A 112,888-nucleotide genomic window follows, 5' to 3' on the forward strand; every position below is an offset into this window, starting at 1 on the left:
CGAACAGCTGCGTCGCGCCGATCGTCGAGACCACACAGGTGAACAGGATCGTGTGGCGCAGCGAGGGCACCGTGACATGGATGAACTGCTGCCAGCGGTTGGCCCCGTCCAGTGCCGCCGACTCGTACAGGTCGTTCGGGATCGCCTGCATGGCCGCCAGATAGATCAGCGCGTTGTAGCCCGTCCAACGCCAGATCACGATCGTCGAGACCGCCAGCTGCGAGGTCCACCGGCCGTTCTGCCAGTCGACGCCGTCGATACCGACCATGCCCAGCGCCCAGTTGATCATCCCGTAGTCACGGCCGAAGAGCAGCACGAAAACGAGGGTCGCGGCGGCGACGGACGTCGCGTACGGGGTGAGCACGGCGACGCGGAAGAACATCGAGCCACGCAGCCGGTAGTGGAGCAGATGCGCGATGCCGACAGCGATGAGCAGCTGCGGCACGGTGGACATCAGCCCGATGGTGACCGTGTTCTTCAGCGCGTTCCAGAAGAACTCGTCCCCGAGGAGCCGTGAGAAGTTGCGCAGCCCGACCCACTCCATGTCGGTGGGTGCGGTCAGTTCCACCCGGTGCAGCGACGCCCAGCCGGTGTAGAGCAGCGGGAAGAGCCCGAAGGCGAGGAAGAAGACGAAGAACGGTGCGACGAAGGCGTACGGGCTCCACCTCACATCGCGCCGGTAGCGGCGGGAGCGCCGGGCGGTCAGGTCGTGTGCGCGTCGCTGCACGGCTCACTGGTCCAGCGCGTTGTCGATCGCCTTCACTGCCGCGTCCCAGCCCTGTTCGGGCGTCCGACCCCTCTGGTCGACCTGCAGCATGCCGATGTCGGCCAGGTTCTGCGCGATGACCAGGTCCTTCGGGCCGACGATCTGCACCGGGACCCCTTCGGCCGCCTTGGAGAAGATCCGGCCGATGGGAGCGTCCCCGAAGTACGGGTGCTCGGCGTCGGCGACGGCCGGAAGCGAGTAGGCCGCCTTGGCGCTCGGGAAGCTGCCGCGCTTGCCGAAGAGCTTCGCCTGCTGCTCGGGAGCGGTCAGCCAGGCCGCGAGCTTCGCCGCCTCCGTCTTGTTCCGTCCGGCCTCCGGGACGATCAGGAAGGAGCCGCCCCAGTTGCTGGGTCTGGGCGCCGCGGCCACGTCCCACTTGCCCTTGCCCGCGTCTCCGGCCTTGTCCTGGATGTAACCGAGCATCCAGGCGGGGCAGGAGACGGTCGCGAAAGCCCCGTTGGAGAAGCCCTGGTCCCATGACGGGGTGAACTGCTGGAGCCTGGCGGTCAGTTTCTCCGTCGCGAATTCGGCAGCGGTGTCCCAGGCGTTCTTCACTGCCGGGTTGGTCTTGTAGACGATCTCCCCGTCTTCGCCGTAGAAGCGCTTCTCGTTGCTGCCGGTGATGGCAGTCATCACTCCCGACGCCGAGTCGACGAAGGAAGTCCCGTCCGGCGCCGCCGACTTGTACTTCCTGCCCGCCTCCAGGTACTTCTTCCAGTCGCCGGCCCACAGTTCGCCGACCGCCTCGCGGTCGGTGGGCAGTCCGGCCTTCTCGAAGAGGTCCTTGCGGTAGCAGATGCCCTGCGGGCCTATGTCGGTGCCGAGCCCGACCGTCCTGCCGTCCTTGGTGGTGGCCTGGGACCACTTCCAGTCGAGAAACGCGTCCTTGCGGACACCCTCGGCCTTGCCGAGGTCGACCAGCTGGTCCGCCTGCGTGGCCGTGACCTCGGCGATGTTGTTGACCTCGACCGCCTGGATGTCGGCGAGTCCGCTGCCGCTGCTGAGATGGGTGAGCAGCTGCGGGTAGTAGTTCTCGTTCCGTTCGATCGAGGTCTGCTCGATCCGGACCTCCGGGTGGAGCTTCATGTACTCCTCGTACAGCCCTGCCTCCTTGAGGCCGAAGGCTCCGAAGACGCCGACGGTGATGGTGGTTCTCCCCTTGCCGCCCCCGCTGCCGGAGGAACTGCCGGTGGGTTCCCCGCCGTCCTCGGCGCAGCCGGCGAGCAGCCCGGCTCCGAGCGCGGCGACGATCGCGAGGATTGCTGCCCTGCGCATTGCGTCCTCCTTCGGGGGTGTTCGCCACCCCTGCCCCTGACGTTCCGCCCCCGGCCGCTCCTGTGTCGGATCGGTACTTTTGGCACGGCTGCCGTGCCCACGTCAGGGGCGGTTTGGGGTGCGGATCCTGCGGGAGCGTCGAAGCGACTGCATGGGAGCGCTCCCATCGATGATGTGTCAGGTTGGCCGCTCCTGGAGGGGGTGTCAAGGGGCCCGACACGTCATGTTCTCCGCCTGAACAGCCGGGACAGCCCGGGGGAGGGTGGGCGCGATGTCTCGGACCATCCGCACGGGGGGCGGGGCCGCACCATGGTCCGGGTGCTGCTCCAGGAGATCGCGGAGCGGTCGTCGCGGCGCTCCCGGATCGTGCTTCCGACGGAACTGGGTGGTGCGGGAGTCGTCGTGCCCGGTGGTGGCAGGGACTCGTTCTGACCGGGACCGCCACCGGCCGACCCGGAGACGTGTCAAGGTCCCCGATACGCGGCAAGGGCCCTTGTACACGTCAAGGGCCCCGGTCCGAAGACCGGGGCCCTTGATCGTTCAGGGTGAGTAACGGGACTCGAACCCGCGACATCCTGGACCACAACCAGGTGCTCTACCATCTGAGCTATACCCACCACGACCGGTCTTTTTCCCGACCGGCCGAGAAAAAGTGTACAGGGTCCGAGAGGGTGCTCGCGCCCAGGTTTCCGGACGGTACGGCCGCCCGTGCTACTCGCCGGGCAGCACGTACTTGGCCGCGATGGCCTTCGCGGTCTCCGAGTCCGGGCCGGGCTGCGGGACGAAGACCGCCTCGCGGTAGTAACGCAGCTCGGCGATCGACTCGCGGATGTCCGCCAGCGCCCGGTGGTTGCCGTTCTTCTCCGGACTGTTGAAGTACGCCCTCGGGTACCAGCGGCGGGCCAGCTCCTTGACCGAGGAGACATCGACGATCCGGTAGTGGAGGTGGCTCTCCAGCGTCGGCATGTCGCGCAGCAGGAAGCCGCGGTCGGTACCGACCGAGTTCCCGCAGAGGGGAGCCTTGCCGGGCTCCTTGACGTGCTCGCGAACGTAGCCGAGGACCTGCTCCTCGGCGTCCGCGAGTGTCGTGCCGCTCGACAGGACGTCGAGGAGGCCCGAGGCGGTGTGCATCTGGCGCACCACCTCGGGCATCGTCTCGAGCGCCGCGTCCGGCGGGCGGATCACGATGTCCACCCCGTCGCCGAGCACGTTCAGTTCCGAGTCGGTGACCAGTGCGGCCACCTCGATGAGTGCGTCGTTCGTCAACGAGAGCCCGGTCATCTCGCAGTCGATCCACACCATGCGATCGTTCATGCGTCCTACCTTATGGCTCCCGCGAACAACGACGGCCCCTCGGGACTGCTCCGCTGTCAGGGCGCGCTCCGCTGACCCGGCAGTCCGGCACGGCCGTGGCCTGCCGCGTACGCCTCCGGAACCGGTCTACTCAGCTCCGCGGCGGCCGACGCCATGGCCGACGCCCCTGCCAGTCCCGCCGGGGCACGTCGTGCACCCGGCCCCGCCTGGGCGGGCACGACCGACTCGACCATCGCGTTCCGGTCCGGCTCCCCCTGCGGGCGCCGGGCGCGGTACGCGGACCGGTACGCGGCCGGGGAGGAGCCCAGCTGCCGCCGGAAGTGGCCACGCAGCGCCACCGGGGACCGGAAGCCGCATCGTCCCGCGACCTCGTCGACGGAGTAGTCGGAGGTCTCGAGCAGCCGCTGTGCCTGCAGCACCCGCTGGGTGATCAGCCACTGGAGCGGCGCGGAGCCGGTCAGCGAACGGAACCGCCGGTCGAAGGTGCGTCTGCTCATGTACGCACGCGCGGCCAGCGTCTCCACGTCGAACTGCTCGTGGAGGTGTTCCAGTGCCCAGGAGACGACCTCGGCAAGCGGGTCCGAGCCGATTTCCTCTGGTAAAGACCTGTCGAGATAGCGCTCCTGACCGCCGGTGCGACGCGGTGGTACGACGAGCCTGCGCGCGAGCGCTCCGGCTGCCTCCGTGCCGTGGTCGGTGCGCACTATGTGGAGGCAGAGGTCGATTCCCGCCGCCGTGCCCGCGGACGTGAGCACATCGCCGTCGTCGACGAACAGCTCACGCGGGTCCACATGCACGGACGGGTAGCGCTTCGCCAGGGTCGGCGCGTACATCCAGTGCGTCGTGGCGGGGCGGCCGTCGAGCAGGCCGGCCGCGGCCAGCACGAACGCCCCGGTGCACAGGCCGACGATGCGGGCGCCTTCTTCGTGTGCCCGGCGCAGCGCGTCGAGCGCTTCGGGCGGTGGCGGCGAGGTGATCGAGCGCCAGGCCGGCACCACGACGGTGCCCGCCCTGCTGATCGCCTCGAGGCCGTACGGCGTGGTCAGTTCCAAGCCGCCGGTCGTTCGCAGCGGTCCGTCCTCGCCACCGCACACGAGCAGGCGGTAGCGGGGAACTCCGGCGTCCTGACGGTCAATTCCGAACACCGAAAGCGGGATGGAACTCTCAAAAATAGGGCCGCCGCTGAACAGCAGCACGGCGACGACTTCGCGCCGCCGGCGCCCGGACAGCTTTCGTGCCGTCTCCGGTGCGACGGTTTCCTGACTCATGACGCTAAACCCCCCTCGAAGTACGCGTCTCCCCGTTCGTTTCGGGCCTTTCGCTCCTGCACGTTTCCCCTCGGTTCTGCACGAGTCCCCCGGCCATCGATACTCATGATCGAATCTACTGCGTCCCGTGGCGCCGGCGTGACACGTTCGGGATGCCCCGCTATGTCGACATGGCAACTTGGCGCGATGCATTCGATCACGAAGCGTTCCACTCGGGGGGCCCGCAGGGAAGTGCGCCTCACGGGCATGGCCCGTCCCCGTAGGGTGCGGGAGCCGCCTTCGCGCCTTTCCTCCCTGGTGGCAAGGGGGTTGGCAGGCCATTTCGCCAAGGGTCGGCCGCTGCGGGGAAGTTGGCTGAAAACGTTCGGGTGCGGGTGCGTAAAACCGTCAGTCGCGGGGCGCGCTCCCGGCGCCGTGGCGCGCGCTGCGGCGCGCCCTCGGGACGGTGCGGGAACGATGCCCTCGGGGCGGCCGGCCCTCCTTGTCGCGGGATCTGGCTGCCGCCCGCTCCGAGTGGCGCAGGAGCACCCGGCACGCGGCGGTCACGGCGGCGAGGCCGAGCGCCGCGACGGCGGCTCCGCCGACGGACGTCCCGTAGGCGACCAGCACGACGGGTACCAGCAGGCAGCTGAACGCCGCCCAGCGGACGATGTCGCCCGCCGGGTCGGACGCCCGGGTGGAGGGTCCCAGGGAGCGGTGGGTCGAGGCGGCGGGTCCGGCCGACGGTGCCGGTCGGGCGGGTCGCGTGGGATGGGTGGGTGCTGCGGGCCGTGCGGGTCGCGTCAGGCGTGGGGGCCGTGCCGGGTGGGTGGGGCGTGTGGGTCGTGCGGGCACGAAGCTCTCCTGGGGGCGGCGGGGTGACCCGTGGCCAACGAGTATCGCGGCCTTCCGGTCACCTGTCGGCGGCCGGACGGCTGTAGTGGCCAAGCGCCATTGCGATCCTGGGCGCGCTCGGGCATGCTCCCTGGGATGTCGTGCACGGGGGTCGCAGGCCCTGGGCAGGAGAGGAGTGCCGCCGTACCCTTGGGGGTATGGGGTTGGGAAGACGATTCCCGGACACCGCTCCACAACCTAGCCACTCGACGCACTTCCTGAGTCGATCCCTCAACAGAGGACCTTCTTCGCCGAGACACCGATGGCCGGTCACGAAATCCCCGAACCCGCGGACCGCAAGCAGGTAGCCGATCCACTGGCGGACCTGCGGGCGGCTGAAGAAGCACGCCATTCCTGCGATCCCGCCTTCCGGCACGGAGTCGTCGTCGGTTTCGACGGATCGACCTCCAGCGAGCGAGCGCTTGCATACGCCATCGGCATGTCGAGACGGACCGGCTCCGGTCTGATCATCGTCCATGTGGCCAACCGGCTGCCGACCACGGTCTGGGCCGGCTGCGAGCCGCCCGTCTTCGTGGACGTGCCCGATCACCGCACCGAGGTCCTCGGCCTGGAGCTGGCTTGCGCGGACTACCTCAGTGAGGTCCCGTGGATCCTGGTCGAGCGCGGCGGCGACATCTGTCATGAACTCGAAGAGGTCGGCCGCGAGTACTCGGCCGACGCGATCGTGGTCGGATCCACGCACGGCATTGTCGGGCGGCTCTTCGGCTCGGTCGCGGGGCGGCTCGCGAAGCGCGCGCAGCGCCCGGTTGTCGTCATCCCGTAGCCCGTCCGGCGGCGCGGGCCCTTCCGCTTCCGGTGAGGCAGCGTCAACTTCCTTGGTGTTCAGGGAAATCTACCCGTCCGTAGCAGGTGGATTGTGCGCTTGTGAAGGGTACATACCGGTCCTGGGAAGCAGCACTGCAGCACAACTGCACAGGACAGGAAGGGAGCCCGCCGTGGACAAAGACGTCTCTGCGGGAAGCGCTGGTTCTACTTCTACTCTCGGCCATCTCGCCCTCGGGCTGACTCTGTTGGCGTTCGGCGTCGGCAACACCGGCGTGATCGACAACGTGACGGCGGCCGACGCGGCCGCACTCGCGACCTGGGTCGGCGGAGTGGCGCTCTTCATCGTCGGTCTGCTCGAGTTTCGCGCGGGCAACGGCGCTTCGGGCACGGCCTTCGCCGGTCTCGGCGCGTTCTGGTTCACCTGGGGCACCGCTGTCGGCGGTGAGACCTCGGCCGAGGCCGCAGGACTGTTCCTGCTGCTGTGGGCGCTGCTTGCGCTGACCCTGACCGCCGCCTCCTCCGGGAGCGGCGTGCTCGGCCAGGGCGTGTACGGGCTGCTGTGCCTCTCGCTGGTGCTCGGCGGCACAGCGGCCTTCGCGGGCAACGAAGGGCTGGCCAAGGCCGGCGGCTGGGTCGGCGCGGTCGCGGGCCTGGTGGCCTGGTACGGCGCGACGGCGGCGCTCGCCAAGTGGCCCACCTTCACCGGACGCGCTGCCGGCCGCCGGGGAGTGACGGCCACCGGCTGAGGCCCGGCTCGACAAGGGCCTCACGGCAGCCTTGAGGGCCGGCGCTTCGGGTGGCGCCGGCCGACGAAAAAGGGAACGCCCTCCATGCGCTGGTGGCGCGCACGGAGGGCGTTCTCATGAGCGGGGGTCGGAGCGACCGGGAGCCGGTCGACTACTCCACCGTCACGGACTTCGCGAGGTTACGGGGCTTGTCGATGTCCCGGCCCAGCGCCAAAGCGGTGTGGTAGGCGAGGAGTTGCAGCGGGATGCCCATCAGGATCGGGTCCAGCTCGTCCTCGTTCTTCGGCACCACGATGGTGTGGTCGGCCTTCTCCTGCTCGCGGTGGGCGACCGCGAGGATGCGTCCGCTGCGCGCCTTGATCTCCTCCAGCGCCGCGCGGTTCTTCTCCAGCAGGTCGTCGTCCGGCACGATCGCGACGGTCGGCAGGGCGGGCTCGATCAGCGCGAGCGGGCCGTGCTTCAACTCGGAGGCCGGGTAGGCCTCGGCGTGGATGTAGGAGATCTCCTTGAGCTTCAGGGAGGCCTCCAGCGCCACCGGGTAGCCGCGCACCCGTCCGATGAACATCATCGACTTGGCGTCCGCGTACACCTCGGCCAGCTTCTTGATCTCGGCCTCGGACTCGAGGATCTCGCTGATCTGGGCCGGCAGCCTGCGCAGGCCCGCGATGATCCGCTTGCCGTCGGCGACGGACAGGTCGCGGATGCGGCCCAGGTGCAGGGCGAGCAGCGCGAAGGCCACGACCGTGTTGGTGAAGCACTTGGTGGAGACGACACAGACCTCGGGGCCGGCGTGCACGTAGGTGCCGCCGTCGGCCTCGCGGGCGATCGCCGAGCCGACGACGTTGACGACACCGAGGACCCGGGCGCCCTTGCGCTTGAGCTCCTGGACGGCCGCGAGCACGTCGTAGGTCTCGCCGGACTGCGAGACGGCGATGTAGAGGGTGTCGGGGTCCACGACCGGGTTGCGGTAGCGGAACTCGGAGGCCGGCTCGGCGTCGGCGGGGATGCGGGCGAGGGACTCGATCAGACCCGCGCCGATGAGGCCCGCGTGGTACGAGGTGCCGCAGCCGAGGATCTTGACCCGGCGGATGCCGCGCGCCTCGCGGGCGTCCAGGTTCAGACCGCCCAGGTGCACCGTCGAGAACCGGTCGTCGATACGGCCGCGCAGCACACGGTCCACGGCGTCGGGCTGCTCGCTGATCTCCTTGTGCATGTACGTGTCGTGGCCGCCCATGTCGTAGGAGGCGGCCTCCCACTCCACGGTCTCCGGGGTGGCGGTGGTCGTGGTGCCGGTGGTGGTGTACGTACGGAAGTCGTCGGCCTTGAGCGTGGCCATCTCGCCGTCGTCGAGGGTGACGATCTGACGGGTGTGGGCGACCAGGGCGGCGACGTCGGACGCGACGAACATCTCCTTCTCGCCGATGCCGAGGACGACCGGGGAGCCGTTGCGGGCCACGACGATGCGGTCGGCGAAGTCGGCGTGCATGACGGCGATGCCGTACGTGCCCTCGATCACCTTGAGGGCCTCGCGGACCTTCTCCTCCAGGGTGGTGGCCTGGGAGCGGGCGATGAGGTGGACGATGACCTCGGTGTCGGTCTCCGAGACGAAGACGACGCCGTCGGACTCCAGCTTGGCGCGCAGCTCGGCGGCGTTGTCCACGATGCCGTTGTGGACGACGGCGACCCTGTTCTCGGCGTCGAGGTGCGGGTGCGAGTTGATGTCGCTCGGGGCGCCGTGGGTGGCCCAGCGGGTGTGTGCGATGCCGGTGGTGCCGGCGAAGCGCTTGGGGACGCGGGCCTCGAGGTCGCGGACGCGGCCCTTTGCCTTGACCATCTTCAGTGCGGCGGACTTGGGGCTGTTGATCACCACGCCTGCCGAGTCGTATCCCCGGTACTCCAGCCGCTGCAAGCCTTCCAGCAGCAGCGGAGCCACATCACGCTTGCCGATGTACCCGACAATTCCGCACATAAAGGTTCTTCCCCTCCATAGATCAGTGGTGTGCCCGGCCCCGGTAGGCTGCTCAGCCGTAGACCATGCGGCGCAGCTGGCGGAGCGAGAGCTCCGGCGGCGCCACAGCACGGTGCGGCAGCTCGGCCGCGATCCGTTCGAAGATCTGGGTGTTCACGGCGCCGCCCGACTGCAGTTCGCGGTGGCGGCGACGGACGAACTCCTCGGTCGTCTCGTCGAAGTACGCCAGCACATCGAGCACCACCCGGGCCGCCTCGCCGCGCTGGAGCGCGGTGCTGCGCACCAGGTGGTCGATGAGGTCGTCGTGCGACGGGCGCACAGACTGGCGAGGTTCGAGCACCCGTAGATATTGGAGGGCGGACGCTCCTCTTCGCAAGAATCCTGCCCGATTCCGGGCAGGGGATAGGTCACATCCGTCGACAGGTGCCCCCATCCTTCCGGATGGTTTGCGCGACGAAGGGGAATCTTCTGTCGCGGGGATGAGTAAATGGTCTACACCTTGACCGCAGTTGAGGCTCGAGGTACGCATGGTGACAGCCCGGTTGCTCTGCGCACAGACGAGACCCCGTCGAAGGGACCCCAGCCTGTGAGTCAGCCCAGACCGCTTCCCCGCCTGCTCGGTTCGCTGCTGCTCGTCACGGCGGCCGCCCTCTCCTCCGCCGCGGCCGCCGGCCAGGCCGCTGCCGCCTCCGAAGAGCGCGCCGGCGCTGTCCGCCCGCTCGGCCAGATCATCCCCGCGCCCGCCTCCGTGAGCCCCGCCGGCTCGCCCTACACCCTGACCTCGGCGACGCGTATCCAGACCGATGCCACGCCCGAGGCGCGGGCGGTCGGGGAGCGCCTCGCCGAGGTGCTCCGGCCGTCCACCGGCTACGGCCTGCCCGTGACCACGCGCCCCGCGCCGCGGTCCATCCGGTTGCGGCTGAGCTCCGCGGAGAGCGCCCTGGGCGAGGAGGGTTACCGCCTGAAGTCCGCGCCCGGCGGTGTCACCATCACCGCGCTGCGACCCGCGGGCCTGTTCCACGGTGTCCAGACGCTGCGTCAGCTGCTGCCGGCCTCCGTGGAGGAGGACACTCGCCAGGGCGGCCCCTGGCAGGTCGCCGGCGGCACCATCACCGACAGTCCGCGTTACGGGCACCGAGGCGCCATGCTGGACGTCTCACGGCACTTCCTCACCGTCGAGCAGGTCAAGCGGTACATCGACCACTTGGCCCTCTACAAGATCAACAAACTGCATCTCCATCTCTCCGACGACCAGGGCTGGCGCATCGCCATCGACTCGTGGCCGCGCCTGACCACGTACGGCGGCTCCACCGAGGTCGGCGGCGGCCCCGGCGGCTACTACACCAAGGCCCAGTACCGGGACATCCTGCGGTTCGCCTCCTCCCGCTACATGGAGATCGTCCCGGAGATCGACATGCCGGGCCACACCAATGCCGCACTGGCCTCGTACGCGGAGCTCAATTGCGACGGCGTCGCCCCGCCCCTCTACACGGGCACCGCCGTCGGCTTCAGCTCGCTGTGCGTGCCGAAGCAGGTGACGTACGACTTCGTGGACGACGTGATCCGCGAGCTGGCCGCGCTCACGCCGGGCCGGTACATCCACATCGGCGGCGACGAGGCGCACTCGACGAGCCGCGAGGACTATGTGGCCTTCATGAACAGGGTGCAGCCGATCGTCGCCAAGTACGGCAAGACCGTCGTCGGCTGGCACCAGCTGACCGGAGCGAGCCCCGCGAAGGGCGCACTCGCCCAGTACTGGGGACTCGACGGCACCAGCCAGGCCGAGAAGGCACAGGTGGCCGAGGCGGCGAAGAACGGCACAGGACTGATCCTGTCGCCGGCCGACCGGATCTACCTCGACATGAAGTACAACAGGGACACCAAGCTCGGGCTCGCCTGGGCCGGCTATGTCTCCGTGCAGCGGTCCTACGACTGGAACCCGGGGGCGTACCTGCCGGGTGCGCCCGCCGACGCGATCAAGGGCGTCGAGGCGCCGCTGTGGACCGAGACCATCTCGGAGAACGAGCACATCGACCACATGGCGTTCCCGCGCCTGCCGGGTGTCGCGGAGCTGGGCTGGTCCCCGGCGGCGACGCACGACTGGGACACCTACAAGGTGCGCCTCGCGGCCCAGGGACCGCGGCTGTCGGCGCTCGGGATCGACTACTACCGCTCGCCGCAGGTGCCATGGCCGGCGCAGTGAGGTGAGAACCGGCTGCCCGGCGGGAGGGACCGTCTTCCGCCGGGCGCCGGCCGTTGCAGGGGACCGGGCCCGCCGGCCGACTGTCATCAGGCAGTCGGCCGACTGCCCATCGAACCGGGCCAGGAGAGCTACCCGGGCCAGGAGAGCTACTCGGTCTCGGCCGGTTCCTCGCGCAGGCCGTCCTCGCTCAGACCGCGCTTCCAGTAGCCGACGAACGTGACCCGGCGGCGGTCGAACCCACGGTCGTTCACCAGGTGGCGCCGGAGCGCCTTGATCTTCCCGGACTCGCCCGCGATCCACGCGTACGCGGCGCCCTCGGGCAGTTCCGCCGCGGCAACGGCCTCCACGGCCGAGGGGGCGTTCTCCTCGCGGAAGAGCCACGTGATTTCGGCGTCCGCGACGCTCTCGAGCGGCAGACGGTCCCTCGCCTGCGGCACTTCGAGCCAGACCTTGGCCTTCTGACCGGCAGGCAGCCACTGAAGGATGGCCGCGGCGGCCGGAAGGGCCGTCTCGTCCGCCCAGATCAGTACCCAGTCGGTGTCCTCGGGAGGCCGGCATCGCACGGCGGTGTTGTCGGCGACGGCCGGTCCGAGCACCATCACCCTGTGCCCGGGCTCCGCGGCGAGCGCCCAGCGGCATGCCGGGCCGCCGTCCTCGTGTACGGCGAAGTCGATGTCCACCTCGCCGTCCTCGACCCGCTGCTCCCGCACAGTGTACGAGCGCATCACGGCCCGTACGTCCTCGGGCAGCGCACGCCAGGCGCCGAGGATCCCGTAGAGGTCACCCGCTTCGACGGGGACGACCGGGGCGTCCTGGCCGGGGTGCGGCAGGAAGAGAGACAGGGACTGGTCGCGGCCACCGGCCGTGAAGTCCCGGAGGCAGTCGCCGGTTTCCCCGGTGAAGGTGACGCGGACGAGCGACGGGCCGAGCCGCCTGGTCCGCGCGACCCGCAGGTCGAAGAAGCGGAACGGAGCGAGCTCGGCCGTGGTCGTCATCGTCAGGCGACCTTCTTCGCGTTCTCGATGGCCTTTGCGAGATCCTCGAGGATCGGCGCGCACTTGTCGTACGAGTAGATCGGCTCGGTGACACGGGGGACGACCTGACCGGCCTTCACGGCGGGCAGACCGGCCCAGGTGGGCTTCGCCTTGAGGGTGTCGGGCTGCAGGGTGCCGGTGCGGTTGTCCAGCATGATGATGTCGGCCTCGTACTTGCCGGCGTTCTCCCAGCTGAGCTCCTCGAAGAAGCCCGCCGCGTTCGGCTTCGGCTCGACGAACTTCACGCCGAGCTCCTGGAAGTAGAGGGTGTCCGCGGACATCTCGGGGACGGACACGTAGAAGAGGTCCTGGCTGCCCGAGCCGATGAGGACCTTCAGGTTCGGCTTGGCCTTGGCGGCCTGGCGCAGACGCTCGGCGGCCTTCTCGAAGCGGGCCTTGGCGTCCGTGACCTTCTTGGCCTTCAGGTCGGCGCCCAGGGACTCGGCGAGCTCCGCGCGGCGCTGCAGGGCCTTCGGCATGTTGGTCTGCGCGGCCCACAGGGCGACGCTCGGGGCCAGCTTGAGGATCTTGTCCTTCGACTGGTCCGGCACGTACCAGAGGGCGTTCTTCTCCCACATGTCCGTCACCAGCAGCTCGGGCGCGAGCGCCGCGTACTTCTCGACGTTGAACTCGCCCCAGACGTTGCCCAGGATCTCGAGCTTGGTGATGTCCAGGTCACCGGCCTGGACATCGGGCTTGCCGTCGGCGGTCCTGGTCGGCCCGAAGACTCCGGTGACCTCGATGCCGTAGTCGAACAGGGCGGCGGCTGTGCCGGTGAAGGCCACGATGTTCATCGGGGCGACCTTCGACTCGGCCTTCTGGCCGCGGTCGTCGGTGAACGACCAGGAGCCCGACTTCTTGGGCCTGTCCGATGCGCCCTTTGTGTCGTTCTTGTCGCCCTTGCCGCAGGCGGCGAGTGCGACGCCCAGTCCGAGGGCGCCGCCGACGGACAGCAGGCCGCGACGAGTGAGACGGGAGGCTCGGGCGTTGGGCATGATGATGTCCGCTTTCGTACGTACCGATTCGGCCACTGGGTAGTTCGAACGTAGGTTAGCCTAACCTTAGATCCCCGCCAGGGGTCGCCCTGTGCCGTGCACGCCGTAGGGGACGTCGACTTGCGCACGCGGCAGCGCGCGGCCCCTCGCCGGGTGCCGCGCGCTGTGTGTCGCCGGGTCAGCCGGTGAGGCCCAACTCCCTTGCGATCAGCATCCGCTGCACCTCGCTGGTGCCCTCGCCGATCTCCAGGATCTTGGAGTCGCGCCACATGCGCGCCACCGGGTACTCGTTCATGAAACCGTATCCGCCGTGGATCTGCGTGGCCTCACGGGCGTTGTCCACGGCCACCGTCGACGAGTACAGCTTCGCGACGGCCGCCTCCTTCTTGAACGGCTCGCCCCGCACCAGCCGGGACGCCGCGTCGCGCCAGCCGACGCGGGCCATGTGCGCCTTCATCTCCATGTCGGCGATCTTGAACTGTATGGCCTGGTTCGCACCGATCGGCCGCCCGAACGCGTGCCGTTCCTTGGCGTACTTCACCGACTCGTCCACACAGCCCTGCGCGAGTCCGGTCGCCAGTGCCGAGATCGCGATACGGCCCTCGTCGAGGATCCGCAGGAACTGCGCGTACCCGCGGCCCTCCTCGCCGAGCAGGTTGGAGAGCGGGACGCGGACGTCGGCGAACGACAACTCGCGGGTGTCCGAGGCGTTCCATCCCACCTTGGAGTAGGGCGCGGCGACCGTGAAGCCGGGCGTACCCGACGGGACGATGATCGCCGAGATCTCGGGGCGGCCGTCCGCCTTGCGGCCCGTCACCGCGGTGACGGTCACCAGCCCCGTGATGTCCGTGCCCGAGTTGGTGATGAAGCACTTGGAGCCGTTGATGACCCATTCGTCCCCGTCCCGCACGGCCGTGGTCTTCGTCCCGCCCGCGTCGGAGCCGCAGTCCGGCTCGGTCAGGCCGAACGCGCCCAGCAGCTCGCCCGAGCACAGCCTGGGCAGCCACTGCTGTTTCTGCTCCTCGGTGCCGAACAGGTGGAGCGGCATCGCGCCGAGCGAGACGCCCGCCTCCAGGGTGATGGCCACGGACGAGTCGACGCGGGCGAGCTCCTCCAGCGCGATACCGAGCGCGAGGTAGTCGCCGCCCATGCCGCCGTACTCCTCGGGGAACGGCAGCCCGAACAGGCCCATGCGGCCCATCTCGCGGACGATCTCGTACGGGAACTCGTGGCGCTCGTAGAAGTCGCCGATCTTCGGCGCGACCACGTCGTGCGCGAACTGCTCGACCGTACGGCGGAGTTCCTCGTGTTCGGCGGACAGCCGGTGGTCAAGGGACATCAGGAGTCACTCCTTGTGGGAGAGGGCACGGACGGTACGGGAGGCGCTGGGGCGGCCCAGCTGTTCGGCCATCCACACGCTCGTGGCGGTGAGCCGGCCGAGATCGACCCCGGTTTCGATGCCGAGGCCGTGAAGCATCCACACCAGGTCCTCGGTGGCGAGGTTTCCGGTCGCGCTCTTCGCGTACGGGCAGCCGCCGAGGCCGCCCGCAGAGGCGTCGACGACACTCACGCCGTGCTGGAGCGCGGCGAGGGTGTTGGCGAGCGCCTGACCGTAGGTGTCGTGGAAGTGCACGGCGAGCCTGCTGCTCGGCACACCGGCCTCGTTCAGCGCGGTGAGCAGGGCGCCGACATGGCCGGGTGTGGCGACACCGATCGTGTCGCCGAGGCTCAGCTCGTCGCAGCCCATGTCCGCGAGGCGGCGGGTGACGCCGACCACCTGGTCAATGGGGACCGGGCCCTCCCAGGGGTCGCCGAAGCACATGCTCAGATAGCCGCGGACCCTCAGGCCGTGCTCGACTCCCCTGGTCACGACCGGCTCGAACATGGCAAGCGCCTCGTCGACCGTGCGGTTGAGATTGGCCTTGGCGAAGGACTCCGTCGCGCTGGCGAACACGGCGACCTCACGCGCCCCCAGCCCGAGCGCACGGTCCAGCCCCCGGTCGTTGGGCACCAGGACCGGCAGCCGCACGCCGGGCAGAGCGCTCACCATCGGGAACAGCTTCTCCGCATCCGCCAGTTGGGGCACCCACTTGGGGTGGACGAAGCTCGTCGCCTCCACGGTGGTGAGGCCCGAGTCCGCCAGTCGGCGGATGAACTCGGCCTTGACCTCGGTCGGCACCACCGACTTCTCGTTCTGCAGTCCGTCGCGCGGGCCGACCTCATGGATGCGCACCCGCGCGGGCAGACCTTCGCCGCGCACGGCCATGGGCAGAGTCGTCATTTCTGCTCCTCGTCGGTCTCGTCGGGGGTGACCACGGCGAGGACCTGGTCCATCGCCACCGTCGACCCGGCGGCGACGTCGAGCTCGGTGACGGTCCCCGCGTGCGGGGCGGAGATGACGTGCTCCATCTTCATCGCCTCGACCACGAGCAGGCTCTGCCCGGCCGACACCACATCGCCCACAGCCACCTTGACGACGGTGACCGTGCCCGGCATCGGCGCCGCCAGGGTGTCCACTCCGGAGCGCGCGGCCCCGCTGAGGGACGCCTCGACCGGGTCGTGATCCAGCACATGCCAGCTGTCGCCGTCCCGGCCGAGCCAGTCGCCCGCCCGGTGGAAGGTGTGGGTGACGCCGTGCATCTCGACGGAGACCGTGTGCTCCTCGACCCGGGGCGTCGCCTGCCTGCGCACGGTGTGCGTGACCGGCTCCGCTCCCGGCACCCGCAAGGTGAAGGCGAGCGGGGCCGGTTCGCCGCCCATGCGCCAGCCGCTCGGCACCGAGAACGGATCGGTCCAGCCGCCCGTCCGTGCGGGCGCCAGCCGGTCGGACCGGACCGCGGCCGCCGCCTCGTACACCTCGTCCGGCACGCCGTCCGGGACCAGCCCCTCCGCCTCCCGTTCCACCAGGCCGGTGTCCATCTCGCCCGAGACGACCGCGGGATGGGCCAGCAGACGCCGCAGGAAGCCCGCGTTCGTCGGGACGCCGAGCGTGACGGTGTCCGCGAGGGCCGCGCGCAGCTTACGCAGGGCCGTGGGACGGTCGGGGCCGTACGCGATGACCTTCGACAGCATCGGGTCGTACAGGCTGCCGACCTCCGAGCCCTCGGTCAGGCCCGAGTCGGTGCGCACTCCCCCAAGCTCTCGGCTTCGCTCGAGCAGGGGGGACCCCCAGCCGCTCTGCGGCTCCTGGAGCCGCTGGACCGTGCCGCCGGAGGGGAGGAAACCGCGGGAGGGATCCTCGGCGCAGATCCGTGCCTCGATCGCGTGGCCCGTGAGCGTGATGTCGTCCTGGGAGAAGGCCAGCCGCTCCCCGGCCGCCACCCGCAGCTGCCACTCCACCAGGTCGAGGCCGGTGACGAGCTCGGTGACGGGGTGTTCGACCTGGAGACGGGTGTTCATCTCCATGAAGTAGTACTGCGAGGGGTCGGTGCCCGGGACGATGAACTCCACGGTGCCCGCGCCGCGGTAGCCGCAGGAGCGGGCCGCCTGCACGGCTGCCTCGCCCATCGCGGCGCGCGTCGCCTCGTCGAGCAGGACGCTCGGGGCCTCCTCGATGATCTTCTGGTGGCGGCGCTGGAGAGAGCACTCGCGCTCACCGAGGTGGACCACATTGCCGTGGCCGTCCGCCAGGACCTGGATCTCGATGTGCCTCGGGCGGTCGATCCACCGCTCGACGAGCAGTGTGTCGTCGCCGAAGGAGGCGCGGGCCTCGCGCCTTGCGGCTGCGATCTCGTCCATCAGCGCGGACTCGACCCGAGTGAGCCGCATGCCCTTTCCGCCGCCGCCCGCCGACGGCTTCAGCAGCACCGGCATGCCGATCTCGCGGGCCGCCGCGGCCAGTTCGTCGTCGGTCAGGCCGCTGCCGGACGAGCCGGGGACGACCGGGACGCCGGCCGCCTTGACGGTCTCCTTGGCCCGGATCTTGTCGCCCATGAGGGAGATCGCGGAGGCGGGCGGTCCGATGAAGACGAGCCCCGCCTCGGCGCATGCCTGGGCGAAGCCCGCGTTCTCCGCGAGGAAGCCGTAGCCCGGATGGACGGCCTGGGCGCCGGTGCGGGTCGCCGCATCCAGCAGGCGGTCGATGCAGAGGTAGCTCTCGGCGGCCGGAGCGGGGCCGATACGGACTGCCGTGTCCGCCTCGCGGACATGGCGGGCGTCGGCGTCGGCGTCGCTGAAGACCGCCACGGAGCGCACGCCGAGGGACCGCAGGGTGCGGATGACCCGAACGGCGATCTCGCCCCTGTTGGCCACCAGAACGGTGTCGAACATCGTCATCGTGAAAGGTCCCTCACATCCGGAAGACGCCGAAGCCGGCGTCTCCCAACGGGGCGTTGGCGCACGCGGTCAGAGCCAGACCCAGCACCTGCCGGGTGTCCATCGGGTCGATCACACCGTCGTCCCACAGGCGGGCCGTCGCGTAGTACGCGTTGCCCTGCTGCTCGTACTGGGCGCGGATCGGGTCCTTGAAGGCCTCTTCCTCCTGCGCGGACCACTGCTCGCCGCGGCCCTCGAGCTGGTCCCGCTTGACCGTCGCCAGCACGGAGGCGGCCTGCTCGCCGCCCATGACGGAGATCTTGGCGTTCGGCCACATCCACAGGAAGCGGGGGCTGTAGGCCCGGCCGCACATCGAGTAGTTGCCCGCGCCGTACGAACCGCCGACGACGACGGTGAGCTTGGGGACGCGGGTGCAGGCGACGGCCGTGACCATCTTGGCGCCGTGCTTGGCGATGCCGCCCGCCTCGTAGTCCTTGCCGACCATGAAGCCGGAGATGTTCTGCAGGAACAGGAGGGGGATGCCGCGCTGGTCGCAGAGCTCGATGAAGTGCGCGCCCTTCTGGGCGGATTCGGCGAACAGGATGCCGTTGTTGGCGACGATGCCGACCGGGTGCCCGTGGATCCGGGCGAAGCCGGTGATCAGCGTCTGGCCGAACTCGGACTTGAACTCGGAGAAGCGGGAGCCGTCCGTGATCCGGGCGATCACCTCGCGGACGTCGTACGGGGTGCGTGAATCGACCGGCACCGCGCCGTACAGCCCGGCCGGGTCGACCTTGGGCTCCTCCGCGGGCTCCACGCTCCATGGCAGCGGACCGCGCTCGGGGAGGGTCGCGACGATGTTCCGGACGATCCGCAGCGCGTGCGCGTCGTCCTCGGCGAGATGGTCGGTGACGCCGGAGACCCGGGAGTGGACCTCGCCGCCGCCGAGCTCCTCCGCGGTGACGACCTCGCCGGTCGCGGCCTTCACCAGGGGCGGGCCGCCGAGGAAGATCGTGCCCTGATTGCGCACGATCACCGCCTCGTCGCTCATCGCCGGGACGTACGCTCCGCCCGCCGTGCACGAGCCGAGCACCGCCGCGATCTGGGGGATGCCCGCACCGGACATCCGCGCCTGGTTGTAGAAGATCCGCCCGAAGTGCTCGCGGTCGGGGAAGACCTCGTCCTGCATCGGCAGGAACGCGCCGCCCGAGTCGACCAGATAGACGCACGGCAGCCGGTTCTCCAGCGCCACCTCCTGCGCGCGCAGGTGCTTCTTGACCGTCATCGGGTAGTACGTGCCGCCCTTGACGGTCGCGTCATTGGCGACCACCACGACCTCGCGGCCGCTGACCCGGCCGATGCCTGCGATGACTCCGGCGGCCGGCGCCTGACCGTCGTACATCCCCTCGGCCGCGAGGGGGGCGAGCTCGAGGAACGGCGACCCCGGGTCGAGCAGGGTGTCCACCCGCTCCCGGGGAAGCAGCTTCCCGCGCGCGGTGTGCCGGGCGCGGGCCTTCTCGCCACCGCCGAGGCGGGCCGCCGCGAGGCGGGTCCGCAGGCCGTCGGCGAGCTCCTGATGCGCTGCCTCATTGGCCTGCCAGGCCTCGGACGCCGGGTCCGCGGCGCTCGCCAGCACTGGTGCCTGCTGCATTGATCGAGCTCCCTTGCTCGGTTAATGAGCGTTAACGTGTTGCGTCCAGGTTAACGACCGCTAACCCGCCTGTCTAGAATGAATGTTCATGAGCACCAGGACCGCGGCCCCGACCCGCCGTGAGCAGATCCTCAAGGAGGCCGCCCGCCTCTTCGCCGAGCGCGGCTTCCACGGCGTGGGCGTCGACGAGATAGGGGCGGCGGTCGGCATCAGCGGCCCCGGTCTGTACCGCCATTTCGCGGGCAAGGACGCGATGCTGGCGGAGCTGCTGGTCGGCATCAGTGAGCGCCTCCTGAGCGGGGGGCGGCTGCGGGTCGAGGAAGCGGACACCGGCCCGGAGGCGGTCCTCGCGTCCCTCATCGACGGCCACATCGACTTCGCACTCGACGACCGCCCGCTGATCACCCTGCACGACCGGGAGCTGGACCGCCTCCGGGACAGCGACCGCAAGCTCGTGCGCCAGCTGCAGCGCCAGTACGTCGAACTGTGGGTGGCGGTCGTCCGCGAGCTGAACCCGCAGGTCGCGGAGTCGGAGGCGCGGGCTGCCGTCCACGCCGTCTTCGGCCTGCTGAACTCGACGCCGCACCTCGGCGCGAACGGAGGCGGCCCCCTGGGCCGCGCCGCCACGGAGGTCCTGCTCAGGCGCCTCGCGCACGGCGCGTTCGCGTCGCTGGGGGACTGACGCGGAGGGCCTGGTCGGGGGTCTCGCGCGCGGCGCTTTCGCCTCACCGCCGGACAGACGGGCCCGGGCGGGGCCGCCCCGGGCCGCCGCCCGGCGGGTCCAGCAGGCAATACGGTCGACACGCTCCGCGCACCCCACGGCACAATGGGTCCCATGCCGATACCCAGCCGCGCCGCTCTTGTCGACCATCTCGTCCGCTCACGTATCGCCGGAGACGTCGCCACACCGCGCGACAACAACCTCTCCCACTACCGCAAGCTCGCCAACGGCGACCGCCACTACTGGCTCGGCCTCGAGCTCGGCGACCGCTGGAGCGACGAGCAGGACGTACTGGCCGTCATGGCGGAGCGGTGTGGCGTCAACGACGACCCCGGACACCGGCAGGGACAGGACACCATCGACCCCGAGCTGACGGTCGACGCGCTCGAGCGCATGGCCGCGCGGCTGCGCAAGGCGGCCGATGCCAAGGAGCGGGTGCTCTTCGCGACCGGGCACCCCGGCGGCCTGCTCGACGTGCACCGCCTGACCGCCGCCGCGCTGCGGGCCGCCGGATGCGAGATCGTGCGCATCCCGGGCGGGCTGATGGCCGACGAGGGCATGGTCTTCCAGTTCGCCGACGTCGCCGTGCTGGAGCGCGGCGCGACCCTGTGGCACACCCACTCGCCCGTCCCCATGGCCGTCATCCTGGACGCCATGGCGCACGAGGGGCGGCCGCTGCCCGACCTGGTGGTGGCCGACCACGGCTGGGCGGGATGCGCGGGTCAGCGGGGGATCGACGCCATCGGCTATGCGGACTGCAACGACCCGGCCCTGTTCATCGGCGAGGCCGAGGGCACCCTTCAGGTGACGGTCCCGCTCGACGACCACGTCACCGACCCGCGCTTCTACGACCCGATGACGGCGTACCTGCTGGACGCGGCGGGACTCGCTCCGTCCGAGTGAGCCCCGGCCGGACTCGCCCCGTCCGAGTGGTCTCCGGCGGGCTCAGTCCCGCCAGGTGCCGCGTACGACGCAGTACGTGCCCGCGAGCAGCGCCAGGGAGAGCGCGCCGCGCAGGGTGAGGCCGACGGCGTAGCGCCGGCCCGTGCCGAGCTCGAGAACCCACTCCCGCAGGCCGAGGAACGACACCGCAGCGCCGACGATCAGTACCGCGCCGCCGACGGTCCACGCCGCCCGGGCGTGGGGGGACGCCTTCGCCCATCCGGCGGTCCCGGCCGCGCCGTGCGCCGGGTCATCGGCGTACGACGGTTCCTCCTCGACCGGGAGTACCGCATTCATCAGTTCCCCTGCTGGGACGGGCCCGGCGGCCCGGGCGGCGTGTCCCCGGAGGGATGGTCCGGCTCCGGGGGATCCGGGCGGGCGCTTGTGGCGTCCTAGGATCTGCATCCAGGCTCGCAGCCGCAGGCGCCGCATCGCTCAGACCACAGGACGACCTTTGCTCTACGACTTGAGGCCGCCGGTGCGTGTGCTCCTCGTCGACGACGAGGAGCTCGTACGTACCGCGCTGCACCGCATCCTCGACGCCGCCGACGCCGTGACCGTGGCCGCCGCCTGCGACGGGCCGGACGCCGTCGCCACCGCCCGGCGGCTCGCCCCGGACCTGGTGCTGCTCGACATCGACATGCCGGGAGCCCACGGCCTCGACGTCCTGCGCGACCTGCGGGCCCTGCCCGATCCGCCCGTGGTGGCCATGCTCACCGCGCTCGACCGGTCCGACCACGTCGAGCAGGCGCTGCGCGACGGTGCGTCCGGCTTTCTGCTCAAGACCACCGAGCCGCGTCTGTTCGTCGACGCCGTGCGGCTGCTCGCCGCCGGTGGTGTGATCTGCACGCCGCCCGGCAGCGCCGCGGTCCTCGGCCGCTGGGCACGACCCGCGCCGGCGGCCGTACCCATCGGGCCGGACGACCTCACCGGCCTCACCGGCCGGGAGCGCGACGTTCTCGCACTGATCGCGGCCGGCCTGGCCAACGCGGACATCGCCACGCACCTCGGCATGGGCGTGACCACGGTCAAGACGCACATCGGCGCGCTCAAGCGGAAGCTCGCCGTGAACAGCCGGGTGGGCCTCGCGGCGGTCCTCCACCGGTCGGCGGGCGGACGGGACCGGCAATGACCGCGCGTACGTGGGCGGTCGAGGCCCTTGTCGTCGTCCTCGCCGTCGCAGAGGTCCTGGCCACCCGTGGCTGGCTGGAGGACTGGATGGCGGCGGGCGCGCTCGTCGTCGCTGGTGCGCTCGTCCTGCGCAGGCGCTTCCCGCGCACCGTGCTCGCCCTCGCCCTGGCCACCCTCGCCACCGGGGTGCTGTGGCTGCCGGTGCTGTGCGCGCTGCACGCGCTCGCCGCGTCCGAGCGCCGCCGTGGCGAGGTGGTCGCCGGGTCGGCAGCCGTCGCCGTCGTGGCGTTCGTCCCGTGGCGGGACCTGGGTGGACACGTATGGTCGCTGCCGGACACCACCCTCGCGATCCTGCTGGCCGGGCTGCTGGCCGTCGCCCCCGCCGCCCTCGGCCTGCTGGGCCGCGCCCGCGCCGAACTCGCCGGCCGCCTCGCCGAGCTGGCCCTCTCCCGCGAACGCGAGCGCCGTTACGCCGCGGAACAGGCCGCACTGCGCGAACGGGAGCGGCTGGCCCGAGATCTGCACGACACGGCCGCGCACCACCTGAGCCTGATCAGCCTGCGCGCCGGCGCGCTGGCCGCGACCGCCGACTCCGCCCCGTATCGGGAGGAGGCCGCGGCCCTGGGCGAACTCGGCCGCCGGGCAGCGGCCGACCTGCGCCGGGCCATCCGCCACGACGGCCCCGGCCTGGACCGGCTGCCGGAACTGCTCGAGGCAGCGGCCGACATCGTGGCCTCGGTCCACCTCGAACCGGGCGACTGCCCCCCGGCCGTCCAGCACACCGCGTACCGCATCGTGCAGGAGGCCCTGACGAACATCCGCCGCCATGCCCCGGGCGCCTCGGCCGAGGTCTCGGTCCGCCGCGCAGGCGGCGCTCTGCGCATCACGGTCCGCAACACCCCGCCGTCGGGACCATGTGCCGCGCCGGACCAGGGCGGTCACGGTCTGCCCGGCCTCCGCACCCGTGCGGCAGCCCTCGGTGGCACCCTCACGGCGAACCCGACACCGGACGGGGGCTTCGCGGTGAACGCGACCCTGCCGGTGCCGACGGCGGCGTACTGAAGCGGCGGGCGACGGGGCGTACGTCAGCCCTTGATTGCAGAATCACTCGTACAGCGGACTTCCTGCGCCTGGAGCTGCGCTATACATTGGGGTATATATACGTTCTGATGTATGGAAGATCCCTATGTGGTCGAGATCGAACCTGAGGTCAAGCTGTGGCTCGCCAACCTGTCCGAACGCGATGACCTCATCGTCGAGCACATCGTCGGGCCTCTCGCGTGCTGCGCGACCACTCTGGGTGAGCCATATACGCGCCATCTCGGCGGCCCGGTGCGCGAGTTGCGCTTCGACCTTGGGCAGAATCGTGATGCCGTACGGCTCCCTTACTGGCTCGCACCCGGGCGGAGAATCGTCCCGTTGACGGTCTTTCGCAAGAGCCCACAGCGGGAAGACGCCGAAGTGGCTCGTGCCAAGCGGGCGCAGGCGGTCTGCGAGGCGGAACATGAACCGGCGCCCGAGGAATACATCCGCGTCATCACGGAGGGACGACCCCGATGACAAGCCACGCACATTGGAAGCCTGCCCGAGACAAGCAGATCGCGAAGGGCATCAGCGAAAGCCCGGAGGTCGCGCGCCGGCGAGAGGAGATCAGGCTGGCTTTCGACCTCGGCCAGGCCGTGTACGACCGGCGGGCCGAGCTCGGGATCTCGCAGACCGAACTGGCCAGGCGCGCCGAAATGACGCAGCCGCAGATCTCCAAGCTCGAACTCGGCGGAACCATGCCGACGCTGCCGTTGCTGGCCCGCCTGGCGCGTGCCCTCGACGCGGCGCTCAGCCTGGAACTGGACGGTGACACCTCACGCGTGGTCTTCAACGCGCACACGCCCGCTGCCTGAGCAGCGGGCGTGCGGGCGGTTGTTGTGGCCTCAGTCGCGGGGGACGCGGACCACGCCCTCCTGGATGACCGTGATCGCCAGGTGTCCGTCCTGTGTCCAGATGCGGGCCTGGCCGAGGCCGCGGCCGCCGGACGCGGACGGCGACTCCTGGTCGTACAGCAGCCACTCGTCCGCGCGGAACGGCCGGTGGAACCACATCGCGTGGTCCAGCGACGCGCCGACCACGTCGCCGACCGCCCAGCCGCCCCGCCCGTGCGCGAGCAGCACCGAGTCGAGCAGCGTCATGTCGGAGACGTACGTGGCCAGGCAGACGTGCAGCAGGGAGTCGTCGGCGAGCTTGCCGTTCGCCCGGAACCACACCTGGGAGCGCGGCTCGCGCGGCAGGCCGGCCGTGCCGTACGGCGGCTCGTCCACGTACCGCAGGTCGACCGCCGCCCGTGCCTCCAGCAGCCGGTCCACCACACCCGGGTCGACGAAACGGTCCGCGTACCGCGGCAGCATCTCGGCAGCCGTCGGCAGCGTCTCCGGGTCCGGGGCGTCCGGCATCTTCGTCTGGTGCTCCAGGCCCTCCTCGTACGTCTGGAACGACGCCGAGAGGTGGAAGATCGGCTGCCCGTGCTGGACGGCCACCACCCGGCGGGTGGTGAACGAGCGGCCGTCGCGGATGCGGTCGACCGTGTAGACGATCGGCGCGCCCGGGTCTCCCATGCGCAGGAAGTACGAGTGCAGGGAGTGGGCCGTGCGGTCGCCGGGGACTGTACGGCCCGCGGCGACCAGCGCCTGGGCCGCTACCTGCCCGCCGAAGACCCTGGGGACGACGGCGGAACGGGAGCTGCCGCGGAAGATGTTCTGCTCGATCTGCTCCAGGTCGAGCAGATCGAGCAGATCGTCGAGTGCTGAGCTCATGAGGTGACGGTACTCAGAGGATTTACAGGCCCATGTCCTTCGCGATGATCATCTTCATGACCTCGCTGGTGCCGCCGTAGATGCGGTTGACGCGGTTGTCCGCGTACAGGCGGGCGATCGGGTACTCGTTCATGAAGCCGTAACCGCCGTGCAGCTGGAGGCACCGGTCGATGACGCGGTGCGCGACCTCGGTGCAGAACAGCTTCGCCGACGCGGCCTCCGCGGCCGTGAGCTCGCCCGCGTCCAGCGCCTCCGTGGCGCGGTCGGCGACGGCCTCGGCGGCGTCCACCTCGGCCTTGCAGGCGGCCAGTTCGAACTTGGTGTTCTGGAACGACGCGACCGTCTTGCCGAAGACCGTACGGTCCTGCACGTACTCCTGGGCGAACCGGACGGCGGCCTTGGCCTGCGCGTAGGCGCCGAACGCGATGCCCCAGCGCTCGGACGGCAGGTTCTGGCCGAGGTAGTAGAAGCCCTTGTTCTCCTCGCCCATCAAGTCCTCGACGGGGACCTTGACGTCGACGAACGCCAGCTCCGCGGTGTCGGACGTCTTCAGGCCGAGCTTGTCCAGCTTGCGGCCGACCGAGTAGCCCTCTGCCTTGGTGTCCACCGCGAAGAGGGAGATGCCGTGGCGACGGTCCTCTGCGGTCGGCGCGGCTGTGCGGGCGCACACGATCACGCGGTCGGCGTGCACACCACCGGTGATGAAGGTCTTCGCGCCGTTGAGGACGTAGTGCGTGCCGTCCTCGGAGAGCTTGGCAGTGCTCTTCATGCCCGCGAGGTCGGAGCCGGTGCCGGGCTCGGTCATCGCCAGCGCCCACATCTCCTCGCCGGAGACGAACTTGGGCAGGAAGCGCTTCTTCTGCTCGTCGGTGGCGAGCGCCTTGATGTAGGGGAGGGCGAGCAGCACGTGCACGCCGGAGCCGCCGAAGTTCACGCCCGCACGGGCGGTCTCCTCGTAGAGCACGGCCTCGAACTTGTGCGTGTCCATTCCGGCGCCGCCGAACTCCTCGGGCACGTTGATGCCGAAGATGCCCAGCTCACCGAGCTTGAAGTAGAAGTCGCGCGGCGCCTGGCCCGCAGCGAACCACTCGTCGTAGACCGGGACGACCTCGGCCTCGATGAAGGCCCGGATGGTCTCCCGGAACGCCTCGTGGTCCTCGGTGAAAACGGTACGGCGCACGGACGCCTCCCTCGTAGTGGTCACAGTATGTCTAAGCGCTTGCTCAGGCTAAGTTACCCGGGGGTTGTTGAAAGTGTCCATAGTGATGCTCGGCACGCTCGGGCACGGCAACGGCCCCGTCGTACGACGGGGCCGTGGGTGAAGGTCAGGCTCGGAACGCGTTCAGCAGGGGATTCCCTTCGACCGCAGCCACTCGCACTGCGTCTCGCCGGACGTCTTGCCGCCGTCGTAGGCGCGGGGATCCCGGTAGCCCGGACCGACCGGCTCGTGATCCTCGAACACGCCGTCGCCGTCGATGTCCCCACCGTTGGGATCGATGACCCCGCTGGGGTTGCGGCAGTTCGGGCGATCGGCCGGGTCCGTGGTGCAGACGTTCTCGTCGGTGGCGACCTTCTCCGCAGCGGCCTGCTGCGCGGCCTTCTCCGCCGCCGTGTGCTGGGCCGTGGCCTGGGTTGCGAGAGCCGTCCCGAGTGAGGCGCCCCCGAGTTGCAGGGAGACATGGGCGGAGCGGGGAGGTGGTGGGGATCCGGCGGCCTGGGTCCCGCAGGCGGTGAGGGCCGGGAGCAGGCATGCGCCCAGAAGTGCGGTTCCCGCGAAGATGCCGGTCCGGCGGCGGTTTGTGTGAATCGTGCCCATGGTCCGCCCAATGTGAGAAATGTCCGCTTGCCGGATGAACGCTACGGCGGCCGGCCCGGCCGGTCAACGGCTCCGTGAAGGTCCCGCCTGCAACGAACGGGACACGACGCCCAGGACGGCGAACGCCGCACGGCACCATGATCGGCATGAAGCCTGCCGCGCGGATGCCGCGCTCTCTGATGTCCGTGACCGCCGTGGTGTCCGTCGCCCTCGTCGGCTGCGGGACGGAAACCGCCGGAGGCGGAGCCGACCGGTCCGAACTCGAGGCGCGCGCCCGTGCCGCGCAGGTGGCGATCGAGAACGTCTACGTCACCGAGGTGCCCGGATATGAGGTCGCCAAACAGTCCGTGGGCGTCCTCGGGGCCGACGGGTTCTCGGCGACGTATGTGAAGCAGGGTGCCGGCACGCAGATACGCCTCGGCGTCGACCGGGGCGCCATCGACGCGGCGAGCTGCCCGAAGATCCCGGTCGGCGTCGGCAGCGGCGGCATGGGAGGCACCGTCGAGTGCGAGCAGGACGGCACGAACTGGTACCGCACGAGCGGCACGGAGCACGAGTACGTGACCGAGGTGGACGGGCGTCTGGTGCGGCTCAACGCCGACGCGGGGACGGTGGACCGAGCCACCCTGCGCGAGGCCGCCGAGGCCGCGCACGCCGCGAGCGACGCGGAACTCGACGCCGTGCTGCCTCCGGCGCGCGAGGACGCCGGACAGCCCGTCGAGCGCGGCGACCTGCCTCCGGCCGGTGACGGCGCGCCGAACAACGAGGTCGGCGTGGGCGGTTGAGCGGCGGGCTAGCGGCCGGAGTGCTTCAGGTCCGCGATGAACGCGGACCACGCGGCGCTGTGGAACATGAGCGCGGGGCCCCCGGGGTTCTTGGAGTCGCGGACCGGGACGCCGGTGGGGTGGTTGTCCAGGACTTCGACGCAGCTGCCGCCGTCACTGTTGCTGTACGAGGACTTGCGCCATGCGGTCAGACCGGTTGGGTCCGGGGTGATCCGTTCACTCATGTTCTTCATAGTCCTTTGCGATCGCCCTCATCAGGGTGACGGACTCCCGCAGCGGAAGTGCGTCACCCAGGGCCAGATCGTATGTGCCCTGAAGGCGTTGGACCATGGCAGGGGAATCGTGCAACTTTCCCATGAACATGCCCTCGCTGTAGGCGGTCGGTGGCTGGTCCTCGAACCACATCAGGGACACCATCCCGAGGAGCAGCGAGTGCGTACCGAGGCTCAGCGGCAGGACGTGCAGGCGGATCCGCTCGCTTTCGACGAGGCCGATCAAGTAGTGGATTTGCTCCGCCATGACCCGCGGGCCGCCCGTGGGGCGACGTAATACGGCCTCGTCCAGCAGGGCGGAGACCGCTGGTCTCACCGCGTTGTCGAGGACCCTCGCCCGCTCAAGCCGTGTGACAACGAGCCTGTCACGTTCTTCCTCACTCCTGGGAGGGAAGCTGACGCGCAGGATCGCACGCGCGTACGCCTCGGTCTGGAGGATGCCGGGCACGTAAGAAAGCGCGAACTCGCGAATCACCGTCGCCTGTTGTTCGAGCTGGCGCGCCGCCTCGAAGTAGTCCGCGACCGCCACGTCCTCCTGCGGCAGGAAGCTGCTCAGCACGTTTCCCGTGTTCAGCGCTCTGTCGAGCCGGCGAGCGTCCTCCTTCGACGGGATGCGGCGGCCCGCCTCGATGTGGGCGATGTGCGAACGGGTCATGATCGCCGAGTCGGCCAGTTCCTGTTGCGTCAGGCCGGCCGACTCGCGTTGAGCCCTGAGCCATTCCCCATAGGTGTTACTCATCGTCAACTCCCGTGCGACAAAAGCCCTGTCACCTCGAAACCCCTGGTCAGCGTAGCCCCGCCCGTCTCACTCTGTGAGGGCATCGCTACACGGCGATGACATGAAGGACCCCCGCGACCGAGCGACCGATCCGGGGGCGTGGCCATCAACCACCAGGAGTCGACGACATGTTGCACAGTACCGCGCGCATCCTCGAGCCGCTGCTGCGGCTCTTCTGGCCGCCGAGGGGGCGCCATCGCTCGCCGGTCGTAAACCCGGCGCCACCGCCGTACTCGCCCAGGCCGGTACACGCGCCCGACCTTGTGGTGCCAGGCGAGCTGAGCCCCCTCGTCCGCCCGTATCTCGTCGCGTACGAGCTCCGCGAGGAGGCCCGCCGTCAGCGGGCCCGGCGGCGTGCGCTGTGGCTGGCGGTCCGCGGGATCGACATCGGCCCGCGTCTGATCCACGGTGTGGAGGTGACCGCATGAGCGGCACCGGCCGACTGCTCCCGTGGTCCACACCGGAGGGCAAGCCCTGTTACGTGCTCGGTGACGGGACCGGTTACGTCTCTCGTGTCGCCGACAACGTCGAGAGCGTGCAGCTCACCATGGCCGACGAACTGCTCGACCATGTCGACGACATGCTCGCCGACCGCCGGGCGACCCCCGAGCAACTGCGCTACGTCGTGGCACGTCTGGCCGAGGCGCTGCGGGACGTCCACCGCATCGCCCGCAGCCGGGGTGCGCGGCTGCCGGCGGCTCAGCCCGGCAGGGACGGCGCCGGCCCAGGCTGCTGGTCCTCGCCGTCGTAGGCGGCCAGTGCCGCCTGGCGGTACTCGAGGAGGTCGCCGAGGTCCTCGGGAGTCAGGTGCTCGTGTGTCAGCTTCACCGTGGCCCGGCCCTCCAGTGCCGCCCACGCCTGGCGGGCGCGCTTGTTGGCGCGGCATCTGGTGTCGCCGCGCAGGAAGCCCGCGCCCGCCGCGAAGCCGGCGGAGGCCAGAGCGAGCAGGGCCGCGGGGATACGGGCGTCGGCCGTCGCGAGTCCCGCAGCGCCCGCGGTGCCGGCGAGCAGGGCCGCGGGGAAGCCGAGGGCGATGTGGGCCTTGGCCCAGAACTCGGCCCGCCGGTGGGCGAGTCGCTTCTGGCGCGTGGCCTCGCCCCGTAGCCGCTCGATCTCCGCGCGGAGGCGGCGCATGGGCTCGTCCGGGTCCGCGAGTGTGGTTCCGTCAGCGGGAGTGACCATGCGGGAATTCCAACACACTTGCTCCGTAAGGGAATTGGTGTGCAGCGACAGCCTTCGGGTGCGGCAGTCGTCGGCTTGCTACGGAACCGAGGTGTCCGATCACCGGTTCGCTACGGAACCGAGGTGTCGGATCACCCGTGCCGTAGCGCGAACCACAGCTCCATGCGGACGTCCGGGTCGTCCAGGTCCTCGTCCAGCAGGGCCGCGCAACGGCCGATGCGCTGGCGGACCGTGTTGCGGTGGATCCCCATCGCCGCGGCCGTGCGGTCCCAGCTGCCGTGCAGCGACAGCCAGGTGCGCAGGGTCTCTGTGAGGGCGGGGGAGTCCGCGAGCGGGGCGAGGCGGAGCAGGGCCGCGTCGGGGGAGAAGGGAGCGGTGTCCCGGTGGCGGACCAGGTCCTTGTGGGTGGCCGCCGCCCTGCGTACGGCCCGGGCGGCCTGCGCGTCGGCCGCGGCCAGCTCTTCCGGGCCGGCGGGGGCGCTGACGCCCAGGGTCCAGCCGGGCTGTGCGGCCGCCTCGCGGCCGTCCGGCAGCAGGACCCGCACGGAGCCGTCCGCGTCCGGGTCGACGAGCGCGCTGCCGAGGGCCGCGCCGAGCGCGGCCGCGGCGAAGGGGGAGCGGTCGTCGCCCCGCGCGTGGACGACGGTCCAGGGCCCAGGCCCCAGCAGCGGAGCGGTCCCGGCCGGCGTCGCGCCGAGCAGCAGCCGGACGAGCGCGGCGCTGCGGTCCGTCGCCTTGGCGCCCTGGTGCGGGGCGGTGAGCAGGGAGAGCAGCACGACGGCGACCCCGGCGACCGTGTGGTCCCCGGCCTCCCGGCCGGGCGTGGCCAGCCCGAGCACGAGGCCCTGGTTGCCGCCGAGGGCGTACGCGGAGAGATGGCCTGCAGCCGTCAGGTCCGTCGCCGAGGCGGGAGACGGCCGGAGCGCCCCGCCGGGGTCCGGGTTCACCACCCGTGCCAGCCGCGTCACCCCCGCCACCGCCGCGTCGGACGGCTCGCGGCCCGCCGCGGACAGCGGGGCCCCGTCCGGACCGAGCAGTACCGCCCAGCCCTCCAGCCGTACGGCCAGCTGATGCAGCACGGCCGGGACCGGATCGGGGCGGGCCGCCGCCGCGGCCAGGCCTTGCTGGGCCTGGGTGACCCGGCGCAGCTCCCGGTGGCGGGCCTCCGCCATCAGCCGCCACACGGCCCGCGCGATCGCCGTGAACGTCGTGCGCGGCGGTACCTCCAGGAGCGCCAGCCCGCGCCGCTCGCACGCCTCGACCAGCTCATTGGGCACGGTGTCGTACACCGGCGTCACCCCGAAGCCGAGCGCGACCGCCCCGGCCTCGACGATGCGCGACACGTACCGGTCAGGGTCCTTCAGCAGTACGCCGGCGCTCAGCAGCAGCTCGCCGCCGAGAAGGTACGGATAGGGATCCGCCATCTCCGAGGTGTGCACCATGTGGACGGCCGTGCCGAGGTCCGCGGGCGGGCCCGCGAGCTGGCGCAGCCCCAGCTCCTCGTCGGCGAGCAGGGCCGCCAACGGGACGGGTGGGGTGGGGGGCGCCGTCGTGGGCTCCGGCATGGACGGTCCATCCATCAGCGATGAGGAGAATGGATAAAACGTACACTTCAAGGACGCATTCCGGCCACCTACCGTCGTTCCTCACAAGCGCGCATTCACGACCGTTCCGGGGGACGAAGCGGAAGGAAGCCGATGGCTGTCGACTACGCAGTGATCGTCGTTTATCTGGCCGGCATGCTCGGCATGGGCTGGTGGGGCATGCGCCGCGCCAAGTCCAAGAGCGAGTTCCTCGTTGCGGGCCGCCGCCTCGGCCCCTGGATGTACTCCGGCACCATGGCCGCGATCGTCCTCGGCGGCGCGTCGACCATCGGCGGTGTCGGCCTCGGCTACAAGTACGGCCTGTCGGGCGCTTGGATGGTCTTCGCCATCGGCCTCGGGCTGCTCGCCCTGTCGGTCTTCTTCTCCGCGCGGATCGCCCGTCTGAAGGTCTACACGGTCTCCGAGATGCTCGACCTGCGGTACGGCGGCAAGGCGGGCGTCATCTCGGGCGTCGTGATGTGGGCCTACACGCTGATGCTCGCGGTCACCTCGACCATCGCGTACGCCACGATCTTCGACGTCCTCTTCGACATCAACCGCACCGTCTCGATCATCCTCGGCGGAGCGATCGTCGTCGCGTACTCGACCCTCGGCGGCATGTGGTCGATCACCCTCACCGACATGGTGCAGTTCGTCGTCAAGACCATCGGCGTGCTGCTGCTCCTGCTGCCGATCGCGGTCGTCAAGGCCGGCGGCTTCAGCGAGATGAAGGCCGCGCTGCCCACCGAGTACTTCACCCCGCTCGGCATCGGCGGCGAGACGATCTTCACGTACGTCCTGATCTACACCTTCGGCATGCTGATCGGGCAGGACATCTGGCAGAGGGTGTTCACCGCCCGCAGCGACAAGGTCGCGCGCTACGGCGGCACGGTCGCCGGCACGTACTGCCTGGTCTACGCCCTCGCCGGCGCGGTCATCGGCACGGCGGCCAAGGTCCTCTACCCGAACCTCGCCAACGCCGACGACGCCTTCGCCACCATCGTCAAGGACGAACTCCCCATGGGTGTGCGCGGCCTCGTGCTGGCCGCCGCCCTCGCGGCCGTCATGTCCACCTCCTCCGGCGCGCTGATCGCCTGTGCCACCGTCGCCAACAACGACATCTGGTCCCGCCTGCGCGGACTGGTCGACAGGGGCGGCGAGCACGACGAGGTGAAGGGCAACCGCGCGTTCATCCTGATCATGGGCATCGGGGTCATCTGCATCGCCATCGCGCTCAACAACGTCGTCGAGGCCCTGACCGTCGCCTACAACCTCCTCGTCGGCGGCCTGCTCGTCCCAATCCTCGGCGGTCTGCTGTGGAAGCGCGGCACCGTGTACGGCGCGCTGTCCTCGGTCGTCGTCGGCGGCTGCTCGGTCATCGGCCTCATGGCCGCGTACGGGATCCTCGCCAACGAGCCCGTCTACTACGGGCTTCTCGCCTCGCTCGCGGCCTATGTGATCGTCAGCCTGGCCACGCCGCCGACCGACGCGGCCGTCCTCGCCAACTGGCGCGAGCGGCTCGCCGGCCGGGGCGGCGACGAGGAAGCGCAGCCCGAGCCCCCGGCGGCCGAACCGGCAGCCGTACACAGCTAAAGTCGTACAACCGCACTGAAGTACGATGAAGCGTCACAAAGCGTAGGAAAGAAGGCAATCCATATGAGCAGCAACGAGCAGCCGCGCGGCCCCGTCGACTCCTCCCGCATCCCGCGGTACGCCGGGCCCGCGACGTTCGCCCGGCTGCCCAGGCTCGACGAGGTCGGCACCGCCGACGTCGCCGTGGTCGGCGTTCCCTTCGACACCGGCGTCTCCTACCGCCCCGGTGCGCGCTTCGGCGGCAACGCCATCCGCGAGGCGTCGAGGCTCCTGCGCCCGTACAACCCGGCACAGGACGCCTCGCCCTTCGCTCTCGCCCAGGTCGCCGACGCCGGCGACATCGCGGCCAACCCGTTCAACATCAACGAGGCCGTCGACACCATCGAGGCCGCCGCGGACGACCTCCTCGGCACCGGCGCCCGCATGATGACGCTCGGCGGCGACCACACCATCGCCCTGCCGCTGCTGCGCTCCGTCGCCAAGAAGCACGGTCCGGTCGCGCTGCTGCACTTCGACGCGCACCTCGACACCTGGGACACGTACTTCGGCGCGGAGTACACGCACGGCACGCCGTTCCGGCGGGCCGTCGAGGAAGGCATCCTCGACACCTCCGCCCTGTCCCACGTGGGCACGCGCGGACCGCTGTACGGCAAGCAGGACCTCGACGACGACGAGAAGATGGGCTTCGGCATCGTCACCTCCGCCGACGTCATGCGCCGCGGCGTGGACGAGGTCGCCGACCAGCTGCGCCAGCGCATCGGCGACCGTCCGCTGTACATCTCCATCGACATCGACGTGCTCGACCCGGCGCACGCGCCCGGCACCGGCACGCCCGAGGCGGGCGGCCTCACCTCCCGCGAACTGCTCGAGATCATCCGCGGCCTGGCGTCGTGCAACCTCGTCTCCGCCGACGTCGTCGAGGTCGCCCCGGCCTACGACCACGCCGAGATCACGTCCGTCGCCGCGTCGCACACGGCGTACGAACTGACGACGATCATGTCCCGCCAGATCGCCGCGGCGAGGACCGCCCAGTGACCCACGACCACGATCTGGTGCTGCGCCCCACGCCGGCGCAGACCGCAGCGGCCCTCAGCCCCCCGCCCGGCCGCAACGGCGGCGATCTCGTCGTCGAGACCCTCTCCGGGCTCGGCGCCACGACGGTCTTCGGCCTGCCCGGCCAGCACGCGCTCGGCATGTTCGACGCGCTGCGCCGCTCGTCGCTGACCTACGTCGGCCTGCGGATCGAGAACAACGCCGGGTTCGCGGCCGACGCGTACGGCCGGATCACCGGCGAGGCGGCGCCGCTGCTGCTGTCGACCGGCCCGGGCGCGCTGATGTCCCTGGCCGCGCTGCAGGAGGCGGCCGCGGCGTCGGCCCCTGTGCTCGCGATCGGCAGCCAGGTGCCCACCGCCGGGCTCGGCGGCGGCCGTCACGGTTACCTGCACGAACTGCGCGACCAGCAGGCGTCGTTCCGCGACATCGTCAAGTCCGTGCACATCGTGCGCACCGCGTCGCAGATTCCGTCCGCCCTCGCGGCGGCGTGGGAGTCGGCACTGACCGCGCCGCACGGACCGGTATGGGTCGAGATCCCGCAGGACGTGCTCCTCGCAGAGACCACGCTGCCGGTCGTCACCGCCATGGACGCCACCCCCGAAGAGGTCGTCCCCCGCCCCGAACTGACCGCCGTGGCAGCCGATCTGCTGTCGTCCGCCGTGCGGCCGGTGATCATCGCCGGTGGCGGGGTCGTACGCTCCGACGCCTCGGGAAAGCTCCTCGCGCTCGCCGAGAAGCTCGACGCGCCGGTCGTCACCACCTTCGGCGGCAAGGGCGCCTTTCCCTGGGAGCATCCGCTGTCCCTCCAGTCCTGGCTGGAGGACCGCCACATCACCGACTTTCTGGAGTCGGCCGACGTACTGCTCGTCGTCGGCTCGGGGCTCGGTGAACTGTCCTCGAACTACCACACGTTCGCGCCCCGTGGCCGGGTGATCCAGATCGAGGCGGACCTCGGCAAACTGGAGTCGAACCACGCGGGCCTCGGCATCCACGCGGACGCACGCCTGGCGCTGTCCGCCCTGCTGGAGACCGTCGAGGTGGGGGCCGAAGGGCCACGGGGGAGTACGGGCCCGTCGGCCGCCGACGCCGTACGGGACGTGCTCGCCGCGGTCCGCACCCGGATCGCCGCCCAGGAACTGACCCTGGAACAGCAGATCCTCGAATCCGTGCGGGCGGCTCTGCCGGACGACTCGCCCAGCTTCTGGGACATGACGATCCTGGCGTACTGGGCGTGGTCGGCCTTCGACGCGCGCCGGCCCAACACCATGCACTCGGCGCAGGGCGCGGGCGGTCTCGGTTACGGCTTCCCGGCGGCGCTCGGCGCGGCAGCCGCCGACCGTACGCGTCCGGTGCTCGCCGTCTCGGGCGACGGCGGTGCGATGTACTCCATCGCCGAACTGGCCACCGCCCGGCAGTACGACCTGCCGGTGACCTGGCTGATCGTGGACGACGGGGGCTACGGCATCCTGCGCGAGTACATGACGGACACGTTCGGCGAGGCCACGGCGACGGAGCTGTCGCGCCCGGACTTCGTCGCTCTCGCCGAGTCCTTCGGCGTCCCGGCGGTACGGACGTCCGCGGAGACGCTGAGCGAGGACCTGGCGAAGGCGTTCGCCGCGCCGGGCCCGTCGGTGGTGGTGCTTCCGGCGCTGCTGCGGATGTTCGCCCCGACACACATGTGACGGACACTCGTCCGGCACTCGCGGCCACCCGGCCCCGCCATCCCCTTCCCCCGGGCGGCGGGGCCGGGTCACACCCCGGTCTCCGGGGATCAGTGCCTCACTTCTGCAGCGTGTGCGTGGGCGCGTACTTGACCATCTGCTGGTGGTAGCCCTCGCGGAACTGCGTCACCTGCGCCGCGTCGAGGCTGTGCAGGTGCCTGCCGTTGGCCGGCAGGAAGTCCGGTATGGAGCGGAACAGCTCATCGGCGGCCTTCACATGGTCCCGCCCCCGCGCTCGCGCCCGGAGCAAGTGCTCCGCAGCCTCCTGGAGCAGGCCCGGGATCTTCTTGGACGGACTGCGCTGCACCTCCACGCGGGGCTGCAGTTCCGCGAGCTTGCTGTTGCCGGTGCCGGTGCCGATGGCGCAGAGCGCTTCCAACGTCGCGTACAGCTGTCCGCAGAGCTGCGCGGGCGTGGGCTTGGCGTCGGCCATGGGACTCCCCCTCCTCGTCGGTCCGTCCGACGACTGCCGAGAGTCACTACCCACGGCCGATGGCTGTGGAACGCCGGTCAGGCACCGTCCCCGACGGCCGTGGTGTCGGCGAAGGAGTGGTGCTCGTGGGCGACGACCCATCGGCCCTGCTCCTTGCGCAGCCCGGCGCTGAGCCGCAGTCGGGTCTCCGGACGGTCGGTGAGCTCCTTCGGGGTCCCGCAGCGCAGCAGGGCGTGCGCGAAGGCGACGTCGGTGCCTGCGGTGACGTCGAGGGAGAGGATCTCGAACGCCGCGCCCTGCGCCTGCCACTCGAAGAACGGCGGCCACGTCTCGCGGTAGGCGTCGATACCCCGGACGCCCTCGTGAGGCGGCGGTACGTCGAACATCACGATGTCGTCGGCATGATCCACGAGGACGGCCTCCAGGTCCCCCTTGTGCACGGCCGAGGCCCAGCGCTCGATCAAGCCACGGATCTGCTTCTCGTCGTCAGTCATGGTTCTGCCCCTGTCGGGTGGCGGTCTCTACAAGGAGTTCTCTACAAGGTCGACTCCGCCGCCCGCCCGAACTCATCGCCGGCCCGTCGCCTCGCCGCCCCGTTGGGAACGAAGCCGAGGTGGACCGGCTCGGGGTGGGTGTTGCGTGCCTCGGTCAGCCCGGCCAGAAGGGCGGGCAGCTCTGTGGAGGCCACAGCGCGTCGGCCGGCGCGGCCGGCTCGTGCCGGGTCCACCAGCGCCAGTGCAGGATCCTGTCCTCGGCGTGGGCGGCGGACACATCGCCCGTCGGTTCCCGTCGCGGACCGTGGCCGAGGTAGATGTGCTCGTGCCGGCGCACGGGGACGCCGGCCCGGGTGAAGTCGTGCTCCCAGGTGCACAGCAGCGGACCGGGCTCCAGGTCCGCCCATCCGGTCTCCTCCCGCAGCTCCCGCCGCGCCCCGTCGCGCGGGTCCTCAGCCGCTTCCAGGCCACCACCGGGCATGGCCCAGTGGACCCCGACCTCTTCGTTGTCGTAGCGGAACAGGACCGAACCGGCGGGATCGAACACGGCAACGCGCGCCGCGTGGCGAGGAGTTCGCAGCCCACTACTCAATCACGCCGCGCCGGTGCCGCTGGCCGCAGCCGGGATCCGCCGGTCGGCCAGGGGGCGCTGCGGATGGCGAGTCGGTCTGCCGGCGGGCCGGCAGCGGGAGTTCGCCGACCGGCCGAGGTGCCCGTGGTCCGACCGGACTCCTCGGCGGGGTGGGCCGGTGACCCTGGTGACTCCGGCGAGTGGGATGCGGCGCGACTCCCAAACGTGTCGGACGGGCCGGAGGGTTACGGGCTGTGACCGGTCCGGATGCACCCGCACGCGGCGCCCGGTAGCGTCAAGGAGCGCGCGTTCCGCCCCAACCGTTTGAGGCCTGGCCCTGTCAGTGGCCGCCGCCGACGCCGGCACAGGAACGAGATCACATGCCGAAGCACAGCATCCACGCGGTGACTGCCGCGGCCGCTCTGGCCTGCCTGGCAGCATTCGGTCCCACACCGAGCAGTGCCACATCACCGTCCGCCCGGGCCGGCGGGCCCAGCCCGGGCGCTCCCCGGTTCGTGCCCGGCGACTGTCCGAAGCCGCCCGAGCCCATCGAAGCGCTGAGCAAGGCAGGGTGCGGTTTCCTGGAGGTCCCCGAGAACCGCTCCCGCCCCGGCGGCCGGACCATCAAGCTGGCTGTGGCGGTCATCCCGGCCGCTGCGGAGAAGCCCGCCGCGGACCCGGTGGTGTTCATGGCGGGCGGCCCCGGTGCCGACACGTTCGACGACATTCCGTTCCTCATCGACTCCGGCCTGAGCAAGGACCGCGATCTGATCATCATGGCTCAGCGCGGCAACCTCTACGACCAGCCGAACCTCGCCTGTCCGGAGGTCGACCGGTTCAACGCGCAGTCCGTGGGCCTGGGCCATGACTCACAGCAGGCGGAACAGATCATGCTGAAGGCGGTGACGGACTGCCGGGCCCGCCTGACGGCCGACGGCATCGACCTGAGCGCCTACAACACCACCGAGAATGCAGCGGACTTCGCCGACCTGCGCAAGGCACTGGGCATCTCCCGGTGGAACGTCTACGGGTACTCCTACGGCAGCAACCTGGCCCTCACGTACCTGCGCCTGCACCCCGAGGGAATCCGCGCGGTGGCGATCGACTCGATCACACCTCCCCAGGTCGTGAACCTGCCGTGGACATGGACCAGCACCGCCGAGGGAATCCACAACATCTTCGAGGCGTGCGCGGCTCAGCCCGCCTGCAAGGACCGGTACCCGGACCTGCCGCTCCTGCTGACGGAGCAGGTGCGCAAGCTGGAGGCTCACCCGCTGACGCTGAACGTCACGACGCCGGACGGAGGAAAGCCGGTCAGGACCGTCCTCGACGGGGGCGCGCTGCTGAACCTGATCGTCGCCTTCACCCCCCGGCCCAAGGACGTCCCGGCGGCGCTCGACGAGCTCAGCCACGGAAACCCGGAGCGCTTCGCTCAGGCCCGCGCGGCCGGCTCGGTCCAGAAGGCCGGCGAGTTCGCGCACGGCCTGACGAACTCGATAGCGTGCGCCGAGTGGGCTCCGGGATATTCGGAACCCGACGTGCGGAAGGCGGGGCAGAACGCTTTCCCCGGGTGGCCGGACACGGTCCTGGCCCAGCCGCCACAGCTGCCCTTCCAGTACCCGGTGTGCGGGATCTGGAATGTTCCGGACCGCGCGAAGGTCCAGCGGGTGGCCACGGTCAGCTCGGTGCCGGCGCTCGTCGTCTCCGGCACGTTCGACGCGAAGACCGGGGCCAGTTGGGCGAAGGGCGTGGCCCGCAACCTGACCCGCTCGACCGTCGTACAGGTCCCCGGAATCGGCCACTGGGTGGTCCCGCAGTCGCCGTGCGCGCAGCGCGTTCTGGCGTCGTTCTTCGCTCGCCCGACCGCGCCCGACACCAGCTGCGTGGACGGTCTCGAGCCCGCACCGTTCACGATCACCCCGAAATGACCGGGAGGGCAGATGACTCGCCACCACGCGCCCCGTCGTCGGCGCACCGTACGACAACTCCAGGCCAGGTCGGCCGGCATAGCGACCGGTCTCCTCGTCACCGGCCTGCTGGCAGCGCCCGCCCCGGCACTGTCCCGCACCGGCGGCGACGCCGGCCCCGACGCGCCGATCGGCACGGCCGCCCGCACGGTGGGCGACGCCCGCTACGAACCGGGCCCCTGCCCCAAGACGCCGGAACCGATCGAGGCGCTCGAGGACGCCCGGTGCGGAACACTCACCGTGCCCGAGAACCGCGCCGAACCGAACGGCAGAACGATCGAACTCGGCGTCGCGATCGTGCCCGCCGCGTCCGCCACACCGAAGCCCGACCCCATCGTGTGGCTCGCGGGCGGACCCGGGGACGACGCGGTCGGGGAGGCGAAGATGGCGATCGACGGCGGCCTGAACCGCGACCGCGACGTGATCCTCATGTCCCAGCGCGGTACGTACTCGGCCGAGCCGAACGTCCTGTGCCCCAACATCGACGCGTTCAACGCACGCGCGGTCGGCCTCGTCCACGACGCGCCGTCCACCGAACGCCTGCACGTCGAGGCCACGAAGACCTGCCACGACCGTCTGGCGGCCCGCGGGATCGACCTCAGCGCCTACAACGACACCGAGAGCGCGGCCGACTACGACGACCTGCGCACCGCGCTCGGCATCAAGCAGTGGAACCTGTACGCCATCTCGTACGGCACCCACCTGGCGCTGGTCTACATGCGCCTGCACCCCGACGGGCTCCGCTCGGCGGGCCTCGACGGCATACTGCCGCCGTCCAGGTCCGGGTCGGCGGCGACCTGGAGCAGCGCCCGGCAGGGTTTCGACGGCCTGTTCAAGGCCTGCGCGGACCAGCCCGCGTGCAACAAGCGCTACCCGAACCTCTCGGCCACATTCGACAAGCTCGTCCGTGGCCTGGAGGCCAAGCCGGTCACCACCACCGTCACCATCCCCGGCCACGACAAGCCGGTGAAGGTCGTACTGGACGGCGGAGCCCTCGTGAACTGGATGACCTCCGCCACCCATGTGGCGCCCCAGGTACCCGCCGCCCTCGACGAGCTGGCCAACGGCAGGCCGCAGCGGATCGCCCAGCAGTACGCGGGCGGCAAACTCAGCCCGGCGGCCATGGGCAGGGTTGCGCACGGTCTCGTCTACGGCGTCTTCTGCAGCGAGTGGACGCCGTACGAGAGCCGGGACGAGGCGCTCCGAGGCGGACAGGAAGCGTTCCCGTCCTTCCCCCGCTCGGTGCAGGCCCAGGCTCCGCAGCTCACGTTCCTCCGTCCGGACTGCGAGGTCTGGAACGTCCCCGCGGCGGCGCCCTCGATCCGGGACGCCACGCGCGGCGACATCCCCACCCTCGCCCTGTCGGGCAGCTTCGACGCCCAGACCGGCGCGGACAACGGGCCGTACGTCGCCCGCACGCTGAGCAGGGCCGAGGTGGTCACGGTCCCCTACGAGCCGCACGTGGTGTTCGCCACGTCGAAGTGCGCCCAGGAGATCGCCGTCTCGTTCTTCGACACCCCGGATGCGGCGAAGACCGAATGCCTGAAGAGCCTCAAGGCGCCCGAGTTCGAGATCGGGGCCTGAAACCGGGTCGTCACCCCTGGCTCTCCGCCTGGAGACCGCGCCTCGTTGCCGACTGACGCGAACGCAGCGGGCGCGGCGCCGGGCCTCGTGGGCCCGGCATGATCCGGAAGACACGGCCTACTAGGTCCTTGGACCGGTCTTTGTCGCGGTGGGATGAAATCAGCCGCTCCCCGCGTTGGTGCCTTCCGGAAGATCAGGCCCGCAGGGCCGAGGCAGAATCAACGGGGAGGCATCACGTGGAGGCGGCACCAGCAGCGCAAGGATGGGCGCGGCGGCTGTCCGGGTACGCCTGGCGGTACCGGCGGAATGTCGTGCTCGCGCTCGGGTCGTCGCTGGGCGGCATGGCCGTCATGGCGCTCGTGCCGCTGATCACCAAGGTCGTCATCGACGACGTCATCGGCGCGAAGACACGGTCGCTCTCCACATGGACCGGGCTGCTGATCGCGGCCGCCGTGGCCGTGTACGTGCTGACGTACATCCGCCGCTACTACGGCGGGCGGCTCGCCCTCGATGTGCAGCACGATCTGCGGACAGAGATGTACGCGACGATCAGCCGGCTCGACGGGCGGCGGCAGGACGAGCTGTCCACCGGGCAGGTCGTCGGGCGCGCCACCAGTGATCTTCAGCTGATCCAGGGTCTGCTCTTCATGCTCCCGATGACGATCGGCAACTTCCTGCTGTTCGCCATCTCGCTCGTCATCATGGCGTGGCTGTCACTGCCTCTGACCTTGATCGCGCTCGCCGTCGCCCCCGCCCTGTGGGTCATCGCCAAGCGCAGCCGCACCCGGCTGCATCCCGCCACCTGGTACGCGCAGAGCCAGGCCGCGGCCGTCGCCGGGGTCGTCGACGGGGCGGTCAGCGGTGTGCGGGTCGTGAAGGGCTTCGGGCAGGAGGAGCAGGAGACCGGCAAGCTCCGCGAGGTGAGCAGGAAGCTCTTCGCGGGTCGGCTGCGGACGATCAAGTTCAATGCCCGATACACGCCTGCCCTGCAGGCCGTCCCCGCGCTGGGGCAGGTGGCCATGCTCGCGCTGGGCGGCTGGCTGGCGACGAAGGGCGAGATCACGCTCGGTACGTTCGTCGCGTTCTCCACGTATCTCGCGCAGCTCGTCGGGCCGGTCCGGATGCTGGCCATGGTGCTGACCGTCGGGCAGCAGGCCAGGGCCGGTGTGGAGCGGGTCCTGGACCTCATCGACACCGAGCCGACAATCAAGGACGGTACGAAGGAGCTGCCGGCGGACGCCCCGGCCACGGTCGAGTTCGACGACGTGAGCTTCGAGTACGCGGACGGCAAGCCGGTGCTCGACGGCTTCTCGCTGGAGATCGCGGCCGGTGAGACCGTCGCCGTCGTCGGCGCCTCCGGCAGCGGCAAGTCCACCGTTTCGCTGCTGCTGCCCCGCTTCTACGACGCCACCCGCGGGGCCGTCCTCGTCGGCGGCCACGACGTGCGGGAGCTGACCTTCGACTCGCTGAGGTCCGCGATCGGACTCGTACCGGAGGACAGCTTCCTGTTCTCGGACACGGTGCGCGCCAACATCGCGTTCGGGTATCCCGAGGCGACCCAGGAGGAGATCGAGAAGGCCGCCCGCGCCGCTCAGGCGGACCGTTTCATCGCCGAGCTGCCCGACGGCTACGACACGAAGGTCGGCGAGCACGGCCTCACCCTCTCCGGCGGCCAGCGCCAGCGCGTCGCACTCGCCCGGGCCATCCTCGCCGACCCCCGGCTGCTGCTCCTCGACGACGCCACCTCCGCCGTCGACGCCCGCGTCGAGCACGAGATCCACGAGGCCCTGAGGCACGTCATGGCGGGCCGTACGACGCTGCTCATCGCCCACCGGCGCTCGACCCTCAACCTCGCCGACCGCATCGCCGTCCTCGACGGCGGGCGGCTCGCCGACATCGGCACGCACGAGGAGCTGGAGCGGCGCTCCGCCCTGTACCGGCGGCTGCTGACCGACCCGGACGAGTTGGGCGGCGTCTCGCCCGGTCACGTCCTGCGGGAGGCGGTGCGCGAGCCGGACGAGGACCGCACCGTACGCGACGAGCTCGACGCCGAGTTCGACGTCCAGCGCGGCATCACCCCCCACCTGTGGGTCCGCGACGAGCACGCCGAGGAGGCCAAGGAGGAGCCCGGCGCCACGCCGGAACTGCTTGCACAGGTCGAGGCGCTGCCCCCCGCGACCGACACCCCCGACATCGACGAGGCGCGGGCCACCCGCCCCGAACCCGCCGCGGAGCGCGCGGGCGAGGGCGGCCGGCTGCGGGCCGTGCTGAGCGGCTTCGGGCTGCCGCTGCTGGTCAGCCTGGCGCTGGTGGCCGTCGACGCGGGCATGGGCTTGCTGCTGCCCGTACTGATTCGGCACGGCATCGACGAGGGCGTCGAGCAGGTGGCGCTCGGCGCCGTATGGGCGGCCTCGCTCCTCGCGCTGGCGACCGTGCTCGTGCAGTGGATCGCGCAGACCGGCGAGATCCGGATGACCGGCCGTACCGGCGAGCGTGTTCTGTACTCGCTGCGGCTGAAGATCTTCGCGCAGCTCCAACGACTCGGCCTCGACTACTACGAGCGCGAGCTGACCGGCCGGATCATGACCCGGATGACGACGGACGTCGACGCGCTGTCCACGTTCCTGCAGACCGGCCTCGTCACCGCGTTCGTCTCCGTCGTCACGTTCTTCGGCATCATGGTCGCCCTGCTTGTCATCGACGTGGAACTGGCGCTCGTCGTCTTCGCGACACTGCCCGTCCTGATCCTCGGCACGTACTTCTTCCGCAAGCAGAGCGTGAAGGCGTACGAGCTGGCACGCGACCGCATCAGCGTCGTCAACGCCGACCTCCAGGAGTCGGTCTCCGGCCTCCGGATCGTGCAGGCGTTCCGCCGCGAGCGTGACGGTCTGCGCAACTTCTCGTCCCGCAGCGACAGTTACCGTGAGGCCCGGGTGCGCGGCCAGTGGCTGATCTCGGTCTACTTCCCCTTCGTGCAGCTGCTGTCGTCGGTGGCCGCGGCGGCCGTGCTGATCGTGGGCGGGGCGAGGATCGAGGCCGGCACGCTGACCACCGGCGCGCTCGTGGCCTATCTCCTCTACATCGACCTGTTCTTCGCGCCGGTGCAGCAGCTCTCCCAGGTCTTCGACGGCTACCAGCAGGCGGCCGTGTCGCTGCGCCGCGTGCAGGAGCTGCTGCGGGAGCCGACCTCGACGGCCCCGGCGCGTGAGCCGCAGGAGGTGAGCGCTCTGCGCGGAGAGATCGCCTTCGAGGACGTGTCGTTCGCGTACGGCGACGACGAGGAGGCCCTGACCGGTGTCGACCTGCGGATCCCGGCCGGACAGACCGTCGCGTTCGTCGGCGAGACCGGTGCCGGCAAGTCGACTCTGGTGAAGCTGGTGGCGCGGTTCTACGACCCGACGAGCGGCCGGGTCACCGTGGACGGGCAGGATCTGCGGGAGCTGGACCTCACCGCCTACCGGCACCGCCTCGGGGTCGTCCCCCAGGAGGCGTATCTGTTCGTCGGCACGGTCCGCGACGCCATCGCCTACGGCCGTCCCGGCGCGAGCGACGCCGAGGTGGAGGCCGCCGCCCGTGCCGTCGGCGCACATGACATGATCGCCACTCTCGACGGCGGCTACCTCCACGAGGTCTCCGAACGCGGACGCAACCTCTCCGCCGGCCAGCGCCAGCTGATCGCCCTGGCCCGTGCCGAACTCGTCGACCCGGACGTGCTGCTGCTCGACGAGGCGACCGCCGCCCTGGATCTCGCCACGGAGGCACAGGTCAATCAGGCGACGGACCGGCTGACCGGCCGGCGCACCACCCTGGTGGTCGCCCACCGTCTCACCACCGCGGCCCGCGCAGACCGGGTGATCGTGATGGACCAGGGGCGCGTCGCGGAGGACGGCACCCACGACGAGCTGCTCGCCCGCGACGGCCGGTACGCAGCGCTGTGGCGCACGTTCATCGGGGCGGGCATAGAGGGATTGGGGGAGGACGAGCCCGCGGCGGTGTGACTGCTCGGGTTCCGGCGGTTCCTCGGGTTCCGGCGGTCGTCGTCCACCGGACGGTCCGGCTCGTCCTCGACCGGCGGCGCGGCGGCTTCGTCGACGTCGGGTGGCACACGGGCGGCCACCACCGGCGGCAACCCGGCCTCCACCGGCACCGTTTCGGCGCTCCCTCTCGTGAGTGCCGTGCGCGCGGCGGCACAGTCGTCGCGCCGCGTCGCCGCCGGGCGGAAAGCCGGTAGCAGGTGGGAGCGGAGGGGCGGCAGTGGCCGCAACCATTCACGCCCCGTACGCGTCGTACGCGTGTACGGGGCGTACGCATGTGTACGGGGCAGTGGGGAGCAGGCGTGTTCGAAGCGGCGGGGAACAAGGGCACAGGACGGCCGGCGCGGCGCGCAAGGCGCCTGCTGGCGATGGTCATGACGGCCGCGGTGATCACCGTCGCCGGCCCGGCGGTCGGCAGCGCGGAGGCCGCCGCGCCCTGCCCCGGCCGGCTGGTGAAGAAGGTCGCCTTCTCCACCGGCGAACTGCGCGTCTACAAGCAGGGCGACTCGGTCTGTGCCGTCACCCTCGCCAAGCGCCCCGGCGCCAGGCGCTCCATGTCCGTCTCGCTCCAGCCCCGTGGCGGCTGGACGGAGACGGACAGCGGACGGTTCACCCGGCAGGCCGGGCCCGTCACCGTGCACGCCCGCAACCGCTGTGTGCGGGCCACTGGTTCGGTCTCGGGCACCTCGCGCGCCACCGGGTGGATTCTGTGCTGATGCGCCCCTGAGCCCCAACCGGGTCTGGCGGGGCAGGTGTTACCACCGCTAGGGTCCTGCTTCCGGATCAGGCCGGAGTAGTGAGCGGTGCCACGGCACGCGAGCCCGGCATGATCCGGAAGCAGGGCCCTGGGGTTCACCGCGACCGCTTGACATCAAGGGGAGGGTGAATGCGCAAGGCGCTCAGATGGCTGCTGTCGCTCGTGGTGCTCATAGGCACTGTGAGCGCGGCCGGCGCGACGGCCAACGCGGCTACCGCCGCCGGACCGGCGACCGGCACGGACATCGCCACGCAGGTCGGTTCCGAATCCGGCACCGGCACGGACATCAAGGACCGGGTCCTGGCGATCCCGGGGATGAGCCTCATCGAGGAGAAGCCGTACCCGGGTTACCGGTTCTTCGTCCTCAACTACACACAGCCGGTCGACCACCGGCACCCCTGGCGCGGCACGTTCCAGCAGCGGATCACCCTGCTGCACAAGGACACGTCCCGCCCCACCGTCTTCTTCACCTCCGGCTACAACGTGTCGACCACGCCCCGCCGCAGTGAGCCGACGGCCATCATCGACGGCAACCAGGTCTCCCTGGAGTACCGCTTCTTCACGCCCTCGCGGCCCGCGCCCGCCGACTGGTCCAAGCTGGACATCCGACAGGCCGCCGCCGACCAGCACCGGGTCTTCAAGGCACTGAAGAAGATCTACTCCAAGAAGTGGATCTCCACCGGCGGCTCCAAGGGCGGCATGACCGCCACCTACTACGAGCGGTTCCACCCGCGCGACATGGACGGCGTCGTCGCCTACGTCGCGCCGAACGACGTCGTGAACAACGAGGACCGGGCGTACGACCGCTTCCTGGCGAACGTCGGCACCGCCGAGTGCCGCACCAAGCTGAACGCGGTTCAGCGCGAGGCACTGGTACGGCGCGAGCCGCTGACCGACCTCTACGAGACGTACGCGGCTGACGGCGGATACACCTTCGACACCGTCGGCAGTCTGGACAAGGCGTACGAGGCCGTCGTCCTCGACTTCGTCTGGGCATTCTGGCAGTACAGCCTGGTCTCCGACTGCGACACGATCCCGGTCGCGGCCACCGCCTCCGACCAGGAGATCTTCGACACGATCGACGCCATCTCCGGCTTCTCCGCCTACGCCGACCAGGGACTTGGCACCTACACGCCGTACTACTACCAGGCGGGCACCGAGCTCGGCTCGCCGGACATCCGGCAGCCCCACCTGGACGGTCTGAGCCGCTACGGCTACCAGCCCCCGCGCAACTTCGTGCCGCGCGACATCCCGATGCGCTTCAAGCCGCAGGTGATGAAGGACGTCGACAGCTGGGTGCGGCGCAACGCCGACCGGATGATGTTCGTGTACGGCCAGAACGACCCGTGGGGCGCCGAGCCGTTCCGGGTCGGCAAGGGCACCCGCGACAGCCACGTCTTCACCGCGCCCGGCGCCAACCACGGCGCGAGCGTCGCCGGCCTGGTGGCGGACGAGAAGGCCGAGGCGACCGCCGCGATCCTGCGCTGGGCGGGCGTCGCCCCGGCCGCGGTCCAGGAGGACCCGGCGAAGGCCAGGCCGCTGGCCAAGGCCGACGCGAAGCTCGACAGGCGCGACCTGGAGCGCGAGCCGCTGCTGCGCCCGTAGCCGCCGCTCACCGCTCGGCTCGAAGGGGCCGTGCTCGCCGTTCGTACGAACGGCGAGCACGGCCCCCTCGTCTGCTGCCGCGTCCGCTACCGGTACGACAGCCCGTGGCCGATCGGGAACAGCACCTGCGACGGGTCGTCCGCCCGCTGCACCGGCACCGGCAGGCGCCCCTGCGGCTCCGCCCTGCCCGCGATCACACGGGCGGCGGCGCGCACTTCGACGTCGGTCCACGAGTAGCTCGCCACCGCCGCCGCGACCCCGTCCAGCCGGGCGACGTCGTACGGGTTGCGGATGGCGAGCGCCACCACCGGGACGCCGGTCGCCACCAGCGCCGCGACGAGCGTGCGTTGCGAGCTGGTCGCGGTGACGTTGTACGTGCCGACGACAACCACGTCCTTGCCCTCCGCGGCCGCCACCGCCTCCGCGATCCTGGCGCTGTTCGGCGCGGTCCCGGTGGACAGTGCGGTCGTCCGGAAGCCCAACTCGCCGAGGGCACCGGCCAGTACGGTGGTCGGCGGCCCGGTCGTTCCGCTGGGCGATGCCGGGTCGGCGCCCACCACCAGGACCTCGCGGTGGTTGCGGCGGCTCAGCGGCAGCAGCCCGTCCGGGTTGGTGAGCAGTGTCGTCGTCCGCTCGGCGATCCGGTCGGCGGCGGCGAGATGCGCGCGGGTGCCGACGGTGCGGTCCACTCCCCGGTGGGAGACGAACGGGTCACGGAACAGGCCGAGTTTCTCCTTGAGCAGCAGGATGCGCAGGATCGATTCCTCGATGCGCGCCACGCTCAGCTCGCCACTCTTGACCGCGTCGAGCACCGCGTTCCACGCGACCGCCAGGTCCGGCGGATTGAGCAGCTGGTCCACCCCCGCGAGCAGCGCGAGCACGGGGACGCGGTGGTCGCCGTACTTGTCCCGTACACCCTGCATGTTGAGCGCGTCGGTGACCACCACCCCGTCGTAGCCCAGCTCCTCGCGCAGGATGCCGGTGAGGATCGGGCGGGACAGCGTCGCCGGATCATCGCTCGGGTCCAGCGCGGGGAACTGGATGTGCGCCGTCATGATCGAGTCGATTCCGGCGGCGATCGCTGCCCTGAACGGCGGTGCGTCGATCTCCTCCCACTCCTGGCGGGTGTGGGTGATGACCGGGATGCCGGTGTGGCTGTCGACGGTGGTGTCGCCGTGCCCGGGGAAGTGCTTGGACGTGGCCGCGATGCCGGCGCTCTGGTAGCCCTTGACCTGGGCGGCGACCAGTCCCGCGACCGCTGCCGGGTCCGCGCCGAAGGACCGTACGCCGATGACCGGGTTGGCGGGATCGACGTTCACGTCGGCGACGGGGGCGTAGTTCTGGACGATGCCCATGGCGGCGAGCTCGCTGCCCGCGATCTGCGCGGCCTTGCGGGCGGATGCCGCGGACCCGCCCGCGCCGAGCGCCATCGCGCCCGGCATGAGCGTGGCCGGCTTGCCGATGCGGGCGACGATGCCGTGTTCCTGGTCGGTGGAGATGAGCAGCGGCACGGGAGTGGGCTGGGCGAGCCCGGCCCGTTGAATTCCGTTGGAGAGGTCGACGATCTGGTGCGGTTCGCGGGTGTTGTGCGCCCAGGCGAAGTAGATGATGCCGCCGACGTGGTACTCGGAGATGAGCTCCGCGGCGTTGCGCACGCCGATCTCTTCGAGATTCAGGTCGACGTCGGTCTGGTCGGGGTCGGTGGCGGAGTGCCCGTAGACCCGCATCACGAAGAGCTGGCCGACCTTCTCCTCGAGGCTCATCCTTGAGATGAGCCGTACCAGCCGGGCCCGTGTGCCGCGGGAAGCGGAGGGCGCGGCGAGGGCGGGCGCCGCACTGGCGACGGCGGTCGCGGCGACGGCGGTCGCGGTGAGAAGAGTGCGTCTGGAGAGGTTCCGGTCGTGCACTGGTGCTCCTTCCGGCCTTGCTCGACTTGCTCGACAGGGGAGTTGCACAAGGGAGTTGAAGGAAACTTCCAAGGTGACACGGATATCCGGAAAGTAACTGCCAGGTCAAGGCCCCGCGCACAAACATCACCGAACCGGCGGGGCGGGCCCCGCGTCAGGCGCCGGCGGAGATGTCCGGCCACAGCCTCTGCAGGGTCCGCACGGTCTCCGTGATCGCCGGCCGCCTTGCCGCCCCCGCACGCCACAGGGCGTGCAGTCGGCGCGTCGGCACCGGTGCCAGCCGTACGGCCACGACCTGCGGCGGCAGCTGCCCCCGGCCCAGCCGCGGGACCAGGGCCACACCGAGTCCGGCGGCCACGAGAGCCACCTGAGTGTGGTTCTCCTCCGCCTGATGGGCGATCAGCGGCTCGCAGCCCGCCGCGCGCAGCGTGCGCAGCAGCCAGTCGTGGCAGACGGTGCCCGGCGGCTGGGTGATCCAGCGCTCGTTCTTGAGGTCTTCGCGGCGTACGGAATCCGCGGCGGCCAGAGCATGGCCGGCCGGCACCAGCACGTCGCACATGTCGTCGCCGATCACGGCCTGATCGACTCCGGGCGGGGTCGGCAGCGGGGCGATGTCCCAGTCGTGCGCCACCGCCAGGTCGATGGCGCCGCGGGCGACGAGATCGACGGACAGGTGCGGGTCGACCTCGTGGAGGCGGGCGTCGAGGGTGGGGTGCCGACGGGCGAGGTCGGCGAGGACGTACGGCATCAGACCGCGCGCGGCGCTCGCGAAGCAGGCGATCGACAGCCGCCCCGTCGGCGCGCCGCGCCGTTCCTCCAGCCGGACCTCGGCCTCCTCCACCAGGGACAGCAACTGCTGGGCGGTCTGTGCCAGTTGCCGCGCCTCGTCGGTCAGCCGGATGCCGCGGCCCTCGCGTTCCAGGAGCGTGGTGCGGGTCTCCCGCTCCAGTTTGGCGATCTGCTGCGAGACGGCTGACGGTGTGTAGCCGAGCGCGGACGCGGCGGCGCCGACCGTGCCGTGGACGGAGACGGCGTGCAGGGCGCGCAGCCGACCGAGATCGAGCATGGTCGCTCTCCTCCCTGTTCCATTCAGCAGCGCTTCATCCAACCATGAAGGAATCCGCGCTGGTGCTACATGGTCCCAGGGCGTGATGCTCGATGCCATGCGTCCCGCTCATATCGTTCTCGCTGCCCTGGTCGCCGCCGTCTGGGGAGTCAATTTCGTCGTCATCGAGATCGGCCTCGACCGCTTCCCGCCTCTGCTGTTCTCGGCCCTGCGCTTCCTCGCGGCCGCCCTGCCCGCGGCGTTCCTCGTCGGCCGGCCGAAGGTCGCCTGGAAGTGGATTCTCGCGGTCGGGCTGGTCCTGGGCGTCGCCAAGTTCGGGCTGCTCTTCACGGGCATGGACCAGGGCGCCCCCGCCGGCCTGTCCTCCCTGATCCTGCAGAGCCAGGCGGTCTTCACCGCCCTGTTCGCCTTCGCCGCCCTCGGGGAACGTCCCGGCCGCGTAAGGATCCTGGGCATGGCCGGGGCGCTGGCCGGCATCGCGGTCGCCGCGATCGACGAGGGCGCTTCCGGTCCGCTCCTCGGCTTCGTCCTGGTCATCGCCGCGGCGGCCTGCTGGGGTGTCTCGAACGTCCTGACCCGCAAGGCGTCCCCGCCGGACGCGCTGAACTACATGGTGTGGGTCAGCGCCGTCCCGGTGCTTCCGCTGCTCGCCCTCTCCCTCCTCATGGAGGGCGCGGAGCGCGACCTGGACGCCCTGCGCTCGCTGGACCGGACCGGCGTCGGCGTGATCCTCTACGTCGCCTGGATCACCACGATCTTCGGCTTCGGCGCCTGGGGCTGGCTGCTGCGACGGCACCCGGCGTCCTCGGTGGCCCCGTTCTCCCTCCTCGTCCCCGTCTTCGGCATGTCGTCGGCGTACCTGATCCTCGGCGAGCCCGTGAGCCCCCTGCGCTGGTGCGCCGCGGCGCTCCTGGTCGGCGGTGTCGCCCTGACCTCGCTGCCGGGCCGGCGGAAGCCGGCTGTAACGGGCGGACACAAGGAGGAGCCGCTGACGGCGGCCCGGGCGTGAGATGTGCGGGTGAGCCTCATCCCCCGAACGCGGCGGAGCCGCGCGGGAAGCGGGCGCGCATCGCGTCGATGCAGAGGTCCCGGGAGGTGGGGCCGCCGAAGCGAAGACGGTCGTAGCCGGTGAAAGCCGGTGCCAGTGCGTCAAGTTCGTCGATCGCGGCGTGAAGCCGGGCCTCCCACCGGGGCGAACCGGTGTCCGGGTCGTGCGGCGCCGCCGTGATCTCGGTCGTCAGGCGCTCCTTGCGCTGGATCGTCGCCGGCGTGACCGAATGCAGGCACACGTACTGGCCGCTCAGATACGCCTGCCACTCCTGCCGCCCCACTGCCGGGTCCGCCCAGTGCGCGACGAACCAGGCCTCGAGCTTCTCGGGACCTCCGGCCTGCTCCGTCAGCGCGAACAGGTCCCTGGGCACCATCTCCGCACCGTCGGAGCGCAGATAGCCGGGCAGTGGCAGCAGTCCTGCCAGCATGCTCAGACGCACCGCGTCGGTATCGTGCCCCATGGTGACGCACAGGTCGTCGAGCACCACGAACTGGGCGTTGACGTACACGTCGTCCGCCGAAGTCATCGGGTGGTCGCCGTTGATCTGCCGGAACCTGGCGGCCAGTTCACGCTCGTACACAGGACCTCGTTCCTCGCTGGGTCGGTTCCGTGCACGCTAGCCTCGGGACGGTTCGGCACCCGCCGAACCGTCCCGGCGCCCGTCGGAACAGGGCGAGCAGGTCTCTCAGGTCAGCGCGAGCAGGTGCTCCCGGCCGGCCGTCAGCAGGCCCGGCAGCTCCGGCGCCGTCGGGTGCCAGCGCTTCTCGTACTCCCAGCACACCCAGCCGTCCGGGTCCGCGAGCGCCAGGCACTCGGCGAGCGGCACCTCGCCCCGGCCCAGCGGCAGCGGGTTCAGGTCGACGCGGGATGCGACGTCCTTGACCTGGATGTACCCGAGGAAGGGACTCAGCGCCGCGTGGGTCACCTCCGGAGCCTCCCCGCCGAGCCACGGATGCAGCACGTCCCACAGCGCGCCGGCGTGCTTGTGACCGACCAGCCCCAGGACACGGGTGACGTCGGCACCGGTCCGGTGCGAGTCGTGCGTCTCGAGCAGGATCCGTACGCCGAGGTCGGCGGCCGTTTCCGCGGCCGCGCCCAGTCGGCGGGCGGCGATGGCGTCGGCCTCCGCCGGGTCGAGATCGCCACCGCCGGGGAAGACCCGGACGAACGGGGCGCCGAGGTCCTTCGCCAGCCGGCAGAGGGCTTCCATTTCCTTGATCACGGGAACGTCGTCGCCCGCCGCGGCGATCCGCGCGTACCCGGCGACAGTGAGGATCTCGACGCCCGCGCGCTGGAACTCCCGTACCGCCTCCGCCCGTTCGGTCGTGCCGATGCCGGGGTGCACCGGCTCCTCCGGGTGGGCGCGCAGCTCCACGCCCTGATAGCCGCTGTCGGTGGCGAGCCGCGCCACCTCCGTGAGCGGCCTGCCCGGCACGCCGAGGGTCGAGAAGGCGAACTTCATCGATCTGTTCCTTCCTGCAGTGACAGCCGCCAGTCCTGTCCGACCAGATCCGCTCCGTACGAGCGGTGCGGCTTCTCGGCGACGAGCGTGAACCCGGCCCGCTGATAGATCCGGCGGGCCCCGGCCAGTACGTCGTTCGTCCACAACACCATGTCCCGGTACCCCGCCTCGCGCGCGAAATCCACGGCGGTGCGCACGAGCATGTCGCCGAGGCCGTGTCCCCGGGCGCCGGGCTCGACGAGCAGCAGCCGCAGCCGTGCCGTGGCCGGGGCGTCGTCGCGGACGCACATCACCGAGCCCACCGGGCGCCCGTCCAGCTCGGCGATCCACACCCGCTCCAGACGGGGGTCGTGGTCCTGCGCGAAGTCCGCAACGATCCGGGCCACGAGGCCTTCGAAGTCCGCGTTCCACCCGTACTCGGCGGCGTACAGAGCGCCGTGCCGCTGAACGATCCAGCCCAGGTCGCCGGGCCCGGGCCTGCGCAGGACGGGCTCGGCGCGGCCGGCCGGCGACGCGGTGGAGAGGAGGTCGCGGACGGTGCGCAGAGCCTCGGTGAGCCGCTCCCGTTCGGCCTCGGGCACCCCCGCCACCAGCGTGCCGACGGCCTGCCGCGAGCGTTCGTCGAGCAGCGCGGCGGCCTGGCGGCCACGGTCGGTGAGTGTGATCCGCTGCCGACGCGGATCACGCTCCGACGGCGCCCGCACCACCAGCCCGTCGCGCTCGAAACCGGCGAGCAACCGGCTCAGATAGCCGGCGTCGAGCGACAGAGCGCCCCGCAGGTCGGCGGCATCGGTGCGGGGGCTGTGGGCCAGTTCGTACAGGACACGCGACTCGGTGAGGGTGTACGGGGTGTACAGGTGCTTGCCGTAGTCGAGGGCACCGATGACGTTGGTGTAGAAGCGGTTGAAGGCGCGGATCTCTTGTATCGGCATGCTCGGCTCACCTGACCGCTGCGTGGGGCGTTTTCTTTGACTCAGTCAACGCTACGAGGCCGGGCTGCCCCGGGCAAGGCACCCTCCGTTTGCGCGCCCTTGATCAGCATTTCCGGGCGGCCGGTGACGACGAACCAGGCGGGCAGGGCCGCCACACACAGCAGCGGCAGCAGATGGACGTCGGCGGCGAGGACCGCGGCCATGAACAGACTCAGCCAGCCCTGCCGTGTGGTGGCGAGCAGCACGCCGAGCACGGCCGCCGCGATCGCCACCGGCATGGGCACGGTCGTGACGAGGGCATGGGCGAACATACCGAGGGCCACACCGATGAACACGGCCGGGAAGATCCGCCCTCCCTGGAAGCCGCAGGAGGCGGCGACGACGAGCGCAGCCAGCTTCACGAGAGCGAGAAGCAGCAGATTGCCCGCGCTGTGGGCTCCGGGATCGGCCGTGAGTTCCTTCATCTGCTCGAGGCCCTTGAAAAGGGTCAGTTGCCCGCCGAGCACACCCAGCGCCCCGAGCACCAGTCCACCGGCGGTCAGCATGAGAACCGGGTGTCCCAGCCGGTGGAAGACGCGGTGGACGTGGGGGAAGACGTACACGGCGGCAAGTGTGACGACGGCCGCGGCGGAGGCGATGGCCATCGCGGACACCGCGTCGATCAGTCGCGGCCCGGGATACGGGCTCGAGCGCACGGTCAGCGCGGGCGCCGCGATCAGCACGGTCGTCACGGACCCTGCCCCGGCGGCGACCAGGGGGGCGAAGAGCCGGTCCCACAAGGGGCGCGGATCGGGCACGCCGGAGGCTTCGGAGAGGATCAGAGCGGCCGCGACCGGTGTCCCGAACAGCGCGCCGACGGTGCCGGCGACGGCGAGCGAGACCCAGACGGCGCCGGACTGGCGCGGCATGACCTTCATGCCCAGCGCGCAGGCGAGCGCGACGTTGATCGAGGTGATCGGGTTCTCGGGCCCCAGGCTCACCCCGCCCGCCAAGGTGATGACAGCGGCGAGCAGAACACCCGGCAGGATCCCCACCGGCAACGGCGGGTCGACCAGACCACGGGTGGCCGGGTCGGGACCGGTGTGGCCGGGGAACTTCCACACGATCAGGCCGACGGCCACCCCGGCCGCCGTGAGCATCGCCATGGTCCAGCCCGCCGAAGTGCCCGAGACGCCGAGCCCGTCGGGCAACGTGTCCCACAGCAAGTGCTGGATCCGCTCGGCGATCCAGCTGACGCCGAACAGGAGGAGGCTCGACCCGACACCGATGAGCAGCGCGGGCAGTACGAGAGGGAGCAGGGCGCGTGCCTGCGGGGGGATGGCGCGATACGGGTGCGACCCGGCCGCGGAAAGGCCGTAGGCTGCTTCGCGCGTCATGCTGCCTCCCGCGACGGTGAACCGCCGCCCGGCCGCGCGCGGAGGCTCCGTGGGCGGCCGGGCGTGAGGTCAGGAACGTGAGGTCAGGAAGCTGACGTACGGCCGCGATCGGTGCACAGCGCCCAGATGACGAACACGGCGATCGCGATGGACACCAGCGCCCAGACCGGCTGGTACGGAAGCCAGATGAACTGCAGGACGACGACCAGGACGGCGATCCCGACACCGAGGCCCCGCGCCCAGGCGGCGCCCGAGAGGATGCCCCAGCCGACGACGGCGACCACGAGGCCGAGGATCACGTGGATCCAGCCCCAGGTCGTGAGGTTGAACTTGAAGACGTAGTCGCCGATGCGCGTGTAGACGTCGTCCTCCACCAGAGCGGCGATCCCGGCGAGGACGCCGAGGATGCCTTCCAACAGCATCAGCACTCCGGCGAAGGTCGTCCCACCGGACGCCCAGGCCCTCTCGGCACCGCCGCGTGCGGGCTTTTCGGTGCTGCGGGTGGCGTTGCTCATGCTCGTCCTCCGTGCTCTGCGGGCAGGGACTCCAGCGTTTGCCCGCCGGGGCGGGATGGCGAGCGGTGTGGGCCAATGAGGTGACACCCGGGGGCGTGAACCGAGGCCCGCTCCGGTTGTGAACCACCTCCGCCCGGAGCGGCCCCGCCCTCCCAGGAGCCCGCACGTCTGCGGGCCGCCCCGCCCCGGCGCGGGCGGGCCGGGCGCGGTTTACCCGGGACATCGCACCGGCCGCGCGGGGCCTTCGGCTCCGGCGCGCCCCGGCCGACGGCACCGAAACGGCGTCGCACGCCTGGCACGACCGACCCCGGGCGGTCCCCGGCTCCCGAGACCGGTCCCCAACAGGGCGGCTCTGCCTCGCCGCTCCCGTCTCGCCGCGTCGCATGCCGCCGACCTGGCGCCCCGTGCGCCTGCCACCGCGCGCACCGCGAGCGGCGTGGCGCTCCTGCCCCGCATCCGCGCTCACCGCGTGCGACGCTGCCCCCGCCCCTGCCACCCCTCGCACCCGCGTTGACCGTGGGGGGACGCCGTGGTCCCGCATCCGCGCTCGCCGTGCGGGACGCCGTGCTCCCGTCTCGCCGCGTCACATGCCGCCGGGGTGGCGCGCCCCGTGCGCCTGCCACGCGGGCGACGCCGCGCTCCCGCATCCGCCCCGAGCGTCACCGCTCCCGCGGCGGGGCCGTCGAGTTCCTCGCCATCAGTTCGGCCGCGATCGTCGCGATGCCGCCCGGGGGCGGAGCCTCGTTGCCCATCGCCAGCCTGCCCGCGCGGGCGCCTGCCTCGAACAGCGGCAGGCGGACCGTGGTCAGCGAGGGCACCGCGTCCACGGAGAAGGGCAGGTCGTCGAAGCCCGCGACGGAGATGTCCTCGGGGATCCGCAACCCCTGGTCCCGCAGCGCCGCGCACGCGCCCAGCGCGACCGTGTCGTTCGCGGCGACGATCGCCGTCAGCCCCGGTTCCCTGCGCAGCAGTTCGCGGGTGGCGTCGTATCCGGAGCGGCGGTCGTACGGGCCGTGGACGGTGAGGTGTTCCTGCTCGGCCGCGTCCCCGGCCAGTCCGGCCGCGTCCATCGCGGCCCGGTGGCCCTCGAGTCGGTGGCGGGTGGTGGTGCGTTCCACGGGGCCGGCGACGTACCCGATGCGGCGGTGGCCGAGCGCGATCAGGTGCTCGGTGAGCCGCCGCCCGCCGCCTCGGTTGTCGAATGCGAGTGCGGCGACGATCGCGTCGCTGCCGGGAAGTGGCGGGCGGCCGCACAGGACGACCCGCGTTCCGGCGTCCGCGAGCTTGGCGAGCTTCGCGCTCATGGCTTCGATGTGGGCCGGGTCCTCCAGGGCGCCGCCGGTGAGGATCACGGCCGCGGCCCGCTGGCGCTGGAGCAGGGTGAGGTAGGTCAGTTCGCGTTCGGGCGAGCCGCCGGTGTTGCAGACGACGGCGAGTTTCTCGCCGCCGCCCCGCCCGGTGCCCTCCTGGCCGCCGATCTCGGTCTGTGCCGCCCCCGCCATGATCCCGAAGAACGGGTCGGCGATGTCGTTGACGAGGATGCCGACAAGGTCGGACGTGGCGGCGGCGAGCGAGCTGGCCGGGCCGTTGAGTACGTAGTCGAGCTCGTCCACCGCACGCAGCACCCGCTCCCGCGTCGACGCGGCGACCGGGTAGTTGCCGTTCAACACGCGGGAGACGGTCGCCGGGGACACCCGGGCGCGCGCCGCCACATCCGCCAGGGTGACTGTCATCGCTTTCCTCCGCAGGAGATGGTCCGGCCCCTTGTCCGGGCCGCTGTCGGCAGGCTAGCTTCATACCGCGTAGAAAGCGCTTGCTACGCTCATATCGAGGTACCTCGGGGGAACCGAGATGGATGACGGAGGAACGTCGTGACACGCAGGACAGTGCGGATCGCCATGAACGGCGTCACAGGACGGATGGGCCACCGCCAGCATCTGGTGCGCTCGATCCTCGCGATCCGCGAACAGGGCGGGCTCGACCTCGGGGGCGGCGAGGTGCTCTGGCCGGAGCCCGTGCTCGTCGGCCGGCGCGAACACGCGCTGCGCGAGCTCGCCGAGCAGCACGGCCTGACCGAGATCTCGACCGACGTCGACGCCGTGTTCGCCGACGACACCGTCGACATCTACTTCGACGCCCAGGTCACCTCCGCCCGCGTGGAGGCCCTGAAGAAGGCCATCGCGGCGGGCAAGCACATCTACACCGAGAAGCCGACCGCCACCGACGTCGCGGGCGCCCTGGAGCTGGCCCGCCTCGCGCAGAGCAGGGGCATCAAGCACGGCGTCGTCCAGGACAAGATCTTCCTGCCGGGCCTGCTGAAGCTGAAGCGCCTGATCGACAGTGGCTTCTTCGGGGAAATCCTGTCCGTGCGCGGCGAGTTCGGCTACTGGGTCTTCGAGGGTGACTGGCAGGAGGCGCAGCGCCCGAGCTGGAACTACCGCAGCGAGGACGGCGGCGGCATCGTCGTCGACATGTTCCCGCACTGGGAGTACGTGCTGCACGAGCTGTTCGGCCGCGTCACCTCCGTCAACGCGCATGTCGCCACGCACATCCCGCAGCGCTGGGACGAGCAGGGCAAGCCGTACGCCGCGACCGCCGACGACGCCGCGTACGGAATCTTCCAGCTGGAGGGCGGCGCGGTCGCCCAGATCAACTCCTCCTGGACGGTACGGGTCAACCGCGACGAACTCGTCGAGTTCCAGGTCGACGGCACGCACGGCTCCGCGGTCGCCGGCCTGCGCAACTGCCGTGCCCAGCACCGCTCCGCCACACCCAAGCCGGTGTGGAACCCGGACCTGCCGGTCACCGAGTCGTTCCGCGACCAGTGGCAGGAGATCCCCGACAACGGCGATTTCGACAACGGCTTCAAGGCCCAGTGGGAGCTGTTCCTGCGCCATGTCGCCCTCGATGAGCCGTACCATTGGGACCTGCTCGCAGGCGCGCGCGGCGTCCAGCTCGCCGAGCTGGGCCTGCGCTCGTCGGCGGAGGGCCGCAGGCTGGACGTGCCGGAGCTGACGCCGTGACGATCCGACTCCCACGGCCCGACGGCGCCCTGTCCCCTTACGAGCCGCGCACCGAGCCCCTGCGGTTCGCGCCGGGCGCGCCCCTCGCCTCCCGCACGGTCTACTCCGCCGCCCATGTGGTGGCCGACCCGTACGCAGACACCGACCCCGACTCCCCGGCCGCCGTCGACTGGGACGCCACGCTCGCGTTCCGCCGCCATCTGTGGTCGCACGGGCTCGGCGTGGCGGAGGCCATGGACACGGCGCAGCGGGGGATGGGCCTCGACTGGGCGGGTGCGGCGGAGCTGATCCGCCGCTCGGCGACCGAAGCGCGGTCGGTGGGCGGCACGATCGCCTGCGGAGTCGGCACGGACCAGCTGGCGGGCCCGGCGACGCTCGACGAGGTGCGCGCGGCCTACGAGGAACAGCTCGCCCTCGTCGAATCCACCGGCGCCGGGGCGATCCTGATGGCCTCCCGCGCGCTGGCCGCGGCGGCGACCTCCGTGGACGACTACCTCACGGTCTACGGACACCTGCTGCGGCAGGCCTCGGAGCCGGTGATCCTGCACTGGCTCGGGCCGATGTTCGACCCTGCGCTGGAGGGCTACTGGGGCTCGCCGGACCTGGACGCGGCCACCGAGGTCTTCCTCGACGTGATCGCGACCCACCCCGACAAGGTGGACGGCATCAAGATCTCGCTGCTGGACGCGCGCCGGGAGGTGGAGCTGCGCCGGCGCCTTCCGCAGGGCGTGCGCTGCTACACGGGCGACGACTTCAACTACCCCGAGCTGATCGCCGGCGAGGAGCCGGCGGCGGGAGGATGCTTCAGCCACGCTCTGCTCGGCATCTTCGACCCGCTGGGACCGCTGGCGGCGGAGGCCGTACGGGTGCTGGACACCGGGGACGTGGACGGCTTCCGCAAGCTCCTCGACCCCACGGTCGACCTCTCCCGCCACCTCTTCCAACGGCCCACGCGCTTCTACAAGACGGGCGTGGTGCTCCTGGCGTGGCTGGCCGGCCACCAGACGCACTTCTCGATGGTCGGCGGCCTGCAGTCCGCGCGCTCCCTGCCCCATCTCGCGCGGGCGTACGAACTGGCCGACGGACTCGGCCTGTTCCCGGACCCGGCCGAGGCAGAGAGCCGTATGAAATCCCTGCTCAGCGTCTATGGAGTCACGCAGTGAACGACCCCCTCTCCCGCTTCAGCATCAACCAGATGACGGTCAAACAGCTGACCCTGCCCGAGCTGACGGAAGCCTGCGTCCGGCTCGGTATCCCGGCCGTCGGGCTGTGGCGCGAACCGGTCGCCGCGTACGGGCTCGAGGCCGCGGCCAAACTCGTCCACGACGCCGGACTGGCCGTCAGCTCCCTCTGCAGGGGCGGCTTCCTCACCGCGACCGACCCGGCGGAGCGCGCCCGCGCGCTGGACGACAACCGCGCGGCCATCGACGAGGCGGCGACGCTGGGCACGGACACCCTGGTCCTCGTCTCCGGCGGCCTCCCGGCAGGCAGCCGCGACCTGGCTGCCGCGCGGGAACGCATCGCGGACGCGCTGGCGGTCCTGGCGCCCTATGCGGGGGAGCGGGGCGTACGGCTGGCGATCGAACCGCTGCACCCGATGTACGCGGCGGACCGCTGCGTCGTCTCGACCCTGGACCAGGCCCTTGACCTGGCGGAACGCTTCCCAGCGGACCAGGTGGGCGTGGTGTTGGACACGTACCACATCTGGTGGGACGACCGGGCCCCCGCGGCGGTGGCGCACGCGGGTGCTGCGGGCCGCATCCACTCGTTCCAACTGGCCGACTGGACAACCCCGTTGCCCGCCGGCGTGCTCACCGGTCGCGGTCAGCTGGGCGACGGCGCGATCGACCTGCGGGCATGGCGCGAGCGTGTCGAGGCGACGGGCTGGACGGGCTTCATCGAGGTGGAGCTCTTCAACGACGGGCTGTGGGCGCGGGACGGGGTGGAGGTGCTGGAGGAGACGGCGGGGCGGTTCGCGGTCGAGGTGTTCTGAGCGCCGGCCACGGGGAAACCCGCGACACGGCACGTGGTCGGCCGCGGCCACGACCGTGAAGGCGGCCGAGACAGGGCCGCGCGTCGTTCAGCCGTACCAGCCCGTGGAGATAGGCCAGGGCGCGAAGATGGGGCTGCTCCCGCAGGGTCGGCAGAACTACGTCGTGGCATGGGAGGACTTCGAGGGTTCCGTCGAGCGGGCCAAGGCGTACGTCGGGGACAGCATCCGTCCGAACAGCCTCAGCGGCGGCCTGCGGACCGACGGGGACGACGCCCTGTTCACGGGCGCGTTCCGTACCGACACGGTGCCCGCGCGCATCACCGTCCGCGTCGGCACCGGCCCCGAGCAGGCCGCGGGCATGCTGATGCTTCCCGGTGAGCCGGGCTGGGGCACGTACCACCTCGATGCGGCGGGCGCCGGTGCGCCCGAGGAGACCACCACGGTGACCGCGTACGGCGCGGACGGCGCGGTGCTCGCCACCCTGTCGTTCGAGCCCTTCCAGGCCGGCCGCTGACGACAGTCCCGCCCGTAGGGCGGCCATGTCACGCTGTTGCGCCGGCAACGAGGGAGCGGCACAACAGCGTGGCGTGTGCCGCGCGGACGGCGAACACGAGGACTCGCTTGGAGACGAGCGCGGAGGCGGAGTTCCGGGCGTTCGTGGTCAGCCGCTGGCCACGCATGCTCCGTACCGCCCATCTGCTGACCGGACACCACCACGACGCGGAGGACCTGGTGCAGGCGGCCCTGGCCAAGGCGTATGTGAAGTGGGAACGCGTACAAGGGGCCGACGACCCCGACTCCTACGTGTGGCGCATCATGATCAACGCCAATGTGGACCGGCTGCGGCGAACCCGGCTCCGCGAGTGGCTCACCACCCGCTTCCCGGAGACCGCCGCCCCGGACCGGACCGACGCCGTGACGCAGCGGGGGGCCGTGATGGACGCGCTCGGCCAACTGCCGCCGAAGCAGCGGGCGGTGGTCGTACTGCGCTACCTGGAGGACCGCAGTGAGAGCGAGGTGGCCCGACTGCTCGGCACCGGGATCGGTACGGTGCGCAGTCATACGGCACGCGCCCTGAAGAAGCTGCGCGAGCATCCGGGCATCGTCCCGGCGCACATGACGGGGGAGCGGCAGCCGTGAACGAGGACGACATGCGACTCGGCGACACGCTGCGCCGCGAGGCGGACGCCGTGCCCGTGGGCCCGGCGCCGGTGGACGAGGTGCTCCGCCGGGGAAGGGCGGCGCGGCGGCGCCGTACCGCAGCGGGCGCGGGCGCGTTCACTGTGCTCGCCGTCGTGCTCGCTCTCGTGCCCCTGACCGGGCGGTCACCGCACCCGCCCCCGCCCCCGCCGGCGACGGCCCCACCCGTCACCGCCATGCCCTCGAGCATCCGTACGGTCCAGCCGTACGAACCGGTGGCCATCGGCCACGGCATCGGGATGGCATTGTTGCCGGACGGTCGGCAGAACTACGTCGTGGGCCCGGGTGACCTCACCGCCGCGATCGACGACGCCCGCTCCTATCCCGGGGACAACATCCGCGACGACAGCATCAGCTCCGGGAAGGACATCGACACCGAACATGTCCTGTACCGGGGCGCGTTCCGCACCGACAGGGTCCCTTCCAGGGTCGAGGTCCGCCTCGACTCGGGCGAGCGGATCGCGGCGTCCGTGCTCCGTCTCCACAGCGACCCGGGCTGGGGCACGTACTACGCCTTCGGCGACCCGGCCCGGGGCACGGAGGGGTGGACGGTCACCGCGTACGGGGCGGACGGCGGTGTGTTGGTGGAGCAGCACTTCGGGAACGCGGCTGCTCCCTGAAGGCCACCGCACGCGGGACGAGCCGGCGTGGCCGGAACCGATCCCTGGAACATGGCGGAAATTACTCCGCGCGATCGTGCAACCATCTCTGCGTCACCGGAGTCGTACGTGGCGTCAGGGTTTCGGGGGTAGCGCATCCGGGGGGACAGCGCTGGGCCTTGGCGGGGGAGCGTAAGGGGCCCGGTCATCGACCGGGCCCCCTCTTCGTGGTGGCAACACCTGGGCCAGGCCGGACAGTTATGTCTCGGTCATCGCGCCCGAGCTCGCCGCAGCGATAGTCAACTCCCTGCTGGTCCCGAACGGGCGCGTTCCGGTACGGCGGCAGACCGCACCGGACCGCAGAGCGTCCCACCGGACGGCGACCTCGCAGGCCCGCCGCCCCCGGCCACCCGTACCGGCGCCCGCTCCGCACGAACCGACCGGCGCCCGCCTCTCCGACCGGTCGGACACCCGCCAGCCACCCGACGCCGCTCGCGTCGGGCTTCACGGCGGCGCCCCCGGCTGCTCATCGCGGCGGGCACCCTGGTCGTGAACGCCCCTCCTGATCGCACGCACGCGAACGGTGGCCCCGCGTCCCGAAGAGCGCACGCGCACAGCCCGCGCGCCGGCCGCTGCGCGCCATCGCGACGACCTGCCGCGAGCCCGGGCCTGACCGGCCCGCCACCCACCCCCTCCGCGCCTCCACCCGACGCCCATGCCCCGCCCCGCCCCGCCCCGCCCGGGGAGGCGAACCGTCGCGGCACGAACCCGACACGGCCACATGGTTGACATGGACTCAGGGAATCCAGTGAGCAGCCGGATGTCGGACCCGCGCACCGGCGTCAAACCTGCTAGCTCTTGGGCGCGACAGCGAATCGAACGATCCCGGAACAAGAACGACATCCAGGCCGGTTCGCGCTCCCCAATGCCATCGAGAAAGGTCCGGGATGCCCAAGATCTTCGGCGCTACCCTCCTTGCACTTGCCCTGGCGGCGGCCTCGCCGGCCCCTGCGGCGGTGGCCAAGGCGCCCACGCAGTCCGACCAGGTCTCCGGCCGGTACATCGTGACCCTCAAGGACGCCGCCACCTTCGGTGACGCCGAGGCGACCGTGGACGCGGCCGTCGAGCAGGCCTCCTCCATGGGGGCCGTGGTACGGCACGTGTACCGCCACGCCCTCCACGGCTACTCGGCGTCCATGAGCCCGAGCGCGGCGGCCGAACTGGCCGACGACCCGCACGTCGAGTCGGTGGAGCCCGACCGCGAGGTGCGGATCGCCGCCCAGTCGGTCCCGCTTGGTGTGGACCGCGCGGAGGCCGACCTCAGCCCCACCGCGGCCATCGACGGCGTCGACACCCGGGTCGATGCCGATGTCGCGGTGATCGACACCGGAGTCGATCCGAACCACCCGGACCTGAACGTGTACAAGAAGGGTGCCAAGAGCTGCTGGCTTCCCCAGCTGCCCCCGTTGGACCTGCACGGTCACGGCACGCACGTCGCCGGAACGATCGGCGCCCTGGACAACGACAACGGGGTCGTCGGTACGGCACCCGGGGCACGGATCTGGCCCGTCCAGGTGCTCAGCCCCCTCGGGGCGGGTAGCACCTCGGACGTCGTCTGCGGCATCGACTACGTGACCGAGCACGCCGACGAGATCGAGGTCGTCAACATGAGCCTGGGCGGTTCGGGCTCCGACGACGGCGACTGCGGTGCGAGCAACAACGACGCCATGCACAAGGCGATCTGCGCCTCCGTCGCCGCGGGCGTCACCTACGCCGTCGCGGCGGCCAACGACCACGTCGACGCCAAGGACACCGTCCCCGCCGCGTACGACGAAGTGATCACCGTCAGCGCCCTGGCCGACTTCGACGGCAAGGGCGGTGGCCTCGGCAGCGCCACCTGCCGCAGCGACCGGGACGACACCTTCGCCGACTTCTCCAACTTCGGCTCCGACATCGACCTGATCGCCCCGGGGGTGTGCATCCGCTCCACCTTCACGGGCGGCGGCTACTCCACCCTGTCCGGCACCTCGATGGCCGCTCCGCATGTCGCGGGTGGCGCAGCCCTGTACCTGGCGAAGCACGCCGACGCGTCGCCCGGCGAGGTCAAGGCCGCCCTGATCCGCGCCGGCAGCTCCGACTGGATCGCGCCTTCCGAGGACGGCGACAAGGTCAAGGAGCCACTCCTCAGGCTCCGTTCGTTCTGAGCGGCGTCACTCACCGACGGCGACGGGCGACCCCGTGAGCGGGACCCTCCACCGGGTTCCGGCCCACGCGGTCGCCCGTCGCCGCCTGCATCGCGGGCCTCGCGCTACGGCGTCGGCTCGCGGGCGTCGTACCGCATGAACCCGCCACCGCGCAGGGCGAGCAGACCCACCGCCACGACGCAGGCGAGTCCGCCGCCGGTGATGGCGACCGCGGGGGACGAGAGGTCGGCGACCGAGCCGGCGAGGAAGTCCCCGAGACGCGGCCCACCCGCCACGACGACGATGAAGACGCCCTGGAGCCGTCCGCGCATCTCGTCCGGTGCGGCTGCCTGGAGCATGGTGTTGCGGAAGACCATGGACACGGTGTCCGCGCAGCCCGCGAGGGCGAGGAAGAACAACCCGAGCCAGAGGTTCCTGGTCAGCCCGAACACGGCGGTCGCCGTTCCCCAGGCGGCGACGGCGAGCAGGATCGCGCGAGGCGCGTGGCGACCACCGGTGGCAGCCGTGGGCGGGAGCCGGTCGACCCGCTCGGCCGGAAGCGGGGTTGTCCACAGGCCGCCCGCGCTGTCGGAGCGCGGCGATAACGTCGGGGCATGTCCAATCCGGTCGTGTTCCAACCCGCTGTGCTCGAAGGCGTGCTCGAGCGGATCACGTATGCCAACGAGGAGAACGGCTACACGGTCGCCCGCGTCGACACCGGCCGCGGCGGCGACCTGCTCACCGTCGTCGGGTCGCTGCTCGGTGCGCAGGTAGGCGAGTCGCTGCGGATGGAGGGCCGTTGGGGCTCACACCCGCAGTACGGCAAGCAGTTCACCGTGGAGAACTACACGACCGTCCTGCCCGCCACGATCCAGGGCATACGGCGCTATCTCGGCTCGGGGCTGATCAAGGGGATCGGGCCGAAGATCGCCGAGCGGATCGTCGACCACTTCGGCACGGACACGCTCGACGTCATCGAGCAGGAGCCGAAGAGGCTCATCGAGGTGCCGGGGCTCGGGCCGAAGCGGACGAAGTTGATCGGCGCTGCCTGGGAGGAGCAGAAGGCCATCAAGGAGGTCATGGTCTTCCTCCAGGGCGTGGGCGTGTCGACGTCCATCGCGGTGCGTATCTACAAGAAGTACGAGGACGCCTCGATCTCGGTCGTGAAGAACCAGCCGTACCGTCTGGCGGCCGACGTGTGGGGCATCGGCTTCCTGACCGCCGACCGGATCGCCCAGGCGGTCGGGATACCGCACGACAGCCCCGAGCGGGTCAAGGCCGGTCTGCAGTACGCCCTTTCCCAGTCGACCGACCAGGGCCACTGTTTTCTGCCGCAGGAGCAACTGATCTCGGACGCGGTGAAGCTGCTCGCGGTGGACACCGGCCTCGTCATCGACTGCCTCGCCGAGCTCGCGGTCGACGAGGAGGGTGTCGTACGGGAGCAGGTGCCCGGACCGGAGGGGGGAGAGCCGGTGACGGCGGTGTACCTGGTGCCGTTCCACCGCGCGGAGCTGTCCCTAGCCGGGCAGGTGCGGCGGCTGCTGGGGGCGGAGGACGATCGGATGCCGGCGTTCGGGGAGGTGGCGTGGGACAAGGCGCTGGCGTGGCTCGCGAACCGTACGGGCGCGAAGCTGGCGCCCGAGCAGGAGGCGGCGGTCAAGCTCGCGCTGACCAGCAAGGTCGCCGTGCTCACCGGCGGGCCGGGCTGCGGCAAGTCGTTCACCGTCCGCTCGATCGTGGAGCTGGCCCGTGCCAAGAAGGCCAAGGTCGTGCTCGCGGCCCCCACGGGCCGTGCGGCCAAGCGTCTCGCCGAGCTCACCGGTGCCGAGGCGTCCACCGTGCACCGGCTGCTGGAGCTCAAGCCCGGCGGGGACGCGGCCTACGATCGGGACCGGCCGCTGGACGCGGATCTGGTCGTCGTCGACGAGGCGTCGATGCTCGACCTGCTGCTCGCCAACAAGCTGGTCAAGGCCGTGGCGCCGGGCGCGCATCTGCTGCTGGTCGGTGACGTTGACCAGCTGCCGAGCGTCGGGGCCGGCGAGGTGCTGCGCGACCTGCTCGCAGAGGGTGGTCCGGTGCCGAGCGTGCGTCTGACGCGGATCTTTCGCCAGGCACAGCAGTCCGGCGTGGTCACCAACGCGCATCGGATCAATTCCGGTCTGCAGCCCATCACTTCGGGTCTCGCCGACTTCTTCCTGTTCGTCGAGGAGGAGACGGAGGACGCGGGCAGGCTGGCCGTGGACGTGGCGGCCCGGCGCATCCCGGCGAAGTTCGGCCTGGACCCGAGACGCGATGTCCAGGTGCTGGCGCCGATGCACCGGGGCCCGGCCGGTGCGGGGACGCTCAACGGGCTGCTTCAGCAGGCGATCACCCCGGCCCGTCCCGAGCTTCCGGAGAAGCGCTTCGGCGGTCGGGTTTTCCGTGTCGGCGACAAAGTGACCCAGATCAGAAACAATTATGACAAGGGGCGTAACGGGGTCTTCAACGGCACCGTCGGCGTCGTCACGTCGCTCCAGGTGGAGGACCAGCGGCTGACCGTGCTGACCGACGAGGACGAGGAGGTCGGCTACGACTTCGACGAGCTGGACGAGCTGGCCCACGCCTACGCGGTGACGATCCACCGTTCTCAGGGCAGTGAGTATCCGGCGGTGGTGATCCCGGTCACCACCGGGGCGTGGATGATGCTTCAGCGCAATCTGCTCTACACGGCCGTCACCAGGGCGAAGCGGCTCGTCGTGCTGGTCGGCTCCCGCAAGGCGATAGGTCAGGCCGTGCGGACCGTTTCCGCAGGCAGGCGCTGCACGGCGCTCGCCCACCGACTGGCCGCGTGAGCCCGCCGTCCGGAAGGGCCCGGTGGGCGGATGGTTCGGGCCTGCCGGGGTGGGGAACACCACCCCGACCCCGTCCCGGCTTCCAGAACCAGGGCGAAGGGGGCAAGATGAGCAGGTTGGCGGCACTGAGTGCCGCCGATAGGCCCAATGGTCGACCCCGAGTGCACTCTGCTGAGCCAAATGGGGGATGGTAGAGACAGTCAGGGCACCTCGAAGAAGAGGCACTACGTCGGTGAGGGATGACGTGAGCGACAACTCTGTAGTACTGCGGTACGCGGACGGTGAATACACCTACCCGGTGGTCGAGAGCACCGTCGGCGACAAGGGCTTCGACATCGGGAAGCTCCGAGCCCAGACCGGTCTGGTGACCCTGGACAGTGGATACGGCAACACCGCCGCCTATAAATCCGCGATCACCTATCTCGACGGCGAGCAGGGCATTCTGCGCTACCGCGGCTACCCGATCGAGCAGCTGGCCGAGCGCTCCACCTTCCTCGAGGTGGGATACCTGCTGATCAACGGCGAGCTTCCCACGGTCGACGAGCTGGCGGGCTTCAAGGACGAGATCACCCAGCACACGCTGCTGCACGAGGACGTCAAGCGGTTCTTCGGCGGCTTCCCGCGTGACGCGCACCCGATGGCCATGCTGTCGTCCGTGGTCAGCGCGCTGTCCACGTTCTACCAGGACAGCCACAACCCGTTCGACGAGAAGCAGCGCCACCTCTCCACGGTCCGGCTGCTGGCCAAGCTGCCGACGATCGCGGCGTACGCCTACAAGAAGTCGATCGGTCACCCGTTCGTCTACCCGCGCAACGACCTCGGTTACGTGGAGAACTTCCTGCGCATGACCTTCTCGGTCCCGGCGCAGGAGTACGAGCTCGACCCGGTCGTGGTCTCGGCGCTCGACAAGCTGCTGATCCTGCACGCGGACCACGAGCAGAACTGTTCTACCTCCACCGTGCGCCTGGTCGGTTCCTCGCAGGCGAACATGTTCGCCTCGATCTCCGCCGGCATCAGCGCCCTGTGGGGCCCGCTGCACGGCGGCGCCAACCAGTCGGTCCTGGAGATGCTCGAGGGCATCCAGGCCAACGGCGGCGATGTCGACTCCTTCATCCGCAAGGTGAAGAACAAGGAGGACGGCGTCCGCCTGATGGGCTTCGGTCACCGGGTCTACAAGAGCTTCGACCCGCGCGCGAAGATCATCAAGGCGGCGGCGCACGACGTCCTCTCCGCGCTCGGCAAGTCCGACGAGCTGCTGGACATCGCGCTGAAGCTCGAGGAGCACGCGCTCTCCGACGACTACTTCGTCTCCCGCAACCTCTACCCGAACGTGGACTTCTACACGGGTCTGATCTACCGCGCCATGGGCTTCCCGACCGAGATGTTCACGGTGCTCTTTGCGCTCGGCCGGCTGCCCGGCTGGATCGCCCAGTGGCACGAGATGATCAAGGAGCCCGGTTCCCGCATCGGCCGTCCGCGCCAGATCTACACGGGCGAGGTCCTGCGCGACTTCGTTCCGGTCGAGGCCCGCTGAGCTCTCGCACCGTCCGGGCCGGGGCCGAGTGGCCCCGGGTCCCCGAACAGCGGAAAGCGCCCCGCTGCCGATCCCCCCACGGGTCGGCGGGCGGGGCGCTTCCCATTCCCCGACAGCGGATTCCCCCCACGGGATCCGGCCGGGCGTCTGTAGGGCGCAGAAGCCTTTCACGCGGTGCCGGGGTACGTACGCACGGGAGGGCCGCTCAAAGCTCCCCGGGCACGTGCCCCGGCCAAACGCTTGCCTGGAACGTCCCCCAAGACATCCCATGAACGTCCCCCAAGACGTTCTCGGCATCGACCACTTAGACTCGCGATGAGCCTGAATGGTTACCCCTAAATATCTGTGATCTAGGTCTCGTTGTGAAGGTCCTGTGACCTGTTTGTAGTCACGAGAAGGAGCGCAGCCGCAGGCTGTTGAACACCACAAATACGGACGAAAACGCCATTGCGAAACCGGCGATCATGGGGTTGAGCAGGCCTGATGCCGCCAGAGGCAGTGCGGCGACGTTGTAGCCAAAGGCCCAGTAAAGATTGCCTTTGATCGTGGCCAGTGTCCGCCTTGCGAGACGGATCGCGTCTCCCGCCACCCGCAGATCGCCCCTCACCAGGGTGAGGTCTCCCGCCTCGATCGCCGCGTCCGTGCCCGTCCCCATGGCCAGGCCGAGGTCCGCGGTGGCCAGCGCGGCAGCGTCGTTCACGCCGTCGCCGACCATCGCGACCGTGCGGCCCTCGGCGCGAAGCCGTTCGACGATCTTCACCTTCTCGTGGGGCATGACCTCGGCGTACACCTCGTCCACACCGATCTGCGCGGCGACCGCTTCCGCCACCGCCTTGCTGTCGCCGGACAGCAGCACGGGAGCAAGGCCCAGCGCGCGCAGCTCCCGTACGGCCTGCGCGCTCGTCTCCTTGACCGCGTCGGCGACGGTCAGGACGCCGAGTGCCTTGCCGTCCCGTGCCGCGTACACGGCCGTACAGCCGCTCGCGCGGGCCGCGGTCTCGACGAGTCCGCCGGGCAGCTCGACGCCCGCGCTCTCGAGGAGCCGCGCGCGCCCCACCAGCACCTGCTGGCCCTCGACGACTCCCCGCACGCCGAGGCCGGGCACGTTCACGAAGTCCTCGACGGCGGGCAGCGGGCCTTTCGCGCGGGCCGTCGCGCCGTCGGTGATCGCGCGAGCGACGGGGTGCTCCGAGGCGTGCTCCAGTGCGCCCGCGAAACGCAGCAGTTCCTGCGCGTCAGCGGTTTCGGCGGGGTACACGCCCTGAAGGGTCATTCGGCCCGTGGTGACCGTTCCTGTCTTGTCCAGGACGACGGTGTCCACCCTTCGCGTGGACTCCAGGACCTCCGGCCCCTTGATGAGGATGCCGAGTTGCGCTCCCCGCCCTGTGCCGACCATCAGCGCGGTCGGAGTGGCCAGACCGAGCGCGCAGGGGCAGGCGATGATCAGTACGGCGACGGCGGCGGTGAACGCAGCGGCGGTGTCACCGGTCAGCGCCAGCCACGCGCCCAGCGTCCCCGCGGCGATCAGCAGCACGACGGGCACAAAGACGGCGGAGATCCGGTCGGCCAGACGCTGGACCCGCGCCTTGCCGCTCTGTGCGTCCTCCACCAGCTTCGCCATCCTGGCCAACCGGGTGTCCGCGCCGACCCTGGTGGCCTCGACGACAAGGCGGCCGGCGGTGTTCAGGGTGGCACCGGTGACGGCGTCGCCCGGGGCCACGTCCACCGGAACGGACTCGCCGGTGAGCATCGAGGCGTCGACGGCGGAGGTGCCCTCGACGACGCTGCCGTCGGTGGCGATCTTCTCCCCGGGCCGTACGACGAAGCGGTCGCCGACGGCGAGGCGGTCGACCGGGACGCGCACCTCGGAGCCGCCCCGCAGGACGGCGACGTCCTTCGCGCCCAGGTCCATGAGCGCCCTCAGGGCCGCGCCGGCGCGCCGCTTGGAGCGTGCCTCGAGACGGCGGCCGAGCAGGAGGAACGTGGTCACGCCCGCGGCGACCTCGAGATAGATCGCCGACGAGCCGTCGGTGCGGCTGACGGTGAGGTCGAAGCCGTGGCGCATGTCCGGCATGCCCGCGCTGCCGAAGAACAGCGCCCACAGGGACCAGCCGAAGGCGGCCAGTGTGCCGGTGGAGACCAGCGTGTCCATCGTCGCCGCGCCGTGCCGCAGATTGGTCCAGGCGGCACGGTGGAAGGGCAGGGCGCCCCAGACGACGACGGGGGCGGCGAGTGTCAGCGAGAGCCACTGCCAGTTGTCGAACTGCAGCGGACCGATCATCGACATGAGGACGACCGGGGCCGACAGCAGCGCCGAGACGACGAGCCGCTGCCGCAGGGCACCGCCGTCCGGCTCGGTGTCCGCCGGCGCTTCGTGGACGGCGGCCGGCGTGGGGGCGGGCGGCGCTTTGGGAACGGCGGCCGGCGGTGGCTCCTCGGCCGTGTAGCCGGTCTTCACCACCGTCGCGATCAGGTCGGCGACCTCCGTCCCCGCGGGGTAGGAAATGCGCGCCTTCTCGGTCGCGTAGTTGACCGTGGCGCTGACGCCGTCCATGCGGTTCAGCTTCTTCTCGACGCGGGCGGCGCAGGAAGCGCAGGTCATCCCGCCGATGGTGAGCTCTACCTCGGATGTTTCCACGTTCGGGACTCCACGCAGCTGGGCCGGGCCGTACTCCACCCAGTATCCGGTGGGTGGGGTACGGCCCGGGCCCAGGGGCCCGGGCCTGTGGCTCCGGGCGCGCGGCGCGGGGTGGTCAGGCCGTGCCGACCAGCTCGTAGCCGGCCTCGTCGACGGCCTCGCGTACGGCGGCGTTGTCCAGCGGGCCCTGCGAGACCACGGTGACCCGACCCGTCGCGGCGACGGCCGTCACGGCGGTGACGCCGGGAAGCTCGGAGATCTCGCTGCTCACCGCGCCCTCGCAGTGGCCGCAGGTCATGCCGCTGACCTGGTAGACGGCGGTGACGCCGCCGGCCTGAGCGTCCGACGCCGCGTCGTGGCAGGAGCCGGTGGACGAGCAGCACGAGGCGGTCGCCCCGGTGGCCTCGATCTCGATGCCGGTCTTCGTCTCGGTGGTCATGGCGTTCTCCTCATCGGGGCTTCGACGCGCACGCGGTCGATCGGACATGGTGTGCCAGGGGCAGTGGCGGCTGCCGCGACCTCCTGTTGTGACCTACACTATACCCCTAGGGGGTACCTGCTCCGGCTTTCGCCCCGCCGAGGAGCGGCGAAATATCGGAGCCGCGCGATCGGCATCCTCGTGGGCGAGGATCAGGTCGAGTCCTCCCTTGAAGACGGCGAATGCCATGGTCGAGATGCGGTGGACCTCTGCCGGCGACGTGACCGGCAGGTAGCCGGCGAGCCTCTCCTTGATCCTTTCCAGAAGGCCTGTGTGGAGCGTGTCGAAGCCCTGGGTGTGGCGCCCGGGGATCTCGGGCCGTGCACCAGCACGGCGAAGGCATCGGCGTCGTTCGCGGTGCTGCCCGAAGGAGAGGCCGTCGGGGAGGGCGCCCGCAAGCTCGTCAAATGAACTGCCCGACAGCGCCGCGCCGTTCACCTCGGTGATCGGTCGGGCCGCCGTCCTGGGGACTCCAGGACGGCGGGTGAAGCCGGTGAAGGCGGGCTGGTCCGGACCGGCTGGTGTTGAGGGCGCAACACCTTCCGGAGCGCTGCTCCGCAAGGCGGCCTGAGCCAGGGCCCCCCTCCCATCAGGGAGGGGAGCAGTCAATCCCTACGGCCTCTGTTTCCGGGCCGATTGGCCACCCACACGCGGATCGTGTCCGCGTACCAGAACGGCTTGCCGGCCTCCACATGGTCGGGCGGGGGCAGAAGGCCGTGCTTGCGGTAGGAACGGACGGTGTCCGGCTGGACCCCGATGTGCGCGGCGATGTCCTTGTAGGACCAGAGCCTTCTGTCCGTCATGAGCGTGGCACCTCCCTGCGCGCGCAGCAGAGGCGGTCGGTATGCCGTCGGGGGAGCTGCCGCGCGGACGCTGGCGATCACTGAGCCTGTGCCCGTTGAACGACGCCGGCCGGTGCCAGGGGCACGCCTGTTGATCGCCTGTGACGGAACCCCCGCGTAATGGAGACATGCGTGATGAGAGGGGGACAACGGTGGAGGATGTGCCGCGGAGCGTCAGACGCCGCAGGAGCGCAGGAAGGAACGGGTGCGTTCGGCGATCGGTAGCGGTTTGTCCGCAGAGCAGGGGTACATGTCCTGCTCGACGATGGCGAAGAGATCGACGCCCAGTGACTGGGCGGCGGTGAGTACGGGTTCCAGAGCGGGCACCCCGGCCGGCGGCTCGCACATCACTCCGCGCCCCACTGCCGGTCCGAACGGCATCTCCTCGGCCACTACTTGGGCCAGGATCTCCGGGTCGACCTGCTTGAGGTGGAGGTAGCCGATCCGCTCCCCGTAGGTCTCGATCAGCTTGACGCTGTCGCCGCCGCAGTATGCGTAGTGGCCGGTGTCCAGGCACAAGGACACCAGGTCCCCGTCGGTGGCGTCGAGGAATCGGGTGACGTTCTCCTCGGTGTCGATGTGGGTGTCCGCGTGCGGGTGGACGACGATGTCCAGGCCGTAGCGCTCCCGCACTTCGTGGCCGAGGCGTTCGGTCTGGGCCGTCAGGTCACGCCACTGAGCCGGGGTCAGCGTGTCGCCCTCGAGCACTGCCCCCGTCTTGTCGTCGCGCCAGAAGGAGGGGATCACCACCAGGTGAGAGGCCCCCATCGCCTGCGTGAGCGCGGCGATGTCGGACACATGGGCCCAGGTCTCGTCCCACACCGCCGGCCCGCGGTGGAGGCCCGTGAAGACGGTTCCGGCCGACACCTTGAGGCCGCGCCGCGCGGTCTCCTCCGCCAGCCGGACGGGGTCGGTCGGCAGATAGCCGTACGGGCCGAGCTCGATCCACTCATAACCGGCGTGCGCGACCTCGTCGAGGAAGCGCTGCCAGGGGATCTGACGGGAATCGTCGGGGAACCACACCCCCCAGGAGTCGGGGGCCGAGCCGACCCGGATGCGGTTCAGGGCGGGTACGGATGAGGTCATGCCGGTCAGCTTTCCGGCCGTCCGAGAAAGGTGTCAAGGCTTGGTCCGAATGTAAGGACAAAATGTTGACAGGGTTCGCCGGGGAGGGCTAGACCTGATGTCGGCCGGCACCGGCGGTTCGAACCGAAGGGACGCGCATGCCTCAGCCGTATGACGTGATCACGATGGGGCGGATCGGGGTCGACCTCTATCCGCTGCGTGCCGGGGTTCCGTTGGCGCAGGTAGACACGTTCGGAAAGTTTCTCGGCGGCTCGGCGACGAATGTCGCGGTCGCCGCGGCCAGGCTGGGCCGACGGACCGCGGTGATCACCCGTACCGGGCAGGACGCCTTCGGCGACTATCTCCACCAGGCGTTGGGGGAGTTCGGTGTCGACGACCGGTGGGTCACACCCGTCGCCGCGTATCCGACGCCGGTCACCTTCTGCGAGATCTTCCCCCCGGACGACTTCCCCCTCTACTTCTACCGGCAGCCGAAGGCGCCCGATCTGGAGATCCGCGAAAGCGAACTGGACCTGGCGCATGTCCGCGACGCCCAAGTCTTCTGGACGACCGGCACCGGGCTGTGCGCCGAACCGAGCCGGTCGGCAACCCTCGCGGCGCTGGCGCACCGGGCGGGCGGACCCGGCATCACCGTGTTCGACCTGGACTGGCGGCCGATGTTCTGGTCCGACCCGCAGGAAGCACGGGCGTACTACGCCCAGGCCCTGACCCATGCGACGGTTGCCGTGGGGAACGTGGAGGAGTGCGAGGTCGCCACCGGTGAGCGCGAGCCGCACGCCGCCGCGCGGGCGCTCCTGGCGTCCGGTGTCGAGCTCGCCGTCGTCAAGCAGGGGCCCAAGGGGGTGCTCGCCCTGCACCGTGACGGCACGCAGGTCGAGGTCCCGCCCGTACCGGTCGACGTCCTCAACGGCCTGGGAGCGGGGGACGCGTTCGGCGGCGCCCTGTGTCACGGGCTCCTGGCTGCGTGGGAGTTGGGGCACACGATGCGGTACGCCAACGCGGCGGGCGCGATCGTGGCGTCGCGCCTCGCGTGCTCGACGGCGATGCCGTACGAGGAGGAGGTCGAGGCCGTCCTGGCGGGCGCCCCACCCCCACCGGACCCGAGCGCCCCCGACCGTGCCGCCGTCGCTGACCCCACCCGGGACCGTGCCCGCCCTGAGGTCGGCGGGCGGCCCGGCCCCGTCGAGCGGCCCGAGGCCGGAAGGCGGCCCGGGGTCGGCGGGCGGCCCGGGGTCGGCGGGCGCGGGGAGGGGCCGTGAGCCGGGTCGACATCGGCGAGCTCGTCGGGATCCGTGCGCGGCATCCCGAGGCGGTCGCCGAGGCTGCCGTCCGCAGGCGGCGGCGGCAGGGGCTCGTCGGGGACAGCGGGCGGCTGATGATCATCGCCGCCGACCACCCCGCCCGCGGCGCCTTGGCTGTCGGTGAGCGCCGCCTCGCCATGGCCAACCGCCTCGACCTGCTGGAGCGGCTCTGCCTCGCGCTGTCCCGCCCCGGTGTCGACGGCGTGCTCGCCACCGCCGACATCCTCGACGACCTTCTGCTCCTCGGGGCCCTCGACGACAAGGTCGTCATGGGCTCGATGAACAGGGGAGGCCTCGCGGGCGCCGCGTTCGAGCTCGACGACCGGTTCACCGGTCACCGGGCCCGCGACCTCGACCGGCTGGGCTTCGACGCGGGCAAACTGCTGCTCCGTATCGATTACGACGACCCTGCCTCCCTCGACACCCTCGACGCCGCCGCCCGAGCCGTCGACGAGATGGCCGAGCGTCAGCTTCCCGTCTTCATAGAGCCGTTCATCTGTCACCGGATCGACGGCCGGCTCCGCAACGATCTCAGCGCCGAAGCCGTGACCCGTTCCATCGCCATCGCCTCCGGTCTGGCCGGCACATCGGCGTACACCTGGCTGAAGGTGCCCGTCACCGAGGACGCCGACGACATGGGGGCGGTGCTGGAGACCTCCACTCTCCCCGCGGTGCTGCTCGGCGGCGACATAGGCAAGGACCAGGACGGCGCGTACGAGAAATGGCGCGGAGCGCTGCAACTGCCCACGGTCCAGGGCCTGGTGGTGGGCCGCTCACTGCTCTATCCGGTCGACGGCGACGTGGCGGGCGCGGTCGACACGGCCGTAGGACTGCTGTAGGGGGTACGGACAGGACATGGACGACCAACACATGGACGACCAGCACACGGACGACCAGGACATGGACGACCAGCACGGGGACGACAACAACAAGCTGGGCGGTCTCCACCTCCGCGCGGGCAGCGCGGCCGACGGCCCGTACGCCCTGAGCATCAGCCCCGAGCAGGCCGGCTGGGGCTACTCGGCCCTGCGTGTGCTCGAGCTCGAGCCGGGCGGAGCGCAGCTCCTCACCGCCGGCGACAGCGAGTGGATCGTGTTGCCCCTTACCGGAGGTTGCACCGTTCACACGCAAGGCGAGATCTTTGAACTGCAGGGGCGGGAAAGCGTGTTCGGCGGAGTGAGCGACTTCGCCTACGTACCGCGCGATGCCCATGCCCAGATCGCCTCCGGCGCGGGAGGCCGCTTCGCCCTGGCAGGAGCGAGGTGCGAGCGCCGACTCCCCGCTCGCTACGGCCCCGCGCCGGAGGTACCCGTCGAGGTCCGCGGCAGCGGCAGCCAGGCTCGTGAGGTCCACAACTTCGCCGCCGCGGGCTCCTTCGAATGCGACCGCCTGATCGCCGTCGAGGTGCTCACCCCCGGTGGCAACTGGTCCTCCTACCCCCCGCACAAGCACGACGAGCACCGACCCGGCGAGGAGAGCGAGCTCGAGGAGATCTACTACTTCGAGATCGAGGGCGGCGGCCTCGGCTACCAGCGCATCTCTCCGTCCCGTCCCGGCGGCTCCGACCTCCTCGCCGAGGTCCGCACCGGCGACGCCGTCCTCGTCCCCGACGGCTGGCACGGCCCGTCCATCGCCGAGCCGGGCCACACCATGTACTACCTCAATGTGATGGCGGGTCCCGGCGCCGAGCGCGAGTGGCTCATCCGCTTCCACCCCGACCACACGGAGGGCTACCGGTGAACACCTCACGCGCGGCCACCCGGCGACTCACCACCGCCCAGGCCCTGGTCGCCTTCCTCGCCCGCCAGTACACCGAGCGTGACGGCCGCCGCCACCGGCTGATCGACGCCACCTGGGGCATCTTCGGACACGGCAACGTCGCGGGCGTCGGACAGGCGCTCCTCGAATCGGCCGAGGACATGCCCTACCTCCAGGGCCGCAACGAACAGGCCATGGTCCACGCTGCCGTCGGCCACGCCCGCCAGTCCCGGCGGCTGACCGCCCACGCCGTCACCACGTCCATCGGCCCCGGCGCCACCAACCTCGTCACCGGCGCTGCCCTCGCCACGATCAACCACCTCCCCGTACTGCTGCTCCCTGGCGACATCTTCGCCGGCCGGCCCGCCGACCCCGTCCTCCAGCAGCTCGAGGTGCCCTACGCGGGTGACGTGTCGGTGAACGACTGCCTGCGCCCCGTCTCCCGCTACTTCGACCGGGTCAACCGCCCCGAGGCGCTGATCCCGGCCGCGCTGCAGGCCATGCGAGTTCTGTCCGACCCCGCGCAGACCGGCGCGGTCACGCTCGCGCTGCCGCAGGACGTGCAGGCGGAGGCGTACGACTGGCCGGAGGAGTTCTTCGCCGAGCGGATCTGGCGGGTGGCCCGCCCGCGGCCCGACGCCGAAGCGTCGGCGCAGGCGGCCGAGGCTCTGCGTGCGAGCCGCCGCCCGCTGCTCGTCGCAGGCGGTGGCATCCACCACTCCGAGGCGGAGGAGGCGCTGCGGGCGTTCGCCGACGCGACCGGCATCCCGGTGGCGTCGACCCAGGCCGGGAAGGGCTCGCTGCCGTACGACCACCCGTGCGACGTCGGGGGCATCGGGCACACCGGCACCGCCACGGCCGACGACCTCGCCGGCACCGCGGACCTGGTGGTCGGTGTCGGCACCCGCTGGTCCGACTTCACCACCGCCTCGTCGACCCTTTTCCGGTCCGAGTCGGTCCGCTTCGTCAACATCAACGTCACGTCGTTCGACGCCCACAAGATGGCCGGTCTCGCGATCGTCGCCGATGCCCGTGCCGCGCTCGAAGAGCTGACGGCCGCCCTCACCGGGCACCGCGTCGACGCGGCGTACACAGCCGAGTACAGGACGGCCAAGGCGGCCTGGGAGGAGCGGGTGACCGGTGCGTTCAGAGCGCCGGATCCCGACGCGCGCCCCACCCAGGCGCAGGTCCTCGGCGCCCTCGACGCCCTGGTGACCGGCGACGACATCGTCATCAACGCCGCCGGGTCGCTCCCCGGCGACCTGCACAAACTGTGGCGCGCCCGTTCCGCCGACCAGTACCACGTGGAGTACGGCTACTCCTGCATGGGCTACGAGATCCCGGCCGCGATCGGCGTCGCGATGGCGGCCCCCGGCCGCCCGGTGTGGGCGCTCGTCGGCGACGGCACGTACCTGATGAACCCCACCGAGATCGTCACCGCCGTCCAGGAGGGCGTCCCGATCCGGATGGTGATCCTGCAGAACCACGGGTACGCCTCCATCGGCGGCCTGTCCGAGTCGGTGGGCTCGGAGCGCTACGGCACCGCGTACCGGCACAGGGCAGCGGACCGTACCTTCACGGGAGCCCCGCTGCCCGTCGATCTCGCGGCCAACGCCGAGTCCCTCGGGATGCGGGTGATCCGCGCCCACAGCGTGCGTGACCTGCGCCGAGCTCTGGCCGAGGCGCGCGCGGCCGACGTGCCCACATGTGTCTACGTCGAGACCGAAACGCCAGACACTGTGTCGGGCCCGCCGGCGGCGCAGGCGTGGTGGGATGTTCCAGTGGCCGAGACCGCGACTCGCCCGTCGGCGGTCAAGGCCCGGGAGGAGTACGACCGGCAGGCCGCCGCCCGACGCCGCCATCTCTGAAGGAGCATTTCGTCATGACGAAGACCGTCAACCACTGGATCGGTGGCAAGACCGTCGAGGGTGCGTCGGGCAACTGGGGCCCGGTCACGGACCCGGCGACGGGAGCCGTCACCACGCGTGTCGCCCTGGCCTCTGTCGAGGAGGTCGACGCGGCCGTGGCCGCGGCGCGGGAGGCGTACGCGACGTGGGGCACCTCGTCCCTGGCGCAGCGCACCGCGGTCCTCTTCCGCTACCGCGCCCTGCTGGACGCCCGCCGTGACGACATCGCGGCCCTGATCACCGCCGAGCACGGCAAGGTGCACTCCGACGCGCTCGGCGAGGTCGCCCGCGGTCTGGAGATCGTCGAACTCGCCTGCGGCATCACCACTCAGCTCAAGGGCGAGCTGTCGACCCAGGTCTCCAACCGGGTCGACGTCGCCGCGATCCGCCAGCCGCTGGGCGTGGTGGCCGGCATCACGCCGTTCAACTTCCCGGCGATGGTGCCGATGTGGATGTTCCCGCTGGCCGTCGCCTGCGGAAACACCTTCATCCTCAAGCCGAGCGAGAAGGACCCGTCTGCCGCGAACCTCCTGGCGGAGCTGGCCTCCGAGGCCGGTCTGCCCGACGGTGTGCTGAACGTCGTGCACGGCGACAAGGTGGCCGTCGACGCGCTGCTCGAGCACCCGGACGTCACGGCCGTCTCCTTTGTCGGCTCGACCCCGATCGCCCGCTACATCCACACGACCGCCTCCGCCAACGGCAAGCGCGTCCAGGCGCTCGGCGGCGCGAAGAACCACATGCTGGTCCTGCCCGACGCCGACCTCGACGCGGCCGCCGACGCGGCGGTCTCCGCGGCGTACGGCTCGGCCGGTGAGCGCTGCATGGCGATCTCCGCGGTCGTCGCGGTCGGCGCGATCGGCGACGAGCTGGTGGACAAGATCCGCGAGCGTGCGGAGAAGATCAAGATCGGCCCGGGCGACGACCCGACGTCCGAGATGGGTCCGCTGATCACCGCCGCCCACCGCGACAAGGTCGCCTCCTACGTCACGGGCGCGGCCGCCCAGGGTGCGGAGGTCGTCCTCGACGGCACCGGGTACACGGTCGACGGCTTCGAGGACGGCCACTGGATCGGCCTCTCGCTCCTCGACAAGGTCTCGACCGACTCCGACGCCTACCGCGACGAGATCTTCGGCCCGGTGCTGTGCGTGCTGCGCGCGGAGACGTACGAGGACGGCGTGGCGCTGATCAACGAGTCGCCGTTCGGCAACGGAACGGCGATCTTCACCCGCGACGGCGGCGCGGCCCGCCGCTTCCAGCTGGAGATCGAGGCCGGCATGGTCGGTGTGAACGTGCCGATCCCGGTGCCGGTGGGCTACCACTCCTTCGGTGGCTGGAAGGACTCGCTCTTCGGCGACCATCACATCTACGGCAACGACGGCGTGCACTTCTACACCCGCGGCAAGGTCGTCACCACCCGCTGGCCCGACCCGGCGGACGCCCCCGCCGGAGTGGACCTGGGCTTCCCCCGCAACCACTGACGCATCGCACGCCGCAGCGGCCCGCACGGGAACTCCGTGCGGGCCGCTGCGGCGTTCAGCGCCGGGCGTGTGCCGAGGCGTCAGAACAGGGAGTGCAGCAGCTTGTTCGGGGAGCCGTAGCGCGGGTCCACGACCTTGCCGCTGGTGGCGTTGTTCACCACGGCGTCACGCACCTGGGCCGGGGTGGCCGTGGGGTGGTCGGCCAGGTAGAGCGCCGCGACGCCGGCCGTGTGCGGGGTCGCCATGGACGTCCCCGAGATGGTGCTGGTGGCGGTGTCGCTGTCCTTCCAGGCCGACGTGATGTCCACGCCGGGCGCGAACAGGTCCAGGCAGGTCCCGAAGTTGGAGAACGACGCCCGGCGGTCGGAGCTGTCCGTCGCGCCGACCGTGATCGCTTCGGGGACGCGGGCGGGGGAGTAGTTGCACGCGTTCGCGGGCAGTCCGAGGATCGGCAGCCCGTTGCCCGCCGCGATGGCGTAGCTGACACCCGACGCGACGGACTTCTTCACCGCGTTGTCGAGGGACGTGTTGGCCGAGCCGCCGAGGCTCATGTTGGCGACGGCCGGCTTCTTGGCGTTGACGGTCACCCAGTCGACGCCCGCGATGACTCCGGCGGTCGTGCCGGAGCCCTCGCAGTCCAGGACACGTACGGCGACGAGGTTGACCCCCTTGGCGACGCCGTAGTTCTTGCCGCCGACCGTGCCGGCGACATGGGTGCCGTGGCCCTGGCAGTCCTGACCGTTCCGGCCGTCGCCCACCGTGTCCGTGCCGACGCTCGCGCGCCCGCCGAACTCGCTGTGCGAGGTGCGGATCCCGGTGTCGATGACGTACGCGTTCACGTTCGAGGCGGACGTGTTGTAGGTGTACGTCTTCGACAGCGGCAGGTTGCGCTGGTCGATCCGGTCGATGCCCCAGGTGGCGTTGGACTGGGTGTCGTTCAGCCGGACCGTGGCGTTCTGCTCGACGTACGCGACCCGCGGGTCGGCCGCGAGCGCCTTGGCCTTCGCAGCCGACATCGAGGCGGAGAAGCCCGTGAGGACACTGCGGTAGGTGTGCTTCGGTGCGACACCGAGATCGGCGGCGCGGGTCGTGCCGTCCTTGAGGACGACGATCCAGCTGTTGGGGACGGCAGTTGCAGTGGGAGCGAGACGAAGATCGCCGAGGGTCGCGCTGTGCGCGGTGGGGGATACGGCGAACTGGAGACCGGTCGCGGCGGCGACTGCTGATATCAGCGCGCCGGCGCGACGGGCAGTGGCTCTCATCTCGTGCACCTGACCTTTCATTGACCGGTTACGGACGAGTACGGGCCCGCATGGTGCCAGGATGTGAGGTTGCGAGAACCAGTGTCCCGTTGTGTGACGTACGCCACAGTAGAGCGACTGGCCGGTAAATGCCATGTCGCACAAGCTATTTGACGGGGCGTCAGTAAGTGTGGATCTTGTGTTCCACTCGCGTGCGTCCGGAATGTCCGGACCTGCGGCGCGTACCGCGGCTGGTGTACGGCGCCCTTGCCGCGTACTCCTCAAGGAGGCTCATCGGTTCCGCCTTGCGGCAGCCGAGACTGAGGGGCTCATCCGTTTAGGGTTTCAACCATGCAGATCCGAATTCCCAGGCCGCGGAGCCGATGGCTCGCCGGCGTCGCGGCCTTCGCCGTCCTTGCCGGCGCCGGCACGTGGACCGCCGTCGCCGACGACGCCGCACCCTCCGTGCACCGCGAGGACCGGGTGCAGAACATGCCCGGGGCCAAGATCGACACCTCCTACTTCACCAGCGGCGGCGAAGGGCGCAGGCCCGCCGTCCTGATCGGGCACGGCTTCGGCGGCAGCAAGAACGACGTCCGCGCGCAGGCCGAGCAGCTGGCCCGCGAGGGTTACGCCGTGCTGACCTGGTCCGCCCGCGGCTTCGGCCGGTCCACCGGGCAGATCGGGCTCAACGACCCCGACCACGAGGTCAAGGACGTCTCCCGGCTGATCGACTGGCTGGCGAAGCAGCCGGACGTCCAGCTGGACGCGGACGGTGATCCACGCGTCGGCATGACCGGTTCGTCGTACGGCGGAGCGATCTCCCTGCTGGGCGCGGCGTACGACCAGCGGGTCGATGCGATCGCGCCGCAGATCACCTACTGGAACCTCGCCGACGCCCTCTTCCCCCACGGCGTCTTCAAGAAGCTGTGGGCCGGAATCTTCTTCTCGACCGGTTCGGCGGCCTCCCTGGGCACGGCCCCGGGTGGTCAGCAGCCTCCCGGCGCCCCCGCGGAGGAGCCCCCCGCGGGCGAGGCTCCAGCCGGTCAGGACCGGGCCGCCGCAGACGCCGGTGCCGGCTCCGACACCGGTGCCGGCTCCGACGCCGGTGCGGGCTCCGACGCCGCTGTCCGGCCCGCTTCCCGCGCCGCCGCCGACGAGCCGGCGCCCGCGAACCCCACTGGCTGCGGCCCGTTCCAGCCGACGCTGTGTGCCATGTACGAGCGTGTCGCCGTGGCCGGAAAGCCCGACGCCGAGGCGCGCGAGCTCCTCGAGAGCCGCAGCCCCTCCGCGGTCGGCGACCGCATCAAGGCGCCCGCGATCATCGTGCAGGGCCAGTCCGACTCGCTCTTCCCCCTTTCGCACGCGGACGCCATGGCGAAGGCGATCAGCGCCAACGGGGCACCCGTCGCGGTCGACTGGATCGTCGGCGGCCACGACGGAGGCGACCGGGAGAGCGGCCGCGTCGAGGGCCGCATCGGCGACTGGTTCGACCGCTATCTGAAGCAGGACAAGAACGCGGACACCGGCCCCGCCTTCCGCGTCAGCCGCACCGGTGGCGTCGACTCCACCGACGGCCAGGCGCTGCTGCGCGGCGCGACCGGCGGCAGCTACCCCGGCCTCACCGACGGCACCCGGCAGATCGCGCTGGCGGGCCGCGAACAGCGCTTCGTCAACCCGGCGGGCGCCACCCCGCCCGCCATCTCGGCCGTCCCCGGCCTCGGCGGCGGCACGGGCGCGCTCTCCTCGCTCGGTGTCGGCCTGTCCCTCGACTTCCCCGGACAGTTCGCGAGCTTCCAGTCCAAGCCGCTCGGCACGTCCACCCGCATCACCGGCTCGCCCACCGTCAAGGTGAAGGTCGCCTCGGACACCGGCGGCGCCGTCCTCTTCGGCAAGGTGTACGACGTCGGGCCCGACGGCAGGCAGCAGGTGCTGCCCTCCCAGCTCGTCGCCCCCGTCCGGATCGAGGACGCGAAGGCCGGCAAGGAGGTCGAGCTGACCCTGCCCGCCGTGGACCACGAGGTCGACGCCGGGCACCGGCTGCGCCTCGTCCTGTCCGCCACCGACCTCGGCTACGCCTCGCCCGCCGAGCCCGCCACCTACACCGTCGCCCTCGCGGGACAGCTCTCGGTGCCCACCGCACCCGCGGTGCGGACACAGGCGGCCGGCCTGCCCTGGTGGGTGTGGGCACTGCCCGCCGCCGGCGTCCTCGTCGCCGGCGTGCTGCTGCTCACCGCCCGCCGCCGCACGATCGCACCGGCCCCCGACCCCGAGCGCGCCGACGTGCCGCTGGAGATCACCGGCCTGACCAAGCGGTACGCCGGGTCCGCCGACCGGTACGCCGTGCGGGACCTCTCCTTCCGTGTCGAGAAGGGCCAGGTGCTCGGCCTTCTCGGCCCCAACGGCGCCGGCAAGACGACCACCCTTCGCATGCTGATGGGCCTGATCCGCCCCGACGAGGGCGAGATCCGGGTCTTCGGCCATGCGATCCGGCCCGGCGCGCCCGTGCTCTCCCGGGTCGGCGCGTTCGTCGAGGGTGCGGGCTTCCTGCCGCACCTGTCCGGTCGGGACAACCTGGAGCTGTACTGGAAGGCCACCGGTCGCCCGGCGGCCGACGCGCACATCGAGGAGGCGCTGGAGATCGCCGGCCTCGGCGACGCGCTGGCTCGCGCGGTGCGCACGTACTCGCAGGGCATGCGGCAGCGGCTCGCCATCGCCCAGGCGATGCTCGGCATGCCGGACCTGCTGATCCTCGACGAGCCGACCAACGGCCTCGACCCGCCGCAGATCCGCGAGATGCGGGACGTGATGATCCGTTACGCCGCCGGCGGCCGGACCGTCATCGTCTCCAGCCACCTGCTGTCGGAGGTCGAGCAGACCTGCACGCACCTGGTGGTGATGGACCGCGGCCGGCTCGTGCAGGCCGGGCCGGTCGCCGAGATCACCGGCGAGAGCGACACCCTGCTCGTCACCGTCGACGGCGAGGTGCCGGAGCCCGTGGTCGAGAAGCTCGCCGCGCTGCCGGGGATCGGTTCCGCGGCCCGCACGGACGAGGGCCTGCTCGTACGGCTCGACGGCGTCACCGCCACCGAGATGATCACCGAACTGGTGCGTCTGGACGTGCCCTTGACGGGCGTCGGCCCGCACCGCCGCCTGGAGGACGCGTTCCTCACCCTGATCGGAGGCTCCGCATGAGCGCGCCCGTCGAGACCCGACCGCCGAGGCCCGTGCTCGTCGAGTCCGCCCCCGGCTATCGGGCCCGGCACACGCTGCCGCTCCGGGTGGAGGCCGTGCGGCAGCTGAAGCGCCGCCGGACGCTGGTGATGGCCGGAGTGCTGGCCGCGCTGCCGCTCATCCTGATCGCCGCCTTCGCGATCGGGGGCACCCCCGACGGCCGGGACAACGGCCGGATCACGCTGATGGACACCGCCACGGCCTCCGGCGCCAACTTCGCGGCCACCTGCCTGTTCGTGTCGGCAGGCTTCCTGCTGGTGGTGCCGGTCGCCCTGTTCCACGGCGACACGGTCGCCTCCGAGGCCAACTGGTCGTCCCTGCGCTATCTGCTCGCCGCGCCCGTCCCGCGCACCAGGCTGCTGTGGTCCAAGCTGGCCGTGGCCCTCGGATTCAGTGCGGCGGCGATGCTGCTGCTGCCGCTGGTCGGACTGGTCTCGGGCACGATCGCGTACGGCTGGGGACCGCTGCAGCTGCCGACCGGCGGGTCGCTGGCCGCCGGCGACACGCTGGCGCGGATCGGCCTGGTCGTCGCGTTCGTGTTCGTCTCCCAACTGGTGACGGCCGGGCTGGCGTTCTGGCTGTCGACCAAGACGGACGCGCCGCTGGGCGCGGTCGGCGGCGCGGTTGGGCTGACGATCATCGGCAACGTGCTGGACGCGGTCACGGCCCTGGGCGGCTGGCGCGAAGCACTGCCCGCGCACTGGCAGTTCGCCTGGATCGACGCACTCCAGCCGCAGCTGGAGTGGAGCGGGATGCTCAAGGGGGCGGCCGTTTCGGTCACTTACGGGCTGGTGCTCTTCGCACTCGCCTTCCGGAACTTCTCCCGCAAGGACATCGTCTCCTAGTCCATTCGGTGCGGATCGGGGCGTAACGGATGTGCCGTTGCCGCATTGAGACGCTTCCGCAACTCCTCCGTCTGCTCCTTCCGACCGCCTCGGACGTCACATTCACAAGTAATGACGACGCAAGGGGGAGTCCGATGGGGAGTTCGACGAAGCTCCGCACAGGGATGGGGCACCGGGCCGGCCGGGGGATCGTCGCCGCGGCTCTGGCCGGTGGCATGCTGCTGATGGCGGGCTGCTCCGCCGCCGGCGACACAAGCACGACCGACTACGACGGCGGGCGGAAGGCGGCCGACGGCGCGCCCGCACCCATCGCACCGGACGGGGGCAAGGGCGCGCCGAGCAGCGGGGCCGACAGCGCCGAGCGGGAGGCGCAGGACGCCGCGCCGCCCGCCGACTACCTGTCCACGTTCGCCCTGGACGTGGACACCGCCTCCTACGACTACACCCGCCGCCTGCTCAAGGAGGGCGGGACGCCCGAGCGGCACCAGGTGAGGCCGGAGGAGTTCATCAACAGCTTCCGCCAGGACTACCCGAAGCCCGAGGGCAACGGCTTCTCGGTGACGATCGACGGGGCGCGGCCGGGCGGCGGTGCCGGCGGCAGCGGCGACGGAGAGATCAAGGCGCCGGAAGGCGGCGCCGCGGGACCGGGAGGCGACACCAAGGGGTTCGAGGGCGACAACTGGTCCCTCGTCCGCGTCGGGCTCTCCACCCGCTCCTTCGACCGCGACGGCGAACGGCCGCCCGCCGCTCTGACCTTCGTGATCGACATCTCCGGCTCCATGGCCGAGCCCGGCCGGCTCGACCTCGTCAAGCACTCGCTCGGCACCCTCACCGACCAGCTGCGCGACGACGACTCGATCGCCGTGGTCACCTTCAGCGGTGAGGCGGAGACCCGGCTCCCGATGACCCGGCTCGACGGCAACCGCGACCGTGTCCACGACGTCATCGACGGCCTGGAGCCCACCGACTCCACCAACGTGGAGGCGGGCGTCACCGCCGGCTACGACGAGGCCGTCGAGGGCCGCAGGAAGGGAGCCACCAACCGCGTGGTGCTGCTGTCCGACGCCCTCGCCAACACCGGGGAGACCGAGGCCGAGGCGATCCTCGAGCGGATCGACGGCGCACGTCGCGAGCACGGCATCACCCTCTTCGGCGTCGGGGTCGGCAGCGACTACGGCGACGACCTGATGGAACGCCTCGCCGACAAGGGCGACGGCCACACGACCTATGTGTCCACCAAGGAAGAGGCACGCAAAGTCTTCGTCGACCAACTGCCCCGCCATGTGGAGCTGCGCGCGCGGGACGCCAAGGCGCAGGTCGCGTTCGACCCGAAGACCGTCAAGCAGTTCAAGCTCATCGGCTACGAGAACCGCGAGGTCGCCGACGAGGACTTCCGCAACGACCGGGTCGACGGCGGCGAGGTCGGCCCCGGCCACACCGTCACCGCCCTCTATGCCGTACGGCTGAGGAACGGCGCCGACGGCCATGTCGCGACGGCGACCGTCCGCTGGCTCGACCCCAAGAGCCGGGCGCCGCACGAGGAGAGCGGCTCCGTGGAGACCGACGCGATCGACGGAGCCCTGTGGGGCGCGTCGTCCCCGCGGCTCCAGATCACCGTTGTCGCCGCCTACTTGGCCGAGTCGCTGCGCGGCGGATCCATGCCGGGCGCTCCCGGGCTCGGCACACTTCAGGACCGGGCACGGAAGCTCGCGGAGTCGACGGAGGACCGCGCCGTCCGCGAACTGGCCGACGCGATCGGGCAGGCGAACCGGCGCGCGCGGGACTGAGCCCTCCTGGCACACCCCACTCAAAGGACGCCGGAGAGCGGGTCGCGGCCGGGAAGAGGGCGGTTCGAGGGTGGTTCGAGGACGGCCGGCAACCGGCCTCGAACCGCCGCACGCCGACCGAAAACACGGCGCGCCGCACCTCCCGTCACGCCATCATGAACGGCATGGCCACCCTTCTGCTCGCCCTCGCCGTCGTGTCCACCGGTCTGTTCGCGGGTTTCTTCGTGATCTTCCAGACCGGCATCATGCCCGCGCTCGCGCGCCTGTCCGACGAACAGTTCGTGCCCGCCATGGCCCGTATCAACGAGAAGGTGCCGCGCGGCACCTTCATGCTGGCCTTCCTGGGAAGCGTCGGCTTTCCCATCGCCGCGCTCTTCGTCCCGGTCGACGGCCGCACGGAGACCGACCGCTGGCTGGTCATCGCCGCACTGGTCTGCGCGATCGTCGGCCATCTCATCACCAGCGCCGGCAACGTCCCGCTGAACAACGCCCTCGCCTCGGCGGAGAGTTCCGGCCGCGCCCCCGCCCGGGAGACCCGTGCCGCGTTCGAGGGCAAGTGGAACGCCTTCCACCTGTTCCGCACGCTGTTCGCCCTCGCAGCCTTCGTCCTGCTCGTCTGCGCCGCGACCCCGTGAGGTGACGGGCCCGCCACGTGACGGGCCGTGAGGTGGCGGGGCGTGATGTGACCAGGCGGACAGCGCACTCCTCCACGTCCGTCCTTCTCGACACCGCGTTCCTGCGGCTGTGGTCGGATGCCGGCGCGTCGGGCTCGCCACCTGGGCCCTGCCGTTCGTCCTCGGTCTCGCCGTGCTCGACCGTTCGCTCACCCCGAGCGCGCTCGGGCTGCTGCTCGCAGCCCGCACCGCCGGGTTCCTCACCGCCGTCGCGGTGGGCGGAGTGCTCGCCGACCGGCACTCGCGGCGGGCCGTCGTCCTGTGGCCGGGCCTGGCCGCGGCGGCAGCGGCACCGCTGCTCGCGGCCGGGCTCGGCCGTTTCATGCGCTGATGTGCGCAGCCGCTGTCATGTCAGGAGCCGGCCAGGGCGCCTGCCGTCCGGCGTTCCAGGCGCTGACCGCCGAGGTCGTCGACTCCGGCCGGAGCAACTGCGCCGCCCCGAGCGGCGCTCGTCGTGTCGTGGAGCCTGCGCCTGGGCCGGCTCGCCGCGGCCGGGGTCCTTGTCGCTCTGATGGCGGGAGGGACTCACCCACCGGCGGTAGTCGGCATCGGTGCCCTCGACTTTGTCGATGGGGCGGCGCTGCACGGGACGGGAGCGCCGCACGGTACAAAGAAGCAATGACCGAACCAGCGCACTCCTCGTACTCCGCACGGGGGATGGACGACGTCGACGCCGTGACCCGCGCGGTGCTGACCGCCTCCAGACTGCTCGTCGCCCTTTCGGCGCGGTCCCTCGCGGCCGTGGAGGACAGGGTGACGCTGCCCCAGTTCCGGCTGCTTGTCGTGCTGTCGCTGGAGGGGCCTGCGAAGCTGGTGGCGCTCGCCGACCGGCTCGGTGTGAACCCGTCCACGGCCATGCGCATGCTGGACCGGCTGATCGCGGCCGGGCTGGCGGACCGGCAGGTAAACCCGGGCAATCGTCGGGAGACGGTGCTGCAGTTGACGACCGAGGGGCGGCGCATCGTCGAGGACGTCACCGCCCAGCGCCGCAAGGAGATCGCCGTCATCGTCGAACGGCTCGACCCGGAACAGCGGGCCGCGCTCGTCGGCGCGCTCGCCGCCTTCACCGAAGCCGGAGGCGAGCCCGCGGTTCCCGACGCGGACGGCGAGCTGTACCCGCTCGGCTGGTCGGACCTGGGCCCGCGGCCCACGCGCTGACGCGGGGCCCGCGGGGCCGGTGGGGAGGACCCGGTCGACGTGGTCGGCGTGCGGTGGTCGAGCTGCGTCACCGTGCCAGTGCCGCTCCCGGGCAGAGGCCGGCCGGAAGCCGGGTCCTCCACCACGGGAAGCATTGCACAGTGCAAGGGATTTCGGCTCCCCTTGACGGAAGTGAACTTCCCGGAGCAACTCACTACTTCGGGGAAACCGCCGCCTCGACCTCCGCGAGGGTCGCGGCGTCCACGAGTCCCGTGTCCTCGAGGACCTCCATGTGGTCCAGCACGGTCTGGTTCGCCTGCCGCGCGTGACGCCGGATCAGGTCGTTCTGAGTGGAGGCACGGACCTCGGCGATCGTGGCGAAGATCTTCCCGTGGGAGGAGCGCAGCAGGTTCGCGAAGAGCCGGTCGAACTCGGCGCCCTGGGCGTTCTCCAACTGCGCCACGAAGCCCTGTTGCTCCTCGGTGGCATCGTTGGGAAGCTCCACGCCCAGAATCTTGGCGTCCTCACGCACAAGCTGGTCGAGCTTGCTGTGACCGTCGAGAAGATGCAGCCCGGCACGCTTCACGGCCTCGCTGGAGGCGTGCGTCTGGGCCAGCCGCCCGGCGGGAATCTCCCACAACCCTGCCTGCCGCACCTTCACAAGGAACGTCCGGTCCACCTCGGTCACCGTCTGAGGCCCCTGGGCCTCGGCGGCAGTCGCACCGGAGTAGTCGGTTCCGGCATGCCCGGCACCGTGCTGGGCGGAGCCGTCCGCGGCGGTGGTCCCGGCGGTGGCCTCTCCGCCGCCCGTCTGCAGCGAGACGATGACCACAGCGATCGCGGCGATCGCGGCGGTGACGACCGCGACGACCTTCATCGGTATCCCGGAGCGTGCTGCGCGTCGGTTCGAATGCATGGATGCCTCCCGGCTCGGCATGGAGAAAAGAGTTGGTGATGGGACTCGGGGAGCTGCTGTGGCGGCTGGCACGGCACGCAGCGTCAAGTACGGACACGAGCGCCGGAGTGTTCAACTCGTGCCGCGCGATCCGCTGCTCCCCCTCGCGGGGGAGCCCGTCCGCCCGGGGCGGGCACGGTGGCGCGGTCGCCGGGGAGCGACGGACGGCGTCAGGGCGAGCCGGGGAGCTCCGCGCGTCCTCTCGCCCCCTGCTCGGTCAGCCACGCCACGACGTCTCCCGCCCACCCGTCCTCCTGCGCGCGGGCGATGTCGAGGGGCGTCATGCCGGCATGGCCGACCCAGTCGATGTCCGCGCCGCACTCCAGCAGGTACCGCGCGGTGGCCGGCCTGCCCCCGTGGCACGCGCCCCAGAAGGCACTGGTGATCTCGTCGGGCGTCGGCGGTGCGTCGGCGGTGACGAGGGCCTCGACACGGTCGAGCAGCCCGAGGGTGGCGGCGTCCTGGAGGGTCGTGTGCGCGCCCAGTTCCACGAGGCGCCGGGCGGCGTCCCACTGTCCGAACCCGCGGGCGTCGGCGAGCGGCGTGCCGCCCCCGATGACCGCCCCCTTCGCCTCGATGTCCGCCCCGCCGGCGACGAGCGCGTCCAGGACGGGAACGTCGTTGCTGCTGGCCGCCCAGTGCAGCGGTGTCTCCGCGTGCGCGCCGCTGAACCGGGCGTCGGGATCGGCCCCGGCGGCGATCAGGACGGCGACGACCTGCGGACCTCCGGGGAAATGCCCCGGCCAGTCGGTGGCGATGTGCAGCAGGCTGCGGCCGCCCGGACCGCAGCCTTCCCTCGACTCGGTGACCCGGGCGCGGGCGAGCTGCGGATTCTCGCCGAGCAGCCGGGTGAGGGCGGCCAGATCGCCGGCCCGGATGGCCTCGGCGGTGGCGACGGCGAGCGGGTCCTGTGAGTCGAGGTTCAGCATGACAACAGAGTCGCCGATGAACGGCCCCCACCGCCTCCGCACCCCGAACTCACCTTCGGTGGGGCGCCCGACCCGATGCCGCTCAAGACCCCTTGACGTTCAAGATCGCGTGGCGGTCCCGCACCCGGCGTCGCCGGATTCCTCCAAGCGCGCGTCCATCGACGTGCTGCGGTCGTACGGGTCGACCTCGGGGCCGCCTCCCTGGTCCGTGGCGGCGATCTCGGAGCTGAACTCGGGGGCGAAGTAGCCGGAGACGTTGTCGCAGCCGCCGTTGGTGCTGTCCACCTTGTAGGAGACGAGGGAGAACGTCCCGGGCTTCACGACCACCTTGGTCGGGTCGTCCCAGCTCATCACGACCTCGCGGCGCACGATGGTGCGCGCGACCTCGTCGCTTCCCGCTGCGGCGCGTACGACCGGATAGACGTACGTGACGTCGGTCGTCACCTCGACCGCACCGCGCTCACCTTCGCGGTACGTGATCCGTCCTCGCGTCTTGACCGCGTCCCCGACAAGCCGCACCTCCGTCTTCGCGAACCGGCTGAACAGCAGCAGAGGATCGTCCTCCCGGCTGGGCGCGCGGAACGCGGTCGCCAGATAGCCCTGGACGTCCTGCTGATGCGGATTGATCAACGCGATCGCCTTCGTCGGCCGCTCCCCGCGCAGCACGCCGGGATCGAGGCTGGACGCGACAAGGAAGTCCCGGCTTCTTTCCAGCGCCTGCGCGACCTGCTTCTTGCTCATCCAGCCGGTCGCCCGTGCCGCAGGCAGCCCGAGCCCTGCCGTCCCGTCGCCCCAGCGCGCCGCGGGCGAACCTCTGAACGGCTCCTCCACCGTGGGCCGTTGGGCGGCCGGCTCGGTCGCCGGCGGCTGACTGGGACGTTCGGACTCCGCGGCGAGCGGTGCACCCTCGCCCCCGGCGCCCGCGAACCATCCGGCGACCCGGCCCGGATCCAGCGCCACGATGAGCAGGCCGACCGCAACCAGCAGACCGACGGCGTACCAGGCCTTGCCCCGTCGCCGCCGGACCGGCTGGTGAGTCCGCCACCCCTGCGGCGGGCCGGGCTCCTCCCGCAGCCGTCGTGCCACCATCCGGGCCCGCGCCGACGGCTCCTCGGGCGCGCCCCGAGTCCCGGCCTCGGCCTCCCGCAGGAAGCGCTCCCACTCCTCGTCCGGTATGGACACCCCGCCCTCGCCCACGATGCGCTCTCGTCCCTTCTGACGCACCAGGTCCCCCTCCAGGCCCGGTCATCATCCGTGCATCATCACACAGCGCTTCTCAGCCCCGTGATCCGCCGGCGCCCCCTATGAGCCCGGCGCCCACCTGAGCCCCAACTTGCCTGCCCATGACGACTGTTCATGGTGCACGCCGCCAACGGGCGGTCGTGGCAGCGACTTTGAGTCGCTCGCGAACGAATGCCGTGAAAGCGCTTGGTCTCAGTTCCGGGAGACCTTTGGCCGACTACCGCACTCTCGTGCCTTCGTCCTGGCTCATGGGGACAGGGCGAAGACACGTTCGCGGTCTCTCAGTCGATACAGAACTCGTTGCCCTCGATGTCCAGCATCGGGATGCACGAATCATTGCCGTCATACAGCGTTCGCACGTGTACCGCACCGAGCGGGACCAGTCGTGCGCATTCCGCCTCAAGCGCGGCGAGGCGCTCCTCGCCCACAAGTCCGGTGCCGACCCGCACATCAAGATGCACCCGGTTCTTGGCAGCCTTCCCCTCAGGGACGCGCTGGAAGTACAGCCGCGGGCCCACGCCTGAGGGATCAATGCAGGCGAACCAAGAATCCCGCTGCTCAGGTGGCTGAGAGCGCTGGAAATCGTCCCACGTGGCAAACCCCTCCGGTGGCGGAGGTATGACGTATCCCAGCACCGCGCACCAGAAACGTGCGAGCCGTTCAGGTTCTGCGCAGTCGAAGGTGACTTGGAACTTCTTGATCGGCGTCATCGGGCAACTGTACGGGCGCGTGTGGGCACCGAGACTCCGGGCGCTCGCATGGGGCAGGGCGGACGGCGCTACCGGTCGTGCAGGATCTCGGGCCGGGTGACGGGCACGATGGTGACCAGGTCGTCGAGGCCCTTGAAGTCGTCGGGGTGGGTGGTGAAGAGGGGGAGCTGCTCGGCGGCCGCGGTGGCGGCGATCATCAGGTCGGCCACGCGTCGACGGGGCTTGCGCCCTGCGGAGACAACGGCGGCGCAGATTCTGCCGTAGAGGCGGGCGGCCTCCACGTCGAACGGAATGGGGTCGAATTCGTTCTCAGCGCGCTGCAGGACGTCCATGCGGCGGGCCCGCTCGGCGTGTTCGTCGTAGTCGCTCTGCTCGCCGGTGCCGCGCACCTGGTGGGGTCCGGCGGAGAGTTCCGCGAGGGTGACGGCGCTGATGGCCATCTCGGCCGGCAGTTCGTCGGCGTCGATCCACTTGCGCAGGATCATGATGTCGGTATCGAGCAATCCCTGCTCGTGCTCAACGGGCATACGGGTCGTCCAACTCCTGCTCGACGACGGTGTTCTGGTCGTCGCGGAAGGCGTCCAGTGAGATGTCGGGGGCGGTGCGTGACATGGCCGCGAACTCGGCACGGGGAACGAAGCGGCGACGGTGGCGGAGCGGGATCAGCTCGCCGATACGGTGCCCGTCGCGGGTGACGGTGAACGCGTGTCCTCCCTGGACGGCGTCCATGATCTCTTTGGAGCGGGTGCGCAGATCGCGCTGAGTGATCTCCGGCTGCGCTGTCATGCTGTCCACGATAGCGAAGATGTGCTACCCGGTGCTACACCGGTACCCACGATCGTGCACAGGTGAAGGTGCCTGGTCGTAGAGCGATGTGCCTCCTGACATGAAACAGCCCCTCACGCGTTTCCGCAGGTGAGAGGCTGTGTGCGCCCCCGGCAGGACTCGAACCTGCGGCCAAGCGCTTAGAAGGCGCCTGCTCTATCCACTGAGCTACGGGGGCCGATGGTGGCCTGGAGCCCCCCTCGGGTGGTCCGCGGCCTTGCCGGGCACAAGGATAGGGCTCCGTTTCCCTTGGCCCGGTTGCTTCACCTGCGTGGCACGATGTGGAGGTTCGGTGAAGCGAACCGATAATCGCAGGCAGGTGCGATTCGTGCACCGCTTTTGACGTCTCGCGGCACGGGTGTTGTGCACTCGTTATGCCTGCGTCCCACTCGTCCCGTGTGCCCCTTCTGTCCGATCGGCGCGCAGAGATCCTCATACGCTTCAAAAAGCCTCCAAAATTGGGCATTCTTCGCATGTGGTGACCTTGGATGCACGGCCTCAGCTGATCGACGCACTTTCCGCCCTGCGCGACCGTGTCGCCGCCGTGCGTCTACCGCTTCCCCTCGCCGGCGCTCCACGGGCGCGGCAGACGCGGGTAGAGCTGCTCGCACAGCTCGACGACTACCTCGTGCCCCGCCTCAAGGAGCCCGAAGCCCCCCTGCTCGTCGTCATCGGTGGATCCACCGGAGCCGGGAAGTCCACGCTGGTGAACTCCCTGGTGGGGCGACGGGTCAGTGAGGCGGGGGTGTTGCGGCCCACCACGCGCACCCCTGTGCTGGTGTGCCATCCGGACGACCACCACTGGTTCGCGGGGATGCGGGTGCTGCCGCAGCTCACCCGCGTATGGCTGCCTCCGCAGGACGAGGTGGAGGAGGAGCGGCCCCGCAAGACGGGCCGGGCCGTGGACGAGAAGGCGCTGCGGATCGAGACGGCCTCGTCCCTGCCGCGCGGGCTGGCGCTCCTCGACGCGCCCGACATCGACTCGCTGGTCGTCGAGAACCGGCTGCTGGCGGGCGAGTTGATCTGCGCAGCCGACGTGTGGGTGATGGTGACCACGGCCTCGCGCTACGCCGACGCCGTGCCCTGGCATCTGCTGCGGACGGCGAAGGAGTACAACCCCACGCTGGTCATCGTGCTCGACCGGGTGCCGCACCAGGTCCTGGAGGACGTGTCGCGGCAATACGCGGCGCTGCTCACGAAAGCGGGGCTCGGCGAGGTGCCGCGGTTCACGATCCCGGAGCTGCCGGAGTCGGCCGGCGGTGCCCACGGGCTGCTGCCCAACACGGCGGTCGCGGCGCTGTTCTCCTGGCTCGCGCACCGGGCGCAGGACCCCGCGGCGCGCCAGCAGGCCATGGCCCGTACGGCCGGTGGTGTGATCGATTCGCTCAATGCGCGGATGCCCGAGCTCGCGAGCGCGGTGGCCGCCCAGTACGCGGCGGCCGTACGGCTGACGGGGACGGTCGAGGAGGCGTACGAGGCGGAGCGCGAACGGGTGCGCAGGCAGTTGCGGGCCGGCGCCGTGCTGGCGGGTGACGCGCGCACGCGCTGGCGCGGCTACCCCCGCGACAGTTCGGCGGCCGAGCTGCTGGACTCCCTGGTCGCCAGCCTGTCTGCGCTGCTCCAGTGCGCCGTCGCCGCCGCCGACGAGCAGGTCGAGAACGCCTGGCGGCGTGAGCCGGCGGCGGAAGCGGTCGCGCGGCAGGGCCGACGCGACCTGGAGGTGGGGGAGCGCATCGGGATGGCCGTACGTCGCTGGCGACGCGTCCTGGAGGAGTTCACGGAGGAGGAGGTCCGGGGGATGGAGCGCAACGCCGCGCCCGACCCCGAGACGGTGGCCGCGCTGCTCGCGGCCTCGCTCCTCGGCGGGCGGCGGGCACGCGGCGCGGGAGAGCGGCTCGCCGAACGGATCGGCGCCCAGAGTGCCCTGCGGCTGCGTGACAAGGGCGCCGAGCTGGTGACGACGTACGTCGACGACGTACTGAACAACGAACGGGAGCGGCGGCTCGCACCCCTCGACGCACTCGAGGTGACACCCGAGCCGCAGGCCGAGCTGATCGCTGCGCTGTCCCTACTGCAGAAGGAGAGGTGACCGCGGGTGACCGCCATCACCGACGACGAGAACGAGACCGGGGATCATTGGGACGACGGCCTGATCGCCCGCCGCGCCGGTCAGCCGCCGGGGGCCGTGGACGGGGATGCGGCGGAGTCCGGCGGAGATCTGCTGATCGCCGACGACGACCTGCCCATCGGCGGCACCTACGGCGGTCCTCTGCAGTCGCGGCTCAGCGCCCTGCGCGAGCTGCTGGGCCTCTCCCAGACCCGGCTGGACGGAAAGACCCTCGCGGAGGCCGGGCGGGTCCTCGACGAGGCTGCTGCCCGGCAGCGGCTCTCCTCGCGCCACACCGTCGTCGCCATCGCCGGCGCCACGGGCAGCGGCAAGTCGACTCTGTTCAACGCGCTCGCCGGAGTGCGCATCGCGGAGACCGGGCTGCGCAGGCCCACCACGTCGGCGCCCATCGCCTGCGTCTGGTCGGAGGGGGCCGCAGGTCTGCTGGACCGGCTCGCGATCCCCGGGCGGCTGCGGCGCAAGCCCCTCGCGGGCGGCGACGGCGACGAACAGTTGCACGGCCTGGTGCTGGTGGACCTGCCGGACCACGACTCGGCCGTCGTACGCCACCGGGAACAGGTCGACCGGGTGCTGGCCCTGGTCGACGCGGTGATCTGGGTCGTCGACCCGGAGAAGTACGCCGACGCGGCCCTGCACGAGCGCTATCTGCGGCCGCTGGCCGGGCACGCCGAGATCACCTTCGTGGTGCTCAACCAGATCGACCGGCTGCCTGGCGAGGCCGCCGACCAGGTCCTGGACGATCTGCGCCGGCTCCTCGACGAGGACGGCATGGCACTGGGCGAGCACGGCGAGCCGGGTGCCACTGTCCTCGCGGTGTCGGCGCTCACCGGTGAGGGCGTCGGCGAACTGCGCGAGATGGTCGGCGCGTTCGTGCAGGAGCGCAGCGCCGCGGCGCGCAGGCTGTCCGCGGACGTCGACGCGGCGGCGGCGAAGCTGCGGCCCGTCTATGTGGCCGACGGGCGGACCGGCCTGGACGAGCGGGCCCGCGAGGACTTCTCGGCGCGGCTCGGGGAGGCCATCGGCGCGACCGCGACGGGTGAGGCGGCGGAACGCGAGTGGCGCAGGAACGCGGGCCGCGCGTGTGGCACTCCGTGGCTGCGGCTGTGGCGCTGGTACGAGCGCAAGCGCACGCCCGGGGCCGCCTCCGTGGAGCCGGCGGCGCCCGCCGAGGAGGAGCCGACCGCGCGCCAGCGGGTCGAGCAGGCGGTCCGTACGGTCGCGGACGAGGCGGCGCACGGGCTGCCGGCGCCGTGGGCGCAGGCTGTGCGGGAAGCGGCGGCCAGGGGGGCGCAGGGGCTCCCCGAGGCGCTGGACGAGCTGGCGGCGCGAGAGACGGCGGAGACCAAGGGGCGTCCCCTGCGGCCCGCGTGGTGGCCGGCGGCGGTGCTGGCTCAGGCCTCGATGACGCTGCTGCAGATCTACGGCGGCCTGTGGCTGGTGGGCCAGATCATCGGCGTCCTCGAACCGGGGCTCGTCCCGCCGGTCCTGGTGATGCTCGCCGGCATCGTGGGCGGGCCGCTCGTCGAGTGGGCGTGCGCGGCCGCGACGAAGGGGCCGGCGCGGCGGTACGGGCAGGATGCGCGACGCCGCCTCCAGGAGGCCGCCGCAGGGTGCGGGCGGGCGAAGGTGCTCGATCCGATCGCGACGGAGCTCATGCGGTACCGGGAGGTGCGGGAGCGGTACACGACGGTCTCGGCCACGCACGGGCGGGTGCGTTCGCGGGTCGGGTGACCGGGTTGTCCACAGCGGTGCGTTCGTCCACAGGCGTCGGCCGGATCCTTCCGTCCGGTCCAGCATGGAGACCGGTCCACAGCGATCGGGCAAATGCAACCGGACGGGGAGGTGACCGTCATGAACGACACCATGGTGACGGTGGTGGGGAATGTGGCCACGAATGTGGAGTACCGGGAAACGGCCACGGGAGGGATGGCGCGATTCCGTTTCGCGGTGCCGTCGCGGCGCTGGGATCGCCGGGGCGGTAACTGGACGGACGGGCCCACGAGCTTCTACACGGTCTTCGCATGGCGGTCTCTCGCGCAGAATCTTGCGGCTTCCGTCTCCGTGGGCGAACCGCTTCTCGTGCACGGCCGGTTGAAGGTGCGCGAAGAGGAGGCGGACGGCAGGCGGCGCACGTTCGTGGACATCGACGCACTGGCGGTGGGGCACGACCTGACCCGCGGGACCTCGGCGTTTAGGCGGGTGGTGAAGGGCAGGCCGGGCCTGACGGGGCGACCGGGCGAGGCGGGGCCGGTCTCCGAGAGCACAGCGGTCACGGCGCCGAGGGAACCGGTAGCTGCCGTGTCCTGAAGGGGAGTTGGGGTGCCAGGCGGATTCACGTGCTCGGCGCTCCATCGGCGAAAAGGGCGATCAGGGGGTGAACTGACCAGCGGGGATAACGATTCCGAGTCGGAATGGTTATCTGATGGCATGACGGGGGATCACGCCGCGCTCCGTCCATAGGATTCCCGAGTACTCACGGGGCACTTGAGTCTGCTGGCGAGGCACTCCCCCCACGCGTCACACGCGAAAAGGTCTCGCCCGGAGGGGAATTCTGCTGTGTTTGCTGTGTTCTCTGCGTCAGCCGTACGCAAGCGGCGAGCCGCTCGCCGTCTGGCCGCCGCGGCCGTGGTGTCCGGCCTGATAGTCACCGGGTCCCTTGCCGGCGCGGGTACGGCCGCCGCCGACGACGCCGTTCAGCACCAAGGCGGCGCCGTCGCCACGCTCGACGGGCTGAAGACGTACGACCAGGCGGTGCTGCACACCAACGGCAAGGACCAGGAGATCCTCGCGGGTCTCTTCGAGATGACGGTTGACGGCGGCGGTCAGCTGCAGACCTATTGCATCGACATCCACAACCCGACCCAGGACCAGGCCAAGTACCTGGAGACCCCCTGGGACCAGACGTCGCTGGGCGCGAACAAGCACGCGGGCAAGATCCGCTGGATCCTGCAGCACTCGTTCCCCCAGGTCAATGATCTTGCTGCGCTGGCCGAGAGCGCGGACCTCGAGGGCCAGCTCACGGACAAGACCGCTGCCGCCGGCACCCAGGTCGCCATCTGGCGCTTCTCGGACGGCGCGGACGTCACTGCGGCCGACCCGCAGGCGGAGAAGCTCGCGGACTGGCTGGAGGAGTCGGCCGAGGAGGTCGCCGAGCCCAAGGCCTCGCTGAGCCTCGAGCCGAACGCGGTCTCCGGCAAGCCGGGCAGCCGGCTCGGCCCGGTGACGGTGCGCACCGACGCCGGTCAGGTCGCCGTGGCGCCGCCCGCCGACGCGGCGGCCAGCGGGATCAAGATCACGGACGAGGCCGGCAAGCCGGTCACCTCCGCCGGCGACGGCAGCAAGCTGTACTTCGACGTCCCCGAGGACGCCGCGGACGGGACGGCCGCGCTGTCCGTCCAGGCGAGTATGTCGGTGCCGGTGGGGCGCGCGTTCGCCAGTGCCACCAAGAGCCAGACCCAGATCCTGGCCGGCTCCAGCCAGTCCACGGTCTCGGCGAGCGCCACGGCGACCTGGGCGAAGACGGGTGCGGTCCCGTCGCTGTCCGCGAAGAAGAACTGCACCAAGGGCGGCGTGGACATTACGGCCGGCAACAAGGGTGACGCCCCGTTCACCTTCTCCCTGGCCGGCTTCGAGCACACGATCCCGGCCGGTGAGTCCCGGACGGTGACCGTGCCGGTCACGGAGGACCAGGCGTACGACTTCACGATCACCGGGCCCGACGGGTTCAAGAAGAACTTCAAGGGCGTCCTGGACTGCAAGACCGCGACCCCGCCGCAGGAGCCCGGCACGGAGACCCCGTCGTCCCAGCCCAGCCCCGCGTCGGCGGGCGGCACGTCCGCGGGCCTCGAGGGCGACCTCGCGGCCACGGGCGGCTCGAGCGCCACGCCGATGATCGCGGGCATCGCGATCGTGCTGGTGCTCGTAGGCGGCGGCGCGGTGTTCTTCCTCCGCAGGGAGAGCGCCTCCAGCGGGGAGTGATACCGGCGCTGCGGTAGGTGACACAGCACAGAGCCAGGGCCCTGCACGGGAACGTGCCGGGCCCTGACTCATGGGACGCGGAGCGCGACACTCATGGGACGCGGAGCGCGACGCGGCGCCCCTGCGCGCGCACCGCGGCCCGGGCCCCGGCCACGCGGTTTCCGTCGAAGGGGCGGCGTACGGCAAGATGGGTGTATCTGCCCACCCACTTCCTGCCGGACGGTTTCTCTTGGCTGAGTACATCTACACGATGCGCAAGACGCGCAAGGCGCACGGCGACAAGGTCATCCTCGATGACGTGACGCTGAGCTTCCTGCCCGGTGCGAAGATCGGTGTGGTCGGCCCCAACGGTGCCGGTAAGTCCACCGTGCTGAAGATCATGGCGGGTCTGGAGCAGCCGTCGAACGGCGACGCCTTCCTGACGCCGGGCTTCAGCGTCGGCATCCTCATGCAGGAGCCGAAGCTGGACGAGTCGAAGACCGTGCTGGAGAACGTCCAGGACGGCGCCGCCGAGATCATGGGCAAGCTCAAGCGCTTCAACGAGGTCGCCGAGCTCATGGCGACCGACTACACGGAAGCGCTCATGGAAGAGATGGGCAAGCTCCAGGAGGACCTGGACCACGCCAACGCGTGGGACCTCGACGCCCAGCTGGACCAGGCCATGGACGCTCTGGGCTGCCCGCCCGGAGACTGGCCGGTCGTCAACCTCTCCGGTGGCGAGAAGCGCCGCGTCGCGCTCTGCAAGCTGCTGATCGAGGCCCCGGACCTGCTGCTCCTCGACGAGCCCACCAACCACCTCGACGCCGAGTCGGTGAACTGGCTCGAGCAGCACCTGTCGAAGTACGCGGGCGCCGTCGTCGCCGTCACTCACGACCGGTACTTCCTGAACAACGTCGCCGAGTGGATCCTCGAGCTCGACCGCGGCCGCGCGCTCCCGTACGAGGGCAACTACTCCACGTACCTCGACAAGAAGGCCACCCGCCTCAAGGTCGAAGGCCGCAAGGACGAGAAGCGCGCCAAGCGGCTCAAGGAAGAGCTGGAGTGGGTCCGCTCCAACGCCAAGGGCCGCCAGAGCAAGTCCAAGGCGCGTCTCGCCCGGTACGAGGAGATGGCCGCCGAGGCGGACAAGATGCGGAAGCTGGACTTCGAGGAGATCCAGATCCCGCCGGGCCCGCGTCTGGGCTCCGTCGTCGTCGAGGTCGAGAACCTGTCGAAGGCCTTCGGCGACAAGGTCCTCATCGACGACCTGTCCTTCACGCTGCCGCGCAACGGCATCGTCGGCGTCATCGGTCCGAACGGTGCGGGCAAGACCACGCTGTTCAAGATGATCCAGGGCCTCGAGGAGCCGGACTCCGGAAAGATCAAGATCGGTGACACGGTCAAGGTCTCCTACGTCGACCAGAGCCGCGCCAACATCGACCCCAAGAAGACGCTGTGGGCCGTCGTCTCCGACGAGCTGGACTACATCAACGTCGGCCAGGTCGAGATGCCGTCCCGCGCCTACGTCTCCGCCTTCGGTTTCAAGGGACCGGACCAGCAGAAGCCGGCCGGTGTCCTCTCCGGTGGTGAGCGCAACCGCCTCAACCTGGCGCTGACGCTGAAGGAGGGCGGCAACCTGCTGCTCCTCGACGAGCCCACCAACGACCTCGACGTCGAGACGCTGTCCTCGCTCGAGAACGCGCTGCTGGAGTTCCCCGGCGCGGCCGTGGTCATCTCCCACGACCGCTGGTTCCTCGACCGGGTCGCCACGCACATCCTGGCGTACGAGGGCGAGTCCAAGTGGTACTGGTTCGAGGGCAACTTCGAGTCGTACGAGAAGAACAAGGTCGACCGCCTCGGTGCCGACGCGGCCCGTCCGCACCGCGCCACCTACAAGAAGCTCACCCGGGGCTGATGACGCGAATGGCTCGGCACATCTACCGCTGCCCCCTGCGCTGGTCGGACATGGACGCCTTCGGGCACGTCAACAACGTGGTCTTCCTGAGGTATCTGGAAGAGGCACGCATCGACTTCATGTTCCGGCTGGCGCCGGGGAACGGCTCGCCGTCGTTCTCCGGCGGTTCGGTGGTCGCACGGCACGAGATCGACTACGTGCGGCCGCTGGTGCACCGGCACGAGCCGGTGGTCATCGAGTCGTGGGTGACGAAGATCAGCGCCGCATCCCTGACCATCGCGTACGAGGTCAAGGAAGCGGACGATTCCTCGCACGTGTATGTGCGGGCCTCGACCATCGTGGTGCCGTTCAACCTCGAGACGCAGCGTCCGCGGCGGATCACCGCCGAGGAGAAGTCCTTCCTCGAGAAGTACCTCGACGACGCGGACAAGCCCGCCGAGGGTGCCCTCGCCGCATGAGCGCGCCCATGTCCGTACCCGTGTGGAGTCTGCATCTCGCCGACGCGAGGGAGGCGGAGGATCTCTCCGCCTTCCTCGCCCGGCTGATCCACTACGACCGCGCCGCCGCGGTCAGACTGCAGGCCGGGGGCGGGGCGCTCGCGGTGTTCGGACGTCCGCCGTCCTTCGAGGTGCTCGCGGTCCGTACGGCGCGGCTCGCGCAACCCGTGGAGCTGGACGTCACCGTTTCCGCAGGTGAGCTGCTGGAGTCGCTGAGCAGCGCGGACTTCGCCGTACCCGGTGCCGTGACCGGGCCGCCGTGGGCCGGGGTCCTCCCGCCGCGCGGCGGCTGGCAGGAGGTTCCCGGGCTGCCCGAGGTGGGCGCCATGCGCGGGGCGGTGGCGGCGGCCGTCGCCGAGTTCCGCGACCGCGACGAGGCGCTGCCGGCAGAACGACGCACCCGCGCCGAGCGGGACCGCATCGGCCGAGACATCTGGTCGCGCACGGTCGGCGGCACGGGACTGCCGCTGCGCGCCGTGCACGCGGCGCAGTCGCTCGGCTTCCTGCGGCCGGGAGTACCGGTCGCGCTGCTGGCGTCGGGTGCGTGGCTGCGGCTGCGGACACCGTTCGGGTCGATCGCGCTCAGGTCGGGCGGCGGCCTGGGGGGCCTGCCGGTCACGCCCAGGGGATGACGCGGCCGCTGCGCTGGTGCATGCGGCTCCGCCGCGCGGCGCCTCCTGAAACGCGGCGCCTCCTGAAACGCGGCGCCTCCTGAAACGCGGCGCCTCCAAGAACGCCGCGCCCCTGAAACGCGGCAGGGACGCCCCGCCTCGTCAGTGCTCCGCCCCGTCGTCCGGCCAGACGCCGATGTGGTCCTGTTCCAGCTCCAGCATCACGCGGTGTTCCATGCCCAGCGCCGCCGTGTACTCGGCGGGCAACTGGAGTCGCCCGGCGCGGTCCAGCATGGCGTACTCGCGGGCCACGACCGATTCCTGCCCCTCCGCGTCGATCTCCGTACGGCGCAGGACCTCGGAGGACGTGCGGCCGTCGCGGATGGCGACGGTGCGACGGACCTCGCCGGCGACTGCCTGGTCGTGGGTGACGATGACGATCGTCGTGCCCAGCTCCTCGTTCGCACGGCGGAACGCCGCGAACACCTGTTCGCCGGTCGCCGAGTCGAGTTCACCCGTCGGCTCGTCGGCGAGCAGCACGTCGGGGGAGTTGGCGAGGGCGACGGCGATCGCGGTGCGCTGCTGCTGGCCGCCGGACATCTGATGCGGGCGCCGGTCACGGCATTCCGCGACACCGAGCATCGACAGGAGTTCCTGTACGCGGTCGGCCTTGCGCCGGTTGCCTCGGTTGCTGCTGCCCCGCAACTGCATGGGCAGGGCGACGTTCTGCGCCGCCGTCAGGTAGGGCAGCAGGTTGCGCGCGGTCTGCTGCCAGACGAAGCCGACGACCTCGCGGCGGTAGCGCAGGCGTGCCTTCGCGTCCATGGAGAGCAGGTCGCATCCCGCGACCCGCGCCGCCCCCGCGGAGGGGACGTCCAGTCCAGCGAGGATGTTCATCAGGGTCGACTTGCCGCTGCCCGACGCGCCGACCAGCGCCATCAACTCGCCTTCCTTGACGAGGAGATCGAGCCCCTGCAGGGCCTGCACCTCGACGCCGTCGGCGGCGAAGATGCGGACGAGCCGGTCGCAGGCGATCAGCGCGTCGTGCCCGTACGAGGGCCGGTCGCGGTGGGCGGCGGCCCGCTTCTCCAGTTGCTCCAGGGTGGTGTCGGTCATCGCATGTCTCCTGCCCTGAGTTCGGTGATCGATCCGCGGCGCCCCGCCCACCAGGCCTGTACGGCGGCGACGGCCCCTGCCAGCACCACCACGCCGGCCGCGGGCAGTGCCAGCGACCACGGGTCGGCCCGCAGGGACGCGCTGCCCACCGGTGCCATGCCAGGTGCTGCGGCCAGTGCCAGGCGCACCAGGTCCACGCCGGGGGCGAGGAGGTGGATCGTGGCCCAGCCGACGAGGATGCCGCCGACGGCGGCCAGCAGCGCCGGCGGCAGTGCTTCGAGGCCGAGCAGTTGGCGGCTCTGCCGGGTGGTCAGGCCCATGGTGCGCAGCCGGGCCAGCAGGGTGGCCCGTTCCGGCGCGGACTGCAGGAGCGAGAGCAGCAGGGCGAGAACGGCGTAGCCGGCGCCCGCCGCGACGGCCGCGGCGTAGATCCGTTCGGCGCCGGACTGCACCGGCGAGTCGGTGAAGGTCGCCCGAGCCTCGTCGCGCAGCCGCAGGGTGACGTCGTCGTCCCCGTCCATGCCGTGGACGACCGCCCGCAGGGCCTTGCCGTCGATCGCGGCGCCGGTGGCCAGCAGGACGGTCGGCGCCTGGTGGGTCAGCCGGGAGCCGTCGACGACAAGGAACTCGGCGGACGCGACGGCCGGGGTCCGGGCTCGTACGGTACTGATCTCGACGTCGAAGTCGCCGGCCAGCGATGTGATCCGGTGCGTCCCGTCGCCCAGCCACTTCGCCACCCCTGGGGAGGCGACGGCGTGCAGTACCTGCTTGCCGTCCGCGGTGCCGACGGCGAGCGCGTCCGCGGGGAAAGCGCCGAGCCTCAGGTCCCGGGCCAGCCGGGCGTACGAGTCGGGGTCGGCGGCGACGAGGGACACGGCAGGCGGGGCGGCGAGATCGGTCCGGTCGCGGGCCGGGAGCGTCAGGGCATGCTCGATCCGCACGGCCGTCACGTCCTTGACGCCGACGACGTCCCGTACGGCCCGTTCCGCGCCTTCGGGCAGCGCCACCGAGTCGCCGGGGCCGGAGATCCGGGCGTCCGCGCCCGTCGCCAGCAGCGCCGCCCGGTCCCGCGCGTCCGCCACGCCCGCCAGCACGGAACCGCCGAACGCGGCCGTGGTCAGCGCGACGAGCAGCGCCAGCAGCGGCAGCGCCCCGGCCGCGGAGGACCGCCCGGTCCGGGCCAGTGACAGGAAACCGACCGCGCCGCGCAGCCTTCCTGCCGGTCGGGCGGCCCAGCGCAGCGGCAGCGGATACAGCCGTACGAGCACCAGCGCGGCGATCAGGCCGACCAGGACGGGCGCGGCGCTGACGAGATGGTCGGCGCCGTCCGACGTGCCGCGTCGGCGCAGCGCCGCGACGGCGCCCACGGCCAGTACGAGCAGGGTGAGCTCGGCGACCGTGCGGCGTTTGGAGGGCCTGGCGAGGACCAGGTCGTCGCGCTCGCCCGGTGCACGGGGCCGGCGGTGCTGCACGACCGCGCGCACCGGCAGCGCGGCGCTCGCCGCGAGCGCCACGGCCCCCGCGCCGGCGACGGCGGGCAGCAGCCTCGCCTCGTCCACGACGAGGACGGCGACCAGCAGCCCGGCGGCCGCAGCGGGCAGGGCGACGACGGCGGTCTCGGCGAGCAGTCGGCCGCCGATGCCGCGCAGCGAGCCGCCGCGCGAGCGCAGCAGCGCCAGCTCGGCCCGGCGCCGGGCGGCGAACAGTCCGCCGGTCATCGACATCACGACGGCGGCGACGGTGCCGATCCCGAAAGCCGCGACGGCGACCACGGGTGCGATCGCCTCGCGCATCGCGGTGCCGGCGGCGAGGATGCCGTCGACGTCGGTGGTCAGGGCGGCGTTCTCGTCGACGACGCTCTTGATCTTCAGCAGCTCCGGGCCGCTTTCGAGGGACGCCACCTGCTCGGTGAGACGGGGCACGTCCTGCCGTGTGAGGTGTCCGGTGGCGGGCGTGATGCGCCAGTACGGCTCCGGTTCGCCAAGGGTGCCGAGAAGCGCGGGGGCGGCTTCGGGGGCGATGAGGAGCGCGGCCTGCCAGTACAGCGGCGGCGGGCTGGAGGGTTTGGCGAGCAGACCCGGTGTGCGCAGCAGTTCCTCGGCCGACCAGTAACTGCCGTGCGGGTCACGGGGGTCGACGATCCCGGTGATCCGCACCGACAGGGCGGAGGCACCCGGCTCGCCCAGGTGCACCACGGATCCGACCTTGATACGCATCGTCTTCGCGGTCTCTGCGGTGACGGCGGCCTCGAGCTGCTTGGTGGCTGCCGTCACCTCGCCGGCCGTCCGCGGCAGCCGGCCCTCGCGCACGGTGGAGTGGCCGGCGAGTCCGCTCTGGGCGGCCAGCACGAACTCGGGCGGCAGCGAGTCGGGGCGGGGCAGCCAACGATCACTGCCGATCAGGCCCTTGGCGGTCCGCACACCGTGAGCCGACTGCGCCGCGTCCGCGCGCAACGGCTCCGGCAGCAACTCGACCACTTCGCGGTGGGCGTCGGCGAGGCGCTCGGGACGCAGCGCATCCTCCCTCGCCGCCTGGGGCATCTGGAGCGGTGGCTGGGGGGTGCTCAGTTCCAGCACGCTGCGGGACGCCGCGGCGTCCCGCAGATCGTGGCGCAGGCCGCGGTTCTCGTAGGAGTCGACGGCGCGCGGGAACGCGGCCGCCAGAAACGCCGTGAGCAGCACCAGTACGGCGAACGCGACCGCTGCCCCCGGCGCGGTGCGCAGCCGGGTTGCGACCCAGGGGGCCACGACGCGTCGGCGCGGGCTCTCGGCCCCGGTGGAGCGCGGATTCATGTCAGTGGTCCCCCTGGTGTCGCAGGGTCACCGCGGGGTCGGCGCGACGCAGGGCGATGACGGCGACGATCAGCAGCGGCAGCGCGGCGACTCCCGCGAGGAGCAGGCCCACCTGTCCGACGGGCAGTTCGACGAGTACGCGCGGCACAGGCTTGGTGGCCTGTCCGGTGAGGACGATCAGCGGGACCACCGCCCGGGTCAGTACCGCGCCGAGGGCGAGCCCCACCAGCAGGGCGATGCCGATCAGCACGCTCTGCTCGGCCGCGACCAGCCGGGCGAGCCGGCGGCGGGGAGCACCCAGGGCGCGGAGCACGGCGAGTTCGGAGGACCGTTCCCGCAGTGAACCGGCCGCGCTCACCGCGAAACCGACCGCGGCGAGTGCCGCGGCGGCCAGTGCCACCGCCAACAGCGCCGAGCGCGGCCCGGCGCCGAGGGGGTCGCCGAGCAACTCCTCGGCTGTCTCGTCCCGCACGACCACCTGGCCGGGGTCGGCGTCGGGCCGCTCACGCAGTGCTTCCGCGACCTCGTCCGCCTTTCCGGGGGCGGTGCTCAGCCACCACTCGTTGGGTTTGAGGGACGCACCCGCCCGGTCGGCGAAGGCCTCGTTGACGGCGCGCAGATCGAGGAGCAGCGCACCGCCGTCGAGGCTCTCCTGCGCCGCGGCCGCAGTGCCGTCGCCGGCCCCGTCCGTGGCGCCGGACGGGGCAGGGCCCGCTGCCCCGGGCCCGGTCGTCGGCAGTTGCTCCACCGTCCCCACGATCCGGACTCGCAGCACCTCTCCGGCCAGCGTCACGTCGAGGCTCTCGCCGCGCTCCGCTCCCGCGGCGCTCAGGAAGTCGTCGGTGGCCACGGCCGCGATCGGCTTCGGTGCGGCGGGGCGGGCCGCGGTGGAACGGACGCCGAACTCCGACGTGACGTGGCTCCCCCACGCGTCCGTGGCGTGGGGGTCCGGGCCCACGACGTAGTCGAGGGTCAACGGCCGCGCAGCGGAGGCGGCGGGGCGAAGCGGCTCGGGGGACTGGGACTGCCCGGCCATGGTCTCGGTGTAACTGCCTTCCCAGCGCAGTCCTGCCGGCGCCCTGACGCTGCTTGCCGTGCCTTCCACGTCAGTGGTCTGCACACGTTCCACGGTCAGCCGGTGCGATCTCGCGGGACCGGACGGTATGTCGCCGTCCAACTGCAGCCCGGTCAGCGCCAGCGGCCCGGCGGGGGCGGCGTGGCCTCCGGAGGCGGTCTCGTCCAGGTCGAGGGTCACCGTGTGCGACGTGCCGTCGGCGGCCACCGTCCCGGCGAAAAGACGGTGGGCCAGGCCGTAGCGGTCCTCGACGACGACGGCGACCCGGGGCGCGAGCTCCGACACGGAGGCGTCCGCCGGTGGCTGCTTGTCCGTGATCCGCAGGTCGAGGGTGAGCCGTCGGGCGTCCTCGGGCAGCAGCAGGCCGGGCCGGGCGGTCTGCTGCGTACGTACGGAGTCGAGCAGCCGACCGGGGGAGCGGGCCGCGAGATCGCCGCGCAGCAGCAGGTGTTCGTCCGCGCGGGCGGTGTCGAGTGCGAGCACCGTCGCGGTGCGGTTGCCGGAGAGACCCATGGCTGCGCGGTGAGCGGGCGCGGCCTCGCGCACGCCGGGCAGGGACACGTACAGACCGGCGTCCCCGGGCCGGCCGGTCCCGCTGTCGGTCACGCGTACCGACGCGCCGGCCCTGAAGTCGGCCTGGTCGCCCTGCGACCGGTCCCACGAGGCGCTCTGACCGATCGCCAGCATGCCCATCGCCACCGCGAGCACGAGCAGCAGCACCGGGCCCGCGCCGCGCAACGGACGGCGGCTGAACTGCCAGCCTGCCAGGGCAGTGGACAGCCCCCGGCCGCGGGCCGCGCGGCGCTCCGCGAGCCGCGCGGCCGGCGGCAGCAGACGCAGTGTCAGCACGGTGCCCGCCAGCAGCGCCAGCGCGGGTGCGGCGACGAGCAGGGGGTCGACGCCGAGACCGCCCTCACGGTCGCCGCTGAGCGCGCCGCCCCGGCCGGAACCGGTCTGCCGGTCCAACTGCCAGTAGGCGACCGCCGCGACAGCCAGCAGTCCGATGTCCGCACCGGCGCGCACCGGCCCTGGCAGCGGCCCGCCGCGGAGACGTCCCAGCCGCAGCGCGCCGGTGGCCGCGGCCAGCGCGGGGGCCACCACGGACGCGGCGCAGCACGCGGCGACCGTCGCCGCGACCAGCCAGACCTGCGCCGTCGGTGCCTCGCCGAGCCGCAGCCCGCTCTTGGCGAGCGTGGAGTGCCCGGCCAGCAGACGTGTCAGAGGCCCGGACAGCAGGGGCGCCACGATCGCGGCGGGCAGGGCCAGCAGCAGTGCCTCGGCGGCGGCGAGCGCGGTGATGCGCCCCCGTGACGCGCCGCGGGCACGCAGCAGATCGGTCTCCCCGGTCCGTTCCGAGCTGAGCAGCCGGGCGACCAGGAGCAGTGCGTACGCGGCGAGCAGCACCAGCTGCACGGCGACGATCATCAGCGTGGAGCGGGCGACGAGCAGCGCCCGCTCGCTCTGGGCGAGCACCGTCGGCAGCGAGGTGCGCACGGTCGCTGCTCCGGCGAACGCCGGATCCGCGGTGAGCGTCTTGGGGCCGTTCGAGGCCGTCGTGCGCAGGGCGCCGATGCGGTCGGTGGTGACCGCACCGAAGTTGGCGGTGGCCAGCCAGGCGATGTCTCCGGCGGCCACACGGCCGGACGCGAGGACCGACGGGTGGGTGAGCAGCGGACCGTAGGTGGTGAAGACGACGGTGCGCACCCCGCGCCCGCCGAGGCTGTCGAGCTGCCAGTACGGATCGGTGGAGTCGGCCGGCCGGTAGAGGCCGGTCACCTCGGCCCCCAGCGGTTTGCCGGTCAGCCGGTCGGTGAGGGTGAGCCGCGCGCCGGCCTCCAGGCTCAGCTGCTGCGCGGCGTTCTCCGGCAGCGCGACGGGTACTGCGCTGCCGGAGGCGCGGCCCGGCAGCGCACCGGAGACCAGTTCGACGCGGCTGCGGTCGAGGACGGCGAAGTGCGTGAGATCGGGCTCGCCCCGACGCGCCTCGGGGGCCTGGAGCGCGCGCGGCAGCGCGTACGGCCCGGAGCGCTCCAGTTTTCGCACGGTCACCGGCAGGCCGTCGAAGGACCGCCGGGCGCCGGCGAGTACGGCCTCCTCGGCCGCCTCGCGCCGCTGCGGAGGCACTTTCGCGCTGACGGTGAGAGCGGCGCCGGCCGCGTTCCTGCCGCTCAGGGTGTGCCGCAGCGCGGCGTCCCCGACGGACCCGGAGAAGGCGGCGAGCGAGGCGAGCACACCGGTGGTGAGCAGCACCGCGAGAAGGGCCGCCGAGAGCAGCAGCCGGTGCGCTCTGACGCGCAGTAGTACGAACCCCGTCACCCGTCCCCCGCCCGGCCGTCCCCGTCGGCGCCCCCCGACGCCGGCCTTTCCCGGATGCTTTCAGAGCACATGGGTTCGGGGAAACCGCTTGCGATACGACCTTGACCCGATCGTGACCGTCCTGCATTCCGCTCACCGTCGGGAGGGCCCGGCTCAGCGGACTCAGTCGGGGGCGTTCACCATCGAGGCCGCGGCGTACGTCAGGTAGTCCCACAGCTGCCGCTCGTGCTCCTCGGCGAGGCCCAGCTCGTCCACAGCCGTGCGCATGTGCTTCAGCCACGCGTCGTGGGCGGCCCGGTCAACGGTGAACGGCCCGTGGCGCATACGGAGCCGCGGGTGGCCCCGGTTGTCGCTGTAGGTGCGGGGTCCGCCCCAGTACTGGATCAGGAACAGCGTGAGGCGCTCCTCGGCCGGACCCAGATCCTCCTCCGGGTACATGGGCCGCAGCAGCGGATCCTCCGCGACGCCCTCGTAGAAACGGTGGACGAGGCGCCGGAAGGTCTCCTCGCCGCCGACCTGCTCGTAGAAGGTCTGCTCCTGAAGGGTCCCGCGCGGAATCTCACTCACGCCTCCCATGCTCTCAGACCCACCGGCCGAAGACAGAGGTCCTAGGACTTCCCCGGTCACGGCCCGGACACTCGCTTCGGGGACGACCGGGCAGGAAAGTGGACCTATGGGGCAGCATGTGGACCGCTTCGCCGAACCGGCCGCCAAGGCGCGGAGGGCCATGGTGCGCGAGATCGTGGCCGGCGGCGGACTCACCGACCCTGCCTGGCGGGCCGCGTTCGAGGAGGTCCCGCGGCATCTCTTCGTCCCCTATTACTTCACCGGCCGGTTCACCGGCCGGACGGGCGGCTACGAACGGCTGTGGTGCGAGGACCCCCACCCCGTGAAACGCGAACGCTGGCTGCGCGGCGCGTACCGGGACGAGCCGCTGGCCACGCGTCTGCGCGACGGCGAGCTGCTCTCCTCCAGCAGCCAGCCCTCGCTCATGGCCCTGATGCTGCACGCGCTCGAGGTCACCGACGGGGACACGGCCCTCGAGATCGGCGCCGGCACCGGCTACAACGCCGCCCTGCTGTGCCACCGGCTCGGCGACGCGGCGGTCACGACCGTCGACCTCGACCCGGAGATCACCGAGTCCGCCCGCACCCACCTCGCGACCGCCGGTCATCGCCCCACTGTGATCACCGGCGACGGCGCACGCGGCTGCCCGGAGCGCGCGCCCTTCGACTGCGTCATCGCGACCTGCACGCTGCCGTCGATCCCGCTCGAATGGCCCGCGCAGTGCCACCACGGAGCGCGGATCGTCGCACCGCTGTCCACGGGCATCATCGTGCTGCGCGTCCGCCACGACGCGGAAGGCCGCGGAGCGGAGGGGCGCTTCCTGCGCACGTCGGCCTTCTTCGTACCGCTGCGCGGCGGTGCCCACCCACTGGAGGGCCGGGCCGGCGGGCTACCCAGGGGAGCGATCGAGAACGACCTCTTCCGCTTCCTGCTCAGCCTGACCGCGGGCAGCCTCGACCCGCGCGAGGCGCTGTCCCTGTGGGAACGCGAGCACCGCCCGGGGCGCAACCGATTCGGCGTCACGCTCAGCGGCGACCGCCAGTGGGCCTGGCTGGACGATCCCGAGGGACCGTACGTGTGGCCCCTCGGGCAGTTCGGCGGGTGAACGCACGAGGCGCGCGCCCCGTATAGAGGAGCGCGCGCCATGCATGCGGATGCCGGCCGGACGTCGCGGTGGTGGTGCGTCAGCCGCGGCGGACCGTGATCGTCGTCCAGGCGCCGACATGCACCCGGTCGCCGTCGTTCAGCGGAATCGGGACATACGGCTGGATCGGGTCCTCGCCGCCGTTGAGCGTCGTGCCGTTGGTGGAGTTCTGGTCGACGACCGCCCAGGATCCGTCCGGCTGCTGCACCAGCACCGCGTGCTGGTGAGAGACGCCCGGGTCCTCCGGAGGCACGGACAGGTCGATGTCGGGGGACTCGCCCGTGGACTGCCGGCGGCGGCCGATGGTGATCTGCCCGCCGGTGAGCGCCAGGTGCTGCTCGGGGGAGTACGCGGGCAGGTTGAGGCCGGTGGCCTCCGGGCCGCTGCGCTGCATCATCGCCAGGAAGTACTCGCGGTCCGGCCCGACCACGGCCGTCCAGCCCGCCGGAGCCGACTGGTGCTGGGGAGCCTGCGGCTGACCGGGGTGGGCGCCCTGCATGCCGGGGCCCTGCTGGTGCTGCTGCGGTGCGGACTGCTGCTGGAACGGAGGCGGCCCCTGATGGCCGGGTCCCTGCCGGCCGTGCGGTACCTGGGGGCCCTGGGGTCCCTGGTGACCGTGCGGGCCCGGCGGCGGGGGCGACTGGGTGCGGGACGGCGGCGTCAGCATCCAGTCGTCGCCGCCCGTCTGCGGGGGCTGCGGCGGCGCGGGCGGAGCCGGCTGCTGGAAGGCCGGGGGCGCCTGCGGTCCGGGCTGCTGCTGGAACGGCGACGGCGGGGGTGGCGGACCGCCCTGCGGCTGGAAGGGCCCCGGCTGCTGCCCACCGGGCGACTCGTGACCCAGCGGCTCGGCGGGCCGGTTCATCTGGGAGGGACGCGAGCCCTGGTACTCGAAAGGATCACGCTGCTGCTGCTGCTGGGGCGGCGGGGGGCCCTGGTGCGGAGAAGCACCCTGATACGGAGGAGGGCCCTGGTGGGGCGGGGGAGGCGGCGGCCCCTGGTGCGGCGGCCGTGCGGGCGGCCCCGGCTGGGACTGGAAGCCCGGCGGCAGGTTCAGCCCGCCCGACTGCTGGG

Annotated in this window: 97 protein-coding genes, 2 tRNA genes and 2 pseudogenes (2 of these 101 only partly in view); 50 read left to right on the top strand and 51 right to left on the bottom strand. The window is 71.3% G+C overall.

The annotated features are described in order from the left end of the window. The 6 genes from ACIQ7Q_RS12825 to ACIQ7Q_RS12850 all read right to left on the bottom strand — a co-directional run. Window positions 1–727: the 5' portion of a carbohydrate ABC transporter permease gene (locus ACIQ7Q_RS12825; RefSeq protein WP_403859538.1), read on the bottom strand. Its footprint begins 209 nt before the window's first position; the window shows 727 of its 936 coding nt (coding positions 1–727); the start codon lies at window positions 725–727; the stop codon falls past the left edge of the window. A gap of 3 nt (window positions 728–730) precedes the next feature. Next, window positions 731–2,041, bottom strand: coding sequence for an extracellular solute-binding protein (locus ACIQ7Q_RS12830; protein ID WP_403859541.1), 1,311 nt, complete (start codon window positions 2,039–2,041; stop codon window positions 731–733). Window positions 2,042–2,585: 544 nt separating this feature from the next. Beyond that, a tRNA-His gene (locus ACIQ7Q_RS12835) sits at window positions 2,586–2,658 on the bottom strand. A 94-nt stretch (window positions 2,659–2,752) separates the two neighbouring features. Continuing rightward, complete coding sequence (orn, locus tag ACIQ7Q_RS12840; protein ID WP_403859544.1) at window positions 2,753–3,355, bottom strand: oligoribonuclease; 603 nt, start codon at window positions 3,353–3,355, stop codon at window positions 2,753–2,755. Window positions 3,356–3,411: 56 nt separating this feature from the next. Further along, window positions 3,412–4,623, bottom strand: coding sequence for a helix-turn-helix domain-containing protein (locus ACIQ7Q_RS12845; protein WP_403859547.1), 1,212 nt, complete (start codon window positions 4,621–4,623; stop codon window positions 3,412–3,414). A gap of 387 nt (window positions 4,624–5,010) precedes the next feature. Next, window positions 5,011–5,457: a hypothetical protein gene (locus ACIQ7Q_RS12850; RefSeq protein WP_403859550.1), complete on the bottom strand. Its 447-nt coding sequence runs from the start codon at window positions 5,455–5,457 to the stop codon at window positions 5,011–5,013. Between the two features lie 301 nt (window positions 5,458–5,758). Here ACIQ7Q_RS12850 and ACIQ7Q_RS12855 point away from each other — a divergent pair, with 301 nt between their 5' ends. Further along, complete coding sequence (locus ACIQ7Q_RS12855; RefSeq protein WP_403859553.1) at window positions 5,759–6,280, top strand: universal stress protein; 522 nt, start codon at window positions 5,759–5,761, stop codon at window positions 6,278–6,280. Window positions 6,281–6,452: 172 nt separating this feature from the next. Beyond that, window positions 6,453–7,028: an acetate uptake transporter gene (locus ACIQ7Q_RS12860; RefSeq protein ID WP_403859556.1), complete on the top strand. Its 576-nt coding sequence runs from the start codon at window positions 6,453–6,455 to the stop codon at window positions 7,026–7,028. A 151-nt stretch (window positions 7,029–7,179) separates the two neighbouring features. On the opposite strand, the gene glmS is transcribed toward ACIQ7Q_RS12860, so the two are convergent. Further along, on the bottom strand, window positions 7,180–8,997 hold the full coding sequence (gene glmS, locus ACIQ7Q_RS12865; RefSeq protein WP_403859559.1) for a glutamine--fructose-6-phosphate transaminase (isomerizing): 1,818 nt from the start codon (window positions 8,995–8,997) through the stop codon (window positions 7,180–7,182). 52 nt (window positions 8,998–9,049) lie between these two features. After that, window positions 9,050–9,316, bottom strand: a complete 267-nt coding sequence (locus tag ACIQ7Q_RS12870) for a hypothetical protein (protein WP_403860520.1) — start codon at window positions 9,314–9,316, stop codon at window positions 9,050–9,052. A 267-nt stretch (window positions 9,317–9,583) separates the two neighbouring features. Here ACIQ7Q_RS12870 and ACIQ7Q_RS12875 point away from each other — a divergent pair, with 267 nt between their 5' ends. After that, window positions 9,584–11,200, top strand: coding sequence for a beta-N-acetylhexosaminidase (locus tag ACIQ7Q_RS12875; protein WP_403859561.1), 1,617 nt, complete (start codon window positions 9,584–9,586; stop codon window positions 11,198–11,200). 146 nt (window positions 11,201–11,346) lie between these two features. On the opposite strand, the gene ACIQ7Q_RS12880 is transcribed toward ACIQ7Q_RS12875, so the two are convergent. The 6 genes from ACIQ7Q_RS12880 to ACIQ7Q_RS12905 all read right to left on the bottom strand — a co-directional run bounded on the left by ACIQ7Q_RS12880 (window position 11,347) and on the right by ACIQ7Q_RS12905 (window position 19,134). Next, window positions 11,347–12,195 (bottom strand): siderophore-interacting protein, encoded by an 849-nt coding sequence (locus ACIQ7Q_RS12880; protein WP_403859564.1) that lies wholly within the window; start codon window positions 12,193–12,195, stop codon window positions 11,347–11,349. A gap of 2 nt (window positions 12,196–12,197) precedes the next feature. Then, the gene (locus ACIQ7Q_RS12885; protein WP_403859567.1) at window positions 12,198–13,229 is read right to left on the bottom strand and encodes an ABC transporter substrate-binding protein; all 1,032 of its coding nucleotides are present in this window, start codon (window positions 13,227–13,229) and stop codon (window positions 12,198–12,200) included. 178 nt (window positions 13,230–13,407) lie between these two features. Next, window positions 13,408–14,568: an acyl-CoA dehydrogenase family protein gene (locus tag ACIQ7Q_RS12890; RefSeq protein ID WP_403859570.1), complete on the bottom strand. Its 1,161-nt coding sequence runs from the start codon at window positions 14,566–14,568 to the stop codon at window positions 13,408–13,410. A gap of 6 nt (window positions 14,569–14,574) precedes the next feature. Further along, entirely contained in the window at window positions 14,575–15,510 is a 936-nt protein-coding gene (locus ACIQ7Q_RS12895; protein ID WP_403859573.1) for a hydroxymethylglutaryl-CoA lyase, read from the bottom strand. After that, window positions 15,507–17,498 (bottom strand): biotin carboxylase N-terminal domain-containing protein, encoded by a 1,992-nt coding sequence (locus ACIQ7Q_RS12900; protein WP_403860523.1) that lies wholly within the window; start codon window positions 17,496–17,498, stop codon window positions 15,507–15,509. Before ACIQ7Q_RS12900 ends, ACIQ7Q_RS12895 begins: the two co-directional genes overlap by 4 nt. Before the next feature lie 19 nt (window positions 17,499–17,517). Continuing rightward, complete coding sequence (locus ACIQ7Q_RS12905) at window positions 17,518–19,134, bottom strand: carboxyl transferase domain-containing protein (protein ID WP_403859576.1); 1,617 nt, start codon at window positions 19,132–19,134, stop codon at window positions 17,518–17,520. An 88-nt stretch (window positions 19,135–19,222) separates the two neighbouring features. Between ACIQ7Q_RS12905 and ACIQ7Q_RS12910 the strand changes: the two genes are divergently transcribed. Both ACIQ7Q_RS12910 and ACIQ7Q_RS12915 read left to right on the top strand, forming a co-directional pair. Then, the gene (locus tag ACIQ7Q_RS12910) at window positions 19,223–19,816 is read left to right on the top strand and encodes a TetR/AcrR family transcriptional regulator (protein ID WP_403859579.1); all 594 of its coding nucleotides are present in this window, start codon (window positions 19,223–19,225) and stop codon (window positions 19,814–19,816) included. Window positions 19,817–19,969: 153 nt separating this feature from the next. Then, window positions 19,970–20,758 (top strand): phosphatase, encoded by a 789-nt coding sequence (locus tag ACIQ7Q_RS12915; RefSeq protein ID WP_403859582.1) that lies wholly within the window; start codon window positions 19,970–19,972, stop codon window positions 20,756–20,758. A gap of 42 nt (window positions 20,759–20,800) precedes the next feature. Here the strand turns inward: ACIQ7Q_RS12915 and ACIQ7Q_RS12920 are convergent, their stop codons facing one another. Further along, the gene (locus ACIQ7Q_RS12920) at window positions 20,801–21,094 is read right to left on the bottom strand and encodes a hypothetical protein (RefSeq protein WP_403859585.1); all 294 of its coding nucleotides are present in this window, start codon (window positions 21,092–21,094) and stop codon (window positions 20,801–20,803) included. Between the two features lie 157 nt (window positions 21,095–21,251). On the opposite strand from ACIQ7Q_RS12920, the gene ACIQ7Q_RS12925 reads away from it, so the two are divergent. From ACIQ7Q_RS12925 to ACIQ7Q_RS12940, 4 genes are all read left to right on the top strand, one after another. Then, a complete protein-coding gene (locus ACIQ7Q_RS12925) occupies window positions 21,252–21,929 on the top strand; it encodes a response regulator (protein WP_403859588.1) in 678 nt (225 codons plus the stop codon). Beyond that, entirely contained in the window at window positions 21,926–22,990 is a 1,065-nt protein-coding gene (locus ACIQ7Q_RS12930) for a sensor histidine kinase (RefSeq protein ID WP_403859591.1), read from the top strand. Before ACIQ7Q_RS12925 ends, ACIQ7Q_RS12930 begins: the two co-directional genes overlap by 4 nt. Before the next feature lie 111 nt (window positions 22,991–23,101). Then, the gene (locus tag ACIQ7Q_RS12935) at window positions 23,102–23,488 is read left to right on the top strand and encodes a type II toxin-antitoxin system RelE/ParE family toxin (protein ID WP_403859594.1); all 387 of its coding nucleotides are present in this window, start codon (window positions 23,102–23,104) and stop codon (window positions 23,486–23,488) included. Beyond that, window positions 23,485–23,826, top strand: a complete 342-nt coding sequence (locus ACIQ7Q_RS12940) for a helix-turn-helix domain-containing protein (RefSeq protein WP_403859597.1) — start codon at window positions 23,485–23,487, stop codon at window positions 23,824–23,826. The genes ACIQ7Q_RS12935 and ACIQ7Q_RS12940 overlap by 4 nt, the downstream gene beginning before the upstream one ends. 30 nt (window positions 23,827–23,856) lie before the next feature. Here ACIQ7Q_RS12940 and tesB read toward each other — a convergent pair whose 3' ends face one another. The 3 genes from tesB to ACIQ7Q_RS12955 all read right to left on the bottom strand — a co-directional run bounded on the left by tesB (window position 23,857) and on the right by ACIQ7Q_RS12955 (window position 26,548). After that, complete coding sequence (gene tesB, locus ACIQ7Q_RS12945; RefSeq protein WP_403859600.1) at window positions 23,857–24,732, bottom strand: acyl-CoA thioesterase II; 876 nt, start codon at window positions 24,730–24,732, stop codon at window positions 23,857–23,859. Window positions 24,733–24,754: 22 nt separating this feature from the next. Beyond that, window positions 24,755–25,912 carry an acyl-CoA dehydrogenase family protein gene (locus ACIQ7Q_RS12950; protein ID WP_403859603.1) on the bottom strand — a complete coding sequence of 386 codons (1,158 nt, stop codon included), beginning with the start codon at window positions 25,910–25,912 and terminating at the stop codon, window positions 24,755–24,757. Window positions 25,913–26,074: 162 nt separating this feature from the next. Next, window positions 26,075–26,548, bottom strand: a complete 474-nt coding sequence (locus ACIQ7Q_RS12955) for a hypothetical protein (RefSeq protein WP_403859606.1) — start codon at window positions 26,546–26,548, stop codon at window positions 26,075–26,077. Between the two features lie 146 nt (window positions 26,549–26,694). Here ACIQ7Q_RS12955 and ACIQ7Q_RS12960 point away from each other — a divergent pair, with 146 nt between their 5' ends. Next, window positions 26,695–27,333 carry a hypothetical protein gene (locus ACIQ7Q_RS12960; protein ID WP_403859609.1) on the top strand — a complete coding sequence of 213 codons (639 nt, stop codon included), beginning with the start codon at window positions 26,695–26,697 and terminating at the stop codon, window positions 27,331–27,333. A gap of 8 nt (window positions 27,334–27,341) precedes the next feature. On the opposite strand, the gene ACIQ7Q_RS12965 is transcribed toward ACIQ7Q_RS12960, so the two are convergent. After that, window positions 27,342–27,557 (bottom strand): DUF397 domain-containing protein, encoded by a 216-nt coding sequence (locus ACIQ7Q_RS12965; RefSeq protein WP_403859612.1) that lies wholly within the window; start codon window positions 27,555–27,557, stop codon window positions 27,342–27,344. Further along, complete coding sequence (locus tag ACIQ7Q_RS12970; protein ID WP_403859615.1) at window positions 27,550–28,344, bottom strand: Scr1 family TA system antitoxin-like transcriptional regulator; 795 nt, start codon at window positions 28,342–28,344, stop codon at window positions 27,550–27,552. Before ACIQ7Q_RS12970 ends, ACIQ7Q_RS12965 begins: the two co-directional genes overlap by 8 nt. A gap of 167 nt (window positions 28,345–28,511) precedes the next feature. Here ACIQ7Q_RS12970 and ACIQ7Q_RS12975 point away from each other — a divergent pair, with 167 nt between their 5' ends. Both ACIQ7Q_RS12975 and ACIQ7Q_RS12980 read left to right on the top strand, forming a co-directional pair. Then, the gene (locus ACIQ7Q_RS12975; RefSeq protein WP_403859618.1) at window positions 28,512–28,811 is read left to right on the top strand and encodes a hypothetical protein; all 300 of its coding nucleotides are present in this window, start codon (window positions 28,512–28,514) and stop codon (window positions 28,809–28,811) included. Continuing rightward, window positions 28,808–29,134, top strand: coding sequence for a hypothetical protein (locus ACIQ7Q_RS12980; protein WP_403859620.1), 327 nt, complete (start codon window positions 28,808–28,810; stop codon window positions 29,132–29,134). Before ACIQ7Q_RS12975 ends, ACIQ7Q_RS12980 begins: the two co-directional genes overlap by 4 nt. On the opposite strand, the gene ACIQ7Q_RS12985 is transcribed toward ACIQ7Q_RS12980, so the two are convergent. Next, the gene (locus ACIQ7Q_RS12985) at window positions 29,083–29,565 is read right to left on the bottom strand and encodes a hypothetical protein (RefSeq protein ID WP_403859623.1); all 483 of its coding nucleotides are present in this window, start codon (window positions 29,563–29,565) and stop codon (window positions 29,083–29,085) included. The genes ACIQ7Q_RS12980 and ACIQ7Q_RS12985 overlap by 52 nt on opposite strands. 131 nt (window positions 29,566–29,696) lie before the next feature. Continuing rightward, window positions 29,697–31,130 carry a PucR family transcriptional regulator gene (locus tag ACIQ7Q_RS12990; protein WP_403859626.1) on the bottom strand — a complete coding sequence of 478 codons (1,434 nt, stop codon included), beginning with the start codon at window positions 31,128–31,130 and terminating at the stop codon, window positions 29,697–29,699. A 132-nt stretch (window positions 31,131–31,262) separates the two neighbouring features. On the opposite strand from ACIQ7Q_RS12990, the gene ACIQ7Q_RS12995 reads away from it, so the two are divergent. The 3 genes from ACIQ7Q_RS12995 (at window position 31,263) to ACIQ7Q_RS13005 (ending at window position 35,476) form a co-directional block, all read left to right on the top strand. After that, window positions 31,263–32,741, top strand: coding sequence for a sodium:solute symporter (locus tag ACIQ7Q_RS12995; protein WP_403859629.1), 1,479 nt, complete (start codon window positions 31,263–31,265; stop codon window positions 32,739–32,741). Between the two features lie 63 nt (window positions 32,742–32,804). After that, window positions 32,805–33,776, top strand: coding sequence for an agmatinase (speB, locus tag ACIQ7Q_RS13000; protein WP_403859632.1), 972 nt, complete (start codon window positions 32,805–32,807; stop codon window positions 33,774–33,776). After that, a complete protein-coding gene (locus tag ACIQ7Q_RS13005; RefSeq protein ID WP_403859634.1) occupies window positions 33,773–35,476 on the top strand; it encodes a thiamine pyrophosphate-binding protein in 1,704 nt (567 codons plus the stop codon). Before speB ends, ACIQ7Q_RS13005 begins: the two co-directional genes overlap by 4 nt. A 97-nt stretch (window positions 35,477–35,573) precedes the next feature. Here the strand turns inward: ACIQ7Q_RS13005 and ACIQ7Q_RS13010 are convergent, their stop codons facing one another. The 3 genes from ACIQ7Q_RS13010 to ACIQ7Q_RS13020 all read right to left on the bottom strand — a co-directional run bounded on the left by ACIQ7Q_RS13010 (window position 35,574) and on the right by ACIQ7Q_RS13020 (window position 36,989). Then, a complete protein-coding gene (locus ACIQ7Q_RS13010) occupies window positions 35,574–35,948 on the bottom strand; it encodes a hypothetical protein (RefSeq protein ID WP_403859637.1) in 375 nt (124 codons plus the stop codon). Between the two features lie 77 nt (window positions 35,949–36,025). Next, entirely contained in the window at window positions 36,026–36,442 is a 417-nt protein-coding gene (locus ACIQ7Q_RS13015; protein ID WP_403859640.1) for a YybH family protein, read from the bottom strand. A gap of 154 nt (window positions 36,443–36,596) precedes the next feature. Next, window positions 36,597–36,989: an NUDIX domain-containing protein gene (locus tag ACIQ7Q_RS13020; RefSeq protein WP_403859643.1), complete on the bottom strand. Its 393-nt coding sequence runs from the start codon at window positions 36,987–36,989 to the stop codon at window positions 36,597–36,599. Between the two features lie 404 nt (window positions 36,990–37,393). Between ACIQ7Q_RS13020 and ACIQ7Q_RS13025 the strand changes: the two genes are divergently transcribed. From ACIQ7Q_RS13025 to ACIQ7Q_RS13045, 5 genes are all read left to right on the top strand, one after another. Continuing rightward, window positions 37,394–38,941 carry an alpha/beta fold hydrolase gene (locus ACIQ7Q_RS13025; protein WP_403859646.1) on the top strand — a complete coding sequence of 516 codons (1,548 nt, stop codon included), beginning with the start codon at window positions 37,394–37,396 and terminating at the stop codon, window positions 38,939–38,941. Window positions 38,942–38,953: 12 nt separating this feature from the next. Further along, complete coding sequence (locus ACIQ7Q_RS13030) at window positions 38,954–40,564, top strand: alpha/beta fold hydrolase (protein ID WP_403859649.1); 1,611 nt, start codon at window positions 38,954–38,956, stop codon at window positions 40,562–40,564. 236 nt (window positions 40,565–40,800) lie between these two features. After that, a complete protein-coding gene (locus ACIQ7Q_RS13035; RefSeq protein ID WP_403859652.1) occupies window positions 40,801–44,562 on the top strand; it encodes an ABC transporter ATP-binding protein in 3,762 nt (1,253 codons plus the stop codon). Between the two features lie 404 nt (window positions 44,563–44,966). Continuing rightward, the gene (locus tag ACIQ7Q_RS13040; protein WP_403860526.1) at window positions 44,967–45,314 is read left to right on the top strand and encodes a hypothetical protein; all 348 of its coding nucleotides are present in this window, start codon (window positions 44,967–44,969) and stop codon (window positions 45,312–45,314) included. A gap of 170 nt (window positions 45,315–45,484) precedes the next feature. Then, window positions 45,485–46,960, top strand: coding sequence for a S28 family serine protease (locus ACIQ7Q_RS13045; protein WP_403859655.1), 1,476 nt, complete (start codon window positions 45,485–45,487; stop codon window positions 46,958–46,960). A gap of 86 nt (window positions 46,961–47,046) precedes the next feature. Here the strand turns inward: ACIQ7Q_RS13045 and ACIQ7Q_RS13050 are convergent, their stop codons facing one another. Both ACIQ7Q_RS13050 and ACIQ7Q_RS13055 read right to left on the bottom strand, forming a co-directional pair. Then, window positions 47,047–48,867 carry a glycoside hydrolase family 3 protein gene (locus tag ACIQ7Q_RS13050; RefSeq protein ID WP_403859658.1) on the bottom strand — a complete coding sequence of 607 codons (1,821 nt, stop codon included), beginning with the start codon at window positions 48,865–48,867 and terminating at the stop codon, window positions 47,047–47,049. A 154-nt stretch (window positions 48,868–49,021) separates the two neighbouring features. Next, on the bottom strand, window positions 49,022–49,933 hold the full coding sequence (locus tag ACIQ7Q_RS13055) for a LysR family transcriptional regulator (protein ID WP_403859661.1): 912 nt from the start codon (window positions 49,931–49,933) through the stop codon (window positions 49,022–49,024). Between the two features lie 97 nt (window positions 49,934–50,030). On the opposite strand from ACIQ7Q_RS13055, the gene ACIQ7Q_RS13060 reads away from it, so the two are divergent. Continuing rightward, a complete protein-coding gene (locus tag ACIQ7Q_RS13060) occupies window positions 50,031–50,942 on the top strand; it encodes an EamA family transporter (RefSeq protein ID WP_403859664.1) in 912 nt (303 codons plus the stop codon). Window positions 50,943–50,958: 16 nt separating this feature from the next. Here the strand turns inward: ACIQ7Q_RS13060 and ACIQ7Q_RS13065 are convergent, their stop codons facing one another. From ACIQ7Q_RS13065 to ACIQ7Q_RS13090, 6 genes are all read right to left on the bottom strand, one after another. Beyond that, window positions 50,959–51,510 (bottom strand): DUF6058 family natural product biosynthesis protein, encoded by a 552-nt coding sequence (locus ACIQ7Q_RS13065; RefSeq protein ID WP_403860529.1) that lies wholly within the window; start codon window positions 51,508–51,510, stop codon window positions 50,959–50,961. 159 nt (window positions 51,511–51,669) lie between these two features. Beyond that, window positions 51,670–52,446, bottom strand: a complete 777-nt coding sequence (locus ACIQ7Q_RS13070) for a sugar phosphate isomerase/epimerase family protein (protein WP_403859667.1) — start codon at window positions 52,444–52,446, stop codon at window positions 51,670–51,672. Next, a complete protein-coding gene (locus ACIQ7Q_RS13075; protein ID WP_403859670.1) occupies window positions 52,443–53,378 on the bottom strand; it encodes a GNAT family N-acetyltransferase in 936 nt (311 codons plus the stop codon). The genes ACIQ7Q_RS13070 and ACIQ7Q_RS13075 overlap by 4 nt, the downstream gene beginning before the upstream one ends. A gap of 41 nt (window positions 53,379–53,419) precedes the next feature. After that, a complete protein-coding gene (locus tag ACIQ7Q_RS13080; protein WP_403859673.1) occupies window positions 53,420–54,754 on the bottom strand; it encodes an ion channel protein in 1,335 nt (444 codons plus the stop codon). A gap of 83 nt (window positions 54,755–54,837) precedes the next feature. Then, window positions 54,838–55,269 carry a hypothetical protein gene (locus ACIQ7Q_RS13085; protein ID WP_403859676.1) on the bottom strand — a complete coding sequence of 144 codons (432 nt, stop codon included), beginning with the start codon at window positions 55,267–55,269 and terminating at the stop codon, window positions 54,838–54,840. Window positions 55,270–55,928: 659 nt separating this feature from the next. Continuing rightward, on the bottom strand, window positions 55,929–57,002 hold the full coding sequence (locus ACIQ7Q_RS13090) for a LacI family DNA-binding transcriptional regulator (RefSeq protein ID WP_403859679.1): 1,074 nt from the start codon (window positions 57,000–57,002) through the stop codon (window positions 55,929–55,931). 138 nt (window positions 57,003–57,140) lie between these two features. Between ACIQ7Q_RS13090 and ACIQ7Q_RS13095 the strand changes: the two genes are divergently transcribed. From ACIQ7Q_RS13095 to ACIQ7Q_RS13125, 7 genes are all read left to right on the top strand, one after another. After that, window positions 57,141–58,292 carry a Gfo/Idh/MocA family protein gene (locus tag ACIQ7Q_RS13095; protein WP_403859682.1) on the top strand — a complete coding sequence of 384 codons (1,152 nt, stop codon included), beginning with the start codon at window positions 57,141–57,143 and terminating at the stop codon, window positions 58,290–58,292. Next, window positions 58,289–59,455 carry a dihydrodipicolinate synthase family protein gene (locus ACIQ7Q_RS13100; protein ID WP_403859684.1) on the top strand — a complete coding sequence of 389 codons (1,167 nt, stop codon included), beginning with the start codon at window positions 58,289–58,291 and terminating at the stop codon, window positions 59,453–59,455. Before ACIQ7Q_RS13095 ends, ACIQ7Q_RS13100 begins: the two co-directional genes overlap by 4 nt. 32 nt (window positions 59,456–59,487) lie before the next feature. Continuing rightward, a complete protein-coding gene (locus ACIQ7Q_RS13105; RefSeq protein ID WP_403860532.1) occupies window positions 59,488–60,285 on the top strand; it encodes a sugar phosphate isomerase/epimerase family protein in 798 nt (265 codons plus the stop codon). A 55-nt stretch (window positions 60,286–60,340) separates the two neighbouring features. Then, on the top strand, window positions 60,341–60,799 hold the full coding sequence (locus tag ACIQ7Q_RS13110) for a hypothetical protein (protein WP_403859687.1): 459 nt from the start codon (window positions 60,341–60,343) through the stop codon (window positions 60,797–60,799). A 107-nt stretch (window positions 60,800–60,906) separates the two neighbouring features. After that, window positions 60,907–61,425, top strand: a complete 519-nt coding sequence (locus ACIQ7Q_RS13115) for a SigE family RNA polymerase sigma factor (protein WP_403859690.1) — start codon at window positions 60,907–60,909, stop codon at window positions 61,423–61,425. Further along, window positions 61,422–62,105 carry a hypothetical protein gene (locus ACIQ7Q_RS13120; protein WP_403859693.1) on the top strand — a complete coding sequence of 228 codons (684 nt, stop codon included), beginning with the start codon at window positions 61,422–61,424 and terminating at the stop codon, window positions 62,103–62,105. The genes ACIQ7Q_RS13115 and ACIQ7Q_RS13120 overlap by 4 nt, the downstream gene beginning before the upstream one ends. A 926-nt stretch (window positions 62,106–63,031) precedes the next feature. After that, window positions 63,032–64,288, top strand: a complete 1,257-nt coding sequence (locus tag ACIQ7Q_RS13125) for a S8 family serine peptidase (protein WP_403859696.1) — start codon at window positions 63,032–63,034, stop codon at window positions 64,286–64,288. A gap of 104 nt (window positions 64,289–64,392) precedes the next feature. Here ACIQ7Q_RS13125 and ACIQ7Q_RS13130 read toward each other — a convergent pair. Continuing rightward, window positions 64,393–64,761, bottom strand: a pseudogene (locus ACIQ7Q_RS13130) (MFS transporter); the annotation flags it as partial. A gap of 120 nt (window positions 64,762–64,881) precedes the next feature. Here ACIQ7Q_RS13130 and ACIQ7Q_RS13135 point away from each other — a divergent pair. Together ACIQ7Q_RS13135 and ACIQ7Q_RS13140 are read left to right on the top strand one after the other, a co-directional pair. After that, window positions 64,882–67,098, top strand: coding sequence for an ATP-dependent RecD-like DNA helicase (locus ACIQ7Q_RS13135; protein ID WP_403859699.1), 2,217 nt, complete (start codon window positions 64,882–64,884; stop codon window positions 67,096–67,098). A 244-nt stretch (window positions 67,099–67,342) separates the two neighbouring features. Beyond that, window positions 67,343–68,632, top strand: a complete 1,290-nt coding sequence (locus tag ACIQ7Q_RS13140; RefSeq protein WP_403859702.1) for a citrate synthase — start codon at window positions 67,343–67,345, stop codon at window positions 68,630–68,632. 388 nt (window positions 68,633–69,020) lie between these two features. Here ACIQ7Q_RS13140 and ACIQ7Q_RS13145 read toward each other — a convergent pair whose 3' ends face one another. Together ACIQ7Q_RS13145 and ACIQ7Q_RS13150 are read right to left on the bottom strand one after the other, a co-directional pair. Further along, window positions 69,021–71,234, bottom strand: coding sequence for a heavy metal translocating P-type ATPase (locus ACIQ7Q_RS13145; RefSeq protein ID WP_403860535.1), 2,214 nt, complete (start codon window positions 71,232–71,234; stop codon window positions 69,021–69,023). A gap of 151 nt (window positions 71,235–71,385) precedes the next feature. Then, on the bottom strand, window positions 71,386–71,709 hold the full coding sequence (locus ACIQ7Q_RS13150; protein WP_403859705.1) for a heavy-metal-associated domain-containing protein: 324 nt from the start codon (window positions 71,707–71,709) through the stop codon (window positions 71,386–71,388). Between the two features lie 312 nt (window positions 71,710–72,021). On the opposite strand from ACIQ7Q_RS13150, the gene ACIQ7Q_RS13155 reads away from it, so the two are divergent. Further along, the gene (locus ACIQ7Q_RS13155; RefSeq protein ID WP_403859708.1) at window positions 72,022–72,159 is read left to right on the top strand and encodes a hypothetical protein; all 138 of its coding nucleotides are present in this window, start codon (window positions 72,022–72,024) and stop codon (window positions 72,157–72,159) included. A gap of 194 nt (window positions 72,160–72,353) precedes the next feature. Here ACIQ7Q_RS13155 and ACIQ7Q_RS13160 read toward each other — a convergent pair whose 3' ends face one another. Then, entirely contained in the window at window positions 72,354–72,551 is a 198-nt protein-coding gene (locus ACIQ7Q_RS13160; RefSeq protein ID WP_403859711.1) for a helix-turn-helix transcriptional regulator, read from the bottom strand. A gap of 213 nt (window positions 72,552–72,764) precedes the next feature. Further along, window positions 72,765–73,676 (bottom strand): sugar phosphate isomerase/epimerase family protein, encoded by a 912-nt coding sequence (locus ACIQ7Q_RS13165; protein WP_403859714.1) that lies wholly within the window; start codon window positions 73,674–73,676, stop codon window positions 72,765–72,767. Window positions 73,677–73,813: 137 nt separating this feature from the next. On the opposite strand from ACIQ7Q_RS13165, the gene iolC reads away from it, so the two are divergent. The 5 genes from iolC (at window position 73,814) to mmsA (ending at window position 80,120) form a co-directional block, all read left to right on the top strand. Beyond that, window positions 73,814–74,935, top strand: coding sequence for a 5-dehydro-2-deoxygluconokinase (gene iolC / locus ACIQ7Q_RS13170; protein ID WP_403859716.1), 1,122 nt, complete (start codon window positions 73,814–73,816; stop codon window positions 74,933–74,935). Further along, window positions 74,932–75,816 (top strand): deoxyribose-phosphate aldolase, encoded by an 885-nt coding sequence (locus ACIQ7Q_RS13175; protein WP_403859719.1) that lies wholly within the window; start codon window positions 74,932–74,934, stop codon window positions 75,814–75,816. Before iolC ends, ACIQ7Q_RS13175 begins: the two co-directional genes overlap by 4 nt. Window positions 75,817–75,877: 61 nt before the next feature. Then, window positions 75,878–76,717 (top strand): 5-deoxy-glucuronate isomerase, encoded by an 840-nt coding sequence (iolB, locus tag ACIQ7Q_RS13180; RefSeq protein WP_403860537.1) that lies wholly within the window; start codon window positions 75,878–75,880, stop codon window positions 76,715–76,717. After that, window positions 76,714–78,603 carry a 3D-(3,5/4)-trihydroxycyclohexane-1,2-dione acylhydrolase (decyclizing) gene (gene iolD / locus ACIQ7Q_RS13185; RefSeq protein ID WP_403859722.1) on the top strand — a complete coding sequence of 630 codons (1,890 nt, stop codon included), beginning with the start codon at window positions 76,714–76,716 and terminating at the stop codon, window positions 78,601–78,603. The genes iolB and iolD overlap by 4 nt, the downstream gene beginning before the upstream one ends. Before the next feature lie 14 nt (window positions 78,604–78,617). Further along, window positions 78,618–80,120, top strand: coding sequence for a CoA-acylating methylmalonate-semialdehyde dehydrogenase (mmsA, locus tag ACIQ7Q_RS13190; protein WP_403859725.1), 1,503 nt, complete (start codon window positions 78,618–78,620; stop codon window positions 80,118–80,120). A gap of 80 nt (window positions 80,121–80,200) precedes the next feature. Here the strand turns inward: mmsA and ACIQ7Q_RS13195 are convergent, their stop codons facing one another. Next, complete coding sequence (locus tag ACIQ7Q_RS13195) at window positions 80,201–81,382, bottom strand: S8 family peptidase (protein ID WP_403859728.1); 1,182 nt, start codon at window positions 81,380–81,382, stop codon at window positions 80,201–80,203. Between the two features lie 330 nt (window positions 81,383–81,712). Here ACIQ7Q_RS13195 and ACIQ7Q_RS13200 point away from each other — a divergent pair, with 330 nt between their 5' ends. The 6 genes and pseudogenes from ACIQ7Q_RS13200 to ACIQ7Q_RS13225 all read left to right on the top strand — a co-directional run bounded on the left by ACIQ7Q_RS13200 (window position 81,713) and on the right by ACIQ7Q_RS13225 (window position 89,059). Continuing rightward, on the top strand, window positions 81,713–84,556 hold the full coding sequence (locus ACIQ7Q_RS13200) for an alpha/beta fold hydrolase (RefSeq protein ID WP_403859731.1): 2,844 nt from the start codon (window positions 81,713–81,715) through the stop codon (window positions 84,554–84,556). Then, window positions 84,553–85,440 (top strand): ABC transporter permease, encoded by an 888-nt coding sequence (locus ACIQ7Q_RS13205; RefSeq protein ID WP_403859734.1) that lies wholly within the window; start codon window positions 84,553–84,555, stop codon window positions 85,438–85,440. The genes ACIQ7Q_RS13200 and ACIQ7Q_RS13205 overlap by 4 nt, the downstream gene beginning before the upstream one ends. A 134-nt stretch (window positions 85,441–85,574) precedes the next feature. After that, entirely contained in the window at window positions 85,575–87,227 is a 1,653-nt protein-coding gene (locus ACIQ7Q_RS13210; protein ID WP_403859737.1) for a VWA domain-containing protein, read from the top strand. Between the two features lie 164 nt (window positions 87,228–87,391). Beyond that, the gene (locus tag ACIQ7Q_RS13215; RefSeq protein WP_403859740.1) at window positions 87,392–87,862 is read left to right on the top strand and encodes a DUF1772 domain-containing protein; all 471 of its coding nucleotides are present in this window, start codon (window positions 87,392–87,394) and stop codon (window positions 87,860–87,862) included. Window positions 87,863–87,909: 47 nt separating this feature from the next. Continuing rightward, window positions 87,910–88,384 (top strand): annotated as a pseudogene (locus ACIQ7Q_RS13220) (MFS transporter); the annotation flags it as partial. A 135-nt stretch (window positions 88,385–88,519) separates the two neighbouring features. Next, entirely contained in the window at window positions 88,520–89,059 is a 540-nt protein-coding gene (locus ACIQ7Q_RS13225; RefSeq protein ID WP_403860540.1) for a MarR family winged helix-turn-helix transcriptional regulator, read from the top strand. A gap of 193 nt (window positions 89,060–89,252) precedes the next feature. Here the strand turns inward: ACIQ7Q_RS13225 and ACIQ7Q_RS13230 are convergent, their stop codons facing one another. From ACIQ7Q_RS13230 to ACIQ7Q_RS13260, 7 genes are all read right to left on the bottom strand, one after another. Then, window positions 89,253–89,954 (bottom strand): DUF4142 domain-containing protein, encoded by a 702-nt coding sequence (locus tag ACIQ7Q_RS13230; RefSeq protein WP_403859743.1) that lies wholly within the window; start codon window positions 89,952–89,954, stop codon window positions 89,253–89,255. 209 nt (window positions 89,955–90,163) lie between these two features. Continuing rightward, on the bottom strand, window positions 90,164–90,922 hold the full coding sequence (locus ACIQ7Q_RS13235) for an ankyrin repeat domain-containing protein (protein ID WP_403859745.1): 759 nt from the start codon (window positions 90,920–90,922) through the stop codon (window positions 90,164–90,166). A 99-nt stretch (window positions 90,923–91,021) separates the two neighbouring features. Beyond that, window positions 91,022–92,119 carry a hypothetical protein gene (locus tag ACIQ7Q_RS13240; RefSeq protein WP_403860543.1) on the bottom strand — a complete coding sequence of 366 codons (1,098 nt, stop codon included), beginning with the start codon at window positions 92,117–92,119 and terminating at the stop codon, window positions 91,022–91,024. A 326-nt stretch (window positions 92,120–92,445) separates the two neighbouring features. Then, the gene (locus ACIQ7Q_RS13245; protein ID WP_403859747.1) at window positions 92,446–92,874 is read right to left on the bottom strand and encodes a VOC family protein; all 429 of its coding nucleotides are present in this window, start codon (window positions 92,872–92,874) and stop codon (window positions 92,446–92,448) included. Window positions 92,875–92,942: 68 nt separating this feature from the next. Then, window positions 92,943–93,401 carry a type II toxin-antitoxin system VapC family toxin gene (locus ACIQ7Q_RS13250; RefSeq protein ID WP_403859750.1) on the bottom strand — a complete coding sequence of 153 codons (459 nt, stop codon included), beginning with the start codon at window positions 93,399–93,401 and terminating at the stop codon, window positions 92,943–92,945. Beyond that, complete coding sequence (locus ACIQ7Q_RS13255) at window positions 93,391–93,660, bottom strand: type II toxin-antitoxin system Phd/YefM family antitoxin (RefSeq protein ID WP_403859753.1); 270 nt, start codon at window positions 93,658–93,660, stop codon at window positions 93,391–93,393. Before ACIQ7Q_RS13255 ends, ACIQ7Q_RS13250 begins: the two co-directional genes overlap by 11 nt. Window positions 93,661–93,804: 144 nt before the next feature. Beyond that, window positions 93,805–93,877, bottom strand: a tRNA-Arg gene (locus tag ACIQ7Q_RS13260). Between the two features lie 306 nt (window positions 93,878–94,183). Here ACIQ7Q_RS13260 and ACIQ7Q_RS13265 point away from each other — a divergent pair. The 7 genes from ACIQ7Q_RS13265 to ACIQ7Q_RS13295 all read left to right on the top strand — a co-directional run bounded on the left by ACIQ7Q_RS13265 (window position 94,184) and on the right by ACIQ7Q_RS13295 (window position 102,828). Next, window positions 94,184–95,788 (top strand): dynamin family protein, encoded by a 1,605-nt coding sequence (locus ACIQ7Q_RS13265; RefSeq protein ID WP_403860546.1) that lies wholly within the window; start codon window positions 94,184–94,186, stop codon window positions 95,786–95,788. Window positions 95,789–95,794: 6 nt separating this feature from the next. Beyond that, window positions 95,795–97,558, top strand: a complete 1,764-nt coding sequence (locus ACIQ7Q_RS13270; protein ID WP_403859756.1) for a GTPase — start codon at window positions 95,795–95,797, stop codon at window positions 97,556–97,558. Between the two features lie 120 nt (window positions 97,559–97,678). Beyond that, on the top strand, window positions 97,679–98,134 hold the full coding sequence (locus ACIQ7Q_RS13275) for a single-stranded DNA-binding protein (protein ID WP_403859759.1): 456 nt from the start codon (window positions 97,679–97,681) through the stop codon (window positions 98,132–98,134). A 258-nt stretch (window positions 98,135–98,392) separates the two neighbouring features. After that, entirely contained in the window at window positions 98,393–99,805 is a 1,413-nt protein-coding gene (locus ACIQ7Q_RS13280) for a Cys-Gln thioester bond-forming surface protein (RefSeq protein WP_403859762.1), read from the top strand. 229 nt (window positions 99,806–100,034) lie between these two features. Further along, window positions 100,035–101,699: an energy-dependent translational throttle protein EttA gene (gene ettA, locus ACIQ7Q_RS13285; protein WP_403859765.1), complete on the top strand. Its 1,665-nt coding sequence runs from the start codon at window positions 100,035–100,037 to the stop codon at window positions 101,697–101,699. Between the two features lie 8 nt (window positions 101,700–101,707). Then, window positions 101,708–102,157 carry an acyl-CoA thioesterase gene (locus tag ACIQ7Q_RS13290; protein WP_403860549.1) on the top strand — a complete coding sequence of 150 codons (450 nt, stop codon included), beginning with the start codon at window positions 101,708–101,710 and terminating at the stop codon, window positions 102,155–102,157. A gap of 8 nt (window positions 102,158–102,165) precedes the next feature. Beyond that, window positions 102,166–102,828 carry a hypothetical protein gene (locus ACIQ7Q_RS13295; RefSeq protein ID WP_403860552.1) on the top strand — a complete coding sequence of 221 codons (663 nt, stop codon included), beginning with the start codon at window positions 102,166–102,168 and terminating at the stop codon, window positions 102,826–102,828. A gap of 141 nt (window positions 102,829–102,969) precedes the next feature. On the opposite strand, the gene ACIQ7Q_RS13300 is transcribed toward ACIQ7Q_RS13295, so the two are convergent. The 4 genes from ACIQ7Q_RS13300 to ACIQ7Q_RS13315 all read right to left on the bottom strand — a co-directional run bounded on the left by ACIQ7Q_RS13300 (window position 102,970) and on the right by ACIQ7Q_RS13315 (window position 110,682). Beyond that, complete coding sequence (locus ACIQ7Q_RS13300; RefSeq protein ID WP_403859768.1) at window positions 102,970–103,923, bottom strand: ABC transporter ATP-binding protein; 954 nt, start codon at window positions 103,921–103,923, stop codon at window positions 102,970–102,972. Continuing rightward, window positions 103,920–106,715, bottom strand: a complete 2,796-nt coding sequence (locus ACIQ7Q_RS13305; RefSeq protein WP_403859771.1) for an FtsX-like permease family protein — start codon at window positions 106,713–106,715, stop codon at window positions 103,920–103,922. Before ACIQ7Q_RS13305 ends, ACIQ7Q_RS13300 begins: the two co-directional genes overlap by 4 nt. A gap of 1 nt (window position 106,716) precedes the next feature. Further along, window positions 106,717–110,106, bottom strand: a complete 3,390-nt coding sequence (locus tag ACIQ7Q_RS13310) for an FtsX-like permease family protein (protein WP_403859773.1) — start codon at window positions 110,104–110,106, stop codon at window positions 106,717–106,719. Between the two features lie 162 nt (window positions 110,107–110,268). Then, window positions 110,269–110,682 carry a globin gene (locus ACIQ7Q_RS13315; protein ID WP_403859776.1) on the bottom strand — a complete coding sequence of 138 codons (414 nt, stop codon included), beginning with the start codon at window positions 110,680–110,682 and terminating at the stop codon, window positions 110,269–110,271. A gap of 97 nt (window positions 110,683–110,779) precedes the next feature. Between ACIQ7Q_RS13315 and ACIQ7Q_RS13320 the strand changes: the two genes are divergently transcribed. Continuing rightward, window positions 110,780–111,778, top strand: a complete 999-nt coding sequence (locus tag ACIQ7Q_RS13320) for a methyltransferase domain-containing protein (protein ID WP_403859778.1) — start codon at window positions 110,780–110,782, stop codon at window positions 111,776–111,778. A 79-nt stretch (window positions 111,779–111,857) separates the two neighbouring features. On the opposite strand, the gene ACIQ7Q_RS13325 is transcribed toward ACIQ7Q_RS13320, so the two are convergent. Beyond that, on the bottom strand, window positions 111,858–112,888 hold the 3' portion of the coding sequence (locus tag ACIQ7Q_RS13325) for an FHA domain-containing protein (RefSeq protein ID WP_403859781.1). 283 nt of this gene lie beyond the right edge of the window; 1,031 of the gene's 1,314 nt are visible here — the last part of the coding sequence; its start codon lies beyond the right edge, outside the window — the gene reads right to left on this strand; it ends in the stop codon at window positions 111,858–111,860.

The sequence above is a fragment of the Streptomyces sp. NPDC096176 genome (assembly GCF_044763255.1).
Taxonomy (GTDB): domain Bacteria; phylum Actinomycetota; class Actinomycetes; order Streptomycetales; family Streptomycetaceae; genus Streptomyces.

What these genes read in the sequence shown, in the direction of transcription:
- ACIQ7Q_RS12975 (WP_403859618.1), top strand. Translation starts at nt 28,512, where the DNA reads ATGTTGCACAGTACCGCGCGCATCCTCGAGCCGCTGCTGCGGCTCTTC.
- ACIQ7Q_RS13055 (WP_403859661.1), bottom strand. Translation starts at nt 49,933, where the DNA reads ATGCTCGATCTCGGTCGGCTGCGCGCCCTGCACGCCGTCTCCGTCCAC.
- ACIQ7Q_RS13315 (WP_403859776.1), bottom strand. Translation starts at nt 110,682, where the DNA reads ATGGGAGGCGTGAGTGAGATTCCGCGCGGGACCCTTCAGGAGCAGACC.
- iolC (WP_403859716.1), top strand. Translation starts at nt 73,814, where the DNA reads ATGCCTCAGCCGTATGACGTGATCACGATGGGGCGGATCGGGGTCGAC.
- ACIQ7Q_RS12915 (WP_403859582.1), top strand. Translation starts at nt 19,970, where the DNA reads ATGCCGATACCCAGCCGCGCCGCTCTTGTCGACCATCTCGTCCGCTCA.
- ACIQ7Q_RS13255 (WP_403859753.1), bottom strand. Translation starts at nt 93,660, where the DNA reads ATGACAGCGCAGCCGGAGATCACTCAGCGCGATCTGCGCACCCGCTCC.
- ACIQ7Q_RS13075 (WP_403859670.1), bottom strand. Translation starts at nt 53,378, where the DNA reads ATGCCGATACAAGAGATCCGCGCCTTCAACCGCTTCTACACCAACGTC.
- ACIQ7Q_RS13150 (WP_403859705.1), bottom strand. Translation starts at nt 71,709, where the DNA reads ATGACCACCGAGACGAAGACCGGCATCGAGATCGAGGCCACCGGGGCG.
- ACIQ7Q_RS13125 (WP_403859696.1), top strand. Translation starts at nt 63,032, where the DNA reads ATGCCCAAGATCTTCGGCGCTACCCTCCTTGCACTTGCCCTGGCGGCG.
- ACIQ7Q_RS13145 (WP_403860535.1), bottom strand. Translation starts at nt 71,234, where the DNA reads ATGACCTGCGCTTCCTGCGCCGCCCGCGTCGAGAAGAAGCTGAACCGC.
- ACIQ7Q_RS13105 (WP_403860532.1), top strand. Translation starts at nt 59,488, where the DNA reads ATGACGGTCAAACAGCTGACCCTGCCCGAGCTGACGGAAGCCTGCGTC.
- ACIQ7Q_RS12895 (WP_403859573.1), bottom strand. Translation starts at nt 15,510, where the DNA reads ATGACGACTCTGCCCATGGCCGTGCGCGGCGAAGGTCTGCCCGCGCGG.
- ACIQ7Q_RS12990 (WP_403859626.1), bottom strand. Translation starts at nt 31,130, where the DNA reads ATGCCGGAGCCCACGACGGCGCCCCCCACCCCACCCGTCCCGTTGGCG.
- iolB (WP_403860537.1), top strand. Translation starts at nt 75,878, where the DNA reads ATGGACGACCAGCACGGGGACGACAACAACAAGCTGGGCGGTCTCCAC.
- ACIQ7Q_RS12930 (WP_403859591.1), top strand. Translation starts at nt 21,926, where the DNA reads ATGACCGCGCGTACGTGGGCGGTCGAGGCCCTTGTCGTCGTCCTCGCC.
- ACIQ7Q_RS12910 (WP_403859579.1), top strand. Translation starts at nt 19,223, where the DNA reads ATGAGCACCAGGACCGCGGCCCCGACCCGCCGTGAGCAGATCCTCAAG.
- ACIQ7Q_RS12980 (WP_403859620.1), top strand. Translation starts at nt 28,808, where the DNA reads ATGAGCGGCACCGGCCGACTGCTCCCGTGGTCCACACCGGAGGGCAAG.
- ACIQ7Q_RS13135 (WP_403859699.1), top strand. Translation starts at nt 64,882, where the DNA reads ATGTCCAATCCGGTCGTGTTCCAACCCGCTGTGCTCGAAGGCGTGCTC.
- ACIQ7Q_RS13295 (WP_403860552.1), top strand. Translation starts at nt 102,166, where the DNA reads ATGTCCGTACCCGTGTGGAGTCTGCATCTCGCCGACGCGAGGGAGGCG.
- ACIQ7Q_RS13160 (WP_403859711.1), bottom strand. Translation starts at nt 72,551, where the DNA reads ATGACGGACAGAAGGCTCTGGTCCTACAAGGACATCGCCGCGCACATC.
- ACIQ7Q_RS13060 (WP_403859664.1), top strand. Translation starts at nt 50,031, where the DNA reads ATGCGTCCCGCTCATATCGTTCTCGCTGCCCTGGTCGCCGCCGTCTGG.
- ACIQ7Q_RS12940 (WP_403859597.1), top strand. Translation starts at nt 23,485, where the DNA reads ATGACAAGCCACGCACATTGGAAGCCTGCCCGAGACAAGCAGATCGCG.
- ACIQ7Q_RS13065 (WP_403860529.1), bottom strand. Translation starts at nt 51,510, where the DNA reads ATGACTTCGGCGGACGACGTGTACGTCAACGCCCAGTTCGTGGTGCTC.
- ACIQ7Q_RS12880 (WP_403859564.1), bottom strand. Translation starts at nt 12,195, where the DNA reads ATGACGACCACGGCCGAGCTCGCTCCGTTCCGCTTCTTCGACCTGCGG.
- orn (WP_403859544.1), bottom strand. Translation starts at nt 3,355, where the DNA reads ATGAACGATCGCATGGTGTGGATCGACTGCGAGATGACCGGGCTCTCG.
- ACIQ7Q_RS12855 (WP_403859553.1), top strand. Translation starts at nt 5,759, where the DNA reads ATGGCCGGTCACGAAATCCCCGAACCCGCGGACCGCAAGCAGGTAGCC.
- ACIQ7Q_RS13080 (WP_403859673.1), bottom strand. Translation starts at nt 54,754, where the DNA reads ATGACGCGCGAAGCAGCCTACGGCCTTTCCGCGGCCGGGTCGCACCCG.
- ACIQ7Q_RS12885 (WP_403859567.1), bottom strand. Translation starts at nt 13,229, where the DNA reads ATGCCCAACGCCCGAGCCTCCCGTCTCACTCGTCGCGGCCTGCTGTCC.
- ACIQ7Q_RS12970 (WP_403859615.1), bottom strand. Translation starts at nt 28,344, where the DNA reads ATGAGTAACACCTATGGGGAATGGCTCAGGGCTCAACGCGAGTCGGCC.
- ACIQ7Q_RS13085 (WP_403859676.1), bottom strand. Translation starts at nt 55,269, where the DNA reads ATGAGCAACGCCACCCGCAGCACCGAAAAGCCCGCACGCGGCGGTGCC.
- ACIQ7Q_RS13230 (WP_403859743.1), bottom strand. Translation starts at nt 89,954, where the DNA reads ATGCATTCGAACCGACGCGCAGCACGCTCCGGGATACCGATGAAGGTC.
- ACIQ7Q_RS12900 (WP_403860523.1), bottom strand. Translation starts at nt 17,498, where the DNA reads ATGTTCGACACCGTTCTGGTGGCCAACAGGGGCGAGATCGCCGTTCGG.
- ACIQ7Q_RS13070 (WP_403859667.1), bottom strand. Translation starts at nt 52,446, where the DNA reads ATGAAGTTCGCCTTCTCGACCCTCGGCGTGCCGGGCAGGCCGCTCACG.
- ACIQ7Q_RS12845 (WP_403859547.1), bottom strand. Translation starts at nt 4,623, where the DNA reads ATGAGTCAGGAAACCGTCGCACCGGAGACGGCACGAAAGCTGTCCGGG.
- ACIQ7Q_RS13010 (WP_403859637.1), bottom strand. Translation starts at nt 35,948, where the DNA reads ATGGCCGACGCCAAGCCCACGCCCGCGCAGCTCTGCGGACAGCTGTAC.
- ACIQ7Q_RS13165 (WP_403859714.1), bottom strand. Translation starts at nt 73,676, where the DNA reads ATGACCTCATCCGTACCCGCCCTGAACCGCATCCGGGTCGGCTCGGCC.
- ACIQ7Q_RS13015 (WP_403859640.1), bottom strand. Translation starts at nt 36,442, where the DNA reads ATGACTGACGACGAGAAGCAGATCCGTGGCTTGATCGAGCGCTGGGCC.
- ACIQ7Q_RS13210 (WP_403859737.1), top strand. Translation starts at nt 85,575, where the DNA reads ATGGGGAGTTCGACGAAGCTCCGCACAGGGATGGGGCACCGGGCCGGC.
- ACIQ7Q_RS13275 (WP_403859759.1), top strand. Translation starts at nt 97,679, where the DNA reads ATGAACGACACCATGGTGACGGTGGTGGGGAATGTGGCCACGAATGTG.
- ACIQ7Q_RS12995 (WP_403859629.1), top strand. Translation starts at nt 31,263, where the DNA reads ATGGCTGTCGACTACGCAGTGATCGTCGTTTATCTGGCCGGCATGCTC.
- ACIQ7Q_RS13245 (WP_403859747.1), bottom strand. Translation starts at nt 92,874, where the DNA reads ATGACGCCGATCAAGAAGTTCCAAGTCACCTTCGACTGCGCAGAACCT.
- ACIQ7Q_RS13040 (WP_403860526.1), top strand. Translation starts at nt 44,967, where the DNA reads ATGGTCATGACGGCCGCGGTGATCACCGTCGCCGGCCCGGCGGTCGGC.
- ACIQ7Q_RS13045 (WP_403859655.1), top strand. Translation starts at nt 45,485, where the DNA reads ATGCGCAAGGCGCTCAGATGGCTGCTGTCGCTCGTGGTGCTCATAGGC.
- ACIQ7Q_RS12935 (WP_403859594.1), top strand. Translation starts at nt 23,102, where the DNA reads ATGGAAGATCCCTATGTGGTCGAGATCGAACCTGAGGTCAAGCTGTGG.
- mmsA (WP_403859725.1), top strand. Translation starts at nt 78,618, where the DNA reads ATGACGAAGACCGTCAACCACTGGATCGGTGGCAAGACCGTCGAGGGT.
- ACIQ7Q_RS13320 (WP_403859778.1), top strand. Translation starts at nt 110,780, where the DNA reads ATGGGGCAGCATGTGGACCGCTTCGCCGAACCGGCCGCCAAGGCGCGG.
- ACIQ7Q_RS13215 (WP_403859740.1), top strand. Translation starts at nt 87,392, where the DNA reads ATGGCCACCCTTCTGCTCGCCCTCGCCGTCGTGTCCACCGGTCTGTTC.
- ACIQ7Q_RS12955 (WP_403859606.1), bottom strand. Translation starts at nt 26,548, where the DNA reads ATGGGCACGATTCACACAAACCGCCGCCGGACCGGCATCTTCGCGGGA.
- ACIQ7Q_RS13235 (WP_403859745.1), bottom strand. Translation starts at nt 90,922, where the DNA reads ATGCTGAACCTCGACTCACAGGACCCGCTCGCCGTCGCCACCGCCGAG.
- glmS (WP_403859559.1), bottom strand. Translation starts at nt 8,997, where the DNA reads ATGTGCGGAATTGTCGGGTACATCGGCAAGCGTGATGTGGCTCCGCTG.
- ACIQ7Q_RS13200 (WP_403859731.1), top strand. Translation starts at nt 81,713, where the DNA reads ATGCAGATCCGAATTCCCAGGCCGCGGAGCCGATGGCTCGCCGGCGTC.
- tesB (WP_403859600.1), bottom strand. Translation starts at nt 24,732, where the DNA reads ATGAGCTCAGCACTCGACGATCTGCTCGATCTGCTCGACCTGGAGCAG.
- ACIQ7Q_RS13205 (WP_403859734.1), top strand. Translation starts at nt 84,553, where the DNA reads ATGAGCGCGCCCGTCGAGACCCGACCGCCGAGGCCCGTGCTCGTCGAG.
- speB (WP_403859632.1), top strand. Translation starts at nt 32,805, where the DNA reads ATGAGCAGCAACGAGCAGCCGCGCGGCCCCGTCGACTCCTCCCGCATC.
- ACIQ7Q_RS13290 (WP_403860549.1), top strand. Translation starts at nt 101,708, where the DNA reads ATGGCTCGGCACATCTACCGCTGCCCCCTGCGCTGGTCGGACATGGAC.
- ACIQ7Q_RS12920 (WP_403859585.1), bottom strand. Translation starts at nt 21,094, where the DNA reads ATGAATGCGGTACTCCCGGTCGAGGAGGAACCGTCGTACGCCGATGAC.
- ACIQ7Q_RS13300 (WP_403859768.1), bottom strand. Translation starts at nt 103,923, where the DNA reads ATGACCGACACCACCCTGGAGCAACTGGAGAAGCGGGCCGCCGCCCAC.
- ACIQ7Q_RS12965 (WP_403859612.1), bottom strand. Translation starts at nt 27,557, where the DNA reads ATGAGTGAACGGATCACCCCGGACCCAACCGGTCTGACCGCATGGCGC.
- ACIQ7Q_RS13195 (WP_403859728.1), bottom strand. Translation starts at nt 81,382, where the DNA reads ATGAGAGCCACTGCCCGTCGCGCCGGCGCGCTGATATCAGCAGTCGCC.
- ACIQ7Q_RS13225 (WP_403860540.1), top strand. Translation starts at nt 88,520, where the DNA reads ATGACCGAACCAGCGCACTCCTCGTACTCCGCACGGGGGATGGACGAC.
- ACIQ7Q_RS13250 (WP_403859750.1), bottom strand. Translation starts at nt 93,401, where the DNA reads ATGCCCGTTGAGCACGAGCAGGGATTGCTCGATACCGACATCATGATC.
- ACIQ7Q_RS12960 (WP_403859609.1), top strand. Translation starts at nt 26,695, where the DNA reads ATGAAGCCTGCCGCGCGGATGCCGCGCTCTCTGATGTCCGTGACCGCC.
- ACIQ7Q_RS13305 (WP_403859771.1), bottom strand. Translation starts at nt 106,715, where the DNA reads ATGAATCCGCGCTCCACCGGGGCCGAGAGCCCGCGCCGACGCGTCGTG.
- ACIQ7Q_RS13025 (WP_403859646.1), top strand. Translation starts at nt 37,394, where the DNA reads ATGCCGAAGCACAGCATCCACGCGGTGACTGCCGCGGCCGCTCTGGCC.
- ACIQ7Q_RS12985 (WP_403859623.1), bottom strand. Translation starts at nt 29,565, where the DNA reads ATGGTCACTCCCGCTGACGGAACCACACTCGCGGACCCGGACGAGCCC.
- ACIQ7Q_RS12890 (WP_403859570.1), bottom strand. Translation starts at nt 14,568, where the DNA reads ATGTCCCTTGACCACCGGCTGTCCGCCGAACACGAGGAACTCCGCCGT.
- ACIQ7Q_RS13090 (WP_403859679.1), bottom strand. Translation starts at nt 57,002, where the DNA reads ATGACAGTCACCCTGGCGGATGTGGCGGCGCGCGCCCGGGTGTCCCCG.
- ACIQ7Q_RS12830 (WP_403859541.1), bottom strand. Translation starts at nt 2,041, where the DNA reads ATGCGCAGGGCAGCAATCCTCGCGATCGTCGCCGCGCTCGGAGCCGGG.
- ACIQ7Q_RS12905 (WP_403859576.1), bottom strand. Translation starts at nt 19,134, where the DNA reads ATGCAGCAGGCACCAGTGCTGGCGAGCGCCGCGGACCCGGCGTCCGAG.
- ACIQ7Q_RS13030 (WP_403859649.1), top strand. Translation starts at nt 38,954, where the DNA reads ATGACTCGCCACCACGCGCCCCGTCGTCGGCGCACCGTACGACAACTC.